This window comes from Actinoplanes subglobosus (assembly GCF_042650585.1).
Taxonomy (GTDB): Bacteria; Actinomycetota; Actinomycetes; order Mycobacteriales; family Micromonosporaceae; genus Actinoplanes; species Actinoplanes subglobosus.
In genome coordinates, this window is sequence record NZ_JBHSBL010000024.1 from 78,527 (window position 1) to 191,507 (window position 112,981).

Annotated in this window: 102 protein-coding genes (2 of these 102 cut by a window edge); 46 read left to right on the top strand and 56 right to left on the bottom strand. The window is 71.5% G+C overall.

Annotated elements, in window-relative coordinates; genetic code table 11:
• From ACFO0C_RS34445 to ACFO0C_RS34455, 3 genes are all read left to right on the top strand, one after another.
• Positions 1-355, top strand: the 3' portion of a protein-coding gene (locus ACFO0C_RS34445; protein WP_378071508.1) for a WD40 repeat domain-containing serine/threonine protein kinase. It extends 2,753 nt beyond the left edge of the window; 355 of the gene's 3,108 nt are visible here — the last part of the coding sequence; the start codon falls outside the window, past its left edge; it ends in the stop codon at positions 353-355.
• Between the two features lie 68 nt (positions 356-423).
• Positions 424-3,765 carry a DUF4132 domain-containing protein gene (locus ACFO0C_RS34450; protein ID WP_378070949.1) on the top strand — a complete coding sequence of 1,114 codons (3,342 nt, stop codon included), beginning with the start codon at positions 424-426 and terminating at the stop codon, positions 3,763-3,765.
• 65 nt (positions 3,766-3,830) lie between these two features.
• Positions 3,831-7,145 (top strand): DUF4132 domain-containing protein, encoded by a 3,315-nt coding sequence (locus ACFO0C_RS34455; protein ID WP_378071509.1) that lies wholly within the window; start codon positions 3,831-3,833, stop codon positions 7,143-7,145.
• Between the two features lie 198 nt (positions 7,146-7,343).
• Here ACFO0C_RS34455 and ACFO0C_RS34460 read toward each other — a convergent pair whose 3' ends face one another.
• From ACFO0C_RS34460 to ACFO0C_RS34480, 5 genes are all read right to left on the bottom strand, one after another.
• Positions 7,344-8,759: a GGDEF domain-containing protein gene (locus ACFO0C_RS34460; protein ID WP_378070950.1), complete on the bottom strand. Its 1,416-nt coding sequence runs from the start codon at positions 8,757-8,759 to the stop codon at positions 7,344-7,346.
• 117 nt (positions 8,760-8,876) lie between these two features.
• Positions 8,877-9,431 carry a sigma-70 family RNA polymerase sigma factor gene (locus tag ACFO0C_RS34465; RefSeq protein WP_378070951.1) on the bottom strand — a complete coding sequence of 185 codons (555 nt, stop codon included), beginning with the start codon at positions 9,429-9,431 and terminating at the stop codon, positions 8,877-8,879.
• A 230-nt stretch (positions 9,432-9,661) separates the two neighbouring features.
• Positions 9,662-10,708 carry an enoyl-CoA hydratase/isomerase family protein gene (locus ACFO0C_RS34470; RefSeq protein ID WP_378070952.1) on the bottom strand — a complete coding sequence of 349 codons (1,047 nt, stop codon included), beginning with the start codon at positions 10,706-10,708 and terminating at the stop codon, positions 9,662-9,664.
• A 35-nt stretch (positions 10,709-10,743) separates the two neighbouring features.
• A complete protein-coding gene (locus tag ACFO0C_RS34475; protein WP_378070953.1) occupies positions 10,744-11,262 on the bottom strand; it encodes a SigE family RNA polymerase sigma factor in 519 nt (172 codons plus the stop codon).
• On the bottom strand, positions 11,259-12,308 hold the full coding sequence (locus ACFO0C_RS34480; RefSeq protein ID WP_378070954.1) for a hypothetical protein: 1,050 nt from the start codon (positions 12,306-12,308) through the stop codon (positions 11,259-11,261). Before ACFO0C_RS34480 ends, ACFO0C_RS34475 begins: the two co-directional genes overlap by 4 nt.
• 235 nt (positions 12,309-12,543) lie before the next feature.
• On the opposite strand from ACFO0C_RS34480, the gene ACFO0C_RS34485 reads away from it, so the two are divergent.
• From ACFO0C_RS34485 to ACFO0C_RS34510, 6 genes are all read left to right on the top strand, one after another.
• The gene (locus ACFO0C_RS34485) at positions 12,544-14,061 is read left to right on the top strand and encodes a GGDEF domain-containing protein (protein ID WP_378070955.1); all 1,518 of its coding nucleotides are present in this window, start codon (positions 12,544-12,546) and stop codon (positions 14,059-14,061) included.
• A gap of 124 nt (positions 14,062-14,185) precedes the next feature.
• On the top strand, positions 14,186-15,391 hold the full coding sequence (gene hppD, locus ACFO0C_RS34490) for a 4-hydroxyphenylpyruvate dioxygenase (protein ID WP_378070956.1): 1,206 nt from the start codon (positions 14,186-14,188) through the stop codon (positions 15,389-15,391).
• Positions 15,391-16,587 (top strand): homogentisate 1,2-dioxygenase, encoded by a 1,197-nt coding sequence (locus ACFO0C_RS34495; RefSeq protein WP_378070957.1) that lies wholly within the window; start codon positions 15,391-15,393, stop codon positions 16,585-16,587. The genes hppD and ACFO0C_RS34495 overlap by 1 nt, the downstream gene beginning before the upstream one ends.
• Positions 16,584-17,339: a hypothetical protein gene (locus ACFO0C_RS34500; RefSeq protein WP_378070958.1), complete on the top strand. Its 756-nt coding sequence runs from the start codon at positions 16,584-16,586 to the stop codon at positions 17,337-17,339. The genes ACFO0C_RS34495 and ACFO0C_RS34500 overlap by 4 nt, the downstream gene beginning before the upstream one ends.
• Positions 17,336-18,532, top strand: a complete 1,197-nt coding sequence (gene fahA / locus ACFO0C_RS34505; RefSeq protein WP_378070959.1) for a fumarylacetoacetase — start codon at positions 17,336-17,338, stop codon at positions 18,530-18,532. Before ACFO0C_RS34500 ends, fahA begins: the two co-directional genes overlap by 4 nt.
• 177 nt (positions 18,533-18,709) lie before the next feature.
• Complete coding sequence (locus tag ACFO0C_RS34510) at positions 18,710-19,285, top strand: DUF3455 domain-containing protein (protein ID WP_378070960.1); 576 nt, start codon at positions 18,710-18,712, stop codon at positions 19,283-19,285.
• 249 nt (positions 19,286-19,534) lie between these two features.
• On the opposite strand, the gene ACFO0C_RS34515 is transcribed toward ACFO0C_RS34510, so the two are convergent.
• A complete protein-coding gene (locus tag ACFO0C_RS34515) occupies positions 19,535-20,065 on the bottom strand; it encodes a snapalysin family zinc-dependent metalloprotease (protein ID WP_378070961.1) in 531 nt (176 codons plus the stop codon).
• A 632-nt stretch (positions 20,066-20,697) separates the two neighbouring features.
• Between ACFO0C_RS34515 and ACFO0C_RS34520 the strand changes: the two genes are divergently transcribed.
• Complete coding sequence (locus ACFO0C_RS34520; protein ID WP_378070962.1) at positions 20,698-21,456, top strand: hypothetical protein; 759 nt, start codon at positions 20,698-20,700, stop codon at positions 21,454-21,456.
• The gene (locus ACFO0C_RS34525; protein WP_378070963.1) at positions 21,453-21,911 is read left to right on the top strand and encodes a hypothetical protein; all 459 of its coding nucleotides are present in this window, start codon (positions 21,453-21,455) and stop codon (positions 21,909-21,911) included. The genes ACFO0C_RS34520 and ACFO0C_RS34525 overlap by 4 nt, the downstream gene beginning before the upstream one ends.
• Positions 21,912-22,342: 431 nt before the next feature.
• Here the strand turns inward: ACFO0C_RS34525 and ACFO0C_RS34530 are convergent, their stop codons facing one another.
• Together ACFO0C_RS34530 and ACFO0C_RS34535 are read right to left on the bottom strand one after the other, a co-directional pair.
• The gene (locus ACFO0C_RS34530; protein WP_378070964.1) at positions 22,343-22,657 is read right to left on the bottom strand and encodes a cold shock domain-containing protein; all 315 of its coding nucleotides are present in this window, start codon (positions 22,655-22,657) and stop codon (positions 22,343-22,345) included.
• Between the two features lie 9 nt (positions 22,658-22,666).
• Positions 22,667-23,149 (bottom strand): DUF4265 domain-containing protein, encoded by a 483-nt coding sequence (locus ACFO0C_RS34535; protein WP_378070965.1) that lies wholly within the window; start codon positions 23,147-23,149, stop codon positions 22,667-22,669.
• A 327-nt stretch (positions 23,150-23,476) separates the two neighbouring features.
• On the opposite strand from ACFO0C_RS34535, the gene ACFO0C_RS34540 reads away from it, so the two are divergent.
• The gene (locus tag ACFO0C_RS34540) at positions 23,477-23,887 is read left to right on the top strand and encodes a response regulator transcription factor (RefSeq protein WP_378070966.1); all 411 of its coding nucleotides are present in this window, start codon (positions 23,477-23,479) and stop codon (positions 23,885-23,887) included.
• A 509-nt stretch (positions 23,888-24,396) separates the two neighbouring features.
• On the opposite strand, the gene ACFO0C_RS34545 is transcribed toward ACFO0C_RS34540, so the two are convergent.
• Entirely contained in the window at positions 24,397-25,485 is a 1,089-nt protein-coding gene (locus ACFO0C_RS34545; protein WP_378070967.1) for an NAD(P)/FAD-dependent oxidoreductase, read from the bottom strand.
• A 125-nt stretch (positions 25,486-25,610) separates the two neighbouring features.
• On the opposite strand from ACFO0C_RS34545, the gene ACFO0C_RS34550 reads away from it, so the two are divergent.
• Positions 25,611-26,432: a helix-turn-helix transcriptional regulator gene (locus ACFO0C_RS34550; RefSeq protein WP_378070968.1), complete on the top strand. Its 822-nt coding sequence runs from the start codon at positions 25,611-25,613 to the stop codon at positions 26,430-26,432.
• 181 nt (positions 26,433-26,613) lie between these two features.
• Here ACFO0C_RS34550 and ACFO0C_RS34555 read toward each other — a convergent pair whose 3' ends face one another.
• The 3 genes from ACFO0C_RS34555 to ACFO0C_RS34565 all read right to left on the bottom strand — a co-directional run bounded on the left by ACFO0C_RS34555 (position 26,614) and on the right by ACFO0C_RS34565 (position 30,907).
• Positions 26,614-27,519, bottom strand: coding sequence for a phosphorylase family protein (locus tag ACFO0C_RS34555; protein ID WP_378070969.1), 906 nt, complete (start codon positions 27,517-27,519; stop codon positions 26,614-26,616).
• A 140-nt stretch (positions 27,520-27,659) separates the two neighbouring features.
• Positions 27,660-29,150 carry an SMP-30/gluconolactonase/LRE family protein gene (locus ACFO0C_RS34560; protein ID WP_378070970.1) on the bottom strand — a complete coding sequence of 497 codons (1,491 nt, stop codon included), beginning with the start codon at positions 29,148-29,150 and terminating at the stop codon, positions 27,660-27,662.
• Positions 29,138-30,907: a flavin-containing monooxygenase gene (locus ACFO0C_RS34565; RefSeq protein ID WP_378070971.1), complete on the bottom strand. Its 1,770-nt coding sequence runs from the start codon at positions 30,905-30,907 to the stop codon at positions 29,138-29,140. Before ACFO0C_RS34565 ends, ACFO0C_RS34560 begins: the two co-directional genes overlap by 13 nt.
• A gap of 494 nt (positions 30,908-31,401) precedes the next feature.
• On the opposite strand from ACFO0C_RS34565, the gene ACFO0C_RS34570 reads away from it, so the two are divergent.
• On the top strand, positions 31,402-31,869 hold the full coding sequence (locus ACFO0C_RS34570; protein WP_378070972.1) for a peroxiredoxin: 468 nt from the start codon (positions 31,402-31,404) through the stop codon (positions 31,867-31,869).
• Positions 31,870-32,145: 276 nt separating this feature from the next.
• Here ACFO0C_RS34570 and ACFO0C_RS34575 read toward each other — a convergent pair whose 3' ends face one another.
• Entirely contained in the window at positions 32,146-32,709 is a 564-nt protein-coding gene (locus ACFO0C_RS34575; RefSeq protein ID WP_378070973.1) for a TetR/AcrR family transcriptional regulator, read from the bottom strand.
• 118 nt (positions 32,710-32,827) lie between these two features.
• On the opposite strand from ACFO0C_RS34575, the gene ACFO0C_RS34580 reads away from it, so the two are divergent.
• Both ACFO0C_RS34580 and ACFO0C_RS34585 read left to right on the top strand, forming a co-directional pair.
• Positions 32,828-33,847 carry an aldo/keto reductase gene (locus tag ACFO0C_RS34580; protein ID WP_378070974.1) on the top strand — a complete coding sequence of 340 codons (1,020 nt, stop codon included), beginning with the start codon at positions 32,828-32,830 and terminating at the stop codon, positions 33,845-33,847.
• A 1-nt stretch (position 33,848) separates the two neighbouring features.
• Complete coding sequence (locus ACFO0C_RS34585) at positions 33,849-34,712, top strand: LLM class flavin-dependent oxidoreductase (protein ID WP_378070975.1); 864 nt, start codon at positions 33,849-33,851, stop codon at positions 34,710-34,712.
• A gap of 277 nt (positions 34,713-34,989) precedes the next feature.
• On the opposite strand, the gene ACFO0C_RS34590 is transcribed toward ACFO0C_RS34585, so the two are convergent.
• From ACFO0C_RS34590 to ACFO0C_RS34610, 5 genes are all read right to left on the bottom strand, one after another.
• A complete protein-coding gene (locus ACFO0C_RS34590; protein WP_378070976.1) occupies positions 34,990-35,253 on the bottom strand; it encodes a hypothetical protein in 264 nt (87 codons plus the stop codon).
• Positions 35,254-35,363: 110 nt separating this feature from the next.
• Complete coding sequence (locus tag ACFO0C_RS34595) at positions 35,364-35,810, bottom strand: OsmC family protein (protein ID WP_378070977.1); 447 nt, start codon at positions 35,808-35,810, stop codon at positions 35,364-35,366.
• Between the two features lie 10 nt (positions 35,811-35,820).
• Positions 35,821-37,320: a multicopper oxidase family protein gene (locus ACFO0C_RS34600; RefSeq protein WP_378070978.1), complete on the bottom strand. Its 1,500-nt coding sequence runs from the start codon at positions 37,318-37,320 to the stop codon at positions 35,821-35,823.
• Positions 37,317-37,712, bottom strand: coding sequence for a hypothetical protein (locus tag ACFO0C_RS34605; protein WP_378070979.1), 396 nt, complete (start codon positions 37,710-37,712; stop codon positions 37,317-37,319). Before ACFO0C_RS34605 ends, ACFO0C_RS34600 begins: the two co-directional genes overlap by 4 nt.
• Before the next feature lie 175 nt (positions 37,713-37,887).
• Positions 37,888-38,139 carry a hypothetical protein gene (locus tag ACFO0C_RS34610; protein WP_378070980.1) on the bottom strand — a complete coding sequence of 84 codons (252 nt, stop codon included), beginning with the start codon at positions 38,137-38,139 and terminating at the stop codon, positions 37,888-37,890.
• Between the two features lie 136 nt (positions 38,140-38,275).
• On the opposite strand from ACFO0C_RS34610, the gene ACFO0C_RS34615 reads away from it, so the two are divergent.
• Positions 38,276-39,142, top strand: a complete 867-nt coding sequence (locus tag ACFO0C_RS34615; protein WP_378070981.1) for a helix-turn-helix transcriptional regulator — start codon at positions 38,276-38,278, stop codon at positions 39,140-39,142.
• Here ACFO0C_RS34615 and ACFO0C_RS34620 read toward each other — a convergent pair.
• Positions 39,127-39,696: a dihydrofolate reductase family protein gene (locus ACFO0C_RS34620; RefSeq protein WP_378070982.1), complete on the bottom strand. Its 570-nt coding sequence runs from the start codon at positions 39,694-39,696 to the stop codon at positions 39,127-39,129. The two genes, ACFO0C_RS34615 and ACFO0C_RS34620, sit on opposite strands and share 16 nt — an antisense overlap.
• 24 nt (positions 39,697-39,720) lie before the next feature.
• Entirely contained in the window at positions 39,721-40,524 is an 804-nt protein-coding gene (locus ACFO0C_RS34625) for an NmrA family NAD(P)-binding protein (protein WP_378070983.1), read from the bottom strand.
• A 109-nt stretch (positions 40,525-40,633) separates the two neighbouring features.
• On the opposite strand from ACFO0C_RS34625, the gene ACFO0C_RS34630 reads away from it, so the two are divergent.
• Positions 40,634-41,653 carry an AraC family transcriptional regulator gene (locus tag ACFO0C_RS34630; RefSeq protein WP_378070984.1) on the top strand — a complete coding sequence of 340 codons (1,020 nt, stop codon included), beginning with the start codon at positions 40,634-40,636 and terminating at the stop codon, positions 41,651-41,653.
• On the opposite strand, the gene ACFO0C_RS34635 is transcribed toward ACFO0C_RS34630, so the two are convergent.
• Positions 41,629-42,123 carry a CAP domain-containing protein gene (locus ACFO0C_RS34635; RefSeq protein ID WP_378070985.1) on the bottom strand — a complete coding sequence of 165 codons (495 nt, stop codon included), beginning with the start codon at positions 42,121-42,123 and terminating at the stop codon, positions 41,629-41,631. The genes ACFO0C_RS34630 and ACFO0C_RS34635 overlap by 25 nt on opposite strands.
• A 243-nt stretch (positions 42,124-42,366) precedes the next feature.
• Between ACFO0C_RS34635 and ACFO0C_RS34640 the strand changes: the two genes are divergently transcribed.
• Both ACFO0C_RS34640 and ACFO0C_RS34645 read left to right on the top strand, forming a co-directional pair.
• Positions 42,367-43,290, top strand: a complete 924-nt coding sequence (locus ACFO0C_RS34640) for a hypothetical protein (RefSeq protein ID WP_378070986.1) — start codon at positions 42,367-42,369, stop codon at positions 43,288-43,290.
• A 9-nt stretch (positions 43,291-43,299) separates the two neighbouring features.
• Positions 43,300-44,514: an alpha-amylase family protein gene (locus ACFO0C_RS34645; protein WP_378070987.1), complete on the top strand. Its 1,215-nt coding sequence runs from the start codon at positions 43,300-43,302 to the stop codon at positions 44,512-44,514.
• Here ACFO0C_RS34645 and ACFO0C_RS34650 read toward each other — a convergent pair.
• The gene (locus ACFO0C_RS34650; protein WP_378070988.1) at positions 44,435-46,123 is read right to left on the bottom strand and encodes a sensor histidine kinase; all 1,689 of its coding nucleotides are present in this window, start codon (positions 46,121-46,123) and stop codon (positions 44,435-44,437) included. The two genes, ACFO0C_RS34645 and ACFO0C_RS34650, sit on opposite strands and share 80 nt — an antisense overlap.
• 161 nt (positions 46,124-46,284) lie before the next feature.
• Here ACFO0C_RS34650 and ACFO0C_RS34655 point away from each other — a divergent pair, with 161 nt between their 5' ends.
• On the top strand, positions 46,285-49,506 hold the full coding sequence (locus tag ACFO0C_RS34655; protein WP_378070989.1) for a chemotaxis protein CheB: 3,222 nt from the start codon (positions 46,285-46,287) through the stop codon (positions 49,504-49,506).
• Here the strand turns inward: ACFO0C_RS34655 and katG are convergent, their stop codons facing one another.
• The 4 genes from katG to ACFO0C_RS34675 all read right to left on the bottom strand — a co-directional run bounded on the left by katG (position 49,507) and on the right by ACFO0C_RS34675 (position 54,022).
• The gene (katG, locus tag ACFO0C_RS34660; RefSeq protein WP_378070990.1) at positions 49,507-51,732 is read right to left on the bottom strand and encodes a catalase/peroxidase HPI; all 2,226 of its coding nucleotides are present in this window, start codon (positions 51,730-51,732) and stop codon (positions 49,507-49,509) included.
• Positions 51,729-52,163, bottom strand: coding sequence for a Fur family transcriptional regulator (locus tag ACFO0C_RS34665; RefSeq protein WP_378071510.1), 435 nt, complete (start codon positions 52,161-52,163; stop codon positions 51,729-51,731). Before ACFO0C_RS34665 ends, katG begins: the two co-directional genes overlap by 4 nt.
• 170 nt (positions 52,164-52,333) lie before the next feature.
• Positions 52,334-52,993 carry a DivIVA domain-containing protein gene (locus ACFO0C_RS34670; RefSeq protein WP_378070991.1) on the bottom strand — a complete coding sequence of 220 codons (660 nt, stop codon included), beginning with the start codon at positions 52,991-52,993 and terminating at the stop codon, positions 52,334-52,336.
• Positions 52,994-53,101: 108 nt separating this feature from the next.
• The gene (locus ACFO0C_RS34675) at positions 53,102-54,022 is read right to left on the bottom strand and encodes an AEC family transporter (RefSeq protein ID WP_378070992.1); all 921 of its coding nucleotides are present in this window, start codon (positions 54,020-54,022) and stop codon (positions 53,102-53,104) included.
• Positions 54,023-54,300: 278 nt separating this feature from the next.
• On the opposite strand from ACFO0C_RS34675, the gene ACFO0C_RS34680 reads away from it, so the two are divergent.
• Positions 54,301-54,714: a DUF6188 family protein gene (locus ACFO0C_RS34680; RefSeq protein WP_378070993.1), complete on the top strand. Its 414-nt coding sequence runs from the start codon at positions 54,301-54,303 to the stop codon at positions 54,712-54,714.
• Between the two features lie 49 nt (positions 54,715-54,763).
• Here ACFO0C_RS34680 and ACFO0C_RS34685 read toward each other — a convergent pair whose 3' ends face one another.
• The 3 genes from ACFO0C_RS34685 to ACFO0C_RS34695 form a co-directional block, all read right to left on the bottom strand.
• Positions 54,764-57,571: a S8 family serine peptidase gene (locus tag ACFO0C_RS34685; RefSeq protein WP_378070994.1), complete on the bottom strand. Its 2,808-nt coding sequence runs from the start codon at positions 57,569-57,571 to the stop codon at positions 54,764-54,766.
• Positions 57,572-57,695: 124 nt separating this feature from the next.
• Positions 57,696-58,526 (bottom strand): patatin-like phospholipase family protein, encoded by an 831-nt coding sequence (locus ACFO0C_RS34690; protein WP_378070995.1) that lies wholly within the window; start codon positions 58,524-58,526, stop codon positions 57,696-57,698.
• Positions 58,523-58,909 (bottom strand): VOC family protein, encoded by a 387-nt coding sequence (locus tag ACFO0C_RS34695; RefSeq protein WP_378070996.1) that lies wholly within the window; start codon positions 58,907-58,909, stop codon positions 58,523-58,525. The genes ACFO0C_RS34690 and ACFO0C_RS34695 overlap by 4 nt, the downstream gene beginning before the upstream one ends.
• Before the next feature lie 195 nt (positions 58,910-59,104).
• On the opposite strand from ACFO0C_RS34695, the gene ACFO0C_RS34700 reads away from it, so the two are divergent.
• From ACFO0C_RS34700 to ACFO0C_RS34720, 5 genes are all read left to right on the top strand, one after another.
• On the top strand, positions 59,105-60,283 hold the full coding sequence (locus ACFO0C_RS34700; protein WP_378070997.1) for a glycosyltransferase family 4 protein: 1,179 nt from the start codon (positions 59,105-59,107) through the stop codon (positions 60,281-60,283).
• Between the two features lie 207 nt (positions 60,284-60,490).
• A complete protein-coding gene (locus ACFO0C_RS34705) occupies positions 60,491-62,023 on the top strand; it encodes a glucuronyl esterase domain-containing protein (protein WP_378070998.1) in 1,533 nt (510 codons plus the stop codon).
• A gap of 90 nt (positions 62,024-62,113) precedes the next feature.
• Positions 62,114-62,836 (top strand): DUF4190 domain-containing protein, encoded by a 723-nt coding sequence (locus tag ACFO0C_RS34710; protein WP_378070999.1) that lies wholly within the window; start codon positions 62,114-62,116, stop codon positions 62,834-62,836.
• Positions 62,837-62,886: 50 nt separating this feature from the next.
• A complete protein-coding gene (locus ACFO0C_RS34715) occupies positions 62,887-63,966 on the top strand; it encodes an aldo/keto reductase (protein ID WP_378071000.1) in 1,080 nt (359 codons plus the stop codon).
• Positions 63,953-64,294 carry a TetR/AcrR family transcriptional regulator gene (locus tag ACFO0C_RS34720; RefSeq protein WP_378071001.1) on the top strand — a complete coding sequence of 114 codons (342 nt, stop codon included), beginning with the start codon at positions 63,953-63,955 and terminating at the stop codon, positions 64,292-64,294. The genes ACFO0C_RS34715 and ACFO0C_RS34720 overlap by 14 nt, the downstream gene beginning before the upstream one ends.
• Here ACFO0C_RS34720 and ACFO0C_RS34725 read toward each other — a convergent pair.
• Positions 64,269-68,234, bottom strand: a complete 3,966-nt coding sequence (locus ACFO0C_RS34725; protein ID WP_378071002.1) for a PAS domain S-box protein — start codon at positions 68,232-68,234, stop codon at positions 64,269-64,271. The two genes, ACFO0C_RS34720 and ACFO0C_RS34725, sit on opposite strands and share 26 nt — an antisense overlap.
• Before the next feature lie 171 nt (positions 68,235-68,405).
• On the opposite strand from ACFO0C_RS34725, the gene ACFO0C_RS34730 reads away from it, so the two are divergent.
• A complete protein-coding gene (locus ACFO0C_RS34730; RefSeq protein ID WP_378071003.1) occupies positions 68,406-70,451 on the top strand; it encodes an ATP-binding response regulator in 2,046 nt (681 codons plus the stop codon).
• Here ACFO0C_RS34730 and ACFO0C_RS34735 read toward each other — a convergent pair whose 3' ends face one another.
• Positions 70,452-72,482 carry a cellulose binding domain-containing protein gene (locus ACFO0C_RS34735; protein ID WP_378071004.1) on the bottom strand — a complete coding sequence of 677 codons (2,031 nt, stop codon included), beginning with the start codon at positions 72,480-72,482 and terminating at the stop codon, positions 70,452-70,454.
• 100 nt (positions 72,483-72,582) lie between these two features.
• On the opposite strand from ACFO0C_RS34735, the gene ACFO0C_RS34740 reads away from it, so the two are divergent.
• The 6 genes from ACFO0C_RS34740 (at position 72,583) to ACFO0C_RS34765 (ending at position 78,144) form a co-directional block, all read left to right on the top strand.
• Positions 72,583-73,215 (top strand): response regulator transcription factor, encoded by a 633-nt coding sequence (locus ACFO0C_RS34740; protein WP_378071005.1) that lies wholly within the window; start codon positions 72,583-72,585, stop codon positions 73,213-73,215.
• Between the two features lie 71 nt (positions 73,216-73,286).
• Positions 73,287-74,486, top strand: coding sequence for a cytochrome P450 (locus ACFO0C_RS34745; RefSeq protein ID WP_378071006.1), 1,200 nt, complete (start codon positions 73,287-73,289; stop codon positions 74,484-74,486).
• Positions 74,487-74,497: 11 nt separating this feature from the next.
• Positions 74,498-74,695 (top strand): ferredoxin, encoded by a 198-nt coding sequence (locus ACFO0C_RS34750; RefSeq protein WP_378071007.1) that lies wholly within the window; start codon positions 74,498-74,500, stop codon positions 74,693-74,695.
• Complete coding sequence (locus ACFO0C_RS34755) at positions 74,692-75,810, top strand: NAD(P)/FAD-dependent oxidoreductase (protein WP_378071008.1); 1,119 nt, start codon at positions 74,692-74,694, stop codon at positions 75,808-75,810. The genes ACFO0C_RS34750 and ACFO0C_RS34755 overlap by 4 nt, the downstream gene beginning before the upstream one ends.
• Positions 75,807-76,628 (top strand): SDR family oxidoreductase, encoded by an 822-nt coding sequence (locus tag ACFO0C_RS34760; protein WP_378071009.1) that lies wholly within the window; start codon positions 75,807-75,809, stop codon positions 76,626-76,628. The genes ACFO0C_RS34755 and ACFO0C_RS34760 overlap by 4 nt, the downstream gene beginning before the upstream one ends.
• Positions 76,629-76,659: 31 nt before the next feature.
• Positions 76,660-78,144, top strand: coding sequence for a diguanylate cyclase domain-containing protein (locus tag ACFO0C_RS34765; protein WP_378071010.1), 1,485 nt, complete (start codon positions 76,660-76,662; stop codon positions 78,142-78,144).
• 25 nt (positions 78,145-78,169) lie between these two features.
• Here the strand turns inward: ACFO0C_RS34765 and ACFO0C_RS34770 are convergent, their stop codons facing one another.
• On the bottom strand, positions 78,170-79,627 hold the full coding sequence (locus tag ACFO0C_RS34770; protein WP_378071011.1) for an MFS transporter: 1,458 nt from the start codon (positions 79,625-79,627) through the stop codon (positions 78,170-78,172).
• 97 nt (positions 79,628-79,724) lie between these two features.
• Here ACFO0C_RS34770 and ACFO0C_RS34775 point away from each other — a divergent pair, with 97 nt between their 5' ends.
• Positions 79,725-80,363, top strand: coding sequence for a TetR/AcrR family transcriptional regulator (locus ACFO0C_RS34775; RefSeq protein ID WP_378071012.1), 639 nt, complete (start codon positions 79,725-79,727; stop codon positions 80,361-80,363).
• A gap of 23 nt (positions 80,364-80,386) precedes the next feature.
• Entirely contained in the window at positions 80,387-81,595 is a 1,209-nt protein-coding gene (locus tag ACFO0C_RS34780) for a helix-turn-helix domain-containing protein (protein ID WP_378071013.1), read from the top strand.
• A 27-nt stretch (positions 81,596-81,622) separates the two neighbouring features.
• Here ACFO0C_RS34780 and ACFO0C_RS34785 read toward each other — a convergent pair whose 3' ends face one another.
• A complete protein-coding gene (locus ACFO0C_RS34785) occupies positions 81,623-82,192 on the bottom strand; it encodes a pyridoxamine 5'-phosphate oxidase family protein (protein WP_378071014.1) in 570 nt (189 codons plus the stop codon).
• A gap of 138 nt (positions 82,193-82,330) precedes the next feature.
• Here ACFO0C_RS34785 and ACFO0C_RS34790 point away from each other — a divergent pair, with 138 nt between their 5' ends.
• Complete coding sequence (locus ACFO0C_RS34790; RefSeq protein ID WP_378071015.1) at positions 82,331-82,858, top strand: hypothetical protein; 528 nt, start codon at positions 82,331-82,333, stop codon at positions 82,856-82,858.
• Here ACFO0C_RS34790 and ACFO0C_RS34795 read toward each other — a convergent pair.
• The 12 genes from ACFO0C_RS34795 to ACFO0C_RS34850 all read right to left on the bottom strand — a co-directional run bounded on the left by ACFO0C_RS34795 (position 82,825) and on the right by ACFO0C_RS34850 (position 94,100).
• A complete protein-coding gene (locus tag ACFO0C_RS34795; protein WP_378071016.1) occupies positions 82,825-83,637 on the bottom strand; it encodes a class I SAM-dependent methyltransferase in 813 nt (270 codons plus the stop codon). The genes ACFO0C_RS34790 and ACFO0C_RS34795 overlap by 34 nt on opposite strands.
• A 19-nt stretch (positions 83,638-83,656) precedes the next feature.
• Positions 83,657-84,031 carry a VOC family protein gene (locus tag ACFO0C_RS34800; protein ID WP_378071017.1) on the bottom strand — a complete coding sequence of 125 codons (375 nt, stop codon included), beginning with the start codon at positions 84,029-84,031 and terminating at the stop codon, positions 83,657-83,659.
• Between the two features lie 23 nt (positions 84,032-84,054).
• Positions 84,055-84,717: a response regulator gene (locus ACFO0C_RS34805; RefSeq protein WP_378071018.1), complete on the bottom strand. Its 663-nt coding sequence runs from the start codon at positions 84,715-84,717 to the stop codon at positions 84,055-84,057.
• Positions 84,714-85,922: a sensor histidine kinase gene (locus tag ACFO0C_RS34810; protein WP_378071019.1), complete on the bottom strand. Its 1,209-nt coding sequence runs from the start codon at positions 85,920-85,922 to the stop codon at positions 84,714-84,716. The genes ACFO0C_RS34805 and ACFO0C_RS34810 overlap by 4 nt, the downstream gene beginning before the upstream one ends.
• A 19-nt stretch (positions 85,923-85,941) precedes the next feature.
• Positions 85,942-88,209, bottom strand: coding sequence for an ABC transporter permease (locus tag ACFO0C_RS34815; protein WP_378071020.1), 2,268 nt, complete (start codon positions 88,207-88,209; stop codon positions 85,942-85,944).
• Positions 88,206-88,919, bottom strand: coding sequence for an ABC transporter ATP-binding protein (locus tag ACFO0C_RS34820; protein WP_378071021.1), 714 nt, complete (start codon positions 88,917-88,919; stop codon positions 88,206-88,208). Before ACFO0C_RS34820 ends, ACFO0C_RS34815 begins: the two co-directional genes overlap by 4 nt.
• Positions 88,920-89,054: 135 nt before the next feature.
• Positions 89,055-90,308, bottom strand: coding sequence for a styrene monooxygenase/indole monooxygenase family protein (locus ACFO0C_RS34825; protein WP_378071022.1), 1,254 nt, complete (start codon positions 90,306-90,308; stop codon positions 89,055-89,057).
• Between the two features lie 29 nt (positions 90,309-90,337).
• Positions 90,338-90,898 carry a GTP-binding protein gene (locus tag ACFO0C_RS34830; RefSeq protein WP_378071023.1) on the bottom strand — a complete coding sequence of 187 codons (561 nt, stop codon included), beginning with the start codon at positions 90,896-90,898 and terminating at the stop codon, positions 90,338-90,340.
• Positions 90,899-90,902: 4 nt separating this feature from the next.
• On the bottom strand, positions 90,903-91,253 hold the full coding sequence (locus tag ACFO0C_RS34835) for a DUF742 domain-containing protein (RefSeq protein ID WP_378071024.1): 351 nt from the start codon (positions 91,251-91,253) through the stop codon (positions 90,903-90,905).
• 10 nt (positions 91,254-91,263) lie between these two features.
• On the bottom strand, positions 91,264-91,728 hold the full coding sequence (locus ACFO0C_RS34840) for a roadblock/LC7 domain-containing protein (protein ID WP_378071025.1): 465 nt from the start codon (positions 91,726-91,728) through the stop codon (positions 91,264-91,266).
• Complete coding sequence (locus tag ACFO0C_RS34845) at positions 91,725-92,816, bottom strand: sensor histidine kinase (protein ID WP_378071026.1); 1,092 nt, start codon at positions 92,814-92,816, stop codon at positions 91,725-91,727. The genes ACFO0C_RS34840 and ACFO0C_RS34845 overlap by 4 nt, the downstream gene beginning before the upstream one ends.
• Positions 92,817-93,134: 318 nt before the next feature.
• Positions 93,135-94,100, bottom strand: coding sequence for a hypothetical protein (locus tag ACFO0C_RS34850; RefSeq protein ID WP_378071027.1), 966 nt, complete (start codon positions 94,098-94,100; stop codon positions 93,135-93,137).
• Between the two features lie 107 nt (positions 94,101-94,207).
• On the opposite strand from ACFO0C_RS34850, the gene sigJ reads away from it, so the two are divergent.
• Together sigJ and ACFO0C_RS34860 are read left to right on the top strand one after the other, a co-directional pair.
• Positions 94,208-95,131 carry an RNA polymerase sigma factor SigJ gene (sigJ, locus tag ACFO0C_RS34855; protein ID WP_378071028.1) on the top strand — a complete coding sequence of 308 codons (924 nt, stop codon included), beginning with the start codon at positions 94,208-94,210 and terminating at the stop codon, positions 95,129-95,131.
• 76 nt (positions 95,132-95,207) lie between these two features.
• The gene (locus ACFO0C_RS34860; RefSeq protein WP_378071029.1) at positions 95,208-96,359 is read left to right on the top strand and encodes an NAD(P)/FAD-dependent oxidoreductase; all 1,152 of its coding nucleotides are present in this window, start codon (positions 95,208-95,210) and stop codon (positions 96,357-96,359) included.
• Between the two features lie 49 nt (positions 96,360-96,408).
• Here the strand turns inward: ACFO0C_RS34860 and ACFO0C_RS34865 are convergent, their stop codons facing one another.
• Genes ACFO0C_RS34865 through ACFO0C_RS34875 form a run of 3 tightly spaced genes read right to left on the bottom strand, consistent with a single transcriptional unit; the run spans position 96,409 to position 98,554 of the window.
• Positions 96,409-97,371, bottom strand: coding sequence for a PDR/VanB family oxidoreductase (locus ACFO0C_RS34865; protein ID WP_378071030.1), 963 nt, complete (start codon positions 97,369-97,371; stop codon positions 96,409-96,411).
• The gene (locus tag ACFO0C_RS34870) at positions 97,368-97,523 is read right to left on the bottom strand and encodes a hypothetical protein (protein ID WP_378071031.1); all 156 of its coding nucleotides are present in this window, start codon (positions 97,521-97,523) and stop codon (positions 97,368-97,370) included. The genes ACFO0C_RS34865 and ACFO0C_RS34870 overlap by 4 nt, the downstream gene beginning before the upstream one ends.
• Positions 97,520-98,554 (bottom strand): Rieske 2Fe-2S domain-containing protein, encoded by a 1,035-nt coding sequence (locus tag ACFO0C_RS34875; protein WP_378071032.1) that lies wholly within the window; start codon positions 98,552-98,554, stop codon positions 97,520-97,522. The genes ACFO0C_RS34870 and ACFO0C_RS34875 overlap by 4 nt, the downstream gene beginning before the upstream one ends.
• A 69-nt stretch (positions 98,555-98,623) precedes the next feature.
• Here ACFO0C_RS34875 and ACFO0C_RS34880 point away from each other — a divergent pair, with 69 nt between their 5' ends.
• Positions 98,624-99,397: an IclR family transcriptional regulator gene (locus tag ACFO0C_RS34880; RefSeq protein ID WP_378071033.1), complete on the top strand. Its 774-nt coding sequence runs from the start codon at positions 98,624-98,626 to the stop codon at positions 99,395-99,397.
• On the opposite strand, the gene ACFO0C_RS34885 is transcribed toward ACFO0C_RS34880, so the two are convergent.
• The 3 genes from ACFO0C_RS34885 to ACFO0C_RS34895 are packed head-to-tail and all read right to left on the bottom strand — an operon-like array spanning position 99,363 to position 100,843.
• A complete protein-coding gene (locus ACFO0C_RS34885; RefSeq protein ID WP_378071034.1) occupies positions 99,363-100,031 on the bottom strand; it encodes a dihydrofolate reductase family protein in 669 nt (222 codons plus the stop codon). The two genes, ACFO0C_RS34880 and ACFO0C_RS34885, sit on opposite strands and share 35 nt — an antisense overlap.
• Positions 100,031-100,498 carry an SRPBCC family protein gene (locus tag ACFO0C_RS34890; RefSeq protein ID WP_378071035.1) on the bottom strand — a complete coding sequence of 156 codons (468 nt, stop codon included), beginning with the start codon at positions 100,496-100,498 and terminating at the stop codon, positions 100,031-100,033. Before ACFO0C_RS34890 ends, ACFO0C_RS34885 begins: the two co-directional genes overlap by 1 nt.
• 3 nt (positions 100,499-100,501) lie before the next feature.
• Positions 100,502-100,843 (bottom strand): ArsR/SmtB family transcription factor, encoded by a 342-nt coding sequence (locus ACFO0C_RS34895; protein WP_378071036.1) that lies wholly within the window; start codon positions 100,841-100,843, stop codon positions 100,502-100,504.
• A gap of 91 nt (positions 100,844-100,934) precedes the next feature.
• Between ACFO0C_RS34895 and ACFO0C_RS34900 the strand changes: the two genes are divergently transcribed.
• From ACFO0C_RS34900 to ACFO0C_RS34910, 3 genes are all read left to right on the top strand, one after another.
• Positions 100,935-102,257 (top strand): AI-2E family transporter, encoded by a 1,323-nt coding sequence (locus ACFO0C_RS34900; RefSeq protein WP_378071037.1) that lies wholly within the window; start codon positions 100,935-100,937, stop codon positions 102,255-102,257.
• Between the two features lie 135 nt (positions 102,258-102,392).
• On the top strand, positions 102,393-102,836 hold the full coding sequence (locus tag ACFO0C_RS34905; protein WP_378071038.1) for a YciI family protein: 444 nt from the start codon (positions 102,393-102,395) through the stop codon (positions 102,834-102,836).
• Positions 102,837-102,862: 26 nt separating this feature from the next.
• Positions 102,863-104,125: an RNA polymerase sigma factor gene (locus tag ACFO0C_RS34910; RefSeq protein WP_378071511.1), complete on the top strand. Its 1,263-nt coding sequence runs from the start codon at positions 102,863-102,865 to the stop codon at positions 104,123-104,125.
• Between the two features lie 39 nt (positions 104,126-104,164).
• Here ACFO0C_RS34910 and ACFO0C_RS34915 read toward each other — a convergent pair whose 3' ends face one another.
• Both ACFO0C_RS34915 and ACFO0C_RS34920 read right to left on the bottom strand, forming a co-directional pair.
• On the bottom strand, positions 104,165-104,641 hold the full coding sequence (locus tag ACFO0C_RS34915) for a hypothetical protein (protein WP_378071039.1): 477 nt from the start codon (positions 104,639-104,641) through the stop codon (positions 104,165-104,167).
• Between the two features lie 119 nt (positions 104,642-104,760).
• Positions 104,761-107,100 carry a glycoside hydrolase family 9 protein gene (locus tag ACFO0C_RS34920; protein WP_378071040.1) on the bottom strand — a complete coding sequence of 780 codons (2,340 nt, stop codon included), beginning with the start codon at positions 107,098-107,100 and terminating at the stop codon, positions 104,761-104,763.
• A 258-nt stretch (positions 107,101-107,358) separates the two neighbouring features.
• Between ACFO0C_RS34920 and ACFO0C_RS34925 the strand changes: the two genes are divergently transcribed.
• Positions 107,359-108,342, top strand: a complete 984-nt coding sequence (locus ACFO0C_RS34925; protein WP_378071041.1) for a glycosyltransferase family 2 protein — start codon at positions 107,359-107,361, stop codon at positions 108,340-108,342.
• Complete coding sequence (locus ACFO0C_RS34930; RefSeq protein ID WP_378071042.1) at positions 108,330-109,532, top strand: mannosyltransferase family protein; 1,203 nt, start codon at positions 108,330-108,332, stop codon at positions 109,530-109,532. The genes ACFO0C_RS34925 and ACFO0C_RS34930 overlap by 13 nt, the downstream gene beginning before the upstream one ends.
• On the opposite strand, the gene ACFO0C_RS34935 is transcribed toward ACFO0C_RS34930, so the two are convergent.
• Positions 109,509-110,135 carry a hypothetical protein gene (locus ACFO0C_RS34935; protein ID WP_378071043.1) on the bottom strand — a complete coding sequence of 209 codons (627 nt, stop codon included), beginning with the start codon at positions 110,133-110,135 and terminating at the stop codon, positions 109,509-109,511. The genes ACFO0C_RS34930 and ACFO0C_RS34935 overlap by 24 nt on opposite strands.
• A gap of 33 nt (positions 110,136-110,168) precedes the next feature.
• Between ACFO0C_RS34935 and ACFO0C_RS34940 the strand changes: the two genes are divergently transcribed.
• A complete protein-coding gene (locus tag ACFO0C_RS34940) occupies positions 110,169-110,636 on the top strand; it encodes an SRPBCC family protein (RefSeq protein WP_378071044.1) in 468 nt (155 codons plus the stop codon).
• 110 nt (positions 110,637-110,746) lie between these two features.
• Here ACFO0C_RS34940 and ACFO0C_RS34945 read toward each other — a convergent pair whose 3' ends face one another.
• Together ACFO0C_RS34945 and ACFO0C_RS34950 are read right to left on the bottom strand one after the other, a co-directional pair.
• Entirely contained in the window at positions 110,747-111,856 is a 1,110-nt protein-coding gene (locus ACFO0C_RS34945) for an acyltransferase family protein (RefSeq protein ID WP_378071045.1), read from the bottom strand.
• Positions 111,857-111,937: 81 nt separating this feature from the next.
• On the bottom strand, positions 111,938-112,981 hold the 3' portion of the coding sequence (locus ACFO0C_RS34950; RefSeq protein WP_378071046.1) for a hypothetical protein. Its footprint extends 252 nt past the window's final position; the window shows 1,044 of its 1,296 coding nt (coding positions 253-1,296); the start codon falls outside the window, past its right edge; the stop codon is at positions 111,938-111,940.

The following is a 112,981-nucleotide window of genomic DNA, read 5'->3' on the forward strand; positions in this document are numbered from 1 at the left end:
GACGGCGTCGCGGGCCCGCCGCGGTCACCCGTTGAGCCTCTCCACCTCCGCCGACGGCACCCTGCTGACGGTCAGCACCAGCCGGCACACCGAGATCTGGGGGCTCGGGCCGGACGGCGATCCGATGCTGCTGGCGGTGGTCCGCGGGCGCACCAGCGGGGCGGCGATCAGCTCCCGGCAGCCGCTGCTGGCCACCGCGGGCGTCAATGGTGTGACGCTGTGGGACGTCTCCACCGTCCAGAAGGTACTCAGCGACCCGTTGCCGGACGCCTGCCGGCGTGCCGGTGGCCTCTCCGAGGCCGAATGGAGTGGGTACGCGCCCGCACTGGACTACGAACCGGCCTGCTCCGGCTGAATGTCGCACCCCGGCGGTACCGTTCGCGGACCGTCGGGAGGCCGGCGGGCGGACGAGGACGGGGCGGCATGGACGGCAACGAGATCTTCACCCTTCCCCCGGCGTGGCTGAAGCACCGCCGGCCACGCCGGGGCAGCGCCGACGTGCCCGCCTTCACGCCCGACCCGGAGGCGCGCGCCATCGTCGACGCGATGCTCGCGGAGGAGCGGGCCACCGTGCCGTGGGTGCTGCAGCAGCCGACCACCGAGGCGCAGCTGCGGCCGGCCGGGCTCGCGTGGGAGGCCCGTGACGCCGGGGCGCCACCGGAGGGCGCGGGCGCGGTCGCGGCGATCACCGAGTTCTACCGCCGGGGCAAGGACGACGACATCAGCCTCTTCGCCGACCTGTGGATCACCGAGCGCGGGCTCGTGTTCGCCGCGCGGGCCGTAGTCGAGATGGCATCGCTGCTGGCCGTCGACGACACTCTCCCGGCGCAGCAGTGGCAGTACCCGAGTCGCAACGTCGGTGTCCGCTATCTGCGGCCGGGTGAGGTCCGGCCGGGCTACTTCGCCGACATGCCGCTCCAGGTGCTGCTGCGTGTGCGGGAGGCGGTCGCGGCCGCCCCGGAGACGGAGTTCCAGCAGGTCGTGGCGGCGCTGGAGGGGTACCGGGAGGGCCTGCCCTATGCCCGCGCCGCCTGCGCGGTGCTGATCCCGGAGACCGGGCGGGTCGAGGAGGCGATCGCCGCCGCGGTGGCCGACGGCGACGGCCCCCGCGCCGGGATGCTGTTCTACGCCGCCTGCACCGGCGCGCAGGCCGCGACCCTGGCCGTGCACGCCGACACGTGGATGCTGCTGCGCCGCCAGACCGCCCTGGTGTCGCTGGTCGACGCGATCGGCGCCGACGCCGGCCCGGCCCTGTTCCACTGGATCGATCAGGACATCGCCGACGTGCTCGGGGTGGCCGGCCAGCGGTGGGTGCTGCAGGTGCTGTCCGCGCTCCCCGGCGACGACGTGGTGCGTGGCCTGATCGGCCGGCTCGCCGTCCGTAACGTCAAACCGGCACTGATCGACGCGGCAGCGCGTTTCCCGGCGCGGGCGATGCGGGTCCTCGCGGAGGAGGCGGGTGACCCGGCCGTCGCGGCGCTGCTGCGGGCGCACGTGCTGGCCCACCGCGACCTGGTCGCCACGGTGCTCCCCGGGCTGGACCCGGTGGCCGCCGACCGGATCCGGGCGGTGGCCGACACCGCCGACGCGGTGGTGATCGCACCGCCGTCGCGGGTGCCGCCGGTGCTCGCCGACCCGCCCTGGCTGCGCCGCGCCAAACCGGCCAAACCCCTGGTGCTCACCGGCCTGACCTGCTCGGACGCGGCGTCGGTGCGGTGGCAGCCGGGCGAGCGCGAGGAGTGGGCGGCGACCCCGGTGCGGTGGCACCGGGACGTCCCGGCCGACTGGGCGGAGGTCGCCGCCAGGTTCGTCGCCGGGGAGGGCAACTGGGGGGACCCGGAGCAACTGCTCACCCTCGCGCCGGAGGAGATCGCCCGCCCCGCCATCGTCCACTGGCGGCCCCGCCCGACGTGGACCGGCGAGGTGTGGATGCGGATCACCGCCGCGAAGTACGAGATCGACGCCCTTCCCGGCCTGCTCGCCGTCGCCCGGGAGAAACCGGCAGACTATGGACCGCTGCTGATGCCGTTCGCCTCGCCCGAGGTGGCCGAGCTGATGGCCGACTGGCTGGGCCGGCTCAAGTCGATGCGCGGCCTCGCCCGGGCCTGGCTGCTGCGGCACCCGGCACAGGCGGCCCGCGCCCTGATCCCGGCTGCGCTCGCCAAGGCCGGCCCGTCCCGGCGCCACGCCGAGCGTGCGCTGCTCGTCCTGGAGGCACGCGAGGTGCGGGAGGCCGCCGCCGGCTACCGGCCGGAGGCGGCCGCCGCGGTGGAGACGCTGCTGACCATCGATCCGCTGACCGTGCTGCCGGCTCGGATGCCGTCGCCGCCGGTGTGGGCGGCGCCCGCGCTGCTGCCACCGGTCCGGCTCCGCGACGGGTCCGGCGCGCTGCCCACCGATGCCGTCGGGCACCTGCTCAGCATCCTGCTGATCTCGCGGCCCGGCGAGCCGTACGCCGGTCTCGATGTCGTCCGGCAGGCCGTCGTGCCGGCCGACCTGGCCGAGCTCGGGTGGGCGCTGTTCCAGCTCTGGCAGGCGGCCGGCGCCGCCGCCAAGGAGAACTGGGTGCTCGACGCCCTCGGCGTCACCGGCGACGACGAGACGGTCCGCCGGTTGTCCCCGCTGATCCTGGCCTGGCCGGGGGAGGGCGGGCACGCCAAGGCCGTCGCCGGGCTGTCCGTGCTGGCCGGCATCGGCACCGATGTCGCCCTCATGCACCTGCACCGCATCGCGCAGCGGGCGAGGTTCAAGGGTCTCAAGACGGCGGCGCTGGCCAAGATGGACGAGGTCGCCGACGGGCTGGGGCTCACCGCGGAGCAGCTCGCCGACCGGCTGGTCCCGGATTTCGGGCTGGCCGCCGACGGGAGTCTGCGGCTGGACTACGGGCCGCGTCAGTTCGTGGTGGGGTTCGACGAGCAGTTGCGGCCGTTCGTGACCGACGGGGAGGGCAAGCGGCTCAAGGCGCTGCCGAAACCCGGGGCGCGTGACGACGCGGAGCGGGGCGAGGAGGCGTACCGGCGTTTCGCCGCCCTGAAGAAGGACGTCCGCACGGTCGCGGCCGACCAGGTCCGCCGGCTGGAGCAGGCCATGGTGACCGGTCGCCGGTGGAGCGGGGCCGAGTTCCGGGAGCTGTTCGTGGGGCACCCGCTCATGTGGCACATCGTGCGCCGCCTGGTGTGGGCCCGGTTCGACGACTCCGGGGCCGTGGTGGGCGCGCTGCGGGTCGCCGAGGACCGCAGCCTCGCCGCTGTCGACGACGAGCCGGCCACCCTGGCCGACGACGACGTGGTCGGGATCGCCCATCCGCTGCACCTGGGCGACGACGCCCCCGGGTGGGCCGAGGTCTTCGCCGACTACGAGATCCTCCAGCCGTTCCCACAGCTCGGGCGGCCGGTGTTCGCCCTCACCCCGGAGGAGGCGCAGACCAGCCACCTGAGACGGTTCGAGGGTGTCACCGTGCCGACGACCAAGGTGCTCGGCCTGGAACGGCGTGGGTGGCGGCGCGAGGACCCGCAGGACGGCGGCGTGCAGGGCTACATCGAGCGGGTCGTCGCGCCCGGCCGGACCTTCTCCATCGAGCTGGACCCGGGGATCGTGGTCGGCGAGGCCGGCTACTTCGCTGATCAGAGACTCAGCCTGGCGTTCCTGCACAACGGCACCGGCACCGGGTGGCAGAGCGCCGACCGGGGGCGGGTGACGCTGGGCAGTCTCGACGCGGTCGTGGCGTCGGAGATCCTGCGCGACCTGTCCGAGGTCGTGGGCTGATGCGCTCGCCTTCTGGCACACCGTTTCTGTCGTACCCGGGAGATAGGTTTCGCGCCGTGAATGACATGGGGGCGGAGGACATGCTCGTCCTCCCGGACAACTGGCTCGGGTTCGTGCATCCGCGGCGTGGCGGCGGTGTGGTGCGGCCGTTCTCGCCCGACCCGGAGGCGCGTGCCCTGTCCGAGCGGATGCCCACCGAGCGGCGGGGTGGTCCGGCCGGGGTGCTCGGCGCCGCCACGACCCCGGAGGCGATCCGGGCAGCGGCCGCGGGCTCCTCGGTTCTGGGAGCCGCTGCCGTCGCCGCGATCAGGGCGGAGGCCCGCAGCCACGGGTGGGACGATCGGGCCAGGCTCGCCGACGTGTGGATCGCCGAGCAGGGCCTGCCGTTCGCGGCCGAGGCCGCCGTCGAGATGACGTCGCTGGTGATCATCGACGACGACATCCCACCCAGCCGCTGGCACTGGCGCTACTCGTCGCCCGACGCCGGCATCCGGCATCTGCGGCCGGGCGAGACACAGGAGCGCCGCTGGGCGGGGCTGCCGGTGCTGCTGCGGGTCCGTGAGGCGATCGCGGCCGCGCCGGAGGAGGAGTTCGAGCGGGTCGTCGCCGCGCTGGCGCCCTACCGGGGCGGGCATGCCTATGCGCGCGCCGCGTGCTCGGTCCTGCTGTCCCGGCCCGACTGGCTCGACGACGACGTGGCTGCCACGGTGGCCGACCGTGACGGCTGCCGGGCCCGCATGCTCCTCCACGCGGTCCGCACGGCGCAGCAGGCACACGCGCTGGCGCTCGTGGCCGACCCCTGGCATCTGGGCGTCGACCGCGGCCTGGTGCTCACCCTGCTCGACGGCGTCGGCGCGCCGGTGGCGCCCACCTTCTTCTACTGGCTCGACCAGAAATACGCGCAGTATTCCGACGCCGGCACCGAGCGGTGGCTGTTCTCCGCGGTCGCCCGGATCCCCGGTGACGACGTGATGGGCTGGCTGCTCTCCCGGGCGGATTCGCGCATCGCCAGATCGGCGCTGCTGGAGGCGGTCGAGCGGTTCCCGGCCCGGGCCCTGCGGATCCTCGCCGAGCAGGACGTCGCCGATCTGCTGCGCATGCACCTGCACAACCACCCCGGGCTGGTCGACCAGGTGATGCCGCTGCTCAGCGCCGAGGCCGGCGGGCGGGTGCGGGCCATCGTGGCGGCCTGGAGCCAGGTGGTGACGGCGCCTCCCTCGCGGGTCCCGCCGGTGCTGGCGACACCACCGTGGCAGAGCCGGGGCAAAGCCGCCAAGCCGGTGGTCGTGCCCGGGCTGACCTGCACCGACCCGGCCGTCATGACCTGGCGTCCGGGCGAGCGGCAGGAGTGGGCGGCGAGCGACGTGTCGTTCCCCACCGATCCAGCGAGCTGGGAGGAGATCGCCGACCGGGTGGTCAGAGGCGCGGCCCGGTGGAACGAGCCGGGCCACCTGTTCACCCGGGGGCCGGAGGAGATCGCCCGCCCGGCGCTCGCCCAGTGGCCACCCCGCACCGACTACGACTCGTTGTATTGGATTCCCGTCGTGGTGACCCGCTTCGGGACGGACATGCTGCCCCCGCTGCTCAGGATCGCCCGGGAGGCACCGGCCGACTACGGGCAACTGCTGATGCCGTTCGAGTCGCCCGAGGTGGCGACGCTGATGGCGGACTGGTCGGTGCGCCTCAAGACGGTGCGCCGGCTCGCCCAGCGGTGGCTGCTGCGTCATCCCGCCGCGTCCGCCCGCGCCCTGATCCCGGCCGCGCTGGGCAAGGCCGGCACCACCCGGCGGCAGGCCGAGCGGGCGTTGCTCCTGCTGCACGGCAAGGGCCACGCCGAGCAGGTGCGGGCGGCCGCCGCCGGTTACGGGCCGGAGGCCGCGGCCGGGGTGGAGGCGCTGCTCACGGCCGACCCGCTGCTGGCCCTGCCGGCCCGCATGCCGTCGCCGCCGGTGTGGGCGGTGCCCGGGGCCCTCCCGCCGGTCCGGCTGCGTGACGGCTCGGGCACGTTGCCCGCCGAGGCCGTCACCAACCTGATCCTGATGCTGATGATCTCGCGGTCCGACGAGCCCTACGCCGGTCTCGACGTCGTCCGGCAGGCCGTCGAGGAGCGTGATCTCGCCGAGCTCGGGTGGGCACTGTTCGAGCTGTGGCAGACGGCCGGGGCTTCCGCGAAAGAGGGGTGGGTGCTCGACGCGGTCGCGCTCACCGGCGGCGACGAGATCGCCGACCGGATCACCCCGCTGATCCTGGTCTGGCCGACACAGGGCATGCCGGCCCGGGCGATCACCGGCCTGTCCGTGCTGGCGGGCATCGGCACCGACGGCGCGCTCATGCACATCCACCGGATCTCGCAGCGGGCCAAGTCGACGCCGCTGCGCAAGGCCGCCGCCGCCCGGATCGGCGAGGTCGCGGAGAGTCTGGGGCTCACCGCCGACCAGCTGGCCGACCGGCTGGTCCCGGATTTCGGGCTGGCGGCCGACGGGAGTCTGCGGCTGGATTACGGGCCGCGTCAGTTCGTGGTGGGGTTCGACGAGCAGTTGCGGCCGTTCGTGACCGATGGGGTGGGCAAGCGGCTCAAGGCGCTGCCGAAACCCGGGGCGCGTGACGACGCGGAGCTGGGTGAGGCGGCCTATCAGCGGTTCTCCAGCCTGAAACGGGCCGTCCGCAAGATCGCTACCGAGCAGGTCCGCCGGTTGGAGCAGGCCATGATCGCGGGGCGGCGGTGGAGCGGTGCGGAGTTCCGGCGGCTGTTCGCCGAGCATCCGCTGATGTGGCACATCGGGCGGCGGCTCGTCTGGGTGCGCCTCGACGAGGCCGGGGCTGTCGTCGGCGGGCTGCGGATCGCTGAGGACCGCAGCTTCGCGAGCCTCGACGACGAGCCGGTCCTGATCGGTGACGACGATGTGCTCGGTGTCGCGCATCCGGTGCAGCTGGGCGACGACGCGGCCGGGTGGGCCGAGGTGTTCGCCGACTACGAGATCCTCCAGCCGTTCCCACAGCTCGGGCGGCCGGTTTTCGCGCTCACCGAGGCGGAGCGGCCGGCCGGCAGCCTGAAACGGTTCGAGGGCGTCACCGTGCCGACGACCAAGGTGCTCACCCTGGACCGGCGCGGGTGGCGGCGGCACGAGCCGGTGAACGCTGGGATCCAGACCGGGTTCGACCGGCCGGCCGGGCCGGGGCAGGTGGTGACCGTGCATCTCGACCCGGGGATCGTGGGGCAGGTCGGGTTCCACGCCGAGCAGAAGCTGGTCGACGTCTATCTGCATGACGGGAGTACCGGGCCGTGGGAGATCTCTGAGGGGAGGCTGCTGCCACTCGGCGATCTCGACCCGGTCATGGCGTCGGAAATTCTGCGCGATCTGACCGATGTGACGAGCTGATCCCGGGGTGACCTCTCCAGGGGTGCCTGCTGGCCTGTTGTTCAAGGTCGCCTAGTCGAGGGGCCTTGTCCGCCTCGGCCATGCACGCCTTGCTTCGGCCATGCACGCCTTGCTTCGGCCATGCCACGCCTTGCTTCGGCCATGCACGCCTTGCTTCGGCCATGCCACGCCTCGGCCGCGCTTCTCGCGGCGTGTTTGTCAGGCGGCTCGTGCCGGGATGGTGACGGTTTCGGTGATCACGCGGGCTCGGCCCGCGTGTTTGCCGGCGTAGAGGAGGCGGTCGGCGTGTTCGAGGAGCTCCTGGGCGGATTCCCGGCCGTTCCAAGCGGCCACCCCGGCGGAGAATGTCTGGCCGAGTGGTGTCAGGGCCTGCAGGCGCTCGACCACGGCGGCGGCCTCCGCCGTGGTGCGGCCGGTCAGCAGCACACAGAACTCCTCGCCGCCGTAGCGGGCCAGCAGGTCGCCGTCGCGCAAGCCGGTGGACCAGGCCGTCGCGGCGCTGGTGAGCAACTCGTCGCCGGCCTGGTGACCGTGAGCGTCGTTGTACCGCTTGAAGTGGTCGAGGTCCAGGAGTGCCACCACCAGCGGTTCGCCGGTCAGCGCCGACCGGTCCAGGGCGGCGGTCAGGCACTGGTCCCAGCGGCGGCGGTTCGCCACACCGGTCAGCGGATCCTGATTGACCAGCACCGACAGCCGCCGGGCCTGGTGTTCGACCCGCTGCACGAGACCGGCCATCCGGGCGCTCACCAGCAGGAACAGGATGATCGAGGCGATCCCCACCGGCAGCCAGCTGTCCGCTGTCCGGCCGGTGGCGCCCTGGTAGAGGCCCACCGCGGGGGCCAGCAGGATGGCTACGGTCAGCAGGGCCAGGCGTGGGCGTACGAAGCCGGGAGGTTGTGCCAAAGGGACCGTGAGCTGCCGCATCGACGGATGCACGGCGGCGGCCGCGGCGAACGTGTTGGCCAGGATCAGTGCCAGGTCGGCGGCGCCACCCGGCCGGAACGGCATCGTCATGATCAGGATGTCGGACAGGCCGGTCAGTCCGAGCGCGGCCAGCAGCAGCCGGTAGCTGACAGTTCGCGCGCCCGGCGTGGTGACCAGCAGCGACGTCAGCACGAACAGGGCGATGTCGCCGCCCGCGATGGCCAGCTGCACCCACGGGAGGGCGGACTCCTCGCCGATCAACGTCCAGAAGAGCAGGGCCAGGCTGGTCGCTACGATCGCGGCGTCGACGCCCGCGCTCCGGTCGTGGGACCGTACCCGGCCCCGGATCAGGCCGACCAGGGCGTGACAGATCAGGGGGTATCCGGCGAGTGCCAGGACCGCGCTGATGTGCGACCACGGGGCTTGCGTGGTGACCCGGTCGATGACCGTGTTGGCGACCCACACACCGAGGCCGGCGGCGAAGGCGTACCAGGTGGCCGGCTGTTCCGGCCGGTAGCGGCGCACTCCCGCGAGCACCACGACGACGCAGGCGCAGCCGGCGAGCCCGTAGGCGACGGCGTGCCATTGGCCGGTGCCGGGCAGCATGGCGTACCCGGCAGTGACGACGGCGCCGACGGCCAGGCACCACCGCCAAGCCGCCGTCGCGTCCCGCGACCAGAGTTTCGCCACGCTCGTTCATCGGCGGTAGTCACCGCGACTTGAGCCCGGCACCCGTCCCGGCCTGTCGATCACGTCACCGGGGCGTCGTCGCGCATGACCCGGTCGGCGGCGGGCGGGCCGGATCGTTCAGCCGACGGCTCGGGTGGAGGAGGCGGCCAAGGCTGCCACCAGGTCCTCGCGGGCTCGGGCGACCCGGGAGCGGATCGTGCCGACGGGGCAGTCGCAGACCTCGGCCGCCTCGGCGTAGGAGAGGCCGAGCACCTGGGTGGCCACGAAGGCCTCCCGCCTGTCGTCGGGCAGGGCGGTGAGGAGTGCGGTCAGGGCGTGCTCCTCCTCGAAACGGGGGCGCGTGCCGGACTCGGCGGCGTCGGCGCTGGTCACCCAATCGGTGACGGCCGCGACCCGTGGGCGGCGGGTGATGTGCCGGATGTGGTCGGCGGCTACCCGCCGGGCGATGGAGAACAGCCATGTCCGTACCGAGGAACGGCCTTCGAACTCGGGCAGCGACCGCAGTGCGCGCAGGAACGTGTCCTGAACGAGGTCGTCGACGTCGGCGTCACCGGAGAGGGTCCTCAGGAAACGGGCGACCTCGAACTGGGTGGCCCGGATCAGGGCGGCAGCCGCGTCCCGGTCGCCACGGCCGGCGGCGAACGCATACGCGGTCAGGTCGGCGTCGGCCATGCAGAGTGTCCTCTCGCAGTCGTGGTCCGCGCTCAGGTACGGGGTGCGGCGGCGGTCGGTTCACCCTAGGTAGCGGGCTACCTGGTGGTCGTCGGCCCGACCGATTTAGTTCCCGGCCCGATGTGCCAACTGTCGACCGATCCGGCCACCGCCCGCGGACGGCCGGCCAGGCTCAGGATCCGCGGGGGAGACCGGTCCGGGCCGGAAGCGCGGTGGCGGTGGCGACGGGGTCAGTGCGGGGGCGGGGTGAAGCAGGCGTCGATCACCGTGGGGGAGACCTCGGCCAGCGTGGGTGGCTGCCAGCGCGGCCGCCGGTCCTTGTCGATGATCTGGGCTCGGATGCCCTCCGCCAGGTCAGGCAGCCGGAGGAGGGCCGCCGACAACCGGTACTCCTGGTCGAGGGCCTCCCGCAACCCTGCCATCCCGGCCGCCGCCCGCACCGAGCGCAACGCCACCACCAGCGACGTCGGGGACTTCGTGGCGATCTCCTTGGCTGCCGCCTGCGCGGCCGCCGACGGCGACGAGGCGAGCCGGTCGAGGATCGCCGTCACGTCGCCGCCGGTGTAGCACTCGTCGATCCACCCGCGGGCGTCGGCGAGGTCGCCCGGCGGCGGTGACACGGCGAACGCCCCGACCACCTCGGCGGCGCCCGCGCCCGGGGCCCCGCGCTCCGGGACGCCGGAACACAGGGCTTCCGCCAGTTCGCCGAGGCGGTGGGACGGGACGAACACGTCGGCGAGTCCGGCCAGGATGGCGTCGGCAGCGCCGATGGCCCCGCCGGTCAGCGCGAGGTGGGTGCCGATCTCGCCGGGCGCGCGGGCCAGCAGCCACGAGCCGCCCACGTCGGGGTGGAAGCCGATGCCGACCTCGGGCATCGCGAGCCGGGAGCGTTCGGTGACGACCCGCAGCGACGCGTGGGCGGACACCCCGATGCCGCCGCCCATGACCAGCCCGTCCATGAACGCGACGACCGGCTTCGGGTATTCGGCGAGGTCGGCGTTGAGCCGGTACTCCTCCGCCCAGAAATCCAGCGATCCGGTGCCGCCGGAGACGGCGTCGGCGTGCATGGCACGCAGGTCGCCTCCGGCGCACAGGCCACGAGATCCGGCGCCGCTGATGAGCACGGCACGGACCCGGTCCGTTTCCGACCAGTCAGCGAGCGTACGCCGCAGAATGCCGACCATCTCCGCGGTGAGAGCGTTGATCGCCCCCGGCCGGTTGAGGGTGAGCCGGCCGAGACCGCCGGTGATCCCGGTGAGCACGCTCTGTTCGGACATGACCCCGATCTTGCACGGGCACCGTTTCCACCCGCCTACCGGGGTGACGCCGGCAGGGCGGTGAACGCGTCGGCGAGCGGCCCGTCGGCGCGGCGCAGGGCGGTGATCGCCCGGCTGGCCCGGCTCTTCACGGTTCCGGCCGAGCATCCCAGCTGGACGGCGATCTCCTGCTCGGAGAGTCCCGCCCAGTATCGCAGCACCAGCACGACCCGCTGTCCGGCCGGCAGTTCGCGCAGGGCGGCGAGCACCACCTCGGAGGTGTCCCGCAGGTCGAACGGATCACCGTCGGCGGCCCGGTCCGGTGGTGCCGCGGCGGGCAGTTCACGGCGCCACAACCGGCGTCCGGCGCGCCACGCGGCCCGTACCATCACCTGCCGGGTGTAGCCCTCCGGATCGCCGTCGGGATGCAGCCTGCGCCAGGCGCGATGGGTTTTGACCAGGGCTTCCTGGGTGAGGTCCTCGCCGTGGCCGCGGTCGCCGGTGAGCAGGGCGCCGTAGCGGACGAGTGCCGGATAGCGGGTGCCGACGAACGCGGCGAATGCGTCGTCGGTCACCGGAACATCGCCTTCAGCGCGGTGACGGTCGCGTCGCTGAGCCGGACCCGTCCGCCGTGTGAGGACACCGCCTCCTGGCACTCGCCGCCGAGCGAGATCACCACCCGGAACACGGCCGGGTCGGCCGGATGATGGAACTGCCGCAGGTCACCGGCGTCGGGCATGAACGTGATCTCGGCGGTCTCCTGTGACTCGTTCGCGCAGGCGTCGGCGTTCGCCACCACGTCGGTCTGGGCGCGCAGGGTCCGGATCAGCCCGGTGACGGCGGCGCTGCCGGTGAGGTCGCCGCTGCCGTCCGGCCCGGTGTAGTAGGCGCCGCCGGCGGTGTCGGGCAACTGGAGGACCCCCGCCCCGGTCGGTGTGGTGCGGATCGACGCGACGGCCCGGCGCTGTGCCGGGCCGTCGATGACCCAGTGGACGGTGACGAGCGACCACGGCATCACCATGAGGTTGCGGGCGGTCGGGATGCCCGGCTTCAGGTACTGGTTGTCGAAGTCGACGGCGAGCCAGGCCGGTTCACCGCCGGGCAGGGTGATCGTCACGGGCGGGCCCTGGTTCATCCGGACGACACCGTCGGTGCCCTGGTGGCGGCGGCCCGACCGGTCGATGGTGCGTTCGCCGGAGCCGTACACCAGGATCTGTTTCTTCTGGCAGGTGCCGTCGCCGCCGGACGGGACGAGCATGGCGAGGGTCTGCGCTGTCCGCGGCACGCACGATGCCGCGTCGTCGCTGGTGAGGTCGTGCCACCCGGCGGGGACCGGGATCCGCAGGGCACCGGCGATCACCTTGCCACCGGTGACCGTGGGTGTGGGCGCGATGCCGGTGGCCGGTGTCGGCCCGGCCGGTTGCGGTGCCGGACCGTTCCTGATCAGCCCACCGGCGGTGATCGCGCCGACGGCCAGCACGGCCACGGCCGCCCCGGCCATCGTGGCCCGGCGCCGGGTGGCGGCCCGTCCGCGGCGCAGCACCGACCCGACCGGGTCCCGGTCCTGTGGTTCGAGCCCGCCGACCGCGTCGTCGAGCAGTTGTCTGATCCGTTCCGTCATGCCTCGCTCCGTTCGGGTTCCGTCACCACCCGAAAGACATCGACCGCCGGAATGGTTCCACAGGTCCGGGCGGCGGGCCCGGCCCGGGAGACATCGACCGCCGGAACGGCTTCGCCGGTTCGGGCGGCGAGGCCGGTTCGCGTACTTCGGCGATCACTGACCGGTATGGTGACGGCGGCGGAAGCGATCGCCGTGAGCGGCGGACTGTGAGGACAGCGTGCCCGACCGCGACCCGATGAGTGCTGGTCACGAAGCGGCGATCGAGCGCGCCTACCAGCTCATCGAGGCCTCTCAGGGCCACAACGACCCCGTCGCTGTGGAGCGGGCCGAGCACGAGGCGCGGGCCTGCGGCTGGGAGGATGTGCGCCTGCTCCTGCACATGGCCCGGTCACTGGCCTGCCTGGAGGAGGGCCTCGACGACACCGAGCACGTCAACGCGATGATCGACACGGCCCTGCTGCTGGGTGATCCGGATCTGCTGGCGCTGGCGATCGCGCTCAAGGCGCTGCGCTGTGCCAGCCGCCGCCGGCTCGCGCTGACCGGGGAGTCGGCCGCCGCGCTGCTGGTCGAGGCGGTGGTGCGGCTGGACGAGGCGGACGGCACCGGGCTGGTGGTGCATCGGGCCAACGCGCTGATCGAGGTCGCCTGTGTCGCCCACGAGCTGGGGTTCTGGGAGCTCGCGCAGGAGTATTACCAGCTCACCGAGCAGACGCTGTCGCCTCCGCATCCGCGCTGGGCCGCGACGATCCGCCGGCAGGCGAGGGTGGTGTCGATCAACTCGTTCGACCTGGCGCTGGACTGGGCGAGTTGCCTGGTCGCGATCGGCCAGTGGGAGGAGGCGGCGGCCCGGGCCCGGACCGCGCTGGCCGTCGGTGACCCGACCGATGCGGAATGGCCGCCGGGCTGGGTGGGCGAGGTGCACGGCATGCGGCATCTGCTCGCCGCGATCGCCGGTGACGACGATCCGGTACCGGCCGAGGGGCGGGTCGCCGCGCTGGGCGGGGCGATCGCCGCGGCCCGCGAGGGTGACGCCGAGACCGCGGCGCGACTGGCCGTGCAGGCCGGTGACGACGTGGGCATCCCGCTGCCGACCGGCATGAAGCTGCTGCGTCTGTGCATCGCCGCGAAGCGGCCCGGGACCAACCCCGAGGCCATCCGGTACGGCGACGAGCTGGCCGTACTCCGATGGAACGACAGGGTCGACCGGATGTCCGGAATGCGCGACGCGATCGCCGTGGAGCGCCGCCGCCGCGACCACGAACAGTTGCGCCGTGACCTGGTGGTGGACGAACTGACCGGCCTGGCGAACCGGCGCGGCTACCAGGCGTACCTGTCGGATCTGGGGGAGCGGGCGGAGGACTCGGCCTACGCGGTGATGATGATCGACGTCGACCATTTCAAGGCGGTCAACGACGGTTTCGGCCACGACGTCGGTGACCTGGTGCTGGCCCGGCTCGGGCAGATCCTGGCGCTGCACGTGCGCCCGATCGACCTGGCGGCCCGGCTGGGTGGCGACGAGTTCGTGGTCATCCTGGCCGACGTGCACAGCGAGATCCCGTCGGCCCGGGCGCAGCAGATCCTCGACGCCGTCCGGTCGCACGCGTGGGGCGATCTGGCTCTCGGGCTGACGGTGTCGGTGAGCATCGGCGTGCACCACGGCAGCCAGCGCGAGCTGCCCACCCTGCTGACCGACGCGGACCGCAGCCTCTACCACGCCAAGCACGACGGACGTGGCCGCGTCTGGGCAAATTGACCAGGGGGAAGGACCTTCGTCCCGCTGTTCTGAGCAATCTGCCCGGGGAAAAATGTGCTTGTTGTGCAGTGACCGGGGTCTCGTAAAGCTGGGGGCATCAGCAAGGCCGCTGAAGGGAGCGCCGATGTCCGTCAACGAGACGCTGACCAGCGAGGAACGCCTCGCGGAGCTTGATCTCGACACCCTCAAGCAGCTCGTGGGGCTCGTCGAGTACGACTCCGCCGGCGACCCGTTCCCCGTCACGGGGTGGGACGCGATCGTGTGGGCGGTCGGCAACGCCACCCAGACCGCACACTTCTTCCAGTCCGCCTTCGGGATGGAGCTGATCGCCTACTCCGGCCCGGAGAACGGCAACCGCGACCACATGTCGTACGTGCTGAAGAGCGGTGCGATCCGGTTCGTCATCAACGGTGGCGTGGACCCGGACAGCCCGGTGATCGCGCACCACGCGGTGCACGGCGACGGGATCACCGACATCGCCCTGACCGTCCCGGACGTGGACAAGTGCATCGAGCACGCCCGCGCCCAGGGCGCCACGATCCTCGAGGAGCCGCACGACGTCTCCGACGAGAACGGCACGGTCCGGATCGCGGCCATCGCCGCCTACGGGGACACCCGGCACACGCTCGTCAACCGGCAGCACTACTCCGGCCCGTACCTCCCCGGTTATGTCGCCCGGACCACGACGCACCGCAAGCGTCCCGGAGCGCCGAAGCGGATCTTCCAGGCTCTCGACCACATCGTCGGCAACGTCGAGCTCGGCGCGATGGACCAGTGGGTGGATTTCTACAACCGGGTCATGGGCTTCACGAACATGGCCGAGTTCATCGGCGACGACATCGCCACCGACTACTCGGCGCTGATGAGCAAGGTCGTGGCGTCCGGCAACCACCGGGTGAAGTTCCCGCTCAACGAGCCGGCGATCGGCAAGAAGAAGTCGCAGATCGACGAGTACCTGGAGTTCTACCGCGGTCCCGGCGCGCAGCACCTGGCGCTGGCCACCAACGACATCCTCGGTGCGGTCGACGCGCTGGTCGAGGAGGGTGTCGAGTTCCTCGCGACGCCGACGTCGTATTACGAAGACCCCGAACTGCGCGCGCGCATCGGTGAGGTGCGGGCCCCGATCGAGGAGCTGCAGAAGCGCGGCATCCTGGTCGACCGGGACGAGGACGGCTATCTGCTGCAGATCTTCACCAAGCCGATCGGCGACCGGCCTACCGTGTTCTTCGAGCTGATCGAGCGGCACGGGTCGCTCGGGTTCGGCAAGGGCAACTTCAAGGCCCTGTTCGAGGCGATCGAGCGGGAGCAGGCGAAACGCGGGAACTTCTGATGGCGCACTATCAAAAGATGGGCGATGTGCCGGCCAAACGGCACACCCAGCACCGGGACCCGGACGGGAAGCTCTACTACGAGGAGCTGATGGGCGAGGAGGGCTTCTCCTCCGACTCGTCGCTGCTCTACCACCGGCACGTGCCGTCGGCGGTCACCGGTGCGCGGATCTGGCAGCTGCCCGACCAGTCGACCGAGGCCAACCAGCCGCTGCTGCCCCGGCACCTGCGCCTGCACGAGCTCTTCGACGGCGAGGAGTGGAAGTCGTGCGACGCGGTCCGGGACCGGCGGCTGATCCTCGGCAACGGCGACGTGCGGATCGGGTACGTGGTGGCCGGCACCGCCTCGCCGCTGTACCGCAACGCCACCGGTGACGAGTGCGTCTACGTCGAGGCCGGTTCGGGCACCGTCGAGACCGTCTTCGGGGACCTGGTCGTGGGGGCGGGCGACTACGTCATCCTGCCCCGGGCCACCACCCACCGGTGGGTGCCGTCGGGGGACGGGCCGCTGCGGCTCTACACGATCGAGGCGAGCAGCCACATCGCGCCGCCGAAGCGTTACCTCTCCCGGTACGGGCAGTTCCTCGAACACTCGCCCTATTGCGAGCGGGATCTGCGTACTCCCGATGCCCCTCATGTCGTGGAGGGGGAGGACGTCGAGGTCTACATCAAGCATCGCGGTGACGGCCCGGCCGGGCTCGCCGGGACCGTGCACGTGTTGCCGCACCACCCGTTCGACGTGGTCGGGTGGGACGGGTGCCTCTACCCCTATGCGTTCAACATCGCCGACTTCGAACCGATCACCGGGCGGATCCACCAGCCGCCGCCGGTGCACCAGGTCTTCGAGGGCAACAACTTCGTGATCTGCAACTTCGTGCCGCGCAAGGTGGACTATCACCCGCTCGCGGTGCCGGTTCCCTACTACCACTCGAACGTCGACAGCGACGAGGTCATGTTCTACGTGGGCGGTGACTACGAGGCGCGTAAGGGGTCGGGGATCAACGTCGGATCGGTGTCGCTGCATCCCGGCGGGCATTCGCACGGGCCGCAGCCGGGCGCCGTTCAGGGCAGCCTCGGTGCGGAGCGGTTCGACGAACTGGCGGTCATGGTCGACACGTTCCGGCCGCTCGGGCTCGGTGAGGCCGGCCGGGTGTGTGACGACGGTGTCTACGCCTGGACCTGGGCGCGGAACTCGTGAGGGCCCTGTTCGCGGGGTTGTTCGACGACGCGGCGATCTTCCCGCCGGGGAACCTGCCGATGGGCGAGGCCGTTTCCGCCCATCGGGCCCGGCAGGGTTCGCCGCTGGTCGGGCCGTTCGTGTGCTCGCTCGCGCGCTTCGGCGAGCTGGCCTCGGTGGCGTCCGGCGGCTCGGCGATCGAGGTGTCGCTCGTGCTGCCGGGGCCGGTCGACGAGGTGCCGTCCGCGCCGGGACTCGACGTGGTCGCGGTGGAAGGGCCCGCTCTGACTGGCGGGGGTGGGCGTACGGCGTACATCGAAATTCCCTGCCGGGAGATCACCGCGACGCGCGTCGCGGCCTTGCGCGACGCCGGGTTGCGATTGAAGATCAGGACCGGTGGGGTACGGGCGGACGCGTTCCCGACCGAGGCCGAGCTGGCCGGCGCGATCTGGGCGGCGGTACGCGGCGGTCTCGCGTTCAAGTTGACCGCGGGCCTGCACGACCCGATCCGCCACCGCGACCCCGTGACCGGTTTCGAACACCACGGCTTTCTCAACGTCCTGCTGGCGACCGCACGTGCCCTCCAGGGTTACGAGATCGAGCGGGCGCTCGTCGACCAGGACGGTGACCGGGTCGCGGCGGCCGTCGCCGGCATCGACGACGTGCTGGCCAAGGCGGTCCGGCACCACTTCATCAGCTTCGGCACGTGCAGCATCGACGAGCCGGTGGCCGGCCTGCGACGCTACCGACTCATCCCGGAGGCAGCACTGTGACCTGGCTCGACATCCCGTCCGGCCATCCGTTCGGCGTCACCGCCCTGCCCTACGGGGTGTTCAGCACGCCCGCCGACCCGCACCCGCGGATCGGTGTCGCCATCGGTGACCTGGTCATCGATCTGCCGGCGACGGTCCGGCGCCTGGCCCCGCAGCTGGCCGGCGCGGTCGCCGGGCCGTCGCTCGACGCGCTGCTCGCCGCCGGGCCGGACACGTGGGCCGAACTGCGCGGGCTGCTGACCACGTGGGTCACCGACGAGGTCCACCGTTCGCATCTCGTGGTCCGCGACGACGCGATCATGCACCTGCCGTTCACGGTCGCCGACTACGTCGACTTCTACGCCTCCGAGGAGCACGCCACCAACCTGGGCCGGATGTTCCGGCCCGACCAGGCGCCGCTCACCCCTAACTGGAAACACCTGCCGATCGGCTACCACGGCCGGGCCGGAACGGTCGTCGTGTCCGGCACGGAGATCACCCGGCCCTCCGGCCAGCGGCGTTCTCCCGACGGCGAGATCACCTTCGGTCCGTCGCGGCGACTCGACATCGAGGCCGAACTCGGGTACGTCGTCGGCGCCGGCTCGACGCTCGGGCAACCGGTCGAACTAGGCGACTTCGACCGGCACGTCTTCGGGGTGTGCCTGGTCAACGACTGGTCCGCCCGCGACATCCAGGCCTGGGAGTACGTGCCGCTCGGCCCGTTCCTGGGCAAGAGCTTCGCCACGTCGATCTCACCGTGGATCCTGCCGCTGGCCGCGCTCGACCACGCCCGGGTCGGCCCGCCGGAACGGACCGTCCCGCTGCTGCCCTACCTCGACGACGAGAAGGCGCAGCCGTGGGGTCTCGACATCCGGCTGGAGATCCGTATCAACGGTCACGTCGTGTCGCAGCCGTCGTTCGCCGGCATGTACTGGACGGGCGCCCAGATGCTCGCCCACATGACCGCCAACGGCGCCTCGCTGCGGACCGGAGACCTGTTCGCGTCCGGGACGATCAGCGGCGGCTCACCCGGCTGCCTGATCGAACTGTCCTGGAACGGCACGACACCGCTGCGCCTGCCGGACGGTTCGGAACGGTCCTTCCTCGCCGACGGTGACGAGGTGGTGATCAGCGCGGTCGCGCCAGGCCCGGGCGGCTCGGTTGTCGGGCTCGGCTCGGTGACCGGTCGCATCCGTTCGCCCCTTGCCGAGTAAACAAACGGACAGTTCCCTGTCGATGTCGAACCGTCACGGGCCGGGACCCGTGTCATGTCGCGACGGTGGGCAGCTCCGCCCGCCGTCGCGACCTTCGTATCGGAGGCGGGCGGCTCCGCTCCGTCTCCGCGACGCCCGGTGGGCGGCTCCGCCCACTCGAGCAGGCAGGGGAAAGTCATGCTCACTACCCGTTCCCGGATCAGTGCCGTCGCTGTCGCCGCCGCCCTCGGCGCCGCCACCATCGCCACCCCGGCGCTGGCCGGCGTGCACAACGACGGCCCGGCCGGCGCCCGTCCCGTCGCCGTCCCGCTGATCCCGAAGGACATCCGGCCGCCGGCCGGGTCCAAACTGGTCGGCGCGTACATCGTCACCAGCGGCACCCAGACCTACACCTGCGTGGTGCCGGCCGGCGCGACGACCGGCGCGTTCACCGGATCGTCGACGCCTGAGGCACAGCTCATCGGCACCGGCGGGCGGATCCACCACTTCGGCGGGCCGAGCTGGCAGTCGCTGCGCGACGGTTCCCTGGTCACCGCGTCGCGGGCCGCGTCCTCGACGGTCGACGGCGCCATCCCGGAGCTGCTGCTCAAGGTCGAGACCCACTCCGGGAAGGGCGTGCTGAGCCGGGCCGACTTCATCAACCGGCTGCGTACCTCCGGTGGGGTCGCTCCGGCCGGCAGCTGCGCCGCCGGGGAGAAGGCGTCCGTGCCGTACGGCTCGATCTATGTCTTCTGGGACGCCCCGGCCGTCTGAGACGTCCGCGAACCGGCCCGGCGGCGTGTCATGGTCTCTTGAATCGCCGCCGGGCCGGTTCTCCTTGCCGGTTTCCCTTGCCGTTTCGTTTGCCGTCTCGCCTTTACGGCCTTGCTTGCGGCCCCTTGCTTACGGCCCCTTGCTTGCGGCCTCGCTTGCGGCCTCGTTCTACCGCCTCGTTGCTACCGCCTCGTTGCTACCGCTTCGTTGCTACCGCTTCGTTTTAACCGCGAGGCCCTACTTCGTTGCTCATCTCCAGGCGAAGACCTGCGACGGTACGGCGACGGCGGCGCCCGCGAAGTTGTTGTTGACCGTGCGCGCCTCGGTGGCATTCGGGTTCGCGTTGGTGCAGCTCACCGGCGCGCTGCTGCCGGACATCAGGTCAGCGCACAGCCCGGTCCGCCGATCCGGGAGACCCAGGATGTGCCCGAACTCGTGCGCCGAGATCCGCGGCGGGTTGTAGCCCTGGTTGACCGCTTGGCGGCCCATGTACCAGTAGCCGTTGCCGAGCGAGCTGGAGTAGGTACGCGGCCAGCCGTTGTCGGCGTAGATCCGGATGTTCGGCGTACGACCGGCGGTCACCGGCAGCAGGCGAACGTTGGTGACGCTGTTGTTCCAGATCTGGGCACCCTGGTCGACGACCGCTTTGAACTCCTGCGCCTGGCTGGCGTCGTAATACAGGACGCGGGGCGCCGCGGTGGCGGGGGCGGCGGTGACCGCTTGCACGCCACCGAGGGCGAGAACGGCGAAGACGGCCGCCGCGATCTTGCGGATCAGCATGGCTTCCTCCGGGGGAACGGGGTTGAAGGACACCACCTTCCTATCGAGAAACGTCGATTAATGCGGCATATCGGTTCGGCCCTCTGCGTGGCGATATCGACACCACAGCAACCCACCCCCGGGCATGCCACCCAGCCGCGCCCGGCGAACCGGAAAGCCCACCCGGCGGCCGCATGCCCGGGCGTGCTGTGCGGCTGAGGCTGGTGCGCCGGGAAGTTCGCCCGGTGGCTTCGTGTCCGGGCGTGCTGTGCGGCTGAGGCTGGTGCGCCGGGAAGTTCGCCCGGTGGCTTCGTGTCCGGGCGTGCTGTGCGGCTGCGGCTGGTGGGCCGGGAAGTTCGCCCGGTGGCTTCGTGTCCGGGTGTGCTGTGCGGCTGCGGCCGGTGCGCCGGAATCCCGCTCGACGCCTCATGTCCGGGCAGCCATCCCGCCCGCCCGAGCCCGTTGGTGGTGCGCCCGCCCGTGTCGCGCGTCGCCCGTGCCCGTCGCGCTAGAGCGTCGCCCGCGCCGTCCGTGTCTGGGCCCGTGTGGTGCTCTTGCCGCCGGTCTCAGCCGGCCATGCTCCGATCTGTGGCCTCGTAGTCGGTGGCCTTGCGGGCGGTGGTGTCCTGGCCGTCCTCTGGTAGGAAGGGTGCGTGGCGGAACGCAAGATCGACGTGCTCACATTGCGGTGGTATGAGCCGGCCACCCGCTCTCCGGACATCGCGTCCCGCTGGCTGGAGGCCGCGCGCCGACACCTGCCGGAGGCGATGCCCCGCCGTTTCGGCGACGTGGAGCCACTGCGCGGACGCTTGGACCGCGACGGCGAGGACGGTTTCCGCCGGGGTCTCGCGGAGGCCGACACCCTCTTCGCCCTCGCCGGGAAGCCACCGGTCCACGCCGGAACTCTGTCGGCCCGCAGGCCCCGCCATTTCGGGCCGACCGTGTCCCACACCCTGCGGGTCGCGGTCGACCCGAACGACGAAAGGGTCCGCCGTTTCGCGCTGGCCCTGGCGCACCCGGACATGATCTACATGTCGGCATCGATGGCCGGCGGATACACCCTGGACGACGACGAGTTGTGGGGCCCACCCGAGCGCCCGGAGGAACCTTTCCTGGCGCCGCTCGGCGACTGGCTGGGCCTGCCCCCGGAGCCACCGTCCTGGTGCTGGTTCGGTCCCGCCTACACCCGCATCCTCTGCCGAATCTCTCTCGCGTCCCTCTCTTCGAGTCGGCAGTCCCGCCCTCGGGCCGGGGCCGTGGATTCCATCGGTGGGCTGCTCTGGACCGGTGGGCCGTGGGTGGAGGAACGTCTGCAGGCGCGCCTGTCCGAGGTGGATCCGGCCCGCCGCCACGCCCCGAAGATGCCTGGTGGCCTGCGCCGCAACCTGCTACAGATGCTGTTCAGCCGGTGACGGTGGACCTGTTCGAACTGCCGGCCCGGCTGGTCGGCCGGTATGCCGCAAAGTTCTTCGGCGACGACGGCCGCAACGATGAGGAACGTGTCGCCAGCCTGCGCGAGGATGCCTTCCGCCCGGTGACCGACGAAGTCGACTTCGTGCTCCGGCATCTCACCCGCTTCTTCACGTGGTGGACGGCCGGTTTCTTTTACCTGCCGGTCATCGTCGTGAGCGAGGTCGTGATGCTCCTGACCGCAGGCCACCATGTCGAGGTCGTCGGCTACGTCACCTGGTCGCCATTGGTCTTCATGATGTGGCTCGGCGCAATCCACGGTGTGAAGCTCCTCGTCGCCCACTACCTGTTCCCCGAGGGCTGGCACCCGAACACCCGCCTCCGGCACCTCCTCACGATGTCGCAGGTCCCCGACATCCTCCTGTCCATCCCGCTGACGTGGCTCTTCCTGCGCTGACCGGCCCTCCTCCGCCGTCCGGCTCGTCCTGCTTCGCCTGTCCGTGGCCTTCCGTCCGGTCCTCGCGCCTCGGCCCGCCTGCGGTCTTGTGCCCGGCCTGTTTGCCGTGGTCCGCTCGTGGCCTGTTGCCCAGCCTTGTTTGGCGTCCGCCTATGGCCTGTTGCCCGGTCTTCGTGCTGTGGTCCGCTCGTGGCCTGTTGCTCGGTCTGCTTGCTGTGGTCCGCTCGTGGCCTGTTGCTCGGCCTTCTAGCCGTAGTCCGCCTGCGTCCTGTTGCCGGGTCCCCTCGCCCTGGTTCGCTTGTCGGCCGTCAGCCGGGGCTTGCGTTGTGGACCGCCGCCCGGTTCCTGCGCTGGCCGATCGGCCCCAGTCGGCTCGCTTGCTGGTCTGGTCACAGCCCGGTTCGTGGTTTCCGTGCCGAGATCCTCCGGTGTCAGCCTTCTGCTGGTCCGGCTGTCGCCGCACCGGAAGGATCCAGGGCGGGCTCGCCTGCGGGTCTGATGGTCTCCGGGGTGTGGCGGTCCGGTTTCTGGCCCGCCGGCCAGAACCGGAAGGCGCGGAACGCATAGCCATCCTGACCGGCGGCCTCGAATTCCAGTTGGACCACCTGGCCGGTGGTGAAGGTCGCATAGCCGCGGACGGCGGCATTGCTGCGATGCGCCCAGCACCCGCCCGGCGTCTCGGTCGAGTCGAGGACGCCCCAGCTCTCGTCGTCGTGCCACTCCCGGACGAATGCGGTGATCGGCATCGGTTTCTCCTAACTGCGGAACGGCTCGACGTGGCTCCATTCCCAGGAAGCCCTGCCGGTATCCACATAGTCGCGAATGACCGGTTCCAGTGGGTCGAGTTCGACACCCGGTGGCACGTCGATCACCACGTGCCGGTCGCCACTCCACTCGCAACCCAGGCCGAGTTGCTCGACTGTCGACTCCACCCCGGTCCGCAGTGCCGTCGCCTCCTCTTCGGAGCACCGCGAGAAGTGCAGCCGGAACGCCTGATGCCCGGAGGAGCGGAGTAGCTGCCGCACCCGCCGCCGATGGGTGTCGAGGCCGACGACGTCGTTCAGCGCCAGCCCGTAGGCACGAAACGGTACACAGGCCATCGCCGCGGTGGTGCCGGAAGGCGGGGTGATCCAGACCTGTTCCATCTCGCCCGGCAACCCGAACGGCTCCAGATCGATCATGGCGGTGATATTCGACGGGGCCCGGCGCAGCGGCGCCTCGTGAACGATGTATCGCATGTGAGAATCCAAACCCGCAGTAGCTGCCATAAGCGAGCATATAGGACAAATTGCCCAATCGAGGTGCACTTAACCCCACCCCGGCTCGGTAGCTTGCTGGCATGTGCTGGCGCTCGACGCAGCGAAGACTCCGGCCATGACCCGTCACGCTCTCGCCGCGCGTCGGTGTGCCACCCTCCTCCTCTTCGCGGCCGCTGGATTCACCTACGCCATCCTGATCTTGATCTCCGTGACCTCGTCCGCCCTTATCCTGCGGCAGCCTCCGGTCAGCGCCGGCCCATCGCCGCGCTCGGGCGACGGCTCGCCCGCCGATGGGCCGGCCCCGCCGTGCCGGACGTCATCCGGACGCCGCCGCCTCTCCCACAGCGACACTCCGACGGCTGGTATCTCCATGGCGTCGGCCTCTACAAGGACCGGGTCCTCGGCCGCAACCAGTTCGCCGAGGTGGTCCGCCGGTTCGCAGCGGGTGGAACGGCCATGGATCCGCAGGTCATCGTCAAAATCCTGTCCTCCGGCGGCACGGTTTCTCCACTGGTCCGGCTCACCCCACGTGAACGCGAGGTCCTCGAGCTGATGGCCCAGGGCTGCTCCAATGCGGCCATCGCCCAGCGCCTCTTCCTCAGCGACGGCGCGGTCAGCAAGCACATCGCGGCCATCTTCACCACGCTGACCCTGCCCCCGTCCGACGACGACATCCGTCGTGTCATGGCGGTCCTTACCTTCCGCAATGCCGCCTGAGACCGTTAGACAGTCTGGCGCCGTTCGCTGATCTGAGACCGTTCGTCCACCTGTACCGCTCGTTGTCTGAGACCGTTAGTCGGTCTGGCACCGTTCGTTGGTCTGAGACCGTTCGTCCACCTGTACCGCTCGTTGTCTGAGACCGTTAGTCGGTCTGGCACCGTTCGTTGTCTGAGACCGTTCGTCCACCTGTACCGCTCGTTGTCTGAGACCGTTAGTCGGTCTGGCACCGTTCGTTGTCTGAGACCGTTCGTCTTTCTGGCACCGTTCGTCCGTCTCGCACCGTTCGTCCGTCTGGCACCGTTCGGTTGCCTGGGGCCGTTGGTCCGCCTGACTCCGCTCGTCCGCCCGATGCCCTATCACCGGCTTACACGCCCTGCCGTCCGGTCGCTCTCGGCGTTGCCCGACGTGATTGCCGATCCGCGGGTGCGACTGGGCGTGAACATGCCTGCGCTCGGTATCCCCGCCGGATGAGCTCGCGCCCGGAGGGCCGGGGGCCGTCCACCCGGTCAGCCGTGGCGCTGGGCCGCACCGAGCAGGCCCCGGTAGTGGTCCAGCAGGAAAGTGGACTTGAACTGGGCGGTCGCCTCGGCGTCGAAAAAGCCGAACTCCGGGGCATATCCGGCGCCGCCGGATGGGCCGAGGGTGAGGATCATGCCGTCCGGGAACGGCTCATACGTGGTGAGCGGACCACCCTCGATCAGGGCGCGGATGTTGTCGGCGGCCACCTCCGCCTGACGCCCGGCCGCCCGGCCCGTCTTCAGCTCCGGGGTGTCGTTGACGTCGCCGACGGCGAAGACCCGGTCGTGACCGGACACCCGGAGGTGCTCGGTGACCGTCAGCCGGCCGTCGGGCTGCCGGGCCAGGGCCAGCTCGGCACCGAGGTGACCGCCCGGAACCGTCGAGCCGTAACAGGGGAACCACAGATCGGCGGTGAGCTGCTCGCCGTTGCCGGTGGCCACTGTGAACGGCTGCACCACACCGGCTGGGGTGTCCGGCAGGGCGTCGAGTTTGGTGCCCAGAAGCAGCCGAACGCCCATCTTGTCGAGTTGCCGTAACAGCTCTGCCCGCATCTCGACGGTGAACCGGCCGCCCAGAAGCTCGGTTGCGGGGTCGATCACCGTCACAGGCTTTCCGGGCCAGGCCGCCGCGATCTCTCCGGCGAACTCCAGGCCGATCGGACCCGCACCGAGCAGCAACACCCCTGCCGATTGCTCCAGCGATGTGTGCAGCTCGCGGAGCCGCCCCGCCGCCTCGTCGCGCCCGGTGGCCTCGATGCGGGCGGGGAACGGACCGTCCGAACCGGTCGCCAGCACGACGAAGTCGGCCTCCACCCGGCCACCGGAGGCGAGGGTGACCAGGCCGGGGCGGACCTGGGTCGCGGTGTCCCGGAGCACGCGGCCCCGGGACAGCAGACCATCGAAGGGGAAGAAGATCTTGTCGATCCAGCGGGGATCGGCCACCGCGCGCAGGTGGGCGACGTGGTGCACGAATGTCTCCTTCGGCTCCACCAGCGTCACGTCCGCGATCTCGTCGAGCCTCCGGGACACCACGATCCCGGCGTAGCCGCCACCAACCACTACCACTTTCGAAGCCATGTCGAGCCTCGCCTTTCCTCGGGTCGTCTCGACTCTGGCGCGTCCGGCGGAGGTTAGGGAGGCCGTGTCAAGGCTGGTAGTAGGAGGGCCACCTTCGCGGTCGTCGGCGTGGCTAGGGTCGGGTCATGAGCGAGAACGAGCTGGGCGTCTTCCTGCGGGCCCGGCGGGCGGAGGTGACGCCCGCCGAGGTCGGACTGCCTTCGGGAGGCCGCCGGCGCACACCAGGTCTGCGCCGCACCGAGGTCGCGATGCTCGCCGGCATCAGCCCGGAGTATCTGACTCGCATCGAGCAGGGCCGTGACCGGCATCCGTCGCCACAGGTGCTGGCCGCACTGGCCGGCCCGTTGCGGCTGACCGCCGCGGAGCGTGCCCACCTCTACCGGCTGACCAGGACGTCCCCGGTGAGTTGCGGCCGGTTGACGACGGCTCCGGCTCGCAGCGTGCGGGAGGGTCTGCGCGCGATCCTGGCGCAGCTGGAGCCGGCCGCGGCGATGCTGGTCAACCAGGTCGGCGACGTGCTGGCGTTCACGGCGGGTCTGCGCAGCCTGGGTGGGCCGATCGGTCTGCTGGAGGGCGATCCGCCAAACTTGACCAGATACGTGTTCGCCGACCCGCGGGCCCGGAGGGCCTTCCCCGACTGGTCGCAGGTGGCCGACGAACAGGTGGCGGCGCTGAAGGATGGTCCGCTCCGACCAGAGTTCGCTGCCGAGCTGACGGCGCTGGTGGGGGAGGAGTTCACGGAGCGGGCCGAGCGAGTGCCGGGCCTACCCCGCGCCCACGGCCTTCTTCGGCTGAACCATCCTGAGGCGGGCCCGCTCCGGTTGTCCTTCGAGACCATGGTCCTCCCCGGTGACCACGGCCTGCGCCTCATGGTTCAGCTCCCCGCCGATGAGCCAACTGCCGAGGCGCTACGCAGGATATCTCCGTTGCGCCTGGTCGCCGGCTGACCTACCGGCCGGGTTCACGGTGTGCCGCTGGACGGTCGCATGGGCCAGTCCTGCCGTGCGGATCGACTTCGCCGAGCAGAGGCCGAGCTGTTGCCGAGTTGAGGCCGGGCGAGCTGCTGCGGTGTCTGCGCATGATGCCGCGGTGGTACCTCGGTGGCTTGAGGGTGTGGTTGGACGAGTGTCAGCCGAATCTTCGGAGGTGGGGGATGAGCGTGAGGATTGCTGTGGCCGTGTTTGCGGCGGCCAAGGCACGGAAATCGCCGGCCGCGGGCCGCCGGGTGTTGGCGCGGTTGGCAATGCCGAGTACCGCCAGGCAGTCGAGTGGCGCGGTGCGTCGGTGGATGGCCTGTACCAGCTCGGCGAGCGTCGTCTCGACGGCGAGTGCGGTGCCGGTGACCGGGTCGTGGACGGTTGCCTGGCTGGTTCGGGTTTCCGGGGCGGTTTCGGTGGCCGCGTTGATGATCTCGGTGATCTCGGTGCTGATCAGACCGCGGTGCAGCCGGAATGGCACACCGTATGGGCTGGGCACGTCGTTGCCCTGGTGGGCGAGGAAGCTGTCGAGGCGGTGTCCGAGGGCGGAGGGGATCGGCTGGCCGTGCCTGCGGGTGCCGCGCGGGGTATCCGGCCGGGACTCGTCGGAGATGACCACGTCGCCGATGCGTACCTGGTCGGCCAGACCGCCGCCGATGCCTACCAGCAGTACCGTCGACGGCTGGTAGGCCTCGATCATCGTGGTGTGCCTGGGAGTTCCGGCCGGGTCGGGGAGTTGTTCAGAGCTGCGACCGACATGTCCGGAGCCTTTGGTGGCGGGCCCGGAAACCGGTGTCTGGGCTGCGGCGATTCGCATAGGTCCGTTGTCGCTGTGCAAGGTTGCCTCGTGGGCCAGCGTTCCGGAGACGAGCCGCACCTGACGGTGTCTCGGCAGGCGCTGGAGCGCAGCCGTGACGGCTTGTGTCTCCTCCTCACCCAGGGTCAGGACCACGATGTCGGCGCGACCGCGTGACTGCCTGAAGGCTCCGGTGTTGGTGTACAGGTCACGCCTGCCTGAATTCAGATAGAAGTCCTCTGGTCCGCCGTCGGGCCTCAACGGTCCCTCCGGTGAGCCGTGTTCGAGGACGGACGTTGCTGCCGAGTGAGTCCGAAGGGTGGGTGGATCACATGCACTCCCTCAGCGCCGGAGTGTCGGAATCTCACGATAAGTGTGGATCTGGGATCCCGACAATTCGGCTAAGGAGTGAATTGGAGGCGCAGGACGCTGCCGTCGGCGGATCCGCCGAGGTAGACGGTGCCGTCGGGGCCGGTGGCGAGGGCCGCGAATTGGCACGGCACGCCGGGCAAGCCTTCGATGGACAGCGCCGGCTGTGTGGGCCGGGGCACGGCGACGGGCAGGTCCTCGACGAGGACGTGTATCCGCTGGTCGGCGCCGACGTGTGTGGTGGTGTCGGGGGTTGCGTCGAGGCCGAGGGCCAGGAGACGGCGGCGGCCGGCCTCGGCGATCAACAATCGGTTGCCGCTGACGGTGAGGCCCTGTGGAGCCTGCAAGCCGTCCGATACGAGTACGGGCTTTCCCTCGTCGAGGCGGTAGACGGCTCCGTGCGACTCGTCGGAGACGTAGCAGCGGCCTTCGGTGTCGAGGGTGATGTCGACCGGCCTGCCCAGACCGTCGGCCAGCACCGTCAGCGTGTCATCGGGGGCGATCGCCAGCACGCGACCGGCGCCCGCTTCGGCGATGAGGAGGGTGCCGTCCGGGCGTACCGTGAGGCCCTGGGGTTGATCGAGGTTCTCGGCGCGGATCGAGCCGCCGAGAGTCATCACCTGCCCGTATTGGGAGGTGAAATGCAGGTCGTCGCCGGAGGTGGCGACCGCGTGGGCGAACGGCAGGAAGGCGCCGTCGAGCCGGTAGTGATCGGCGACGTGCAGGACGCCCGTCCCGTCGACGGCGATGCCGTAGGGGCCGGCCAGCCCGCGCGGCACCACCTCGCGCAGGCCGCCGTCGGGCAGGACCTCGGTGATGCCACCGCTGCTGAAGCTGGAGACGAACATCCGGTTGGCGTCGTCGAAGGCGGCGTTGTCCAGGCCGGGGATGCCGGTGACGATCTCCGTTCGCTGGTCGCCGTCGATGCGCGTGATGGTTCCGGCCTCGTCGATCGACAGCACGTAGAGCACGCCGTTGCGGTCGAAGCGGACCGCCACAGCCTGGGCGACCTCGGCGATCAGCGTGGGGGTGCCACCGTCGGGTCCGACGCGGTAGACCTCGCCGGGGAACATGTGCGGGTAGTAGAGGTCCCCGTCGGGGCCGGCCTGCATCGCGTTGCCCAGCATCAGGCCCTCGGCCAGCACCTTCGGCGGGTCGGCCAGTTCGAGGACGCGGCCGCCGGGCACCATCTCGTTGACGAAGATCCGGTTGCCGACGGCGGCGATGCCGTTCGGATTGTGGAGGCCGTCGGCCGCGACGGTGAGGTCTCCGGCCGGGGTTCGGCGCCAGACCCGGCCGGGGGCGACATCGTTGATCCACAGGTTGCCGTCGGGGTCGAAGACCAGGTCGTCCGGCGATTGGAGCGGACCGGCGGGCCCGATGACGACCTCGACCTCACCGGTCGTGACGTCGACCGCGCTGACCCGGCCGGGCAGGTATTCGGCGACCCAGAGGCGGCCGTCGGGGCCGAAGGTGATCCCGTTCGAGCCACGCAACGGGGTGGCGGCGATCAGTCGTTCCACAGGACCTGCTCCCAGCTTCCGTCGGTGCGCCATGCGCGCAGCAGCTCATGAAACGCGATCGGCCCCGGCCCGAAGGAGAAATTCATGGGGAGAGGGCTGCCCTCGTTGTTGTAGTAGCCGGGCGTGCATTCGCTGAGGAACGCGAAACTGTCGCCGGCCGTCGCGTCCATGGTGGCGGCCCACGCGTCCTCGGCCGCGAGCGTCGGCTCGATCCGGCGGGCGCCGCGGTTCTCCGCCTCGCCGACGAGAGCCCCGATGTGGATGGCCTGCTCGTGGAGGATGTGCACGAAGTTCACGGCGTTGGCGTTGTGCACCGGGCCCAGCTGGAACAGGTTCGGAAAACCGTGACAGGAGAAGCCGTGCAGCGTACGGAAGCCGCTCGCCCAATGCTCGAAGATGTGTTTCCCGCCGCGCCCGTACACCTGCAGGTTTCCGGAGAGGATGCCGGAGATCCCCACCTCGAACCCGGTGGCGAAGATGACGCAGTCCACCTCGTATTCGTCGTCCCCGACGACGATCCCGGCCGGTGTCATCCGTGTGATGCCGCCGTGCCCCGACGTGTCGACGAGCGTGACGTTGGCCCGGTTGAAGGTCGGAAGGTACTCGTCACTGAAGGTGGGCCGCTTGCACATGTAGCGGTACCAGGGTTTGAGCAGCTCGGCGACGGCCGGATCGGTGACCACCGCGTCGACGCGGGCGCGGATGCCGTTCATCGTGGCGAAGTCGGCGAGTTCGAGTTCCTCCTCGGTCAGCTCCGCCCGCGTGCCGCTGAGGAAGGTGCGCTGCAACCTGGCGGTGGCGGTCCATCGGTCGTCGATCAGATCCACGTCGGCGTGGCCGCCGGTCACGACGGTGAGGAAGTTGTCCATCCGTTCCCGCTGCCAGCCGGGACGCACACTGTCCAGCACCGCCGCGTCGGTGGGCCGGTTGTCGCGCGCGTCGACCGACGACGGGGTCCGCTGGAAGACGTAGAGGTGTTCGGCGTCCCGCCCGAGGTGCGGCACCACCTGGATCGCGGTCGCCCCGGTGCCGACCACCGCGACCTTCTTGTCGGTGAGCCCGGTGAGCCCGCCGCTCTGGTCGCCGCCGGTGTAGGCGTAATCCCACCGGCTGGTGTGGAAGGTGTGCCCGCCGAACTCCTCGATGCCGGGGATCCCTGGCAGTTTCGCCTGGGTGAGCAGCCCCGACGACAGGACCACGTAACGCGACCGGAACTCGTCGCCCCGATCGGTGGTGACGGTCCACTCGGCGGTGTCGTCGTCCCAGCGCAGCTCGGTGACCCTGGTGTGGAAGAGAGCGTGCTGATAGAGGTCGAAACGCTTTCCGATGGCCATCGCGTGCCGGCGGATCTCCTCACCGGGTGCGTACCGCCATTTCGGGACGTAACCCACCTCCTCCAGCAGCGGCATGTAGACCGTGGCCTCGATGTCGCAGTGGATGCCGGGATACCGGTTCCAGTACCACGTCCCGCCGAAGTCGCCGGCCTCGTCGACCATGCGCAGGTCCTGCAGCCCGGCCTGCCTCAGGCGCGCCCCGGTGAGCAAGCCGCCGAAGCCACCGCCGACGACCGTCGCGTCGACCCGGTCGGTCACCGGAGCCCGTTCCACACGCTCGGTGTAGGGGTCCTTGGCGTAGTAGCCGAACTCGCCGGTCGTCTGCCGGTACTGCCCTCCGCCGTCCGGCCGTATCCGCCGGTCTCGTTCGGCCCGATACTTCGCGCGCAGGGAGGCGATCTCGTGCGGGGTGAAGGTCGGCACCCAGACAGTCAAAACATAGTGACGTACATGAATCAAGCATTTTTCTTACCCGGGTCTGTGGCAGGCTCGCGTCTCCTGGACAGGTAGGGGGCATGGACCAACAAGAGCGGTTCCGGGCGGTGCACCGGAACACCTACGCTGACCTGGCTGTTCGCCGGTGCTGCCGCCACGGTTCAGGGTGCGGTCGCGGCCGTCGGGCCGCAGTGCGGCTCAATCGTGGTGCCGTCCGCTGTTCCGGCGCTGGTGCCGGGCGCGACCGGGCAGGCCGAGGTCCGCCTCGTTAACGGCACCGTCGTCCGGCCAGTGTTAAGAACGGCTGGTGGACTGCCTGGTGGCCGGGTCCCGAGGGTGGTGAGGTCGACGTCTTCTCGGTGGTTGTCCACACCGGCGGCAGGATCGCCACGCACCGTCCCCCCGACATGCCGTGATGCCTGGCCCGGTCGCGGCCGTCACAGTGGCAATGACCCGGCGGACGACACACGTAGGATCCGTCGATGAGCATCGGCAAAGGTGACATCGCGCCCGACTTCGAACTGCCCGACCAGGACGGTACGCCGCGCCGGCTGACCGACCTGGTCGCGGACGGCCCCATCGTCCTGTTCTTCTACCCCGCGGCGATGACCCGGGGATGCACCGCGGAGGCCTGCCATTTCCGTGACTTGGCGGCGGAGTTCCGCGCGGCCGGTGTGCAGCGTGTCGGCATCAGCCGTGACCCGGTCGCCAAGCAGAAGGAGTTCGCCGAGGCGCACACCTTCGACTACCCGCTGCTGTCCGATCCTGATCTCGTCGCCATCACCGCCTACGGCGTGAAGCGCAAGCTCAACCTCGGCCCGCTGAGCACCAAGCGGATGACCTTCGTGATCGGGACGGACCGCAAGATCCTGGATGTCATCCACAGCGAACTCGACATGAACCAGCACGCGGCGCAGGCGCTGAAGGTGGCCGCGGCGGCCAAGGCCTGACGGTGGCCGCCGCGGCCAAGGCTTAACCGTCGCCGACGGTGGTCGCCGGGGCCACGGTGAGCGGCGGTGGTTGTCAGGGTGGGGGTCTGACGGTGGTCGCCGGGGCCGCGGTGAGCGGCGGTGGTTGTCAGGGTGGGGGTCTGACGGTGGTCGCCGGGGCCGCGGTGAGCGGCGGTGGTTGTCAGGGTGGGGGTCTGACGGTGGTCGCCGGGGCCATGGTGAGCGGCGGTGGTTGTCAGGGTGGGGGTCTGACGGTGGTCGCCGGGGCCTGACGGACTACGTCCCGGTGGGCGTGCGCAGGCCCGCCACCAGGAATCCGACCATGCGGCGGGCGTCGTAACGGGAGTCTCCGGCATCCCCGATGCAAAGGTTGCCGACGCCCCGCATCAACTCCAGCGCGCCCACGTCGGGCCGGACCTCCCCGGCTTCGGCGGCCGCTTCTAGCAGGCGGGCGCAGACCGGCAGGAGCCGGTCCAGAAAATACGCGTGGAGGCGCTCGAACGCGGCGTCGTCGGAGTTGACGGCTTCGGCGAGGCCGTGTTTGGTCACCAGGAAGTCGACGAACAGGTCGATCCAGCCGGCGAGGGCGGCGTGCGCGGTGTCGCTGCTCGCGAGCAGGGCCGGGCCCGCCTCGGCGCACGCCTCGATCTGATGGTGATAGACGGCGACGACCAGATCGGCCCTGGTCGGGAAATGCCGGTAGATCGTGCCGACCCCGACTCCGGCCCGTGCCGCGATGTCCCGTACCGGCACGTTGACGCCGGAGGCGATGAAGGCCGCGGCCGCCGCCTCCAGGAGCGTCGCCTGATTGCGGCGCGCGTCGGCCCGCTTCTCCACCACTGAACTGTTACCCCCGTCACGCCTCTTGGTAAACGGAACATCGTTCCGTATGTTGGGTTCAGGCCCGGAACCATGTTCCGCTTAGGCCCAGCATGCCAGATACCCAGGAGGAACGACCATGCAGTACCGCAGTTTGGGCCGTACCGGCGTCCAGGTCAGCACCCTGGCGCTCGGCGCGATGAACTTCGGCACGATCGCACGGACCACCCCGGAAGACGCCGGCGCGATCATCGACGCCGCGCTCGCCGCCGGCGTCAACCTGATCGACACCGCCGACATGTACAGCCAGGGCGAGTCGGAGCAGATCGTGGGCAAGGCCATCGCCGGCCGCCGCGACGACATCGTGCTGGCCACCAAGGCCACCCTGCCGATGGGTGAGGAGCGCAACCACCAGGGCGGATCCCGCCGCTGGTTGGTCACCGCCCTCGACGACAGCCTGCGCCGTCTCGGCGTCGACCACGTCGACCTCTACCAGATCCACCGCTGGGACCCGGCGACCAGTGACGAGGAGACGCTGTCGGCGCTGACCGACCTCCAGCGGGCCGGCAAGATCCGTTACTTCGGCTCCTCGACGTTCCCCGCCTACCGCATCGTGCAGGCGCAATGGGCGGCAAAGGAAAACCATCTCGGCCGGTACGTGACCGAGCAGCCCAGCTACTCGGCGCTCCAGCGGGGCATCGAGAGCCACGTGCTGCCGGCCACCCAGGAGTACGGCATGGGCGTGCTCGCCTGGAGCCCGCTGGCCTCGGGGTGGCTCTCCGGTGCGATCCGTGCCGGCCAGGAGATCACCACCTACCGTTCCGGCCTGCTGCGGCAGCGCTTCGACCTGACCGTCCCGGCCAACCGCGCCCGCCTCGACGCCGTCGAGCAACTCGTCAAGGTCGCCGACGGGGCCGGCCTCACCCTGATCCAGCTGGCGCTCGGCTTCGTCACCGCCCACCCCGGTGTGACCAGCGCGATCATCGGGCCGCGCACCCTGGACCACCTGCATTCCCAGCTTGCCGCGGCCGACACGGTGCTGTCCGCTGACGTCCTCGACGCGATCGACGCGATCGTGCCACCCGGTCTCGACCTCGCACCCGACGAGAAGATCGACACGCCGCCGTCGCTGCTCGACGCCTCCCTGCGGCGCCGCTGACATGGCCCGTTTCGGCATCATGACGGCGCCGATGCAGGTCGGCTACCCGGAGATCCAGCGGGTGTGGCAGGAGGCCGACGGGATCGCGGAGATCGAGCACGCCTGGCTGTTCGACCACCTCATGCCGATCGGCGGCGACCCGGACGGCCCGGCCTTCGAGGGCTGGACGCTGCTGTCGGCGCTCGCCGCGCAGACCCGCCGGCTTCGTCTCGGCCTGCTCGTGACCAGCAACCGGTTCCGGCCGCCGGCGATGCTCGCCAAGATCGCCACCACGGTCGACATCGTCTCCGGCGGGCGTCTCGACTTCGGCATCGGCGCCGGGTCTCGGCCCAGCCACCCCGCGGCCCGGCGGGAGTACGAGGCACACGGCCTGCCCTACCACGACTTCGCACGCTCGGTGGCGGCTCTCGCCGAGGCGTGCACGGTGATCCGGAGACTGTGGACCGCGGAGGGGTCGTTCGACTTCCACGGTGAGCACGTGCGGGTCACCGGGGCGTTCGGCAACCCGAAGCCGGTGCAGCGGCCGCATCCGCCGATCGTGATCGGCGGGCGTTCGTCGGCGCTGCTGCGGGTGGTCGCCGATCATGCCGACGTCTGGAACGTTCCGGGCGGCGACATCGCCGACGTCGTCAGCCGGAGCGCCCTGCTGGACCGGTACTGCACGGAGATCGGCCGCGACCCGGCCTCGATCGTCCGTTCCATCCATCTGCCGGTCTCCTACGACCGGCCCGGCGACACTCGCGACGCGATCCGCGCCGCACTCGACGCCGGCTTCGGGCACGTGGTGCTGGGGCTGCCCGCGCCCTACCCGCCCGGCGTCGCCGGGTGGGCCGCCGACAAGTTGATCACCAGAGCCGCGAGCTGAGCCCGAGCGGAACGTGAGACCGCGATGCGGGCCGGGATGGCGGAAGCGGAAGGTAATGCCGCGAGACGGGCCGTGACGAGGCAGAAAGACAAGGCCGCGCGGAAGCGGAGCGTGAGACCGCGGAAGGGGAGGCGGCGGAGGGGAGAGACAGCGGAACGTGAGACAGCGGAAGGGGAGGCCGCGGAACGGGAGGCCGCGTAAGGGAGGCCGCGGGAAGCGGAGACCGCGCAAGGGGGAGGCCGCGCGGGAAGGGTGAAGGGTCGGCCCGGGGGAGCGGTCAGGCGACCAGGGCCCAGTGCCGGCGGCGCGGCGGGTAGAGCAGGGCGACCGTGTCGAGGGCCCAGCGCATCCGGGGCAGGGCCAGCTCCGGGTGGTCACCGAACTCGGCGGCCACGTCGGCGGCGCAGGCACGGGTGCCGCCGTGTGCGCGGACCGCGGCGCGGATGGCCTCGTCGACGACCTCGAAGGCCGGGCTGCTGCCGGTGGCCAGACCGGTGGTGAACAGCGCCTCGGCGCGGGCGGCGGACAGGATGGTGGTCATGGTGGCTCTCCCTCCGGGTGAACGTGCTCTACAGGTGAGGAGACAGGCCGGCGACCGGTGATTCATCGCCGGCCTGTCAGAAATCCGAACCCCGCAGGGCCGCGAACGGTTCAGGCCGGTTCGTGCCGGACCGGGAAGTTCACCGAACGGGCGATGTAGCAGAGCTTGTGGGCACGCTCGTGCAGGCCCGGCAGCAGGCCCGCCCGCGACGGGTCCTCCAGCGTCACCCGCGGGTGCAGCACGACCTCCTCGAACGCGCCTCCACCGTCGGCGGCCTCCACCATGACGCCGGTGGGCGCGTCGGAGTAACCGGTGACGACCACGCCGTCGGCGGCGCACAGGTGAAGGAACCACAGCATGTGGCACTGGGCCAGGGAGGCGACGAGCAGCTCCTCCGGATTCCACCGGGCCGGGTCACCGCGGAACGCCGGGTCGGAACTACCCGCGATCGGGGCCTTCCCGGCGGCGGTGACCTCGTGGGCCCGCTCGTACGACCGGTACGAGCGGGTCTCCCCGGACCAGCTCACCATCACCTCGTAGTGGTGCGAACGCCCCATCGGAATCTCCTCAAACGATGTCGAAGTTGGCCATCATCGCCATGTCCTCGTGTTCGAGATTGTGGCAGTGCAGCATGTACCGGCCACGGTGCCCGGTGAAGTCGACCAGCACCTGGACCGTCTCGTACGGGCGGACGTCGACAGTGTCCTTCCACCCCGCGTCCCCGGGTTCCGGACCGTTGACACCACGCGACAGCACCTGGAAGTGCGCCATGTGCACGTGGACGGGGTGATGGAAGTCGCTGGTGAACCGCCACAACTCGACCGTGCCCTCCCGGACCGAGCAGATTGTCGCGGCGGGATCGTACGGCTGATTGTTGATCGTCCATCGACCACCGCCGAACCGGAAGTCGAACCGCCTCTCGGCGACCGCTCGCGTCCGGTCCAGGGTCTCGGGCGTGGCGAGCGTGGCCGGGATGCGGCTGTCGTCGGCCGCCGGCCCGGTGATCACGAAGCGCATGACGTCGGCCGTCGGCCCCTCACCGAGGGTGTTGGTCATGGTGACCTCGGTGCCGGCCGGGAGACCGGTGAAGTCGGCGATGACATCGCTCCGTTCGCCCGGCGCGAGCAGCACGTCCTCCCGTGGCAGGGGTGCCGAGAGCAGGCCCGCGTCGCTGCCGATCTGGGTGATCGTCCCGGCCGACAGCGACAGCCGGTAGCGGCGGGCGTTGGAGCCGTTGACCAGGCGCAGCCGGTGCCGGACGGCGGGGACCTCGGCGCGCGGCCATGGTGCGCCGTTGACCAGGATCACGTCGCCGAAGATGCCGGCGTGGAAGAGCCCGTCGGCGCCCGGATGCGTCATGTCGCGCTGCGGGTACTTCAGCGAGCCGTCGGCGGCGAACGACCGGTCGCAGATCATCAACGGCAGGTCACGGTCGCCGCGGGGCAGTGGCAGCGCCGCCTCGACCTCGTCGGTGATCAGGAACAGTCCGGCCAGGCCGCGCCACACCTGCGGGCCGGTGAAGTCCATCCGGTGGTCGTGGTACCAGAGGGTGGCCGCCCGCTGCGTCATCGGATAGGTGTAGTCACGGGTGGTGTCGTGGTGGCGGCCGGAGGCGCCGTGGTGACCCGGCGGGGCGGGGGAGTAACCGGCCGGAAGGATCAGGTCGGTCGGGAAGCCGTCCGACCCGGCGGGTGTGACACCACCGTGCAGGTGCGTCGACGTCGGCACCGGCAGCTCGTTGCGCACCGTGACGACCATCCGGCGACCCCGGCGCCCGCGGAAGGTGGGACCGGGGAAGACGCCGTCGTACCCCCAGATCTCGGTGGTCGTGCCGGGGATCAGCTCGACCCTCGCGACACGCTGGGTGACCAGGTAGTGGTCGGTGTCTGCGGTGACCCGCACCGGGCGGGCCACCGGCGGAACCGGCAGCGGCACCTGGAACCGGCCGGGCAGCGGCAGGTCGCTGGCCAGCAGCTCACCGGTGCCGGGGCCGTCGACCGGGCGGGAGCAGCCCGCCAGTGCGGCCGCGCCGGCCAGGGTGAGCACACCGCGGCGGGAGACCCTCATGCGGTCACCCGCCGGGGCCGGTAACTGAGCGACCACCAGACGAAACCGCCGGTAAGGGCCAGGATCGACGCGCCGAGCGGGATGTGGAAACCGACCAGGCGGGCGAACCCGATGCCGACCTGGATCGCGACCATCCACCACAGGACGGCGCTGAGCAGGATCGGCCACCACGGGCCACGGCCGGGACGGAACAGCAGGACCGTGGCGACGCCGAGAGCCATCACGGTCAGCACCAGGACGGAGCCGTTGACGCTGTGTGCGGTCAGGTAGCCGACGTGGCCGCTGATGAAGCCGCCGGCCAGAGCGGCCTGCAGCAGAACCTGGAGCAGAGTGACGATCGCGAGGACCCGGACCAGGGCGATCGGCCACCGGCGGGGCTGGATTGTGGACACACCGGAAGGCTATTTTCCAGGGGGAACGCCCGGATCCGGTGCGAGCCCTGAACGCGACCCCGGTATTTCCGGGCGGTCGCGTCGCCCAGCGGGGTAGTGCGTCTCAGGGATGACCCTGACCAGAGACGGACCTGACCCGCCCACCGGGGGTGAGCGGGTCAGGGACGCGGGTGACTCAGCGGAACCGGCCGAGGGGCAGCTTGTCGAGGACCTGCTGCCAGCGGCTGCGCGAGCGGCGTGCCTGGACGTACTTACGGCCGCCGATCACACCGGCCGCGGCGACGGCCGCCACGGCTAGCGCGGTCGCCGAGGACGCCACCGGGCGCTTGCGGACCGGCTCCACCACGTTGTTGATCTTCTCCTGAGCCGCGGTCGCGCCGTTGGCGAGGTTCGGCCGGGCGCCCACGGTGCTGTCATAGGTCGTCATGTCTACGCCTCCTTGCGATCGGGCCTTCCGGACCTGGTTATGCCCGCTCATCCGGTTCCTAACCGTGACCCGGGTCGCTCCAGGGGTGTACCGGCAGGGCCTCCCTCGACGGTCCGCGCCGCCGTACCGTCGAGGGGTGGACAACCGAGCAGAGGTGCGGGACTTCCTCACCACCCGCCGTGCGAAGATCAGCCCGGAGCAGGCCGGCCTGCCGGTCAGCGGGCAGCGCCGGGTCAAGGGGCTGCGCCGCAGCGAGGTCGCGGCCCTCGCCGGGATGAGCGTGGAGTATTACGCGAAACTCGAACGCGGCGCTCTCGCCGGGGTCTCCGCCGGGGTGCTCGACGCGATCGCCCGGGCGCTCCGGCTCGACGAGGCGGAGCGGGCCCACCTGGTCAGTCTCGCCCACGAGGCGAACGGGAGCAACGCCGTCCTGCGCCCGGCCCGCCGGACCCGGCAGTGGACGTTGCGGCCGAGTCTGCGCTGGTCACTGGAGGCGATCACCAGTCCGGCGATCCTCGGCAACGGGCGGCAGGACATGCTTGCGGCCAACCATCTCGGCCGGGCCATGTACAGCGACGCCTACGCCGACCCGTCGGCTACGCCGAACTTCGCCCGCTTCACGTTCCTGGACAGCGCGGCGCACCGGTTCTACCCCGACTGGGGGATCGCGGCCGACATGACGGTGGCCAACCTGCGGACCGCGGCCGGCAAGGACCCGCACGACAAGGGGTTGCACGACCTGGTCGGCGAGCTGTCGACCCGCAGCGACGACTTCCGCCGCCGCTGGGGGTCGCACAACGTCCGCACCCACGCGACCGGGGTCAAGCACTTCCGGCACCACGTGGTCGGTGACCTCACCCTGGCCTGGGAGAGCCTGGACCTGCGGGCCGAGCCCGGCCTGACACTGACCGTCTACACCGCCGAGCCGGGCTCGCCGACCGCCGCGGCGCTGGTGCTGCTGGCCTCGTGGGCGATGGAGACCGCCGGTCAGGCCGCCCGGTAACGCAGCACCAGCAGGCCGCCGCCCAGCTCGGTCGTGCCGGTCAGGGTGAACCGGTGCGGGTGGAAACCGGCCGCGGTCAGCGGGATCCCGCCGCCGGCGAGCACCGGGTTCAGCTTGATCACCAGCTCGTCGATCGCCGGGAGCAGCTGCCCGGCCAGGTCGCCCCCGCCGGCCAGCCAGATGTCACGGCCGGGCTCCTGCTTCAGCTTCTCGACGAAGGGCAGCGGCTCCTCCGCGACGATCCGCACCTCCTGATCCGAGGGCGCGGTGACCGTACGCGAAAAGATGATCTGTCTGAGGTGTTGATAGGGACTCGTGATCCCGGCCCGCAAGGCCGGCTCGTAGGTGCCGCGACCCATCAGCACCGTGTCGAAGACCGCGTTGGGCGCGTCGACGCCGAGGGCTGCCCGCACGTGCGTGGGCAGCGTCTCCGGGAACCGCTCGGTCATGAAGCCGATGGCGTCGTCCTGCGGGCCGAAGAAGTCCCACGACCCGTCGGGCGCGGCGATGAAGCCGTCGATGCTGGTGGCGACGAAGTAGACGAGCTTTCGCATGGGTTCACGGTACGGCGCGCGGGCTCACCGGGCAGCGCTGACGATCTCCCGGAGCGTCTCGCGCAGCTCGGTGACGCAGACGTGCCGGCGGTCGCCGCGTGGCCGCAGCAGCCCACGGTCGGCGGCGTCGTAGAGGTCGGCCAGCTCACCGGCCAGCACCGGTGGGATCCCGGCCGCCGTCAGCGTCTCCGTCCACGCCGGCCGGGTGACCAGCACCACCTCCAGCTTCTCGCCCAGCAGCTCACCCAGCTCCTCGGCGACCTGCCGCTCGGTGTAGGCGGGCGCCTCCAGATCGACGACCTCGCTGCGCGCCGGCGGATGGGTCAGCGCGTGGGCGACGGCCGCACCGATGTCGCGGGTCGCCACCATCTCCACCGGCACGTCGGCGGACTCCCCGAAGACCGGGTAGACCGGCGCGCCCAGCAGGTCCTCCACCTTCTCCTGGAAGTGCGGTGACCGGATCGCGGTGACCACGGCGCCGGTGTCGCGCAGCAGGTTCTCCAGGTGGTGCAGCCAGCGGACCGGGCCGGTGCCCTCGGCCAGGTCGGCGCCGAGCGACGACAGCATCACCACGTGTGGCACCCGGCTGTCGGCGACGGCGGCGGCGATCGTGCCGGCCATCGCCCGGTGCGCCGCGTCGTCGCCGTCCGGGATCGTCGGCAGCAGCACGAACGCGCCGCGGCAGCCGGTGAACGCGGCGGCCAGCGCCGTCCGGTCGGTGAGGTCGGCGACGGCCCGCACGACCTCGCGGACCGGCTCGCCCGCCTCGCGCAGCGCCCGTGCGGCGGCGCCGCCGACGTGGCCGGTCACTCCGGTGATCGCAAACATGATGTCCTCCTGACGGGAAGTTCCGGTGACTCCAGTCAAGTGGCGACGGTCGCGACGAACCATGTTCGAGGACCGCGGAAGCATGTCTCAGCGTCTACGCTCGACGCCCATGGACCCACTGGGCGACCTTCTCGACGGGGTACGGGCCCGGACCGCCGCCTTCTGCCAGGCCGTCCTCGACCCGCCGTGGGGCCTGCGGATCGAGGACCGGGCGCCGCTGGCCCTGGCCACCCCGCTGCACGGCCACGCCTGGGTGGTCCCGGACGACGGGCCGCCCGTCCTGGTCAGGTCCGGCGGGGTCGCGATCGTGCAGGGCCCCGAGCCGTACACGGTCGCCGACACCCCGGTGACCCGCCCCCAGGTGTCGGTGCGGCCCGGCAACCGGCTGCTCGACCTCGACGGCGTCGACATCACCGCCGAGACGCTGCGGCGCACCAACACGAGCCGGCTGTGGCGCCGTAACGCCGAGCCCGGCCCGTCCGCCTCGACACTGCTGGCCAGCGGCACCTACCAGGTGTCCAGCTTCGTCAGTGGCCGTCTGCTGGCCACCCTCCCGCGGATCGTGCACATGCCCCGCGAGCAGATCCACTCACCGATCCTTGACCTGCTCACCGCCGAGGTCGCCCGGGACGAGCCGGGCCAGCAGGTGGTCCTCGACCGGCTCCTCGACCTGGCGCTGATCGCCACGTTGCGGGCCTGGTTCGCCCGGCCGGCCGCTGACCCGCCCGGGTGGTACCGCGCCCACGGCGACCCGCTGATCGGCCCCGCGCTCCGGATGCTCCACGACGACCCGGCCCGCCCGTGGACGGTCGCGGCGCTGGCCACCGCCACCGGTGCGTCCCGGGCGGCGTTCGCCCGCCGTTTCACCGAGCTGGTCGGCCAGCCGCCGATGACGTACCTCAGCCACTGGCGGCTCGACCTGGCCGCTGAATCGCTGCGCACCGGCTCGGCGACCGTCGGCGCCATCGCCCGCCAGGTCGGCTACGCGAACGCGTTCGCCCTGACGGTCGCGTTCAAACGGGTCCGCGGCGTGAGCCCGACCGATTTCCGCCACCGGGAACACGACGACGCCCCGGCCGTCGGCGGCCGGGGCGTCACGGAGGATCAGAAACCGAAATCCTGGGTGTAGTACGGGGTGCCGCTCGCCGAGTGGACGACACCGACACCGACCGCCTTGGAACGGCAGTTCAGGATGTTCGCGCGGTGGCCCGGGCTGTTCATCCAGCCGCTGACCACGTCCGACGCGGTGCGGTAACCCCAGGCGATGTTCTCCCCCGACGGGCTGGCGTAGCCGGCCGCCTCGCTGCGGGTGACGAACGACGAACCACCACTGCCGGTGTGCGAGAACGTGCCGGTCCGGGCCATCCACGCGCTGTGGTCGCGGGCGGCGGCGGTGAGCTGGGCGCTCACCGTCAGCGCGGTGCAGCCACCCTTGGTCCGCTCGACGTTGACGAGACGGTTGACCTCGGTCTGGAGCGCCTGCTCGGTCGGCTTCACCGGGGCTGCCTCGGCCGGGGACGCGATCATCGTGGCGGCGCCTGCGGCGGCCGCGGGAGCGAGGAGGGCGGCGACGGCGAGGCGGCGGAGAAGCTGGCGCAAGAGCAGACCCTTTCGGCGTACGGGACCCGCGGTCCCGCGGGCTCACCGATGACTTCGGCCCGCTCCCGGCCCGGCCGATCACCGAACGGGTGCACGACAGTCGCCATCCGGTTGCCACCCGCGGTCACTCTCCGTCAGGGGACGGATGTCCTGGGTTCCGAACTGAGGGTGGCGACCCGCATGTCGTCGATCCCACCGCCACCGGCGGGCGGAAGGGCCCGCTCGGCGGCTACCGTGCCTGTTGTGTCGATGCCCGACCGGCTGCGCCTGCACGCCTCCCACCTGGACGGGCTACGGGTGCGTCTGGGCCGGGTCCGGCTCGTGGTCCAGCGGTTCGAGAAGGATCAGGCCGCGTTCGGTGCGCTCTGCGGCTGGGTCCTCACCGGACTGGGTGAACGGCACGTCCGCCACGACGAGCTGATCGCCTATGTGGAGGAGACGTTCGTCATCACCGTCGACGGGCTGCGCGGGGTCGCCGACGGGCGGCAGACTCTGGCGCAGTTCGTCGGCGAGCCGGACGACGGGCCGCGGTCGGCCACCGAGATCATCGACGGGGTGCTGGCCGTCGTCGAGGGACGCGAGTGGGTGGAGCCGCTGCTGGCCGAGTCGGCGCCGGTCGCCGAGTTCGCGATGCCGCTCGACGACCTGGCGTCGGTGTTGCGGGCCAGCGGCCTGGAGGTGGCGATGGCCCGGATTCCGCCGCTGCGGCGGATGGTCGACGACCTGGCCGGGATGCCGGACGTGGTGGCCGAGCAGGCCCGCCTGTGGGCGGACATGGCCGGTGATTTGCGGGTGATCGGCGGCGATCTGCGGCGCTGCCTCGACGACGAGTTCGGCGGTGACGATCGCGCGGACGTGCGGGCCTACCTGACGCTGATGGGCAACAACGTCGAAGCGCTCCGAGGGCTGGTGGCCACGTGCACGGCGATGACGGTGATCACCAAGGCCGCCGGTGACCTGATCCTGCTGGCCCGGGACATCGTCCGCGGGCTGATCGGCGACCTGGTGGCCCGGGTGAGCGCCTGGGTGGCCGATCCGGCGGTGGTGCCGCTGCCGGTGCTGGTGGCCCGCCTGGGTGAGGTGGTCGCGACGGCGTGGCGGATCGACGCCTACCTGACCGCCCTGGTGACGAGCATCGCGAACCTGTCGCGCAGCATCGACGGATAGGGTCGGATCATGCGCAACGACTGGGTCGGCCATGTCATCTGGTGGCACGTCTACCCGCTGGGGTTCGTCGGCGCGGAGCCGTCGGGGGGTCCGTCCACCGAGGTCACCCACCGGCTCGGGCGGCTGGAGCCGTGGCTCGACCACCTGATCGCGCTCGGCTGCAACGGCCTCGCGCTGGGCCCGGTGTTCGCGTCCGGCACCCACGGCTACGACACCACCGACTACCTGCGCGTCGATCCGCGGCTCGGTGACGACGGCGACTTCGACGCGCTCGTGGCGGCCTGCCGGCAGCGCGGCATCCGGGTGCTGCTGGACGGAGTGTTCAACCACGCGGGGCGGGAGTTCCCGCCGGTGCGGGCGGCGCTCGACGGCAGCGGCCCGCGCGAGTGGGTCCGGTGGAGCGGTGACCATCCGTATCTGTTCGAGGGCCACGACCGGTTGATCACCCTCGACCATGGGTCGCCCGTGGTGCGTGACTTCGTGACCGAGGTGATGTGTCACTGGCTGGAGCGCGGTGCCGACGGCTGGCGGCTGGACGCGGCCTACGCGGTCGAGCCGGAGTTCTGGGCCGAGGTGCTGCCCCGGGTGCGGGAGCGGTTCCCCGCCGCGTGGTTCGTCGGCGAGATGATCCACGGCGACTACGGCGACTACGTGAAGCGGTCCGGCCTCGACGCCGTCACCCAGTACGAGCTGTGGAAGGCGGTCTGGTCGTCGCTGAACGACCGGAACCTGTTCGAGCTGGCCTGGGCACTCGACCGGCACCGGGCGTGGGCCGGCGCCTTCCTGCCGATGACGTTCCTCGGCAACCACGACGTCACCCGGATCGCCAGCCGGATCACCGACTCCCGGCACCTCGGTCACGCCGTGGCGCTGCTGTTCTTCCTGCCGGGGGTGCCGAGCGTCTACTACGGCGACGAGTTCGGCCTGCACGGGATCAAGGAGGACCGGCCCGGTGGCGACGACGCGGTCCGCCCGCCGATGCCCGCCGTCCCGGGCCCGGCCGGAGGCGACTATCAGCACCTGATCAGCATCCGCCGCCGCAACCCGTGGTTGACCGGCGCCCGGATCAGCACCGCCGGCCTGACCAACGAGCACCTCGCCGTGATCGCCGAGGGCCCCGCCGGGCAGCGGCTGTCGCTGCTGCTCAACCTGGCCGACGAGCCGTTCGTGCACGGCGGTCACGAGCCGGTGCCACCGCACGGCTGGGCGATCGTCGAGGGGTGACCGGCGGCAGCCGGATCTCGAAGGTCGCACCGGCGCCCTCGGTGCTCTCCGCCGACACGTCGCCGCCGTGGTCGCGGACGATCTGCCGGACGATCGCCAGGCCGAGCCCGCTGCCGCCGGTGCCCCGCCCGCGGGACGGGTCGGCCCGCCACAGCCGGTCGAAGACGAACGGCAGGTGCCCGGCCGCGATCCCGGTCCCGGTGTCGGTCACCCGCAGCACCGCGTCGTCGCCGTCGGCGCGCGCGGCCAGCGTGATCGACCCGCCGGCCGGGGTGGCGCGCAGCGCGTTGCCGACCAGGTTGCCGACGACCTGCCGGATCCGGTCCGGGTCGGCGTCGGCGATCACCGGCCCGTCCGCGTCGACGGCCAGCCGGACACCGGCGGCGTCGGCGGCGGCCCGGTGCGCGGTCCGGGCGGTCTCGATCAGCTCGGCCAGGTCGGTCGGGACCCGGTGGTAGATCAGGGCGCCGGCCTCGGCGAGCGCCAGCTCCTGGAGGTCGCCGACGATCCGCTGGTTGAGGATGACCTCCTCGTGCAGGGAGGCGAACAGCTCGGCGCTCGGCTCGACCACGCCGTCCTGCAGGGCCTCCAGATAGCCGCGCACGTTGGCCAGCGGGTTGCGCAGCTCGTGCGCGACGTCGGCGATGAGACGCCGCTGGTCGTCCTGGGCGGCACGCACCGAGTCGGCCATCTGGTTGAACGCGCGGGCCAGCTCACCGAGCTCGTCACGGCCGGCGTCGGGGACCCGGCCGTCCCGGTCGCCGCCGCCCAGGCGCCGGGCGGCGGAGGTCAGCGTGCCGATCGGGCGCAGCACCCGGCGGCTGATCAACAGCGCTCCGCCGGTGGTCAGGGCCGCGACCACGACGGTGATCAGCAGGACCGGGCCGGCGTCGAGAGTGCGTACCGGCTCGTTGCCCGCACCGATGGTGAGCAGCAACGGTGCGGGAGCGACGTCGCCCGTGGTGATCTGCCGCCGGAAGGCGGCCCGCAGGCAGCCGGAGTCGGCGACGCCGCACTGTCGGACCTGCGCCAGGTCGTCGGCGAGCTGCCAGGGGGCCGGCCGTCCGGGACGGCACGCTTCGACGGCGCCCGCCCCGGTCCCGCCGGCCGGCGAGTGCCGGGGCACGCCGTCCGGGCCGGGGCTGGCGACCAGCTCGTGGCCGTTGCGGTGCAGGCAGGCGGCGAGCAGTGTCTCCGTGCGGTAGGTGTCGATCGCGGTCAGGGTGGCCCGCCGGGCGTCACCGCGATCGGGGATGACCGCCTCGGGCAGCGGGTCGACGAACACCGCGACCGATCCGGGCGGCCGGGCCAGCCGGCGGTCCATGTGGTCGGTGTCGGCGACCACCGCGCCGTACGGGTCGACGAGCCGCAGCCGCTGCCCGGTCATCCCACGCAGCCGCGCCAGGGTCCGGTCGACGCCCTCCCAGGTGCCGTTGCGCAGCGCCTGCTCCCGCAGCTCGCCCCGGATCAGCTCGGTGGTCTCCTGGGATGCCGACGCGGCCTCACTGACCTGGTCACGGGCCTGCCACCAGGTCAGCGCGACGGTGGCACCGGTCGCACCGAGCGCGACCAGCGCCATCATGACGAAGACACGGATCCGGAAACTCATGCGCCCTCCGCGACGCGATGATCGCGCCGCGAACCGGCCGGGTGCCGCGCACGGCCCGGTTCGTCGTGGGTGATCGGGTTCTCGTTCGGCACGAGCCGATCCAAACATCGGCCGGCAACCGGTGGCGTCACCCGGCGCCGGAGGGGGCACGATATGTGGATATGAGGAGAGACCCGGTCATCGCTCTGGTGACCTCGGCCGGCGGGGTGCCCGCGCTGACCGCGGTGCTGCGTGGCGTGCCGCCGGGTCTGCCGATGACGATGGTGGTGCAGCAGCATCTGAGCGCCAACGGCAGCGCGCTCACCAAGATCCTCAGCGAGCGCAGCGGTCACGACGTCGTCTGGGCGGAGGACGGCATCGCGCTGTCCGCCGGCCGGGTGGTGGTGTGCCCGCCCCGGTACCGGCTCGAGGTGCTGCCGGACGGCACCTGCGCGCTGATCGGCAACGAGCCGGGTGCGCGGACCTTCCCGCACGACGGGCTGCTGCGGTCACTCGCCGACGCCTACGGTTCCCGGGCGGTGGCCGTGGTGCTGACCGGCATGGGCCGGGACGGCGCGGCCGGGGCCGCCGCGGTCCGGGCGGCCGGTGGCCTGGTGATCGTGCAGGACGAAATGACCGCGGAGTTCGCGTCGATGCCGGGTTCGGCGGCCGGCAGCGCCCATCTGGTCCTGCCGCTGGGCCAATTCGGCGGGGTGATCGCCGACCTGGTCCGGGGCCGCCCGCTGCCGCGGCCCCGGACGGAGATCGAGGCGGCGGCCGCCCTGTTCCACGGCCCGGGTGAGGTGGAGCGGCTGCTGCGGGACAAGGACTGGTCGGCGACCCCGCTGGGCCCGGTCACCGGCTGGCCGGAGGTGCTGCGCGCGGTCGTGCGGATCACGCTGGACTCCGGGTTCCCGGCGGCGGTCTGGTGGGGGCCCGAGCTGATCCAGATCTACAACGAGTCGTGGCGGCAGTTCCTCGGCTCGACGAAGCATCCGCAGGCCCTCGCCGGCCGCGCCGATCAGACGTGGCCGGAGCTGTGGTCGTTCGTCGGCCCGATGATCGCGAACGCCCAGGACAGCGGAGTGGCGTCCGGCGCCGAGAACATGCCGATGCTGATGGACCGCAACGGCGCGCTGGAGGAGGTCTACGTGACCTTCACCTATTCGCCGATCACCGACGACCGGGGCGCGGTCGTCGGCGTGCAGAACTCGGTGCTCGACACCACCGCCACGATGGTCGCCGAACGGCGGATGGGCCTGCTGCGTACCGTCGCCGCGGAGAACGCCGGGGCCCGTACCCCGGAGCACGCGTGCGAACTGGTCGCCGGTGCGCTGGCCAGGTTCCCCGCTGACGTGCCGTTCGCCCTTCTCTACGTGATCGACCAGGTCCGGCGGGAGGCACGACTCGCGGGCGTGGCCGGTCTGGAGGCCGGATCATTCGCCGCGCCGTTGGTCATCGACCTGTGGAACGGCAACCCGGTGTGGCCGCTGCCCAGCGTGCTGGGCGATCCGGGCGGGCATCGCGGCGGGATGCTGCTGACCGGGCTCGACGAACGTCTCGGCGGGCTGCTGGCACCGCCGCCGGCACTGCCCGGGGCACTGCCACCGGACGCCGCACTGCTCCTGCCGATGGTCGCCGGGCCGGACGGCACCGTCACCGGTGTGCTGGTGGCCGGCCTGAACCGCCATCAGCCGTTCGACGACGCCTACCGGGGATTCCTGGACCTGCTCGCCGGTCAGGTCGGCGCCGCACTCACGCTGGCGCACACCCGGCACCGGGAGCGGCAGAGCCTGGAGAAGCTGGCCGAACTGGATCGCGCGAAGACCGAGTTCTTCTCCAATGTGAGCCACGAGTTCCGTACCCCGCTGACGTTGATGCTCGCCCCGCTGGAGGAGATGCGGCACCGTCCCGGCGAGTGGGCCGCGGAGATCGACGCGGTCCACCGCAACGCCGGCCGGTTGTTGCGGCTGGTCGGCACCCTGCTCGACTTCTCGCAGGCCGAGGCCGGCCGGATGCGGGCGGCGTTCGCTCCGACCGACCTGGCCGGGCTGACCACCGACATCGCGTCGATGTTCCGGAGCATCGCCGAGAAGGCCGGCCTGCGGCTGATCATCGACGCACCGGCACTGCCCGAACAGGTCTGGGTCGACCCGGAGATGTGGGAGAAGATCGTCTCCAACCTGCTGTCGAACGCCCTGAAGTTCACCTGGCAGGGCACCGTCGAGGTGATCCTGCGCCCGGTCGAACGACACGCCGAACTGATCGTGCGGGACAGCGGGGTGGGTATCCCGGGCAGCGACCTGCCGCACGTGTTCAAACGCTTCCACCGGGTCCGGGACGCCCGTGGCCGTACCCACGAGGGCGCCGGCATCGGCCTCGCCCTGGTCGACGAGCTGGTCCGCCGCCACCACGGGCGGGTCCGGGTCACCAGCCGCCCCGGCAGCGGCACCGCCTTCACCGTGTGGATCCCGATGGGCCGCCGTCCCGAACACGCCGCCGGTGACGCCGTGCCGGTCGCGGTGGGCGCTCTGGCCCGGTCGATGGCGGAGGAGGCCGCCCACTGGGACGTCGGACCGGGCCACGACGGGGAGGCGGCGGGCATCGGCGAGGAGACCACGCTCCGCGATCTGCCGGTGCGGTCCGACGAGCATGTCCGAGTACTGGTCGCCGACGACAACGCCGACATGCGTGACTATCTGGCGCGGCTGCTCGGGACGGCATGGGACGTCACCGTCGCCGCCGACGGCGTGCAGGCCCTCGACCTGGCCCGGCGGGAGCATCCCGCGCTGATCGTGGCCGACGTGATGATGCCGCGGATGGACGGCTTCGGCCTGCTCCGGGAGATCCGGGCCGACGAGGGGCTCGCCACGACGCCGGTCGTGCTGCTGACCGCCCGGGCCGCTGAGGAGTCAGCGATCGAGGGCCTGCTGGCCGGCGCCGACGACTACGTGGTCAAACCATTCACCGCCCGCGAGCTGGTGGCCCGGGTCGATGCCCAGCTGAAGCTGGCCCGGCTGCGCCGCGTCAGCGATCGCCGTTTCCGGGCGCTGCGCGACGCCAGTTCCGCCGTCGTCTACCGGATGAGCGCCGACTGGAGCAGCATGCACGCCCTCGACGGTCACGGCTTCCTCGCCGACACCACCGAACCCGCCGTGAGCTGGCTCGACACCTACATCGACCGGGCCGACCAACCCGAGGTCCTGGCCGCGATCAGTGCCGCCATCGCCGCGAAGGAGGTCTTCCAGCTGGAGCACCGGGTCCGGCGGCCGGACGGGACCCTCGGGCGGACCCTGTCACGCGCGGTGCCGCTGTTGGACGACGACGGCGAGATCATCGAGTGGATCGGCACCGCCACCGACCTGACCGGGATCAGGCCGGTGGCGGACCAGGACCGGGACTGATCAGGCCAGGTCGAAGCGGTCCAGCTCGGTGACCTTCGTCCACGCCTTGACGAAGTCGTGGACGAACTTCTCCCGGGCGTCGGCGCTGGCGTAGACCTCGGCCAGGGCGCGCAGCTGCGAGTTGGAGCCGAAGATCAGGTCGACGGCGGTGGCGGTGAAGGCGACCTTGTCGGTGGCGAGGTCGCGGATCTCGTACACATGCTCGGTCTCCTTCGACGCCGTCCACCGGGTGCCCGGGGAGAGCAGGTTGACGAAGAAGTCGTTGGTGAGCACGCCGGGCGTGCCGGTGAGCACGCCGTGCTCGCCGCCGGCGAGCGTGCGCAGGCCGCCGACCAGCACGGTCATCTCGGGGGCGGTGAGGTTCAGCATGTACGCCCGGTCGACGAGCAGCACCTCCGGCTGGGTCTTCTCGCCCGGCCGCAGATAGTTGCGGAACCCGTCGGCCCGCGGCTCCAGGACGGCGAACGACTCGACGTCGGTCTGCTCCTGCGTCGCGTCGGTACGGCCCGGGCGGAACGGCACGGTCACCGGCACCCCCGCGTCGGCGGCCGCCTTCTCCACCGCGGCGTTACCGGCCAGCACGATCAGGTCGGCCAGGCTGACCTTCGCACCGCCGGACGCGTTGAACTCCTGCTGGATCTTCTCCAGGGTGTCGATGACCGGGATGACCGGCCGGTTGACCTCCCACGAGCGCTGCGGCTCCAGCCGGATCCGGGCGCCGTTGGCTCCACCGCGCTTGTCGGTGGAGCGGAAGGTCGCCGCCGACGCCCATGCCGCCTGTACCAGCTGCGTGACGCTCAGACCGGACTCGAGCACCTTCGCCTTGAGCGCGGCGATCTCGGCGTCCCCGACGAGCGGGTGGTCGACGGCCGGGACCGGGTCCTGCCAGAGCTGTGCCTCCGGCACCCACGGGCCGAGGAACCGCACGACCGGGCCCATGTCACGGTGCAGCAGCTTGTACCAGGCCTTGGCGAACGCCAGCGAGAACGCCTCCGGGTCGGCCAGGAAACGGCGGGAGATCTGCTCGTACGCCGGGTCGACGCGCAGCGACAGGTCGGTCGTCAGCATCGTCGGCTTGTGCTTCTTCGACGGGTCGTGGGCGTCCGGGATGATCGCCTCGGCGTCCTTGGCGACCCACTGCTTGGCGCCGCCCGGGCTGGTGGTGAGCTCCCACTCGTACCCGAAGAGGATCTCGAAGAAGCGGTTGCTCCACTGGGTCGGCTTGTCGGTCCAGGTGACCTCCAGGCCGGAGGTGATGGTGTCGGCGCCCTTGCCGGAGCCGTGCGTGCTCAGCCAGCCGAGGCCCTGCGACTCCAGCGGCGCGCCCTCCGGCTCCGGGCCGACGTGGTTGTCGGCCACGCCCGCGCCGTGGGTCTTGCCGAAGGTGTGACCGCCGGCGATCAGCGCCACGGTCTCCTCGTCGTTCATCGCCATCCGGGCGAACGTCTCCCGGATGAAGTGCGCGGCGGCGAGCGGGTCGGCGTTGCCCTTCGGGCCCTCCGGGTTGACGTAGATCAGGCCCATCTCGGTCGCGCCGACACCCTCGGACATGGTCTTCTCCGAGGCGTACCGCTCGTCACCGAGCCAGGTGTCCTCCGGGCCCCAGAAGATCTCCTCCGGCTCCCACACGTCGACCCGGCCGAAACCGAAGCCGAACGTCTTGAAGCCCATCGACTCCAGTGCCACGTTGCCGGCCAGCACCAGCAGGTCGGCCCAGGAGATCTTCTGCCCGTACTTCGCCTTCACCGGCCAGAGCAGGCGGCGCGCCTTGTCCAGGTTCGCGTTGTCGGGCCAGCTGTTCAGCGGGGCGAACCGCTGGCCGCCGTCACCGGCGCCACCACGGCCGTCGTGGATCCGGTACGTCCCGGCGGCGTGCCAGCTGAGCCGGATCATCAGGCCGCCGTAGTGGCCGAAGTCGGCCGGCCACCAGTCCTGCGAAGTGGTCAGCACCGTGACGATGTCAGCCTTGAGGGCCTCGACGTCGAGCTTCTCGAACTCGGTGGCGTAGTCGAAGTCGGGCGAGAGAGGGTTGCCCTTCGACGAGTGGGCGTGGAGCACCGACAGGTCGAGCTGGTTGGGCCACCAGTCCCGGTTGGTGCGCGGGCGCCCGCCCGTCTTCGGCGTCGGCGAGTCGATCGCCGGGTTCTCGCTCTCGCTGCCGTGCGCGGTCACCGAATCGTGGGCGACCGGGCACTTGGCGGTGGTGTTGTCCTGAGCGTCGCTCATGAGATTCCTTCCGAACGTTTGCTCACGCAGGCGGGGCAGCTGCCCCAATAGACGACCTCCGCCTCGTCGATCACGAACCCGTGATCATCGGAGGCGGACAGACAAGGGGCGTTTCCGACAGCGCAGTCGACGTCGGCGATCGCGCCGCACGAACGGCACACGACATGGTGATGATTGTCCCGCACCCGCATCTCGTAGCGGGCCGTCGCACCGGCAGGCTGGATGCGCCGCACCAGACCGGTGTCGGTGAGCGCACGCAGCACATCGTAAACCGCCTGGTGGGAGACCGTCGGAAGTTCCGATCGCACCAGCGAGATCACGGTGTCGGTGTCGACATGGGGGTGGTCGGTCAGCGCGGCCATCACCGCCAGCCGGGGCCTGGTCACGCGCAACGAGACCGCCCGCAGCCGATCCTCGAAGTCGGACGTCATGCCCCCGACCTTAACCCGCTTTTCTGGAATCATTCCACTTTTGCCGGGGGTGGCCCCGTAGACGCGGCCCCTCGGGGCCACCGTCGCCACATGGCGGCGATCGAAATCACATCGAACAAGGTACGGCGAACCGACGTCGACCCGATGCGGCGTCGGCCGTCAGATGCGCCCTAGACCAGGCGCGGGGTGGCGTCGGTGCCCTCCAGCTGGTGGTCGACGTGGCGGCTCAGGGCCTCCCGGTAGTGGATGGCCAGGCCGGACAACTGCTCGACCTCGTCGACCAGCTCCGCCCGGCGGCCGGCTATGCCGTCCATCGCCTCGGCGTGGCGGCGGCGGGCGTCACCCTCGATGTCGGCGGCCTTCGCGCGGGCCTCGGCGGCCAGCTGCTCCGCCTTGTCCCGGGCGACCGCGATGATCTCCTCCGACTCGCGGCGGGCGTCGTCGAGGTGCTCGTCCGCGGTGCGCTGGGCCATCGCCAGGACCCGCAGGTGGCGGCCGTCGTCGACCGGCGCGATCTCCGCCCGGCGGGCCTGTTCCACCTGCGCGGCCAGGTCGCGGACATGCTGTTCGGCCCGGTCACGGGCCTGCTCCAGCATCCGCAGCCGGGCGGCCAGCTCCCGGATCTCGTCGTAGTCGACGTCGACGTCGTAGTCGTCCTCCACGACGGCGCCGCCGCGCATCCGGCCCTTGAGAGCCGAGTTCTCCGCCATCAGCCGGGACAGTTCGCGTTCCACCTCGTCCAGGAACGCGTCGACCTCCTCCTCGACGTAACCGCCACGGCCTGGCTTGGTGAAGGAGACATTGTGAACGTCAGCAGGGGTGAGCGGCATGCGGCTCCCTAAAAACGCGTTCGCGAGTGCGCACACGTTACGCCGATCCGGCGCCGTCCTCTACGGCTGCATGGCGTGTCTTCAGCATTACCTAAAGACAGATCTACGTCAGGTCAGGAACACCGCCGCGACGATCATGGCCAGGGCCGATGCCAGCGTGGAGAGCATGACGACGTCACGGGCCAGTGACTCGGACTCGCGGTAGCGCAAGGCGAACACGAACACGTTCTGTGCGGCCGGCAGGGACGACGTCACCACCGCGGCGAACAGGTCGTGCCCGTCGAGGCCGATCAGCCGGCCGATCAGGAACGCCAGCAGCGGCTGCACGACTATCTTCAGCGTCACCGCGAGATAGCGGTCCGGTGCGTCCGGGCCGGCCCGCAGCGGGCGCGCGCCGGGCAGCGACATCCCGAAGGCGAGCAGCGCGGCCGGTACCGCGGCCGCGCCGACCAGCGACAACGGTTCGAGGAGCAGCGCCGGCGGCGTCCAGCCGGACGCCGCCACGGCGACGCCGGACCCGGACGCGATCATCAGCGGGTTGCGGGCCGGCAGCAGCGCCAGACGGCGCAGCGACGGCCGCCCCTGCCCGGACGCCAGGTCGAGCACGGTCAGCGCGAACGGCCCGGCCAGCAGGACCTGGAAGATCAGCACGGGTACGACCAGCGAGACGTCACCGAGCACATAGGCGGCGACCGCGAGCCCCATGTTGCCGGCGTTGACGTACGACGCCCCGAGCGCCCCGATCGTGGTGGCGCCGGTGCTCCGTTTCCACACCAGCTTCGCGACCAGCACGTACACGATCGCGACGAGAACCGTGGAGGTGACGAACGCGAGCAGTGCCCCGGTGAGGATCCGGTCCAGGCTGGTGTGGCTCAGGGTCACGAACAGCAGGGCGGGTGCGGCGACCGAGAACACCAGCCGGGCCAGCACCTGTGGCGCGTGCTCGCCGAGGACCCGGCCGCGGGCCAGCACATAGCCGAGGGCAGCGAGCGCCCAGACCGTCGTGAACCCGCTGAGCACCCCCGCCATGCCGCCGATCCTGCCCGCCGCCGCGTTCCCGGGCGGCGGACTGTGACCGGTTCGTCAGAATCGTCCGTGGTGGAGAAGTCCCGTTTCGATCTCGTCGGCGGGTCTTGTATCCCGGATCCACCGACGAGATGGAGTGGCCTCTCGGGGCCGGGTCCGGTGGCGTCCGGGCCGAGATGCGGACGATGTCGGGATTTAAGGTCGTCTTAGGAAACTGTTGGCTACGGTCCTGCCGAAAGTTCGTCCGACGGCCCGGATCGGGGTGGCTCATGGTGCCGGTAATGGTGGCCGACAACGGCGCCGGATGGCGTCCGCGGCAGGGACGCTCGCTCGACCTGCTGGCCGGGCGCAGGCTGGAGTACGTGTGGCTCGGTCACGCGGTCGTGCTGGGGTTCGCCGGCGGCTGCCAGGTGTTGATCGAGGCGGTCGCCCACCTCGACGGTCCGGGCGGACCGGCCGACGTGGAGCCCGGTGACGACCCGTCGGACGCGATCGCGACGCTGCTCAGCGATGTGGTGCGGTCGGCGCGGACCCGGGAGACCGGCGAACTGGAGATCACCTTCACCAGCGGGGCGACCCTGCTGGTCGACGCCGACACCGACGCCGAGTCCTGGGCGGTGACCGGCCCGGACGGCTATCTGATCGTCTGCCTCGCACACGGCGAACTGGCGGTGTGGGGAGACGCCGCAGCGTGAGCCGGGGGCCGGCCGGGACGCGTCACGACGCGTCCCGGCCGGCTGTCTCTCAGGCCGGCTCGTAACCGGTCAGGTGCAGTGCGAACGAGCGGATGGAGCCGGTGTCGGCGCCCACCCGGTCGGCGACGTGCAGGCTCCACGTGCCGTCAGCCGGTGACAGCCGCAGCGAGCCCAGCGTGTCGTTGGGCTTCCATGAACCGGTGAACGGCGCGTTCGTCGACAGGGCCGACGCGAACGGTGTCGTGGCGGCGTCGTCGAAGACGACCTGGCACAGGTTGTTGCCGCCACCACCGGTACGGGAGAACAGCGTCGCCTTCCGCCCGTCCGGTGCCGTCAGCGTGCCGACCAGGTCACCGACGAAGGTGTGGTCGATGCCCACTGTCGTCGCGCCGGTCGTGGTGCTGCACGCGGTGCCGTCGATGGAGAAGGTGAGCGACGACGCGTACCCGACACCGGTCACGTCCACCGTCGCGCTGACGCCGGTGGGGTCGTTGTCCGGGATCGGCAGGGGCGCGCCGGCGTAGGCGAAGTTCTGCACCGTCGCCGACGGCTGACCGGTCGGCACCGTCACGGTCCCGTTGGTGGGGGAGAGGGTACCGGCGAAGGTGGCCCGCACGTTCAGGCCGACCGGCCGTCCGAGCGGGTACCCGGCCGCCAGCTTCAGGGTGTACTCCCTGGTCTTGGAGGCGCCGGCGGCGATGTTGCCGTACGAGCGGGCGCGTGGCGTGACAGTCGCGAGCGGACTGTCGGAGTCCACGACGACGCTGACACCGGTAGCCGTACCGTCGCCGATGTTCTCTGCCGGAAGGACGACGGTGGCCTGCTCGCCCGGCTCGAGGAAGGCATCGCCGTCCCCGGTCGTCGGGGTGATCGCCGGCGTGCCCGCCCGGACCAGCGGTTGCGGGGTGGCGCCGGTGTTGCGCAGCACCAGATCGGCGCGGATCACGCCGGCGCCGGTCCGGTTGTCGGCGCCCGCCGGGGTGAGGTCGAGGGCGGTGCCGGTGAGGGCGGCCCGGATCTCGTCGCCGGACAGGCCCGGATTGCCGGAGAGAGTGAGCGCGGCGATCGCGGCGGCGTGCGGGGCGGCCGCCGAGGTGCCGAAGAAGGGCTGGAAGTCGGGCACCGAGGTGCCCACCCCGTCGGCTGCGGTGATGTCCGGCTTGACGCGTACGAAACCGCCGGTCGAGGAGAAGTTGCCGGGTGTGATGGCGGTGCCGTCGGCGTTGAAGAACACCCGCCGCGGGCCGTCCGAGGTGAACCGTTCGGGCAGGGTCTGCCTGGTGAACACGTTCGGGTACGGGCCGGCCGGGTTGGCCGGGTCACCGGTCTCCAGGGCGAACGGCAGCGGGTCCTTGGCCGGGGCCGCGGCCACCGAGAACGCGTCGACGGCGGCGCTGTGCCCGCGGGTGATGCCGGGGGTGGAGAAGCCCTTGAGCGAGCCGTCCGGCGTGTCGGTGAACCGGCCGCGGAACGCCGACAGTTGCAGGTACCGGTCGGCGCCGGCGAACTTCACGACGGCCAGCCGCTGTCCGGTGCTGTTGGCGGCCTGCAGGATCTCCCACGGGTCGTCGTCGCCGTCCTGCACGTCCTGGGAGAACGAGGTGACGTTGCCCAGCGAGTTGATCAGATACAGGTCGTAGTCGTTGCCGGAGGCCTCCAGCGCGTCGGCCCACCACAGCGTGACGATGCGGCCGGCACTGCCCGGGGACAGCGGGTTGAACTCCTGCACCCCGGCGCCGGGGTCGAAGTCGTGGGCGTCGCCGGCGAACTTGCCGATGCCGCGGCCGGAGTCGACGAAGTCGCCCTCCCAGTTGCCGGCGGTGCCGTCGATGGTGTTGCCCTCGTTGCCGGCCGAGCTGAAGTAGTACGCCCCGTCGGCAGTCACGGCGTTGACCGCCTGCGCGATGATCCCGTCCTGGAACGGGCTCTCGTGGAAGTAGATGATGTCGTCGACGATGATGTCGCAGCCGGCGTCGAAGCGGAGCGCCCGGATGTTCTCGGCGAAGCTGGCCTCGCTGGTGAACGCGGTCGCGTAACCGAGCTTCGCGTTCGGCGCCAGGTCGTGGATGATCTCCAGCATCGCGGTGCCCTCGTCGCCGCTGCCCTCCTGGCCGGGCAGTACGTCGACGTCGGCGGGCAGGTCGCCACTGGCCTGCGAGTCGGCGAGCGAGTCCACCCCGTCGGAGAGGGCGCAGACCTTCACGCCGGTTCCGGTGACCTTGAACCGGGTGCGGGCGGTGTCGGCGGCGTGCGTACGGTCTCCCTCGGAGACGACCGAACCCTGGCTGACGGTGACCGCCGCGGTCTTCGGCGCTGTCGCCCTCGCCGTACGCAGAGCCGACTCGATCCGGGCCGTCTTCTCGACCTTGGACTCGGCCTTCGGCTTGGCGTTCGGGTCGGTCATGCGTGCGGTGATCGCGCCGGACTTGAGGCTGACGCTCGTGACGTCCTTCCACTCCGCGATCGTCGGCAGCGCGGTCAGCGGCGCCTCGACCAGCACGGTGCCGGTCGCCGGGGAGGGGAAGCGGATGCCGGCGCCCGCGTCGCGCAGCCGGTCGAGCAGTTCGTCGCCGACCTTGTCGGCGTGGATCTCGACCTCGGTGGTGCCGGACTTGCTGACCGGCACACCCGTGCCCAGCGCGGGCAGAGCGCTGGTGGTCGCCTGGTTGGTACGTTTGCGCAGCTCGATGGCGAGGCGGCTGTCCAGTTTGCGTTCGGCCGGGGTCAGTGACTTCTTGATGTCCTGGAGTGCGGCGATCTGCTCGTAGGCCCGCTCGGCCGGGTCGTCCGGAGCTTTCGCCGCCGCGCCCGGGGCCGTCAGGCCCACCACGGTCGCGCCGATGGCGAGAACCGTCAACGAGCGGCGGAGGTTACCTTGACTGAAGACGTGCAATTTTCAGCCCCCCATAGAGATCAGTAAATCTCAATGGTGTGGACCCTATCGGCATCAGTCGATGTAGGACAGTGCCGGGCCGGTGTGGTCAGGACCAGACCGCCCGTACCGCACCGGCCATCGCCTCGCCCTGCCGCAGCCCGGCCAGCACCGACGCCGGCCGGCGCGCGGCGTCCATGACGTTCGGGCCGAACGCGGTGAGCGACTCGTCGTCCGGCTCGACCAGCAGCGACCTGGCGGCGCCGGCTGCCGCGATCTCCCGCGTGATGCGGTCCCGGCTCAGCACCGCCAGTGGGGCGAGCACCACGAGCCGTTCGGCGCCGGCGGCCAGGTCGGCCCCGGCGCCGACGCGCACCCCGCCGTCGATGTAGCGGCGGTCGCCGATGGTCACCGGAGGCATCAGGCCGGGTACGGCACAGCTGGCCGACACCGCCTGCAGCAGCGTCGCGCCGGCTCCCGAGTCCAGCACGACGTCGCGTCCGTCGGCCGCGTCGACGACGACGATCCGCAGGTCACGGGCCGGCCACTCGGTCACCGGCAGCAGCTCGGCCATCCGGGTCAGGTAGGTGGTCTCGTCCAGCCCGGCGGCCAGTGCCATCGCGCCGACCCGGGCGCGTGCCTCCTGTGCCGGGACCGCCGGGTCGAGCAGCACTGCCATCGCGGTCAGCCACTCGCCGCCCCGGCCCGGGCCGCCGCCACCGCGGGCCGGTCCGGCCGGGACCTCCCGCTGCTGGGCGACCGCGGTCTCGACGTCGACGCCGGCGGCCAGCAGCGTGCCGACGACCGAGCCGGCGGAGGTGCCGATGATCGTGTCGGCGTCACCGAGCGTCACGCCGGCCCGGGCCAGGCCGCACAGCACCCCGAGATGCCAGGCGATGCCGGTCACGCCGCCGCCACCGAGAACGAGAATCCTGCTCACGATCCGGAACGGTAGCGAGGCGGCCCCCGGTCGGCAACGTGCAGGAGACAGAACTCGTTGCCCTCCGGGTCGGCGAGGACGGTGAATCCCTCGTCGCCCTTCTGTCCCACGTCGACCCGGGACGCGCCCAGCCCCAGCAGGCGCACGACCTCGGACCGCACGTCGCCGCCGGTGACGACCAGGTCGGGGTGATCGCGGTTCTTGCCGGTCTTGGGCTCGGTGGTCGGCTGCAGCCACACACTGGGACCGTCGTCCGGCGGCCACAGGTGGGCATCACCGTCGTCGCCCCGGTCGATGGTGTAACCGAGGGCCGCCGACCAGAACGCGGCCTGCCGCTCCACATCGTGCACATCCAGTGTCCATTGAGCGAATCGACTGGTCACAGCTCCTCCTCCGGTGAAAGGGGGCGTCCCGCACCGGATGCGGCCGGAGCGGGTCGTAGAGCCCGGCCCCCTCCGGCTCGGTGCCGGTGATCCGGGCGGCGACCGGAATGCTCCTTCACGGGCGTCGGCTACCCCGCTGTCCGGGGATCATTCGCGCGGGCACAGCTGATTGACAGCGGTTTCTAGGTTGTGCGCGTGAACATCAGGTATCTGCTCCACAATGCGTACGGGGTCGGTGGGACGATCCGTACGGTCTTCAATCAGGCCAACGCGTTGTGTGCCACCCACGACGTCGAGATCGCCAGCGTGTACCGGACCGCTGAGAGCCCGGCGTTCCCCCTCGACCCGCGTGTCCGGCTGGTCTCGCTGACGGACCTGCGCAACGACGGTTCGCGATGGTCGGGCAAGGCGGACCGGCGCCGGCGGCTGCTACAGCGGACCCGGGTGCTGCCCAACCCGCTGCCGCACCGCACCGACTTCCGGTACAACCGGTGGGACCCGATGGTCGACCTGCGGGTCATCCGCTACATGCGTTCGCAGCGTGACGGTGTCCTGATCAGCACCCGGCCTGCGCTGAACCTGCTGTCCGCCTGGTTCGGGCCCCGGCGGGTGACCAGAATCGGTCAGGACCACATGAACTTCGGCAGTTACAAGCCCGGTCTCCAGGCCCAGATCATCCGCGCCTACCCCCGGCTGGACGCGGTGACCGTGCTCACCCACGCCGACCTGGAGTCCTATCGCGCGGCCCTGGGCGACGGCGTCGACCTGACCCGCATCCCGAACGGGATCCCGCCACGCGAGGCGGCGCCGGAGAGCGACCGGGCGAAGGTCGTGGTGGCGGCCGGCCGGCTGTTCCGGCAGAAGGGCTTCGACCTGCTGATCGAGGCGTGGGTGCGGGTCCACGAGCGGCACCCGGACTGGCAGCTGCACATCTTCGGCGAGGGCAAGCTGCGCCGGAAGCTGACCGACCAGATCGCCGAGCGCGGGCTCGGTGACGTGGTCAAGCTGCGCGGGCTGACCCGTACCCTCGACGCCGAATTCGCCCGGGCCTCGGTGTTCGTGCTCTCCTCCCGCAAGGAGGGGCTGCCGATGGTGTTGCTCGAAGCGATGGGCACCGGGCTGCCGGTGGTGTCCTTCGACTGCCCGACCGGCCCGGCCGACGTCGTCGACGACGAGGTCAACGGGCTGCTCGTCCCGGCCGAGGACGTGCCGGGCCTGGCCGCCGGGCTGTGCCGGCTGATCGGCAGCCCCGCCGAACGCGCCGCGTTCGGCGCCGCGGCCCGGGCGACCGCCGCCGGCTACGAGATGCCGGTCGTCGCCGCCCAGTGGGAGGACCTGTTCCGGCGAGTAGCGAGGGAACTCGCCGCCAGGTAATCCCGCTCCCCGTTCACCGATCAGCGCCGAACCCCACCGGTTCGGCGCTGATCTTTTGTGTCCGAGCGCTCTTGGAACTTCTGCCGAATGGCGAAAGTTTCAGAATCGGCTTCCGCTGCGTGAACTTATTTACGCACTTGAATTCACCGATACATCTTCGTAACGTCACGGCCATCGCTCTCCCCGTCCCCAGGAAGGAGCTCCCCCGTGTCCAAGCTCCGCACGAGAGCCACCCTGATCGTGGCGTCGGTCCTCGCCGGCGCCGCGGTCGTGTTCGCAGTCCCCACCACCGCCCACGCCGCCGTCGAGGACGACGGCGCCGACTGCCCCGTCGCCGCCTCACCGACCGTCAGCACCGCCCAGATGCCCGACCCGTTCACCCGCATCGACGGCACCCGCATCACCACGACCGGTGACTGGCGCTGCCGCCGCGCCGAGATCCGGGAGATGGCCGAACGGCACGTCTACGGGCAGAAACCCGCGCGCCCGTCCACCGTCACCGGCACGGTCAGCAGCTCCGGCGTCACCGTCAACGTCACCGATCAGGGCCGCTCCGCGAGTTTCTCGGCCGGCGTCCAACTGCCCACGACCGGCAGTGGGCCGTACCCCGCGGTCGTGGTCTTCGGCGGCTTCGGCGCCGACACCACCACCATCCGCAACTCCGGGGCGGCGGTGATCAGTTTCGACCCGCTCGCCGTCGGCAGGGAGGGCACCGGGCGCGCCAGCAAACAGGGCGCCTTCTACACGCTGTACGGCTCGACCAGCACCACCGGCATCCTGATGGCCTGGTCGTGGGGCGTCAGCCGGATCATCGACGTCATCGAGCAGTCCGGTGGATCGATCCTGCGGGCCGACGCGGTCGGCGTCACCGGTTGCTCCCGCTACGGCAAAGGCGCCATCGCGGCGGGCGCCTTCGACCAGCGGGTGGCCCTCACCATGCCGATCGAGTCCGGCACCGGCGGCGTCCCCCTGCTGCGTGCCGTGCCCGGCGAGTCCGGCGCCCAGCCGCTGAGCAGCGCGTACAACGAGCAGCCGTGGCTCGGCGACGCGTTCGGCTCGTTCACCGGCAACCCGAACAGCCTGCCCGTCGACAACCACGAGCTGGTCGGCCTGGTCGCGCCCCGCGGACTGTTCATCATGGAGAACCCGCACGTCGACTGGCTCGCCGCCCGGTCCGGCAGTGTCTCGGCGCTCGGCGGGGCCGAGATCTACAAGGCGCTCGGCGTCGGCGGCAACATCAGCTACTGGTCCGACGTCAGCGACGGCACCCACTGCGCGTCCCGCAGCGAATGGCAGGCCCCGCTTCAGCAGCACATCCAGAAATTCCTTCTCAAGACCGGGAGCAGCACGGGTACGTTCCGCATCTCCAGCCGCAAACAGGGCGAGCTGTCGCAGTGGCGCACCTGGCAGACCCCGGCCCTGACCGGAAGCCCCTCCTCGCCGCCGCCGTCCTCCCCGCCGCCGTCGGCGGGTTCCTGCACCGCCACGATCACCCCGGGAACCGTCTGGGGTGACCGTTACAACACGTCCGTCACGGTGTCCGGCGCCACCAACTGGACGGTGAACGTCGGCATCACCGCACCGCAACAGGTCACCACCACCTGGAGCGGCACCTTCACGTCGAGCGGCGGCACGCTGACCGTCCGTCCCAACGGCAGCGGCAACACGTTCGGCTTCACGACGATGATGAACGGGAACAGCTCGGCCCGCCCGCGCATCGTCTCCTGCATTACCGGGTAGAGGGGGCCGGTGCGGCCGGGCGATCCCCGGCCGCACCGGCGTTACCCGGCCGAGATCGACAGGGGCGCCGCCTGGAACTACGGTGCGTCCGTGCACAACCAGGTACCCCGCCCCGAGCAGCCCGCCGACCCGGACGAAGGGCAGCCCGCCGACCCGGACGAAGAGCAGCCCGCCGACCTGGACGAGGGCCCGCTGCCCCTCGACACGGCGCCCGTGACCGACCGTGGCCCCAACGGCCTGGCGATCGGCGCGCTGGTGGCGAGCATCTGCGGTGGTCCCGGTGTCGGCACCGTGCTGGGCTTCGTGCTCGGAAGCGTGGCGCTGGCGCAGATCCGGCGGCGCGGGCAGAAGGGCTCCGGGCTGGCCGTGGCGGCGCTGGTCGTCTCCGGCCTGACCCTCGTGCTCGGCGTCCTGATCGCCACCGGTGTCATCCTCGACGACGTGCGCGACCGCATCGCCGGCATCCGCGACACCGGGACCGTCGAGCTCCAGGCCGGCGACTGCATCAGCAGCCTCGACGGAGCGACGAGGGTCGGCGACATGCCGGTCGTCTCCTGCGGCCAGCCGCACAAGGCCGAGGTCTACCACGTCTTCGAGCTACCGGCCGGCGCCTACCCTGGCAGGGACGCGGTGGCGGCGGAGAGCACCACCCGATGTGGTACGGCGTTCAAGCCATACAAGACTCCGCAGAACGCCGACCTGGAGATCTACTACCTGTACCCGCAGGACGAGGACGACTGGCAGCAGGACCACAGTGTCCTCTGCATCGCCGCCGCCCCCATCGAACGCCGTACCACCTCCCTCCTCGAGTAGCACCTTTTCTGGACTTGCCGGTCCATTTCCGGCGGGGCACTGTCGGGGCCATGAACGACTACTACCTGCTCGGCCGGTCCGGGCTCCGCGTCAGCCGCCTCGCCCTCGGCACCATGAATTTCGGTGTCGGCGGATTCCACGCCGCCTACGGGAGGTCCGAGGAGGAGGCCGGGGCGATCTTCCGGCGGTACGTGGAGGCCGGGGGCAACCTCATCGACACCGCCGACTTCTACACGGCGGGGGAGAGCGAGCGGATCCTCGGCCGGCTGATCGCCCGTGACGGGCAGCGGGACCGGCTGGTGCTCACCAGCAAGTTCACCAACAGCGTCGACCCGTCCGACCCGAACGCCGGCGGCAACGGGCGCAAGCACATGATCCGGGCGCTCGACGCGTCGCTGCGGCGGCTCGGCACCGACCACCTGGATCTCTACCTGCTGCACACGTGGGACCGGATCACCCCGGTCGAGGAGGTGGTGCGCACGTTCGACGACCTGGTCCGGGCCGGGAAGATCCGGTACGCGGGCCTGTCCGACGTCCCCGCCTGGTACGCCGCCCGCGCCCAGACCTACGCCGAGGCGCACGGGCTCACCCCGATGGTGACCGTGCAGCTGCCGTACTCCCTGGTGGACCGGGCCGTCGAGCCGGAGTTCGTGCCGATGGCGCAGAGCCTGGGCATGGGACTCACGGTGTGGAGCCCGCTCGGTGGAGGCCTGCTGACCGGAAAGTACCGGCGCACGGCGGACGGTCTCGGCGGTGACGGCCGACTTGCCGGGTCGGCGGTCGGCGAGCGGGACTGGCAGGTCGTCGACGCGCTGGCGACGGTGGCCGGTGGACTCGGCCGTGACATGGCTCAGGTCGCGCTCAACTGGGTGGTGACACAGCCGGGGGTCGCTTCCGCGGTCGTCGGCGCGAGCGGCACCTCCCAGCTGGACGCGAGCTTGGCCGCTCTGGACTTCACCATCCCGGACGACGCGCGTGCCCTGCTCGACGAGGCCGCTGCCTGGCCGCTGCCGAAGCCGTACTCGATGTTCACGCCGGGGTACCAGTCGTGGATCGTCAACCCGGGACTCACGATCGGTGACAAACCGGCCGGTTACGCTCCACCAGTGGTGAACGGTGCTCACGCGTAAGGGCGAGCAGACACGTTCCCGGATCGTTGCCGGTGCCGCCGCCGAGATCCGGGAACGTGGTGTGGACGAGGTGCGCCTCGAGGACGTGATGGCCCGTACCCGGACCAGCAAGAGCCAGCTGTTCCACTACTTCCCGGACGGCAAGGAGCAGCTGCTGCTGGCGGTGGCGCGGCACGAGGCCGACCGGGTGCTCGACCCCGGACGGGCGGCGGCCGGGCTGCTCGCGGGCATCCAGGGCGGGGTGCTGCTGTTGCTCGCCTCTGGCCGTACCGATCATCTGGAATCTGCTCTCGATCTCGGTTTCATCGCACTGCGAGGCCGCGCGTGATGACCTGGACCGCCTCCAGGGTCTGTTCGGCGGCGGTGCGCAGTTCGGTGACCGCTACCACCGCCGTGTCCAGGTCGCCGGCGCGGGCGGCCTGTTCGACCCGGTCGGCGACGTCGGCCAGGTCCTGGGCGCCGAGGTTGCCGGCCGCGCCCTTGAGCTGGTGGGCGGCGTTGCGCAGCGCTGTGGCGTCATCCATGGCCAGGGCCTGGAAGGCGTCGTCGACCAGGGCCGGCACCTGGGCGGTGAGCCGCTGGAGCAGGCCGGTGAGCGCGTCGTCGTCGAGGTTGGGCGCCGCCGCGCGAAGCAGGTCGAGGCGTTGTTCGATCTGGCGGCGGGTGGGTGGTTCGGGTGTGGGCGGGCGGGTGACGACGCAGCGTTGCAGGGCGTCGGAGATGTCCTGCGGCATCACCGGCTTGGAGATGTGGTCGTCCATGCCGGCTTCGAGGCAGCGGGCCCGGTCCTCGGGCATGGCGCCGGCGGTCATCGCGATGATCGGCACGTGCTGCCCGGCCGGTTCCAGGCGGCGGATCTCGGCGGTGGCGGTGTAGCCGTCCATCTCGGGCATCAGGCAGTCCATGAAGATGGCCAGGTAGTCGTGGGTGGTGGCCATGGAGACGGCGACCCGGCCGTCGGGGGCGACGTCGGCGCTGTAGCCGAGCCGGGCCAGGATCCCGAGGGCGACGGTCTGGTTGATGGCGTTGTCCTCGACGAGCAGGACGTGACCCTGTTTCTCCAGGCTGGCCGGCACGTCGTCGATGACGTGGTCGGTGGCCGGGGCGACCACGTCGACGAGCAGGTCGTACAGCTGGGACTGGCGGATCGGTTTGGTCAGCGACGGGCCGCTGCCGTCGGGCGGGGGGCTGCCGGGTGACGTCAGCAGGACGATCTTCGGTGCCGGGGTGACGTCGGCGGACGCGATGGCGGCGGCCATCGTGGTGTCGCAGAGGGCCAGGTCGAAGGGGCGGCCGGCGGCGGTGGCCCGGATCAGCAGGCGCGCGGCGGCGTCACCGTCCTCGGCGGTGACCGGCGCCATCGACCAGGCGCCGAGCTTGTCAAGCAGTTCGCGGCGCTCGTCGTCGTCGTCGGTGACGACGAGGACCCGCAGACCCTCGAGGACCGGATGGTGCATGGCGGCGGCGTCCTCCGGTTGGCTGAGCGGGACGGTGAAGGCGAAGGTGCTGCCCTGGCCGGGCCGGCTGGTGACACTGATCTGGCCGCCCATCACGGCGACCAGTTCCTGGCAGATGGCCAGGCCGAGGCCGGTCCCGCCGAACCGCCGCGTGGTGCTGGCGTCGGCCTGGGTGAACGGCTCGAACAGCTGACGCTGCTTGTCCTGGTCGATGCCGATGCCGGTGTCGCTGACGGCGAACCGCACCGGGATGTCCGGGCCGCCGTCGTCGGCGGCCGGTGTGGCGGTGACCTCGATCCGGCCCTGCTCGGTGAATTTGATCGCGTTGCCGAGCAGGTTGAGCAGCACCTGCCGCAGTTTGCCCGCGTCGCCGCTGACCGGCTGTGACAGCCGGGAGTCGCAGCGGGCCACCACGGTGATGTCCCGTCCGCCGGTGGTGTCGGCGACCAGGGCGACGACCTCGTCGAGCAGCCGCCACACCTCGAAGTCGATGCGTTCGGGCAGGACCTTGCCGGCTTCGAGTTTGGAGAAGTCGAGGATGTCGTTGATCACCGAGAGCAGCCCGAGGCCGGCGTTGCGGATGCCCTCGGCGTAACGGTGCTGGGTGTCGTCGAGGGCGGTGTCCAGCAGCAGCCCGCTGAGGCCGATGACGCCGTTCATCGGGGTGCGGATCTCGTGACTCATCGACGCCAGGAACTGCGACTTCAGCCGGGCCATCTCGATCGCCTGGTCGCGGGCCTGTTCCAGGGCGATCTCGGTCTGCCGGCGGGCGGTGATGTCGCGGCCGAAGGCGTGGAAGGTGGTACGCCCGTCGCGCTCGGTGCGCCACAGGGTGAGTTCGATCGGCACCTCCACGCCGTCGCAGCGCAGGGCGTACATCTCGGTCGGCCGGTCGAGGAGCCAGTCCCAGCGGCCGTCGAGGACCCGCCCGAGGCCCTCGGCGTAGCGGACCGGCAGGATCATGTCGAGGACCGGCAGGCCGAGCACCTCGTGGCGCTGCCAGCCGGAGAGGCGTTCGGCCTGGCCGTTGAACTCGGTGATCCGGCCGCGGGCGTCCACGCTGACGAACGGGTCGCTGGCCGCCGTCATGATCATCTGGAACTGTTCGCGTTCCAGGCGCAGCCGCTGCTCGGTCTCGACCTCGGTGGTGATGTCGTGCGAGATGGTCGACGCGCCGATGATCGAGCCGCCCGGGTCCCGCAGCGGGCCCATGCTCAGCGAGACGTAGATGGTGTGCCCGTCCTGGCACACCCGCTGGGTCTCGTGGTGCCGGATCAGTTCGCCGCGGCGGACCCGGGCGAGCATGCTCTGCTCCTCGCCGGGGCGGTCGGGTGGCAGCAGGATGGTGACGTCGCGGCCGATCATCTCGGCGGCGGTGTAGCCGTAGAGCCGTTCGGCGCCCGGGTTCCAGGTGAGGATGACGCCGTCGAGATCCTTGCTGACGATCGCATCGTTCGACGCCTCGACGATCGCGGCGAGCTGGGCGTCGGTACGGGCCTGGGAGAGCCGGTCGGTGATGTCCTGGACGGCGGCGAACACGACGGTGCCGTTGTCGCCGTCGACGGTGGCGAGACTGATCTCGACGGGGATCTCGGTGCCGTCCTTACGAACCGCGGTCAGGCGCATGCCCCGGCCGACCCGGTGCGGCGAGGGATGCGCCATGTACTCGCGCCGGTGGGCGATGTGCCGGGCCCGGAGTCCCTTGGGCACCAGGAATTCGACCGAGGCGCCGATCAGCTCGTGCCGCTCGTACTGGAACACCTCCAGGGCCCGGGTGTTGGCCAACACGATCCGGCCGTCGGCGCTGAGGCAGAGCATCGCCTCGGGCGAGGCGTCGAGCAGGCCCTTGAACTTGCTCTCGGCGATGCGGACCTCGGTGATCTCGGTGATCGCGTTGCAGATGGCGGTCGGTGTCCCGTCCTCGGCGCGCATCGGGAAGATCGAGGTGACGAAGGTGCGGGTGCCGACCTCGTCCTCGTAGGTCATGGGCCGCCCGAGGTCGAGGACGGCCCGGTCCCGTCGGGCGATCTCGGCGAACTCGTCGGGGCTGTAGAGGTCGTTGTCGGCCAGCCCGAGCGCCTCGCCCTCGCCCAGCCCGTGCAGTTCCTCGAAGGCGGTGGACGCGAGCAGGTAGCGGCCGTCGAGTCCTTTGACGGAGAAGGCGGTGGGCGTGAAATGCAGGATGTTGCCCATTTCCTCGCGCTGGCGCAGCAGGCGTTGCTGGCGTTCGGCGGCGGTCTCGGCGGCCTCCACGCGGGCGCCGGTGAACAGGCCGACGACGGTGACCAGGGTGACGTTGGCGGCGACCATGAGCGCGAACCGGGTGTGCATGCTGTAGAGCCCGACACTCTGCCCCTTGATCAGCAGCAGGCCGATCAGGGGCAGGACGATCAGCGCCGACCCGACCAGCCGCCGGGTCAGCACCGCGCTGACCGACCGGTCGAAGAGCAGGCTGGCCAGCCCGACGTGCGGGCTGTCGGCGAGGATCGCCAGCGCCAGCAGGAACGCGGTGACGGCCAGCGCGACCGGCAGCGGAGCGCCGCGCTCGTCGAAGAGCACGCTGTAGCAGTCGACGACACTGAGCCCGGCCGACGCGAGCGCACACCACTGGCTCACCAGGCGGGTCCACAACCGGGGCGTGGCGATCAGCAGGAGCGCCTGGGCGACGGCGAGCGGCAGGAGGGCGGTCGTCGCCCGTGGACCGGTCAGCACCATGCCGATGGTGAGCAGCGGAAACACCAGGGCGAGACGGCGGGCCCAGGGCCGGGTGAGACGGGCGATCGCGATGGTTGCGGCACCCGTGAAGATCAAGCCCCAGCCGAAGAGGGTGGAGGCCCCGAGAGCTAGGGCTAGCGCTCCGGCCGCGACCTGGTACGTCGCCGGTGTACGCCATGTAGCGAACGGGGGCATTTCTTTGAATTACCACTTTCGGAGTGCTTTGAGAGGAAGATTCTGAATAGCGTTACTTACGAGGAGGCCGTCATGGCAACCGTCCTGGTCGTCGACGACGTCGCCGAGAATCGTGACCTGGTGACCATGTTGCTGAGCTGCCGTGGGCACGAGGTTCTCGAGGCCAGCGACGGTGTCGACGCGCTGGACGTGGTGCGCGCCCAGCACCCGGACATCGTGGTCTCGGATGTGCTGATGCCCGGCATCGACGGCCTGGAGCTGGTCCACCGGCTGCGATCCGACGACGACCCGGTGACCGCCAGCTCGCCGGTCATCTTCTACACGGCGAACTACCTGGAACCGGAGACCCGGCCGATCGTCGACGCGTGCGGGGTGTCGCGGGTGGTGCTGCGCGGTGCCGACCCGCGGGAGCTGCTCGACGCGGTCGACGAGGTGCTGGCCGCCGGGCCGGTGGACGTGAGCGTCGGATCGGCGGCCGACTTCGCCCGGGTGCACAGCCAGGCGGTGAACGCCAAGCTGGTCGAGAAGGATCGCGCGCTGCGGCACCGGGAGCGGCAGTTCGAGGCGATGGCCACCGCGTCACCGGTCGGGATCGCGCTGCTCGGCGCGGACGGCACGGCCACCTACGTCAACCCGCGGCTCGCCGAGATCACCGGACAGCCCGCGGGCCGGCTCTCCGGTGACGGCTGGCTGATCTGCCTGGACCCGGCCGTGCGGCGGGAGGCGGTCGAGGCGGTCCGCAACACCGGGGCGGCCGCGGTCGAGCACCGTTACCGCACGCACCTGATCCGCGAGGACCTGTCCGACCGCTGGCTGCGGGTGCACCTCCGGCCGTTCTCCGACGCCGCCAGTGACGTGGCCGGTGCGGTGGTGATGGTCGACGACATCTCCGACGTGGTGGCGGCCGAGGAACGGATCGCCTACGAGGCCCGGCAGCGGCAGGAGGAGGCGGCCGGCCACGACGCCGAACGCCTGGACAGCCTGCGCCGGATGGCCGGTGGCATCGCCCACGACTTCAACAACCTGCTCGGCTCGATGCTCGGGTTCACCCAGCTGGTCAGCGACACGATCGCCGACGAGAAGGACCACGGCGGCATCGCGGAGGCCGCGGCGGCCGGCATGCTGCAGGACCTGGAGCAGGTGACACAGGGCGGCCGGCGGGCCACCAAACTGACCGAGCAGCTGCTCGCGTTCGGCCGGCGGGAGATCAACGAGCCGGTCGTCGTCGATCTGAAGGGGTTCATCACCGCGTTCGCCGGGGAGCTGACGGCCGAGCAGGTCAGTGTGAGTGTGTGGCTGGCCGACGACACGCCGGCGGCCCGGATCGACCGGCGCGGCCTGGACCGGCTGCTGCACATCCTGCTGCGCAACGCCGGTGAGGCGATGCCCGACGGCGGCGTGGTCACGATCAGTGCGAAGTGCGACCCGGTGCTGGGCGTGGCGGTGATCGAGGTGTCCGACTCGGGCTGCGGGATGTCGTCCGAGGTGCAGCGGCGCGCGTTCGAGCCGTTCTTCTCCACCAAGCAGGGCGTGCGTACGGCGGGTCTGGGCCTGTCCACCGCGCACGGGATCGTCACCCAGGCCGGTGGCCTGATCATGATCACCTCGCAGCGGGGGACCGGGACGACCGTACGGGTGCAGTTGCCGGCCGTCGCACCGGCCGGGCCGGGCGAGCAGCCGGGTGTTCCGGTGACCGGGGCGCCGGGCCGCAACGGTGACATCACGGTGCTGCTCGTCGACGACGACGAGGCGCTGCGCAACGCGACCGCCCGGTTCATCGCCAAGGCCGGCTACCAGGTGCTGACCGCGAGCGACGGGCTGTCCGCGCTGGCACTCGCGGAGGGGCACGCCGGCCCGATCCAATGCCTGGTCACCGACGTGGTGATGCCCGGCATGGACGGCCGGCAGCTGGCCCATCAGCTGCTCGGGCTGCGGCCGGCGACGAAGGTCGTCTTCATCTCCGGCTTCGCCGAGGCGCTGATCGCCGAGGACGGCACCTCCCTGGAACCGGGCCGGACGATCATCGCGAAGCCGTTCACCGGCACCGAGCTGCGGGAGGCGATCGGAGCCCTGCTCGTGGCCGGCCCCGACCAGGGCCGGCCACGAGACACGGTGTGACTAGGCGCTCGCGCAGACCGTCCCGTTGAGCGTGAACACGGTCGGCAGCACGTTGGGACCGCTGTAGTTGCCGACGAACCCGACGCTCGCGGTCGCCCCGGCAGCCAGGGCGCCGTCACTGGTCACCCGGACCGTCCGGCCGTCCTGGTTCCAGGTGGCGCTCCAGCCGCTGCTGACGCTCTGCCAGCCGGTCGGCCAGGTGAACGCCAGGGTCCACCCGGTGACCGGGACGGTCGCGTTGTTGGTGATGTCGATCGTGCCGACGTACCCGTTGCCCCAGTCGTTGACGTCGCGGAACTTGACCGTGCACGACGACGTCGCCGGGGCGCCGGTGGTGAAGGTCAGCGGCGGCGACGCCTGCGACTGCCGGCCGGAGCCGTCGCGGGCCAGGACGTTGATCGTGTAGCGGCGGCCCGGCTGGAGGTTGCCGACGGTCAGCGACGTGCCGGTGGTCTCGCCGAGTTGCTCGCTGACACCGCCGTTCTGTCGGAACACCTCGTACTTCAGCCCGGCCGCGCCGGCCGGCCACGAGATCGTCGCGGTCCGGTCGGTCACCGTCGCCGTGGGCTGACCAGGCGCCTTCGGCGATCCCTGCTCGGTACGCCCGGAGCGAACCGTGACCAGCGAGACCGAGTACGGCTCCAGGGTCTGTGCCGACGCGCTGCCCCCGGTCCCGGTGCTGACGCGATCGTCACCGTTGCCGAACGAGGCGACCGTGGGAGTCCCCGCCGCCGGGGTGAACCCCTGGTAGTTCAGCGACACGGTGTGTGCCGCGGACGGGTCCTTGTTGACCAGGAGCACCGCCAGATCACCGTTGGCCCGCCGCACCGCATGCGCGCTGACCAGTGCGTTGTCACTGCCGGTGCCGACGAACCGGTCCCCGGCCCGGGCGAGGTCCCCGACCAGCGACAGTGCGTGGTAGGGCGCGAACGGCGTGTTGAGCGCGGGCTGGCAGACCGTGCCGTCGGCGTTGCAGTTGCCGCTGGACAGCAGCCCGTAGTCGCCGTAGTCGGTCTCGCCGGCCACCTCGGAGACGGTGCCGAGGCCGTTGTGCACGTTCCACCACTGGACGGTGAACACGCCCTGGGCGAGCAGTCCGCTGTAGACGTCGGCGAGGAACAGCGCGCCGGGCTGGGTGTTGCGCCCGACCTCGACGTTGGTCTCGGTCATGCTGATCCCGATCCGGCTCGCACCGGTGCCCGCGTACTGGTTGATCTGCTGGCGCAGCAGGTACACGGCGTCCTGGATCTGCTCGGTCCGGGTCAGGGTCTCGGCCGGGCCGGCGCCGCCCGGGTACCAGTGCACGTCCACGAAGTCGATGGCCGAGCCGGCGCGGGTCAGCACCTCCTGGTTCCAGGTGCCGGTGTCGCCGGCCCCGACGATGCCGTCCGGCCAATTCCCCGGCATGGTCAGCACGGCGCCGATCTTGATCGTCGGGTCGACGGCCTTCATCGCCTGCGAGTAGGCGACGACCTCGGCGGCGTACTGCTTCGGGCTCTTGTCGGCGTGGTCGTCGGCCTCCCAGGCCGAACCGTAGTGGCCGTTGCCGTAGTTCTCGTTGCCGATCGTCCAGAAGGTCGCGTCGTAGCCCTTGGTGACGTTGGCGTAGCGCACCCAGTCGGCGGCCTCCTGGGCGGTCCCGGTCCCGTAGTTGGCGATGATCATCGGCTCGGCGCCGGTGCGTCGCGCCCCGGCCATGAACGTGTCGAAGTCGGTGTCCGGCGCGACGTAGCCGCCGGGCGCGGTGTGGTCGCGCCAGTGGTAGATGTCGGCGTAGGAGCCGCCGGGGTAGCGCAGCATGGTCACGCCGGCGTCGCCGAGCAGGTCGGCGACGGCCGGGGTGCCGAGCTGGCTGTCCCAGATGGCGTGGTTGACGCCGACCGCGGTGGCGCCGACGGTGGCCAGGCCGGCCCGGACGTCGATGTCGATGCGGGTGTCGGCGGCCGCCGCGGCGGAGGCGCCGCTGGAGGCCGGGAGAACGGCGGTGACGGCGGCGAGCAGGACGGCGCCCGCCAGTGAGGGGATCTTCACGGGGTCTCCACGAACGAGGGGGATGTTGGGAGCGCTCCCATCTTCGGCGTAACAAAAGAAAGATGTCAATGAAACAAAACGGCTGCGGCATGCTGGACCGGTGAGGAATCAGCATGTGCTCGTCGCCGTCCCCGAGGAGCAGCTGCGGACGTCGCTGGCCGACCGGCTCACCACGGCGGGTTACCTGGTCACCGCCGTCGCGACCGGCGCCGACGCGATGACCCGCCTCGACCGGCACGACGTCGACCTGATCGTCGTCGACGTCGCCATCCCCGATCTGTACGACCTGGCCCGCGCCCGCCCGCTCCTCACCGACCGGCCACCGATCATCTGCATGACCACCTGCGACGCCCTCGACCTGCTGCTGCCCGAGATCGGCACCGAGGTCGAGGACTACGTGACCAAGCCGTGCCGGATCCCCGAGCTGCTCGCCCGGGTCCGCGTCCAGCTGCGCCAGACCGTGCTGCGCCACGGCGACCTGACCCTGGACGAGGTCGTCTATCAGGCGTGGCGCGGTGACCGGCCGCTCGACGTCACCCCCGCCGAGTACCGGTTGCTGCGCCACCTGCTGGTCAACGCCGGCCGGGTGCTCTCCAAGGAGCAGCTGGCGCAGAGCGTGTGGGGTGAGTCCCGCGATCTCAACACGATCGAGCGCCTGGTCTCCCGCCTGCGGCAGAAGGTCGGGCCGTCGCTGATCCACACCAAGCGGGGCTTCGGCTACCGGCTGGAGTGACCCCGGTCACGTCTGGTTCCTGTCAGCTTCGTGTCCGGCTCGCGTCAGGTGACGTTGGTTGCATAGCGGGCATGTCTGACACGCCCTACTATCCGATGACCCGCGAGGCGAGCTGCCCGTTCGCCCCGGCCGCCGCCATCCGCGAGGCCGAGCCGGTCAGCCGGGTGCGGATCTGGGACGGCAGCACCCCGTGGCTCATCACCCGGCACGCCGACCAGCGCGACCTGCTCAACGACCCGCGGCTGAGCATCGACGAGAAGAAGCCGGGCTATCCGCACATGACCCGGTCCCGTGCCGCGATCGCCCCGCACATCCCCGAGCTCATCACCAACACCGATCCGCCCCAACACACCCGGCTACGGCGTACCGTCAACGCGCCCTTCATGGTCCGGCGGGTCGAGGCGCTGCGCCCGCGCATCCAGGAGACGATCGACGGCCTCGTCGACGACCTGCTCGCCGGCCCCAATCCCGCCGATCTGGTGGAGAGCATCGGCCTGCCGGTGCCGACCCTGGTGATCACGCGGATCCTCGGCGTCCCCTACGACGATCACGCCTTCTTCCAGGCCGCCAGCCGCCGCGCGATCAGCCACGACACCGACCCGGAGGACGGCGCCGCGGCCGGTCAGGGCCTCGGCGAGTACCTCGGCGCGCTGCTCACCCGGAAGATGGCCGAACCCGCCGACGACGTGCTGTCCGAGATGGGCGCCCGCGTCACCACCGGGGAGATGACCTTCGCCGAGGCCGTCACCATGGGCAGCGCCATCCTCATCGCCGGCCACGAGACCAGCGCCAGCATGATCTCCCTCGGCACGCTCGCCCTGCTGCACCACCCCGATCAGCTGGCCCTGCTGCGCGCGAACAGCGACGACCCGAAATTCGTCGCCAACGCCGCCGAGGAGCTGCTCCGCTACCTGACGATCGTGCACACCGGCATCCGGCGCATCGCGGTCGAGGACATCGAACTGCACGGCACCACCATCCGGGCCGGCGACGGCGTCATCTTCGACCTGGGCGGCGCCAACTACGACCCGGCCGCCTACCCGCAACCCGACCGGCTCGACCTGACCCGGCCCGCGCGCACCCACCATGCGTTCGGTTACGGCGCCCACCAGTGCCTCGGCCAGTCGCTCGCCCGCGTCGAGCTGCAGGTCGTCTACAGCACGCTCTACCGCCGCATCCCCACCCTGGCGCTCGCGGTGCCGTTCGAGGAGGTCGAGTTCGCCATGGAGGGCGTCGCCTACGGCCTCACGTCACTGCCGGTCACCTGGTGAGAGGGACGATCATGCGGATCGAGTTCGACGAGCCCAGGTGCGTCGCGGCCGGGCAGTGCGCGATGGTCGCGCCGGACGTCTTCGACCAGCGGGAGGACGACGGCGTCGCGATCGTCCTCGACGAGAGTCCCGGCAAGGACCAGCACGAAGCGGTCCGGGAAGCCGCGGCGGTCTGCCCGGCGGCGGCGATCCGGCTGGTCGGGGAGTGAACCGGATCGTCGTCGTGGGGACGGGCGCGGCCGGCCTCGCCACCGTCGAGACGCTGCGCCGCGAGGGGTTCGGCGGCACGATCACCGTGGTCGGCGACGAGGCCGAGGCGTTCTACGACCGGCCGCCGCTGTCCAAACAGGTCCTCGCGGGGGAGTGGGAGATCGACCGGATCCGGCTGCGGACACCGGAACAGATCAGCGCGCTCGGCCTCGACGAGAGACACGGTGTGCGGGCGACCGGACTGGACACCGCACGGCGGCTGGTCACCCTGAGCGACGGCACTGACGTGCCTTACGACGGGCTCGTGGTGGCCACCGGGGTGCGGCCACGATCGCTTTCCGATGGTTCGAAACCTTTTCTTCGTACGATCGACCAGGCTCTTGAATGGCGCAAAAGGCTGCGTCCCGGCACCGCCCTGGCCATCGTCGGCGCCGGGTTCCTCGGCGCGGAATGCGCCGCCGTGGCGCGCGCCCTCGGGTGCGCCGTCACCCTGCTCGAACCCGCCGCCGTCCCGCTGGCGCACGCCGTCGGCGAACCGGTCGGCCGGATGCTCGCCGACGTGCACCGCGAACACGGCGTCGACGTGCGCACCGGCGTCACCGTCGGCTCCCTGGCCGACGAGTCGGTGAGCGCCGCCGACGAGGTGCTGGTCGCCATCGGCTCGACCCCCGGCACCGACTGGCTCACCGGCTCCGGGCTCACCGTCGACGACGGCCTGGTCTGCGACCGGTTCTGTGCCGCCGCGCCCGGTGTCTACGCCGCCGGCGACGTCGCCCGCTGGTACAACCCGCTGTTCGGCGTCACGATGCGCGTCGAACACCGCACCAACGCCGCCGAGCAGGGCATGGCCGCCGCCCGCAACCTGCTCGGCGCCGCGAAACCGTTCGCACCGGTCCCGTACTTCTGGTCCGACCAGTACGACCTCAAGATCCACGCCTACGGCCACCTGCGCGGCCACGACGAGTTCACCGTCGCCGAGGGTTCACTCGGCGAGCGCCGGTTCCTCGCCACCTACCGCAGACAGGGCCGTCTCGTCGGCGTGCTCACCGTCAACATGCCACCGAGGGCTGTCCGCCCCTGGCGGCAGGCCATCGCCTCCGGGAGCCAGCCATGAACGCACCCGACGTCCTCGTCGTCACCGGGGCCGGTGGCATGGGCGCCGCCGTCGCCCGCCGCCTCGGCAGCGGTCGCACCCTGCTGCTCGCCGACGCCGTTCCCGGCCACCTCGACCGGGCCGTCACCGCCCTGCGCGCCGAAGGCTACGGCGCCCGCGGTCTGGTCACCGACATCGCCTCGCCCGCCGCCGTCGCCGAACTCGCCGCAGCGGCCGCCGCGCTGGGCCGCCTCGCCGCCGTCGTCCACACCGCCGGCGTCTCCGCCGCCACCTCCACCGTCGACCGGATCATGCGGGTCGACCTGGCCGGAACCGCCCACCTCATCGACGCCTTCGCCCCGCTCGCCGGGCCCGGCGCCGCCGTCGTCTGCGTGGCCAGCATGGCCGGGCACTACGCGCGGCTCAGCCCCGCCGACGAACAGGCCCTGGCCACCACACCCGCCACCGACCTGCTGGACCTGGACCTGATCACCGGATTCGACGGCGACCCGGTGCACGCCTACATCCTGGCCAAACGCGCCAACCAGGTCCGGGTCGAGGCGGCCGCCCTCACCTACCACCGCCGGGGCGCCCGCATCAACACGATCAGCCCCGGTGTCATCTCCACGCCGATGGCCCGCGTCGAACAGGAGTCGCCCTCCGGCGCCCACATGACCGCCATGCTCGACGCGTGCGGCGCCGGCCGTACCGGGACACCGGCCGAGATCGCCGAGGCGGCCGCCTTCCTGACCGGGCCGCACTCCCTCTACATCACCGGCACCGACCTGCTCGTCGACGGCGGCCAGGCCGCCTGGATCCGCCGCCACCGCGTTTCCTAAAGTCGATGCCCCCGCAGTCGTTGTGGGGCTCGTGACGAGGTTCCTGCGCACACGGCTGTCGGTGGTGATCGTTCTCGCGGTCGCCTTCCAGGCGATCGTGCCGTTCCTCTCGCTGTCCGCCGGGCGTGCCGTCTCGGACGCGATCGTCCTGTTCCTGGCCGTTGGCGCCGTCCTCGGCTTCGCCCGGCGGGTCCGCACCGACCGCGGCCGCAACCGGACCGCCGCCGTGCTCGCGTCGATCGGTGCCGCCACCTGGGCGTCGGCGAACGCGCTGTTCCTGGTCAACGAGATCCATGCGATGGGGTACGTGTTCCTCGGCGGTGCCGCGCTGTCGGTGGCCGCGGCTGTCCTGCTGCCGGTGGGACTGCACCTGAGCTGCCCGCCCGTGGAGACCGCCGAAGGTCTCCGCGGGCTGCTCGACGTCGCCGCCGTCTCCGGCGCCGTCCTCGCGCTGACCTGGATGTACATCCTGGAACCCGCGGGCGGCACCGCCGATCCGCTGGCGAACAGCGTCTACACCGCCGCACTGATCGGTCCCGAGGTCATCGCGGCCACGGTCGCCCTGGTGATGATGTCGCGCAACCTGCCGGAGGCGTCTGGCGACAGCCCCCGGCTGCTCGGCTCCGCCGCCGTCGTCCTGGCCCTCAGCGCGCTGCTCAGCCTCCGCAACCAGGTCGCCGGGAACCCCTGGTACACCGCCGGAGCGGGGGCCGGTTTCATCCTCGCCGCCGGACTCGTCATGATCGCCAGCCGGGTTCCGGCACCGCAGTCGGCCCTGGCCGGCACGCACCGCCACTTCGCCGGAGCCTGGGCGGCCCTGCCCTACGTCCCGATCGTCCTGGCGGTCGTGGCCACCGCTGTCGAACAGGTCCGCAGCGACACCCTGTCACCGCTGCTCATCTGGGTGCTCCTGTCGACGTTCAGCCTGGTGCTGGCCCGCCAGTTCATGACCGTCACCATCGTCGGCAGGCTGGCCATCACCCTGGAGCGCCAGCAGGAGAGACTCGCCCACCAGGCCCACCACGACGCACTGACCGGCCTCCACAACCGGACCGCCTTCACCGACCTGGGCCGGCGCCTGACCGCGGGCGGCGGCACCGTGCTGCTCCTCGACCTCGACGGCTTCAAACCGGTGAACGACCGCCTCGGCCACGCCGCCGGCGACGACGTCCTGGTCACCGTCGCCCAGCGCCTGACCGCGACGGCCCGCACCGGCGACCTGGTCGTACGGCTGGGCGGCGACGAGTTCGCGGTGGTCCTCGCCGACCCGGCCACCGAGGAGGAGGGCCGCCACCTGGGCACCCGGATCCTCACGGCCATCACCGCCCCGATGCCGATCCAGGGTGAACAGGTGACCGTCGGAGGCAGCATCGGCCTGGCCGCGGGCCACCACCCGCTGGGCGAACTCCTGCGCCGGGCCGACATCGCCATGTACAGCGCCAAGGCCGCCGGCAAGGGAACCATCCACTCCTACAGCGCCGAGGCCCCACCCCGCCAGGACTCCCTGATCGCGTAACCCTCCTGTCGACCGCGCCGGCGGATCAGCGGCCGGCCGGGACGTCGAGGCCGGCCGCGCCGAGGACCTCGTCGGCCTCCACCTCGGCTGCGGTGAGCCTCGGCCGGCGGGCGCGGGGCAGGAGCCAGGCGACGGTGGCGGCCGCCGCCAGGGCCAGGACCGCGCCGGTCCCGAAGACGGTGGTGAACTGCACCTCCCGGGGCAGCGGCACCGGCCCCGGCACCGGGTTGCGGGTCATCATCGTGACCACGAATGCCGTGCCCAGGGACATGCCGACCGAGCGGGCGATCGAGTTCACGCTGTTCGCGATCCCGGTCTCGGACGGCTCGACGTGGGCGATGAGCAGGGCGGGGAGTGCGGCGTACCCGAAGGTGACGGCGGTGTTGACGGCGAACGCCCCGACGATGACCTCCCAGGTGGCCGCGTGCAGCACCGCGAGCCATCCGAATCCGGCGCCGGCCAGGACCGCGGCGATCACCAGGGTCGCCTTGGCGCCGAAACGGGCGACGAGCCGGCCGCCCAGGGGCGCGGTGAGGACGCCTCCGGCCGTACCGGGAAGAAGGTAGATCAGGCTGGTGGCGAGCACCGAGGCGCCGAACCCGTAGCCGGCGACCGCCGGCGGTGTCTGCACCAGGGTGGAGACCGCGAGGAAGACCGCGAACATCGAGAAGCCGAAGAACAGGCCGGCCGCGTTGGCGACCACGATCGGACGGAGGCCGAGCATCCGCGTGCTGACCAGCGGGTGGGTGACTCGCCGCTCGAACAGCACGAACAGGCCCAGCACGACGGCCGCGGCGGCCAGCAGGCCGAGCACCCGGGCCGAACCCCAGCCCCAGCCGTTGCCCTCGGCCAGCGGCAGGAGCAGCAGGACCAGGCCGAGCCCGAGCAGGCCGGCGCCGGCCCAGTCGAGGGTGCCGGTGGCCGCGCCCGGGCGGGCCGGCAGCAGCCAGACCCCGGCCAGGCCGATCGCGGTCAGGGCGGCGGCCAGCCAGAACAGCCGGTGGTAGTCGCCGCCCGGGCGCATCAGCAGGCCGGTGACCACCAGGCCGAACCCGGCGCCGACCGACAGCATGCCGCTGACCAGGGCCATCGCGCCGGTCAGGCGGTGCGGCGGCAGGGCCTCCCGGAGCGCGCCGATGGCCAGCGGGAACAGCCCGAAGCTGGCGGCCTGGGCGACCCGGCCGACGAGCAGCAGCGTCAGGTCGGAGGTGGTGGCGGCCAGCACCGAGCCGGCCAGGACCGCGATGAGGACGCCGAGCATCACGGTGCGTCGCCCGTGCAGGTCGCCGAGACGGCCGAGCATCGGGGTGAGCACCGCCGCGGCGAGCAGGTTGGCGGTCACGACCCAGCTGACCGCGCTGGTGGAGACGCCGAGGTCGGCCCGGATGTCGGCGACGACCGGGACGACCAGGGTCTGCAGGGCGGAGACGAGCAGCACGACGTAGCAGGCGACGGGTAGCGCCAGACGTGTTCGGAAGGGCATGAGCTGAACGTAGACCCGTCGCCAAGCATTCTCAACACCGTGTCAAAAATTGAGGATGCGTCGTCAATTACATTTGATGGGATGTAGAGTCTGCGCCGTGTCAGCCATCAGGAGCCGCCGGGCCCCCACCAAAGGCGACCAGCGCGAGCAGGCCCTGGTCGACGCCGCACGGGCGGTCTTCCGGGACAAGCCGATCAACCAGGTCACCATCGACGAGCTGGCCGGCGCGGCCGGCATCACCCGATCCGGCTTCTACTTCTACTTCGAGTCCAAGCAGGCGCTGCTCGCCGCCGTCGTCGACCAGGGGATCGCCCAGGCCGACCTGGAGCTCGCCGAGTGGATCGCCTCCGACGGGCTGGACCGCCCGGCACTGCGCCGCAGCCTCGCCGCCGGCCTCGCCCGGTGGAAGGTCGACGGCCGCTGGCTGCGGGAGGCGTTCCTCGCCCCCGACCCGGGCCCGGACGTGATGCAGGTCCGCGACCGGCTCGTCGACAAGGGCTGCACGCTGTTCAGCAAACGCATCGAGCGCGACGCGCGGGCCGGCCTCACCGTCGGCGGCCCGCCCGCACTGCTCGCCCGGATGGCGGTCAACCTGCGCAGCACCATGTTCGCCGACGTCTACGCCGACCCCGGTGCCTACGACGAGGACGAGGTCCTCGACACGCTGACCGATGCGATCCTGCGCCTGGTCTACGGCGTCAGCCCCGGTGGTACGAGCATGTACCACGACCACTGACGAGGCGGGTTAGCGTCGCCGGTATGACGCCACGACCGAACGGTGACCCCCGCATCGGCGAGCGCATCCGGGCCCGTCGCCTGCTCCGCGGCTGGAGCATCCGGTTCGCCGCCAGCCGGGCCGGGATCTCGCACGCCACGTGGAGCCGGGTCGAGCGGGGCCGCCAGGCCGCCGACAACCGGTTCACCCTCGCCGACATCGCGACCGCGCTGGACTGTGCCCCGGCCGAACTGACCGGGGTCCCGGTGCCGGCGGCCGATCGCGACGTCGTCACCGCGCACGCCCATGTGAACGACATCCGGCACGCGCTGGTCGACATCGACCTGTCCGAGCCGGCGGTTCCGTCGTCGACACCGGTCGGCGAACTGGCCCGGACGGTGGCGCTGGCCGACGGCCTGCGGCAGGCGTGCGACTACGCCGGCGCCGCGCGCCTGCTTCCGGGCCTGCTGCGTGACCTGCACGCGGAGACCCCGGGCCCGGACCGGCGGACCGCGCTGCGCCTGCTGGTCGAGGCCACCTTCCTCGCCTCCTCGGTGCTGCGCAACCTCGGCCGGCCGGCCGACGCGTGGCTGGGCGCCGAGCGATGCCGCGACGCCGCCGACGCCACCGACGATCAACTGCTGCGGGGGTACGCCGCATACGCCCGCGCCTGTGCGGCCTCCGGCTGTGGCTCCTACCAGCGCGGACTCACCCTGGCCGAACGCGCGATCGACGAGTTGCGCCCGCACTTCGCCCGCCCCGGCACCGCCGAGATGCTCGGCTCCCTGATGCTGGTCTGCGCGGTGGCCGCCCGCGGTTCGGGCCGCCCCGACGACAGCCGCGGCTGGTCGGCCGAGGCCGCCGACCTGGCCGCCCGTACCGGCGAGACGTCCACACTGAGCCTGTACTTCGGCCCGGCCAACGTCGCGATCTGGCAGATCGGCATCGAGGCCGACGGCGGCGACCCGGGCCGGGCCGCGGAGATCGCCCGCACCACCGACCCGGCCGCCCTCCCGTACGGTTTCCGGCAGGTCTTCCTCTACGCCGACACGGCCCGTGCACTGGCCCGGATACGGGGCCGCGACCGTGAGGCGGTCCGTTTCCTGCTCGCCGCCGAACGGGTGGCGCCACAGCACGTACACACCTCGCCCATCACCCGCGAGACCGCCCGCATGCTGCTGGACCGCTCCCACCGCAACGCCGCCGGCACCGACCTGCGAGGCCTGGCCGAACGGCTCCAACTGGCCGCCTGACACCGCGACCGCGGGGTGCCGCCCGGGTCAGGTGGTGCGCTGGGGGTCGGTGAAGATGGGGCGGCCGTCGATGCTGACGCCGTTCTTGACCCGGCGGTATTCCGCGAGGTCCTCCTCGGAGCGCCTCTCGTGGGCGCGGACCAGCAGGTCACGGTCGCCCTCGTAGGTCATCAGCGGCACCGCGTAACCGCACGAGTCGCTGACCCGCTCGACGACGACGTCGATCACCGACCGGACGGCGTGGGTGTCCGGCGGTGCCGGGAACAGGGTCAGCATCTCGGCGAACTCCGGCGCGGTGACCGGCACCGTGCGGCCGTGGCCGTGCAGGCGGACGATGTTCGGCGGGCCCTGGAAGGCGCAGAACATCAGGGTGATCCGCCCGTTCTCGTCGAGGTGGGCGGTCGTCTCGGCGCCGCTGCCGTGGTAGTCGAGATAGGCCACCCGGTGGCCGCCGAGCACCACGAACGTACCGGACATGCCCTTGGGGGAGACGTTGACGTGCCCGCCGGGGCCGTTCGGCGCGGTGGCCACGAAGAACATCGGCTGCGCCTCGATGAACTCCCGGAGCCGCCCACTGATCTGCTCATGCACCTTCATGGCTGCGATCCTGCCGGTCCGGTGCAAGCGAGCCGGACCGGTTTCCCACCCACCGGGCCGTCACGCGGACGGGCGAACCGGCGGCCCGGACGGGCCGGGACGGGCCCGTGCGAGGCGGTCACGGCCGATGATGAAGCGGTGCCGTCCCTTTTCGCCGCTGTCGCGGCCCTGTTCGCGCTCCTCGTCACGCCCGTCCCCGTCGCGGTCACCCCGCTGGCGCTGACCCCCTCCGCGGTCGGGCGGATCCCGGTCGGCGGGCCGGCCAAGGCGGCGGAACGGATGCTGCGCCGGATCCTCGGGCCACCGGACCGGGCCGTCGACAGCAAGGGCTGCGAGCTGGACGCCTCCGCGGAGCCACGACGCTCCCTGACCTGGGGCGCCCTGACGGTGAGCCTGGCACCGGCGGGGACCGGACGCCTCGTCGGCTGGACCGTCGGTGCGGGCCGGATCCCGCCGGGTGTGACACTGCCGCACGGCGTCACCACCGCCACCACGGTCCGCGAGGCGATCCGGGCGATCCCGGGTGCGGAGACCCGCTGGGACGAGGTGTTCCAGATGTACTGGATCACCGCCCCGGCCGAGCCCTCGATGATGTGGGCCGGCGACCACGAGGACGGTTCCGGGCGGATCGCCTACATCACCAACGCGTTCGAACCCTGCGAGTAACCGACGCCGATCAGGGTGGTGGCGTCTAGCTCGGTCTCTCCGGCCCGGCGCAGCGAATCGAGGTAGGCCTCCCGCACTCCGGCGACCTGGGTCTGGTCCAGACCGGACAGCGCGGTGACGAAACCCGAACCGGTGACCACCAGCCAGGCGATCTCCGGGGTCAGCGGCAGGGACAGTTCGTGGGTGGTCACCGTGACATCGGTGAGACCGCGGCCCGCCAGCCACGCGTGGAAGTCGCCGGCCAGGTTGACGGCCTCCACCGGGCCGGCCGGACGTGGCTCGGCGGGCCGCCCGGTGACCCGGCTGACGGCCTGCCGCAGGTGGTCACCGGCCGTCACCACCGCTCCGCGCCGCCAGATGGTGAAACCGCACCGCCCGCCGGGGCGGGCCCGGGAGACGAGGTACTCGGTGCCGGCGGTCATGTCCGGGAAGAAGAAGACGCCCAGCACGGCCTGCACCACGTCGTAGCCGTCGCCGGGCCAGGACGTGACGTCGGCGGCGTGCGCGGACAGCGCCGGCAGGCCACCGGTGCGGGACCGCAGATCCTCGATCATCGCGGCGGACCGGTCGACGGCGTCGACCCGGCCGTGGTCACCGACCCGCTCGGCGGCCGGGATCGCGGACGCGCCGTTGCCGCAGCACGCGTCGAGGACACGCTCGCCCGGCGCCGGCGCGGTCCGCTCGACGGTGGCCCGCCCGATCGGTTTCCACAGATGCTCACCGAGCCGCTCGAAGTCGGTGGCGGCGGTGTCGAACGCCTTCAGGTAACGGTCGGTCACGGCGGGCCCTCCCGGGGGATCAGTCGAGGCAGAACTCGTTGCCCTCGATGTCCTGCATCACGATGCACGACTCGTTCTCCTCGTCGGCGACCAGCACATGGAAGACCGTCGCGCCGAGCGCCACCAGCCGGTCGCTCTCGGCCCGGAGCACGGCGAGGCGCTCCGCACCGACCAGCCCGGTGCCGACCCGCACGTCCAGGTGCACCCGGTTCTTGACGGTCTTGCCCTCGGGGACCCGCTGGAAGTAGAGCCGGGGCCCGTCACCCGCCGGATCCATCGCGACGCGGGACTGCCCGGGCGGCACCACATAGCCCAGCACCTCGCACCAGAACCGGGCGACCCGCTCCGGATCCGCGCAGTCGAACGTGATCTGAACCTTCCGGACCGTCCCCATCGATCCACCCTAGAACACCGCGATCAGCGTGGGTCGCCCGGCTGGACCAGCCCCGACTCGTAGGCGAAGACCACCGCCTGCACCCGGTCGCGCAGCCCGAGCTTGTTGAGGATCCGGCCGATGTGGGTCTTCACCGTCGCCTCGGCGACCCGCAGCCGGACACTGATCTCCAGGTTCGACAGGCCCTGCGCGATCAGCAGCAGGACCTCGCGTTCCCGGTCGGTCAGCTGGTTCGGGCCCGGCGCCGCCTGATCGCCGGGGGTGAGCCGCCCCGCGAACCGGTCCAGCAGGCTGCGCGTCACCCGCGGCGCGACCACGGCGTCGCCACCGGCCACCACCCTGATCGCCTTGAGCAGCTCGTCCGGCGGCACGCTCTTGAGCAGGAACCCGCTCGCCCCGGCCTGCAGCGCGGCGAACGCCTCCTCGTCGGTGTCGAAGGTGGTCAGCACCAGCACCCGGGGGAGCGGTCCGGAGCCGCAGATCCGCCGGGTCGCGGTCACCCCGTCCATCACCGGCATGCGCAGGTCCATGACGACGACGTCGGCCGGTGTGCCGCGCAGCAGTCGCAGCGCCTCGGCGCCGTCGCCCGCCTCACCGACGACGGCGATGTCGTCCTGATAGTCCAGCACCATCCGGAAACCGGCCCGGACCAGGTGCTGGTCGTCGACGAGCACGACCCGGATCATGCGATCACCGCCCGCGCCCCGGTCAGCGGAAGAGTGGCGCGAACCCGCCAGCCGCCCTCCGGCCGTGGTCCCGCGTCGAACGTGCCCCCGTAGAGCGCGACCCGCTCCCGCATGCCGACCAGACCGTGGCCGCCGGTGGGCGCCGGCTCCGCGACGCCGGTACGGCGCGGGACACCGGAGTCGGTGATGTCGATGTCGATGCTGTCCGGCCGGTAGCTGAGGGTCACGGTGGCGGACGGTGCCGGGCCGGCGTGACGCAACGTGTTCGTCAGCGACTCCTGCACGATCCGGCACACCGCCAGCGCGACGCCGCCGGGCACGTCCGGCGGCGTGCCCCGCACGGACAGGGTGGCTGCCAGGCCGGCGTCGCGGGCCCGCTGCACGACCGATGCGACCTGATCAAGAGCGGCGGGGGTACGGTCGGACGCGCCCCCGCCCTCACTGCGCAGCATCTCCACCAGCTGCCGGATCTCGTCCAGGGCCTCCGCCCCGGTGGCGCCGATGATCCGCAACGCCTCACGGGCCCGCTCCGGATCGTGGTCGAAGACGTAGGTGGCCCCGTTGGCCTGCAACACGATCACCGACAGCGAGTGGGCGACGATGTCGTGCAGCTCCCGGGCGATCCGGGCCCGCTCCTCGGCGACGGCGATCCGTGCCTTGTCCCGCCGTTCGCGTTCCTCGCTGATCAGCCGCTCGGTGTCGGTCACCCGCAGCTGCCGGAGATAGCGCACGGTCAGTGCCAGCGCCCAGACCACGCCGCCGTATCCGGCCAGCAGCCCGAAGTTCCGCGCCAGGTCCCACAGCGTGATCCCGGACAGCCCGCTGCCGCCCTGGTCCTGGAGCGGCAGCACGACAGCGGCGGCCAGCCACGCGACGACACCGCCGGCCACCGCCCGGCGCAGGGTCGCCGCATAGGCGACGACCGCGTACATCGCGAGCGCGAGCGTGATCAGCAGCATTCCCTCGTGCAGCTGGGTCCCGTCGACCTCGACCGGCGCGGCGGCCGCGGTCAGCAGCGACACGGCGGCCAGGACCGCGACCGGGTACCGCCGCCGCCACAGCAGCGCCGTCCCGGCGAGCAGGCCGAACGCCAGCCCGCCCGGCCGGAACTGGTGCCACCACCACGTCGACAGCAGCGCCACCGCGACGGAGACCAGCAGGTCGGACGGCCCGATCCCGGCGAAGGGACGTACACGAACGGGCATGCCGGTCAGCCTAGGAGGTTCACTCACTGCGCAGCTCCTGGACCTTCAACAACCGGAACAGCAGCGGCAGCCCGGCCGCCGTCACCGCCGCGATCATGCCGGCCACCGCGGTGGTCATCAGGGCGATCGCCGGCCAGTCGAACGTGATCGGCGCCCGGGTGGCCGCGAGCAGGACCGCCGACAGACTGCCGCCGACCAGGACCGCCAGCAGCAGACCCACCGACGCGGGGATCGCCACCTGGTAGAGCACCGACGCCGACAGGATCCGCCGCCGGGTGCCGAAGGCGGCCAGCACCGCCAGCAGTCGCCGCCGCTCCCGCAACTGTTCGGTGACGTTGACGAGCATGCTCGCGCCGATGAACAGCAGCAGCAGGACGGCGCAGCCCTGGGCCACCTGCCGGGCGCCGGCGAACTGGCCGCCGATCCGCCCGTCACCGAACACCTGCATCGGTGCGGCCGGGGCCAGCCGGGTCATCGTGTTGCGGACCCGCTCGATCGCGTCCGGGTCGGCCGGATCCAGGCGCAGCAGGTAGGCGTCGGTGATGAGCCCGCGCAGGTCGGGGCGGACCTTCAGGGCCGCCGGGGTGGCCAGGTACGACGCGGGCCAGGCCTCGCTCGTGTAGAGCGTGACCTCGGGCAGGCCGTCCGGGACGGTCCACCGGGAGAGCGGTGCGGTGTCGTCGGTGCCGGTGAACGGGACGACGGTGCCGGGGCTCAGGGCCGTGTGGTCCCAGCCGTCCAGGGCGGTCACGAAGCTGTCGCCGTCCACGCACGAGGGCAGCGACGCGTACTGTCGGAGGATCTCGCAGCTTCCCACCCGTACCGCCGCACCGATCTGATCCTGAGGGCCGGCCCGCAGATAGCCGTAGCCGGACAGCAGCACCGCCTCGACCCCCGGAGTGCCCGCCAGGGCCTCCCGCCAGCCGGTGCCGTCGGCGCCGTTGGTGTAGACGACCGCCTGGAACCGGTCGGCGGGCGGCTGCGCCCCGCTCGCCGCCGCGACCGAGGCGCCGAGCAGGCCCTGCACGGCGATGATGCCGGCGACCGACACGGCGATGCCGGAGACCGACCGTACCGCCGTGTCGCTGTCCATCTGCAGCCGCCGGATGCCGAGCTGCCAGGCCACGCCGCCGCCACCGAGACGCCGCACCAGCGCCTGCACCAGCCACGGCAGCAGCACGACGACACCGGTCAGCAGCAGGATCGCGCCGATCGCGAGCTGCGCGCGGACACCGTCGCCGACCTCCTCCGGCAGGCCGCCGAGCAGCGGGTACAACAGGGCCAGGCCGACACCCGGCGGGATCAGGCGCCACCACAGGCGTCGGCGGCGGACGGTGCTCCGGCGGACGACGCCGAGCGGTTCGATGACGACCCGCCGCAGCGCGGCGAGCGTCACCAGGACGGCACCGGCCGGGACCAGGATCACGATCAGGGCCAGGAGCAGCGGGGCCGGGCGGAGATCATCGGGGTACGGGCTGAAGTCGGCCGGTAACACGGAGCCGATCACGTGGCGCAGCCCGAGAAAGAGCACCCCGCCGACGAGGAGGCCGAGCAGCGCGCCGACCAGTGTGTCCCCGGAGGCGATCCGTCGTGTTGTGCGGCTGTCCGCGCCGACCAGGCGGATCGCGGCGAGTTGCCGTTCCCGGCTCTCGCTGCCGAAGCGGACCGCCGTCGTCACGAAGACCAGCACCGGCATCAGCATGATCGCCGAACCGATGACGGCCAGCACCACGATCGTCGGATCCGTCCGCGGTGGCGCCCCGTCACCGAAGGCGGCGATCCGGATCGCTCCGTCGTCGCCGGTCAGGGTTCCGGAGCCGGCGTAGAACCACATCTCGTCCGGTCCGGACAGTCCCGCCGCTCCGATCGTGCCGGCCACCCGGGCCGACCAGCGCCCGGCCAGGATCTCGCCGCCGGGCTCGGCCAGGAGCCCGGCCAGGGCCGGGGAGACGAACAGTTCGCCCGCCGCCGGGAGTCTGGTCAGGCCGGGCGGGACGGCCGCGCGGTCGCCGTCGGGGCGCAGGATGCGGCCGCGGACCATCTCGTCGCGGAACCGCGTCTCCACGGTCAGGGCCAGCAGGGTGTCCGGCCCGGCCCGGTCGGCGGTCACCTCCGTGGACCGGTCGTTGCGGCGTTCCTCGCGGGCCGCGACCGCCGTCGGCGCGGCCGCCAGGAGCAGCAGCATGCCGACGCCGAAGCCCACGCCGGCGGCGATCAGGGCCAGGCGCAGCCAGCCTTCGCGCCCGCCGGCCACGCTCAGGCGGACCCCGAGCAGAAGGTCCCTCATCGTCCCGCCACCGTTCCGCCGGCATGCGCGGTCCGCTGGAAGGCGACGGCGACCGCGCCGTCGTGGAACGCGATGATCCGGTCGGCGCAGGCGGCGATCCGTTCCTCGTGCGTCACCAGGACGACCGCGCTGCCACGCTCCTTCGCGGCGGCCACGAGCAGCCGGATCACCTGCTCACCGTTGTGGGAGTCGAGAGCGCCGGTCGGCTCGTCGGCGAAGATCACCCGCGGGGTGGCGATCAGGGCGCGGGCCACGGCGACCCGTTGCGCCTGCCCACCGGACGCCTGTCCCGGACGTTTGCCCGCCACGTCGGCGACCTGGAGCCGGTCGAGCAGCTCCCCGGCAGCCTGTTCGGCGCTGCGGCGGCGCGCACCGGCGAGCCGCAGCGGCAACGCGACGTTCTCCAGGCAGGTGAGTTCCGGCACCAGCTGGCCGAACTGGAACACGAACCCGAACGAGTCGCGCCGCAGAGCACTGCGCTCCCGGTCACCCATGGCGCCCAGGTCACGCCCGTCGAAGGTGATCCGGCCCGCGTCCGGCGCGAGGATCCCGGACAGGCAGTGCAGCAGCGTCGACTTGCCGGAACCGGACGGCCCGGTCAACGCGAGCACCTCACCCGGGAAGACGTCCAGGGATACGCCGTCCAGAGCCCGGGTGGTGCCGAACGACTTGCTCACCTCGCCGGCGACGAGAAGGGGTTGCGATGACACGGAAGGCTCCCGGAGACGTGGACTATCAAGGACATCCACGACGCTAGGGAGGTACGGGTCCGGCCGCGTCCGCCCCGATGATGAACCCGGGCGTACGACTCGAGTCGTACGCCCGACCGTTCCAAGGGCTTGCCTCTAGCCCGCTGCGCCGACCTCGGCGAGGTAGGCGGAGGCCTTCTCCGGGTCGACGAACCAGTTGAGGAAATCGTTGGGGTCGACGAAGCCCGCGGCGAACCGGCGGGCGATCTGCTCGTTCTGCGAGGCCGCCCCGAGCAGCTGCTGCACGTGCGGCGGGAGCGGCTGGAGCATGGCGTTGGTCCAACCGGTGACGGCCGCGCCGTGCGCGGTCCAGAAGCCCTCGAACGTGTCGGTCATCCACTGCTCGTCGAAGGGCTGGTCGCCGCGGGCCAGGATGGCCTTCAAGTAGTGGTCGGCCGCCTTGGCCGCGGTGTTGCTGCCCTGGCCGGTGATCGGGTCGTTGGCGATGACCACGTCGGCGAGACCGAGGACCCGTCCGCCGCCGGGCAGATGGGCGACCGGGCGGCGGACGGTCGGCGTGTACCGGCCGTGCAGGGTGGCCTTGGCGTCGGTGAGCCGCACGTTCCCGGCGCGCTCGGCCACCCACGGCAGGTACTCGCGGATCAGTTCGAGGGTGAGCGCCAGGTGCTGCTCCGGCGCCATCCGCCCGGTGTTGCCGGCCCAGCGGTCCAGCGGTCCACCCGGGACGGCCTCCCAGAACAGGATGTCGCACGGGCCGCTGTGCGTCAGGCCGGGAATGACGAACAGCTCGCCGAGCCCGGGTACGGCGTGGAAGCCCACGTGCGGGACCGGCCACTTCGGGTCCGGCTCGAGCCCGTGCACATAGGCGACGGCCAGGCCCCGCTGCGGCTCGGTGTACGGCGACCGGCTCGGGTCCCGGTCGAACATCGCCACCAGATCGCCCTTGCCGGCCGCGACGATCGTCAGGTCGTAGCGGCCCAGCTGGGTGATCGCGTCCAGGTCCTGGGTGGTGACCGCGTTGTAGATGACGTCGATGCCACGCTCCTGCGCGTCCTCCAGCCAGCGGGCCATCTTGATCCGCTGGTCGGTCGACTGGGCCGGCCTGTCCAGCGGCGCCGTGATCTCCAGCGCCAGCTGGCCGGGCGGCGCGGACAGGGCGACACGCAGTCCGTTGATCGGCGGGGCCTGGTCTTCCCAGTGGTTCAGGTGGTAGGCGCGCTCGGTCTCCAGCGACATGTTGAACATCGCCTGGGTCGAGGTGACCCAGCCGGTGCGGATCTCGTCGGGGGTACGCGCCGACATCAGGGTTACCTCGTAGCCCTCGGCCCGCAGGCTCAGGGCGAGCTGGAGGCCGGCCTGACCGGCCCCCACGATGAGAATGTTGCGCAAGGTGCTGCCTCCTGTAGAGCTTTTCCGACCTATCCGATCGCCTGTTTCGCCGCGTGGTCGACGACGGCCAGCAGCGCTCGGGCTACCTTCCGGGCGTCGCGGATGTCCGCGGCGATCAGCGGCACGTGTGCGGGCAGAGCGAGCGCTTCCCGCACCTCGGACAGTTCGTGGGTGGCTACTCCGTGGAAGAGATTGACGCAGACAACCCACGGTACGTCCGCGTCGTTCTCGAAGTAATTCACCGCGGCGAACGAGTTCGCCAGATTGCCGGTGTCGACCAGGACCAGGGCACCGACCGCGCCCCTGACCAGGTCGTCCCACATCGGCCAGAAACGGGGCTGACCGGGCGTACCGAAAAGGTAGAGCACCAGCGTCTCGTCGATGGTGACCCGGCCGAAGTCCATCGCGACCGTGGTGGTCACCTTGTCGATGCCGGGGTCGAGGCGGTCGATCTGGGCGGCGGCCGCCGTCATCCACGATTCGGTTCGGATCGCCGGGATCTCCGAGATGGCGCCGACCGCCGTGGTCTTGCCCACCCCGAAACCGCCCGCGACGACGATCTTCGCCGAGGTCATCTGATTCATCCGCATGCCGTCAGGTGAGTCGGGCAAGGCCGGCACGGAGTCTCTCCAGAAGGGCTAGATCTTGTGAGGAGCGGGGGTCGTGGACCTCCAACTGGCCGATCTTGAGCAGGTCGCTGATCAGCAGGCGGGTCAGGCCGAGGGGCAGCCCGCAGTTCGCCGACAGCTCGGCCACCGAGCACATCCGGCGGGCGTGCTCGTAGAGCGTCCGTGAGGTGGGGGCCAGACTGGCGGCGAGCACGGGGTCGTAGCGGTTGCCGGTGGAGACCAGGGTGTGGATCAGCAGCGGGCTGCGGCTGCTGGTCCGCCCGCGGGCGGTCATGTACGGGCGCACCTTCCAGTGCAGCCCCGGCCTTCGAACCATGCCGGGCCTCCTAGCGGCGTGCCGGTGCGGGCAGCGTGTTCTGGTGCAGCGCGTGCCGTGTCTCCGGGGTCAGTGCGTGACCGACGGACTGGCTGAACGTGGTCATCGCGTACCCGAGATGCCCGATCTGGGTCTGCGGTTGCGCCGACACCAGCAGCGCCGCGACGAAGTCGCCGGCCGGGTCGTCGATGCGCAGGAAGGCCAGGTGGCCGTGCGGATAGCGGATGCTGAGGTTCTCCGGGGCGCCGAGCTGGAGCAGGCCGCCGAGCTGGCCGGTGATGCCGAGGAACCCGGCGGCCAGGGCGGCGACGCTCTCCGCGTGATCCCGGCTCAGGTGGCCGGAGGAGGCGAGCTGCAGGCCGTCGGCGGAGACCAGCACGACCGCGGTGATCGTCGGCACCTCGCGGACGAGTTGATCGATCAGCCAGGAGACGTCCGGCTGGCCGCCGTCGACGGTGGATCGGTAGTCGGTCATCGGGGTCCTTCAACCTTCGGGGGGTGCTCGGTGCGATGGGTGACCTTGGCCCGCGCGGCGTCGACGCCGGCGTTGAAGTCGGCGGCGTCGTCGTGCCAGGTCGTCTGGTGAACCTGGGTGGTGACCGGGGGCGGCGGCGGGTCGATGCCGCGGACGCTGGCCGGCACCCGGCGCGGCATGGCCTGCTTCTGCACCGGTAGCACCATGGTCACCTCGTTGCCGGCGACGGCGCGCCGCCGCTGCTCGGGAACGGCGTCGATGATCTGCCCCGGCCCCGGCTCCGGTTCCGCCGTGCGCGGCGTCTCGCAGAGCAGGTCGGCGCCGATCAGCAGCATGGCGACGGTGCCGCGGGGCTGGCGGGGCACCAGCCGGACGCGCAACGACCGGTGCCGGTGCGTGAGGACGGCCGCCACCGACAGTCCCAGGTGGGCCGGCTTCAGCTCCTCGGCGGGCGGGCCGTCCGGGTTGTCCAGCAGTCGCTCGATCCACGGCATGTGCGCCGGGTTGAGGCCGATGCCGTTGTCCTCGACCCGGATCACCACGTCGCCGTCACCGGTCAGGTGCGCGGCGATGCTGACCGGCTCGGTCGGCGGCGAATAGCGGTCGGCGTTGTCGATCAGCTCGGTCAGGATGCGGATCACGTCGTCGGCGGCCACCGCGGCCACCGCGAGATCGACGATCGGCCCGAAGTGCAGGCGCTCGTAGTTCTCCACGGCGGCGCCGGCCGCGTGCATGACGTCCTGCAGCGAGGTGACCTGCTGGTCCGGGTCGTCGAACGGTTCGCCGGTGAGGACCCGCAGGTTCTCGGCGAGGCGACGGACCCGGGTGACGGAGTGGTCGATCCGGAAGAGGACCTTGCGCCGCTCGGCGTCCTCCTCGCGGTACTCGGCCTCCCCGATGTGATGAACGGCCTCCCACGTGAGAGTGAGCAGCCGGAGGGCGAACTCGCCGGCGACCGGGCGCCACAGGTCCGGTGGTTCCGGGGCCGGCGCCGGAGGTGGTGGCGGCGGTGTCTCCACCACGACGGGCACGGTCGGTTCGGGCTGCCGCCTGCGCCACCAGTTCGTCCAGCGGCCTGCCGCAGGCATCGATTGCTCCCCAATCAGCCTCGTGTCGTATCGGTATGGAGAAAGATCACCGACTACGAAGTCTGTACCGTACCTCCCGGATTGCCGGACCGGCTATCGGTCCGTCCGAGCGGTCTCCCGGTCACCAGCTGGGAATGACTCCTGAGCTGCCCTGTCGTGAACGCGGGAGCAGTCAGCTCCAAAGTGGATCTTCCTGCTCTGCGGGAAGCTTAGCGACAGCCGTCACCGTGGTGGTCGGGTGCCCTGTGCTTTCCGCCTGCCGAGCATGGCGCTCCGCTGTGCGGCGGTGACGGACTGTGCGTACGTTGCCATGGCCGGTCAGCGATGAAACAGCTCGATCTCCAACTCGTCCAGGGTCATCGGCCGCGCGGCGCGAACGGCCTGCTCCAGCAGAGCCCCGTCGACCACGGTTCCGGCGCCGGCCCGCACGACGGTGTCGCCGATCGTGCGGATGTACTCGTGCGCAGCGGGCCCGCGCCGGTACCGAAGGGAGTCCCCGCGGGTCTGGCAGGTGATCTCTTCCGGTCGCGGCTGCGGGGGAGGAGGCTCGTTCGGCGGTGCCGCCGGTGCGGGGAGCGGATCCGGGCCGCAGTCGGTGGACTGGACCGACGTGTGCGAGACGGTGAGGACGACGTCCTTCTCCCGCCAGTACTTCACGGTTCCCTGATCGGCGGGCTCGTAGCTGGTGCTCGCCGTCACCGGGGGTGCCGTCCGGCGGTAACCGGGGACGTCGGTGGTCCAGATCAGGTCGAGCGGGACGGTCAGCATGGCCATGACGCGGGCGTGATCGGAATCGGCCTTATCCTGTTCTGCCCTCTGGTCCACCAGATATCCGGCACCACCGGTCAGCGCGACGATCGCGATCAGGGCGCCCACTCGGGTCCAGCGTCCGACGAAGAGAGCGGCGACCAGGGTGTACGGCAGTCCGGCGGCCAGGATCCAGGGCACCAGATCGCCGTACTCCATGTCCAGGACGACGGTGACCCACGCCCCGCCGCCCAGGCCCGCCGCGCCGCAGAGGGCGACGACGACGGCCCACCACAGCCGGGGGCCCGGGTCGACGGTCGCGGGGGAGCCGTGCCGCGTCACCGTCCCGGCCACGAAGATCAGGGCGATGATCCCCGGAAGGGCCACCAGGATGCCGAGCATCGCGGCGGGCCGGCCACCGGCGACGACGGACGCGAACAGGGCGGCTCCGATCAGCAGCGTCGCGCTGCCGAGCAGGTAGACGGCGATCAGCTGGGCCACGGCCGACTCGTTGTCGGTACGGCGTTCGTCGGACACGCGGATCCTCTCGCGGGCGGTCTCCGAGTCTGCCGTACATCGACAAGTCCCGTTGCCCCCGCGGCGTCGGCGCGGCCGGCCCCGAAATGCCGCTAGATTTACCGGCCATGGTGCTCAGCAGCCGCGACGTCGACGTGTTCGAGGGGGCCCGGGGCCGGCTCGAAGCGATCGCCTACCGGATGCTCGGCTCCGCCGGAGACGCCGAGGATGCCGTCCAGGACACCTTCCTGCGCTGGCAGGCCGCCGACCGCGACAGTGTCGAGATCCCCGAGGCGTGGCTGACCCGGGTCCTCACCAACCTGTGCCTCAACCAGCTGACGTCGGCACGGGCCCGCCGCGAGACCTACGTCGGCCAGTGGCTGCCCGAACCGATCCTCGCCGGCGACCGGATGCTCGGCCCCGCCGAGACCGCCGAACAGCGCGACACCGTGTCGATCGCCGTGCTCACCCTGATGGAACGGCTGACCCCCAACGAACGGGCCGTCTACGTGCTGCGGGAGGCGTTCGGCTACCCGCACGCCGAGATCGCGGGCATCCTCGACCTGACCGAGCCCAACTGCCAGCAGATCCACCGCCGGGCGCGCCAGCACATGGCGGCCGGGCGGGCCCGTACCGCGACCGATGCGACCGCCGCCCGCCGGATCGCCGAACAGTTCCTCGCGGCGGCCCTCACCGGAGAGGTCGAGCCTCTCGTCCGGATGCTGACCGGTGACGCGGTCGGCGTCGCCGACGGCGGGGGCGAGGTCCCGGCCCGCACCACGCCGATCCACGGTGGTCTGCAGTTGGCCCGCCTGCTGCGGGGCATTCTGCGGCCCGGCAGCATCGACCGCTTCATTCCCGAGGGGGCGCTCACCATTCACGCGGCCGTCGTCAACGAGGGGCCGGCGCTGGTGGCGCTCGCCGGTGAGCAGGTCATCGGCGTCATCTGCCTCGAGGTGACCGGGGAGGGCATCGCCGCGCTGCACATCCAGGGCAGCCCGTCGAAGCTGCGGCGGATCACCCGCGAATGGGCCGCCACGCGCACCGAGTGACGAAGGTCACTGTCAGGGTTTCCGCTCCTGCCCGGTTCAGGTGATGACCGCGACCCACCGGACAGGAGCACACGCCATGAAGCACCGCATCGTCGTCCTCGGCGCCGGATACGCCGGGATCCACGCCGCCGGCCGCCTGGCCCGCCGCCTGCACCCCGCCGGCACCGAGATCATCCTGGTCAACGCGGAAGCCGAGTTCGTCCAGCGGATCCGCATGCACCAGGTCGCCACCGGCCAGCCGGTCGCCCGCCGCCCACTGCGCGACGTCCTCGCCGGCACCGGCGTCACCCTGCGGCAGGCCCGCGTCGCCGCCGTCGACGCCGACAGCCGGACGGTCACCTGCACGGACGGTTCCACGATCAACTTCGACACCCTGGTGTACGCCCTGGGCAGCACCGCCACCACCGACGGCCACCACATCGCCGGCGAGCAGGGTGCGTTCCGCGTGCGGGACCGCCTCGGTGAACTGACCGCCGGCGAGACGGTCCTGGTGGTCGGCGGCGGTCTGACCGGCATCGAGGCGGTGACCGAGATCGCCGAGTCCCGCCCCGACCTCGACGTCCGGATCGCGGTCCGCGGCGGTTTCGGCGACTGGCTGGGCGACCGCGCCCGCACCCACCTGCACGGGACCGCTGCCCGTCTCGGCATCACCGTCCACGAACACACCGACGTCGCCGTCCTGTCCAGCGCCACACCGCCCGCCGCCCTGTCCGATATCGCCGATCCCGCGGCCGCGGACCTGACCGTGTGGACGACCGGTTTCGGCGCCCACCCGATCGCCGCGGCCAGTGGCCTCGCCGTCACCGACGGCCGGATCGTCGTCGACGAGACCATGCGTTCGGTGTCGCACCCGCACGTCTACGCCGTCGGGGATGCCGCCTACGCGCCCGGCCCCGGCGGGAAGCCGCTCCGGATGTCGTGCGCCAGCGGCACGCCGATGGCCTGGCTGGCCGCCGACGCCGTCGCCGCCCGTCTGACCGGCGGATCCCTGCCGCGAAACACCATCCGTTACTACGCGCAGTGCATCAGCCTCGGCCGCCGCGACGGCATCATCCAACTCGTCACCGCTGACGACCAGGCGACCCCGAAGGCGATCACCGGCCGCCCGGCCGCCCGCATCAAGGAGCTGATCTGCGCCGGCGCGGCCTGGAACATCGCCCACCCGACGATGCTCCTGCCCACCCGCCGCCACCACCTCACCGCGTTCCCGTCATCGATCCCGGCCTGACCGGCGACGACCGCTCTGCCACCCGCCGCCGTCGCTCCGGTCTCGGTTGTCAAAGGTCCAGGACGAGGTGGGGGCCGGCGGCGCGGGAGACGCACAGGAAGATGGTGTCGTTGGCGGCGCGTTCCTCGGGGGTCAGCAGGCTGTCGCGGTGGTCGACGGTTCCGGAGAGGACCGTCGTCTCGCACGTGCCGCATGTTCCCTCGCGGCAGGAGGACAGCACGGTGATCCCGGCGGCCTCGACGGCCTCGAGGATCGACCGGTCCGGGGGCACGGTCAGCGTTCGGCCGCTGGCCGCCAGTTCGACCTCGAACGCCCCACGCCGCCCGGCTGGATGCTGGTCGGCCGGAAGCTGCCCGGCCGAGGGCGGGGTTGATGCCGGGGTGAAGTGTTCGATGTGCAGGGGGCGGCCGGGGTGGCGCGTGCAGGATTCTGCGACGGCCCGCAGCATGCCGGCCGGACCGCAGCAGTAGACGAGCGTGCCGGGGGCGTGGCGTTCCAGTAGCGGGTCCAGGTCGATGCGGCGGTCCGGGTACAGGTGGACCCGGTCGCCGTAGCCGGCCGACAGGTGTGCGCGGAACGGCATCGACTCCGCGGTCCGGCCGGCGTAGTGGAGTTCCCACGGGGACTGCGCGGCGGCGAGCATCGGCAGGATCGGGGTGATGCCGATCCCTCCGGCCAGGAACAGGTAGCGGGGCGCCGGGAGCAGCGGGAACAGGTTGCGGGGACCGCCGACCCGGAGCACGTCGCCGGCCGCCAGCCGGGTGTGGACGTGCCGGGAACCGCCGCGGCCCGGTTCGGTCCGGCGCACCGCGATCCGCCACGCCGATCCGTCGGCGGGATCCCCGCACAGCGAGTACTGCCTGATCAGCCCGGAGGTGAGATGGACGTCGACGTGGGCGCCGGGTGTCCAGGCGGGTAGCGGACGGTTCTCCGCGCTTCGCAGGTCCAACGCGACGACGCCTTCGGCGATGTCGGTGATACGCGTGATCCGTACCATATGAAGGTTTTTCATCGGCGCTGCACCGCATCGGGATGGTCGGGGTGGGCCAGCAGCCATTCCCACATCGCGACCGGTTCGTCGGCCTCGGCCTGGGCGCCGCAGTGGCAGCGGCCGCGCAGCCGGTCGTCGCCCGGCAGCCAGGTGATCTTGAACGTCGCTTTCACCGGGTGCGCATCCGGTCCAGCAGGCGGCGTGCGGCGAGACCGCCGGTGTCGATGTTGATCGACAGTTCCTGGTAGCCGTCCGGTTCGCCGGCGATCACCTTCTCCAGGGTGTCGAGCGCGGTGACGTCCTGCAGCACGACGGTCCGGTTGCTCTTCGCCAGGTAGTCGCTGACGTCCTCGTCGTCGAGGGCGAAGTCGCGGGCCACCGCCCAGAAGTCGTGGGTGGAGTTCCCGGTCTCGGGTGTGATCGCGTAGACGACCTCGACGTGGAACGCGTGCGGGTCGCTACCGTCCTCGTCCGGCAGCACCCCGGCCGGCGCGATGCGGCTGTGCAGCAGGTAGAGGCAGGGTGGCGTGTACTCGATGTCCTGCCAGCGGGTGATCCGGCCGGTGATGCCGGTCGAGTTGGCGTAGAACGGCGGGCACGCGGCGTCGGCCATGTGCCGCGACACGTGGACGATGCCGGCCTCGTCGTCGACCTCGGTGGTGATCGGCGTCTCGGCGACCTCCGGTGTGCCGATGTAGCCGCCGTGCAGGTATGTCTCGTGCGACAGGTCCATCAGGTTGTCGACGAGCAGGCTCGCCCGGGCGGCGAGCGGTTCCATGCCGGACACGACGGTCCATCCGGGCAGGTCCAGCCATGGCGCCCGGGGGATCCGGGTCGTCGCGGCGAGCGCCGGGTCGCCGATGAACACCCACACGAACGAGTCCTGTTCGACGACCGGGTAGGTGCGCAGCCGTGCGGTCCGCGGCACCCGCGTCTGCCCGGGGACCGCCACGCACACACCGTCGGCGCCGTAGGTGAAGCCGTGGTAACCGCAGACCACGGTGTCGCCGGCCAGGTGGCTGGGCTTCTCCGAGAGCGGGAAACGGCGATGCACGCACCGGTCCGACATCGCGGTCACGGCACCGTCCGCGGTGCGCCAGAACAAGATCGATTCACCGCATACGGTACGGGTGAAAAGCTCCCGGCCGATCTCGCGTGTGTAGGCCGCCACGTACCACTGGTCCTGAACGAATGCCGTCGTCATGCCCGCCAGTTTGTGACCTGGGTCGCATCAGGGCATCCTGGGTTTCCGTCATTCGGAAGGACCCCGCCGATGGCCAAGCGCACCGCGACCGGCCCGGTGCTGGGTCGTGCCCTGCTGATCCTGGAGGCGTTCGGCCCGCGCCACACCACGCTCACCCTCACCGACCTGGCCCGCCGGGCCGGGCTGCCGCTGTCCACGGTTCACCGGCTGGCCGCCGAGCTGGTGGCGTGGGGCGCCCTGGAGCGTGACGAGGCCGGGCGCTACACCGTCGGCCTGCGCCTGTGGGAGGTCGGCTCGCTGGCGCCGCGCGGTCTCGGGCTGCGCGAGCGGGCCCTGCCCTACCTGGAGGACCTGTCCCAGGTCACCCACGAAAATGTGCAGCTCGCGGTGCGGGAGGGCGCCGAGGTGGTGTTCGTCGAACGGATCGCCGGCAGCCGGGCGGTGCCGGTGCACACCCGGGTCGGCGGCCGGTTCGCGCTGTCGGCCACCGGCGTCGGCCTGGTGCTGCTGGCACATGCGCCGCTGGAGCTCCAGGAGGAGGTGATCGGGTCGCCGGTCGAGCGGTTCACGCCGTACACCGTCACCGATCCGCCGGTGCTCCGGCGGATGCTCGCCGACGTGCGCACCAACGGCTTCTCGGTCAGCGACCGCCAGGTCACCGAGGACGCCCTGTCGGTGGGCGCCCCCATCCGTGACCCGCACGGCACCGTGGTCGCGGCGTTGTCGCTGGTCGTCCGGCACGGCACGGTCTCGCCGCACGCGCTGTCCCCGCTGGTGCGCTCCAGCGCGCGGGCGATCTCCCGTACCTTTACCGCGGCCGCACCGCGTAGGTCAGGTGCGTGACCCGCTCCGACGGCTCCGCGCGGATCTGCTCGAGCGCGACCCGCGACGCGTCGATGCCCTCGAACAGGCGGGTGCCGGCGCCGAAGAGCACCGGGGACACCGCGACGGTGAACTCGTCGACGAGGCCGGCGTTGACGTACTGCAGGATCGTGGTGCCGCCACCCCCGATCCGCACGTCGCGGTCCCCGGCGGCGGCGCGGGCCTGGTCGAGCGCGGCCCCGATGCCGTCGGTGACGAAGTGGAAGGTGGTCCCGCCGGGTCGCTCCCACGGATCGCGCTTGTCGTGGGTCACCACGAAGACCGGGGTGTGGAAGGGCGCCTCCTCCGGCCACGACTGCTCGCCCAGGTCGAACATGCGCCGGCCCATCACTGTGGCACCGGTGCGCGCGAACGTCTGCCGGGCGATGTCGTCGGCGACGCCCTCCTCGCCGCCGTCGCCGAACCCCAGGTTCTCCCGGAAGAAGCGGGTCGGGAAGATCCACTGCTGGAGCTCCATCCACTGGCCCATCCAGTGCCGGACCTCCGGGTCGTCCCGGTTCTCCGGCGCGAAGATGTTGCCGACGGAGGTCACCGGGACCGGCGCGACATAGCCGTCCAGGGACATCGAAACGCTGAAGAACACCTTGCCGGCCATCAGATCATGCTCCCGGTGATGTAGGAATCCAGCTTGCTCAGGGTCTGCTGCCCGCCCTCGACCGCGTGGTACTTCTCGGCCGCCTCGTCGCGCAGCTCCCTACTGGGGAAGATCGTGCGCATCACGAGCCGGGTCGCCGCGCCGTCGGCCGTGAAGGTCAGGACCGAGGTGAAGGCGTTCGGATCGCCGGCCGACTCGCCGTGCAGCAGCGCGATCCGCTCCGGCGGGACGATCTCGGTCCAGGTGATCCACTCGGGGTAGTCGGTGCCGTCCGGCCCGTGCATCACGAAGTCCCACACCGCGCCCTCGCGGAACTCGAAGGACCGCGTGGTGGTGCCGAACCCCTCCGGGCCCCACCAGCGGGACAGGTGCCGGACCTCGGTGAACGCCTGGAACACCAGCTCCGGCGGTGCGTCGATGAGCCGGGAGACCACGATCTCCCGGTCGGCGGTGTCCTCTCGTGCCATGGATCAGTCCTCCTGCTGTGTCCGCTTCAGGTCCTGCACATACGCGTCCAGCCTGTCGAAACTCCCGGCCCAGAACCGCTCGAACCCGCCGAGCCACTCGTGGACCGGTTGCAGCCCGCGCGCGTCCAGCCCGTAGAGCCGCTGTTTGCCGGCCTCGCGGACCCGCACCAGACCCACCTCGCGGAGCACCCGTAGGTGCTTGGACGCCCGTGGCTGACTCATGCCCAGCTGCCGGGCCAGGTCGGTGACCGGCCACTCGCCGGCCCGCAACAGCGCCAGGATGTCCCGGCGCTGCGGCTCGGCGATCGCGTTGAACGCGTCCGAGGTCGTCGCTGCTCGTGCCATGCCAGCGATCATATTCCCATAACGGCATGCGTCAAGTGGTGCCTGACGGGGAAGTGAGGGGGTGAAGTCACGCGGCGTAACGAGGAGAATCATGAGCTGGGCGCAGTCGGTTCGAGAACGTGCCCGTACGACGCTGGCCTCGGCGTCGACCCGGAACCTGCCGCCGCCGTTCGTGGCCGGGCCCGAGCTTTCCGAGCCGGCCGCTCCGGTGGTCGTGGTGAGCCAGCCGGCCAGCGACGACGTGCTGCCACCGGGAGTCCGGACGGCGGGCGCGTGGGCCTGGCGGTTCATCCTGTTCGTCGTCGCGACCTACCTTCTGCTGCGCCTGGTCGCGCTGCTGAGCGTGGTGATCATCCCGGTGGTGGTGGCGACCCTGCTGGCGGCGCTCTTCCAGCCGGCCAGCGCCGCGCTGGTACGGCACGGCGTCAAGCGGTCGCTGGCGGCGGGACTGGTCCTGGTCGCCGGCCTGGTGCTGGTCTTCGGCGGCCTCGGGCTGATCGTGCGCACCTTCATCTCCCAGCTCGACACCCTGTCGGAGCGCGTCACCCAGGGCGTCGACGAGGTGCAGACGTGGCTGTCCCGTGGCCCGCTGCACCTGACCGACGCGCAGCTGAGCCAGTACGTCGACCAGGCCCGCGAGGCCGTCAGCGCGAACCAGGGCGCCGTCACCAGCGGGGCGATCAGCACCGCGGCCACCCTGGGCGAGGTCGTGACCGGCTTCTTCCTGGTGCTGTTCACCCTGTTCTTCTTCCTGCGCGACGGCGGCCCGATCTGGTCGTTCCTGTGCCGGCTCCTGCCGCGGGAGGCGCAGGTGCCGACCGCGCGGGCCGGTCACTACGCGTGGCACACCCTGGTCTCCTACGTGCACGCCACCGTGCTGGTCGCGTTCGTCGACGCGGTCGGGATCGGCATCGGCCTGGCCGTGCTGGGGGTCCCGCTGGCCCTGCCGCTGGCCGCCCTGGTCTTCCTCGGCGCGTTCATCCCGGTCATCGGCGCGACCCTGACCGGCGCGGTCGCGGTGCTGGTCGCCCTGGTCGCCAACGGGCCGGTCACCGCCGTCACCGTGCTGGTGATCGTGATCGCCGTACAGCAGCTGGAAGGTCATGTCCTGCAGCCGCTGATCATGGGCCGGGCGGTCGCGCTGCACCCGCTCGCGGTGATCCTGGCGATCGCCGCCGGGATCGTGGTGGCCGGCATCGTCGGCGGCCTGATCGCGGTGCCGCTGCTCGCCGTGCTGAACACGGCGATCCGTTACCTGGTCAAGCACCCTTCCGGGGAGCCGACACCGGACCGTGAGCCGCCGGGCACCGAGCCGACCGACGACGATCAGGCCGAGCGGGAGGACCGGGCCGAAGCCGCCGCCCGCGCGATCGACCCCACCTCGCCGCCGCCGGTGAGCACCTCGGTGTCATGAGACGACGGCCCGGCTGAACGCCGCCTCCTTGATGCCGACCACGACAGAGTCGGAAAAACTTCGGGGACGGTGTCGACCGGGGTGCCGGCTGTTCGACGCCTTGGTGAGAGCGCACCCTGACACGAGGAGACAGCGATGCGGTTCATGGTGATCACCAAGGCCACGGCCCGGAGCGAGGCCGGGGTCATGCCCACCACCGAGGACTTCGAGACGATGGGCGCCTTCATCGAGGAGCTCGTCGACGCCGGTGTGCTGCTGGCCGCCGAAGGCATCGGCCCGAGTTCCGCCGGCGCCCGGATCTACTTCGACGGTGAGAAGACGACCGTGGTGGACGGGCCGTTCACCGAGTCCAAGGAACTCATCGCCGGCTTCTACCTGGTCGAGATGCGGTCGATGGAGGAGTGCGTCGAGTGGTTCAAGCGGTGCCCGGTCCAGCGGACCGGCGGCGAGCCGACGAACATCGAGATCCGCCGGCTCTTCTCGCCCGAGGACTTCGGTGAGGAGCTGACCGCCGAGCAGAGGGAAGCAGTGGCGAGGCGGGAGGAGACGGCGGCCCCGGCCTACCGGTCGGTGAGTTAGACAGAGGTCGGTGAGGTAGACACAGGATCGTGGCCACCGACACCCACCGCGCGATCGAGACCGTCTGGCGGATCGAGTCACCGCGGCTCATCGCCGGGCTGACCAGGCTCGTCCATGACATCGGCGTGGCCGAGGAGCTGGCACAGGACGCGCTGGTCGCGGCCCTGGAGCAGTGGCCCGCCGACGGTGTGCCGGACAATCCCGGCGCATGGTTGATGACGACGGCCAGACGGCGGGGCATCGACCGGATCCGGCGCGACGAGACCTTCCGGCGCAAGGCCGGGGAGATCGGCCGGAGCCTGGAGCAGACTGTCCCGGACATCGCGGTGCAGGTCACCGAGGACGACGGCATCGGCGACGACCTGCTGCGGCTGGTGTTCGTGGCCTGCCATCCGGTGCTGTCCACCGAGGCCCGGGCCGCGCTGACCCTGCGGCTGCTCGGCGGCCTGACCACCGGCGAGATCGCGCGGGCCTTCCTGGTGCCGGAGCCGACAGTGGCGCAGCGCATCGTGCGGGCCAAGAAGGCGCTGGCCACGGCGCGGGTGCCGTTCGAGGTGCCGAGGCGGGACGAGCTGGCGGGCCGGCTCTCCTCGGTCCTCGAGGTGGTCTACCTGATCTTCAACGAGGGCTACGCGGCGACCGCCGGCGACGACTGGATGCGCCCGGCGCTGTGCGGGGACGCCCTACGGCTCGGGCGGGTCCTGGCCCGGCTCGTTCCGCGCGAGCCCGAGGTGCACGGCCTGGTCGCGCTGATGGAGATCCAGGCGTCCCGGACGGCCGCCCGCACCGGTCCGGGCGGCGAGCCGATCCTGCTGGCCGACCAGAACCGGGCCCGCTGGGACCGGCTGCTGATCGGCCGCGGCCTGACCGCACTGGACCGGGCCGAGGCCCTGATCGACGGCCCTCCCGGGCCCTATGTGCTCCAGGCCGCGATCGCGGCCTGCCATGCGCGGGCCCGGCACTTCGAGGACACCGATTGGGTACGGATCACCGCGCTCTACGAGGTCCTGGCCGCGACGACGCCGTCCCCGGTCGTCGAGATCAACCGGGCGGTGGCGCTGACCATGGCGTACGGCCCGGACGCCGGGCTGGCACTGCTCGACCAGCTGGCGGCGTTCCCGGCCGTGCGGGGTTACCACCTGTTGGCCAGTGTCCGCGGTGACTTCCTGGTCCGGCTCGGCCGGCACGCCGAAGCCCGCACCGAGTTCGAGCGGGCGGCCGCCCTGACCCGCAACGAGCGCGAACGCACCCTGCTCCTGGACCGGGCGGCCGCCTGCGTCAGCGGCTGAACAGGCCGCCTGCGTCAGCGGCTGAACAGGCCGCTCGCGTCAGCGGCTGAACAGGCCGGTGGCGACCGCGAGGACCCGGTCGACCGTGGCACCGTGCGAGGTGCCGCAGTCCTGCACGACCAGCCTCGATCCGGGGCTGACCACCTCGTACTCGAATCCGTCGTTGCAGACCGCGGTCGGCGACGGCACGGATTCCACGGTGAACTCCGGCGAGGTCACCAGCCGGCCGAGCTCCTCCACGGTGGCGGCCGGCAGCGTGACCTTCGCGGGTGACTGGCCGCGCCGCGTCACGACGACCGTGCCGTCCGCCGCGATCTCGGCGCGATCGTCGAACCCGGCGAAACCACCCTGGCGATGAATGGTCAGCGGGAAGGCCTGACCGGCAGGCGCCGCAGACGAAGCCGCGGGTGACGCCGGGGACACCGGTGGTGCGGACGGCGTGGAGGCGGGCTCTGTCCCCGCGCAGCCGGCGAGCAGGAGGACGACCAGGACGATCGAAACGCGTGACTTCTGCACCAGGTTCCCTACGGTTCGGCGAATACCATCGGCAATGGTAGATACCCCGAATCCGTCAGCATCTGCCCAGGGCAGCCACAGGGTCGCTGCCCGCCCCCGTGCGGGCAGCGACCGGTGGTTCAGGCCGTGGTACAGGTCGTGCCGTTGAGGGCGAAGGCCGCCGGCGCCGGGTTCGACCCGGTGTGGGTGGCGTTGAAGCCGAAACTCACCGTCCCGCCCGCCGGAAGCGTGCCGTTCCAGGCGGCGTTCGTGGCGGTCACCTGTGTTCCGGTCTGGGTGACCACCGCCGACCAGGCCTGTGAGACCTTCTGCCCGGCGGTGTACGGGAAGGTCAGCGTCCACCCGTTGACCGCGGCCGGCCCGTTGGTGATCGTCACGGTCGCGGTGAAACCGGAACCCCAGTCGTTCGTGGCGTAGCCGACCCGGCAGCCCGGAGCGGGCGGCGACGGCGACACCGAGACCGACGGCGAGACCGAGGGCGACACCGAGACCGACGGTGACGGTGACGGGGAACCCGAGGGGGAGACGGAGACCGACGGTGACGGGGACGGTGTCGTCCCGTCCGGCACCGAACCCCACACCAGCGCTGTGCCGTCGAAGAGCGGGACACCGGTGTTCGGGCCGGCGGCCGCCCGGTAGGACGGGTCGTTGGCCGGATTCCACACGCCACCCTCGGCGACCCCGATCTTGAGCTGCACCTCCATCCGGTGTGCCGACTGCCCGGCCGGGGCGATGGTGTAGCCGGTACAGTCCACCTCGACGTACCAGACGTCGCCGGAGTGCTGCTTCGCCGTCGTCGGCCCCGGGCAGCCCTGGGTGTACGGCGAACTGACCGTCAGCGCGATGTTGTCGTCCCGGGTGAAGTAGTAGCGGAACCTCCCGGCGGTGAGGGCGCGGGCCGGGAACGCCGACTTGTTGTAGACGACCACCTTCACCCCGGTCGAGCGGGTCTCGTTCTGCATGATCGTCGTCTCGACCGACAGTTCCGGGATGTCCGGCGTCTCGGCGACCGGGAAGCCGGTCAGGGGTGCGCCGCCGAACTCGCCGTACAGCCGGGCCAGTGCCGACGTGAAACCGGCGTTGTAGTCGGTCGCGACCTCGTTCATCACGTAGTCGCCACGGCTGTCGGTGTACTTGTCGTCGGGGGAGGAGGGGCCGCCCACCAGAGCGCCGTAGAGCACGTGCCGGGTCTCGACCGGCACCTGCTGGCTGTCCCACCAGGAGCCGTGGGCCGTACGGTGATGGGGGTTCCTGGGGGAGTTGTCGCCGAACCCGATCACATAGCTGGAGGCGCGCGGGTTGTCGCCGAGCGCATAGTTGATCTGCTTCACCGCGAAGTCGTGATAGCGCACCTTGCGGGTCGCGTCGGTGATGTGGTCGCTGTGCACGAGCGCGACGAACGCGGTGTTGGCGGCGTACCGCAGGGCGCCCCACGAGTCGACGACCGCCATGCCGCCCGGCGAGGTGCGCACCTTCTCGCCGCCGACGCCGACGGTGAACCAGTCGAGCCACCGGTTCGCGTCGTCGAGGTACTTCTGCTTGCCGGTCAGCTGGGCCAGCAGCACGTAGTTGCCGTACTGCTTGTTGTCCCAGGAGATCGTCCACTTGTACATCTTGGTGGACGTCTGGTTCTCGTTGCCCTGCGCGTCGTAGCCAGCCTCGGCCTTGGCCAGGTAGGTGGCGTCGCCGGTGGCCCGGTGCAGCCAGATCGCACCCCACACCAGCTCGTCGGCGTAACCACTCCACGATTTGTAGAACGCCGTCGCGTCGGTGATGCACTCGTGGTAGCTCTTCCGGACCCGGTCGGCGAACGAGTACAGCTGCTTGGCGTGGGTGAGCAGGGTGTCGGCATACTGCGGGTCGGTGGGGCGGAAGACCATCGAGGAGGCCGCCATCGAGGCCGCCGTCTCCGCGGCCAGCTCGCTGCCACCACAGGTCGCATCGATCTTGTACGCCGGACGCGCCATCGGCATGACCTCGGCCGGTCCCCACCACTTGTGGTCGTCGTCGCCCTTGCCCACCTGCCCGTACAGCACGTCGGCCGACGGGTGCGCCTTGATGAAGTAGTCGTTCGGCACCCGCAGGTTGTTCAACAGATGGGTCAACTGCCCGGAGCCCGCGTACGCCTCCCGGTTCTCGATCGCACCCCACGCCAGCATGGTCGTGGTGAACGCCATCGGCAGGCCGAACTTGACGTGGTCGCCCGCGTCGTACCACCCGCCGGTCAGGTCGAGCCCGGTGCCCGCGCCGTCGGTCATCGCCGAGTCGCCACGCCAGGACACCCGGTTCCAGGCCGGCTTCTTCCCGGACACCTGGGCCTCGTAGAAGAGCAGCGACTTCTGCAGCGCCTCGCCGTAGCGGTAGGGCGGCGCGGCGGCCGCATCGGACGGTACAGCGACCCACAGCAGGCCGGCGCTGAGCGCGGCGGCCGTCAGAACCGTGGTGAGTTTCTTCAACATGGGCGGCCCCACCTCGCACCGGACAGTGACCGACATCGTTACATGGGAGCGCTCCCACTTCAAGAGTGTGTCCACCGTGTTACCGGCGGGGTTGCCCTGACGTGCGCCGGGACCCCTTCGGATGGCACGAGGACATCGATTGAGAGGTAGATCTCCCGGCGTCTCCCCGGAACGTGCCAGGCCCCGTCTACCAGGTGGGACTTCGATCGTCCGCGGGGCAGCCTTCACCACCGCGACGATCATGAAAGTGAGGGGCACATGGACGTTCTCGTTCCGCGGCTGTCGGTGGTGGTTCCGGTGTTCAACGAGGAGGACGTGCTGCCACTCTTCGCCCAGCGGATACGGCCCGTGCTCGACGGCCTCGATCTGGCCTACGAGGTCCTCGCCGTCGACGACGGCAGCCGCGACGCCACCCCGGCGGTCCTGGCGGCCATGCGCCGCGACTGGCCGCAGCTGCGTGTGATCCGGCTGCGCCGCAACAGCGGGCACCAGAACGCGCTCACCGCCGGCCTGCACCGCGCCCGCGGGCAGTTCGTGGCGAGCATCGACGTCGACCTCCAGGACCCGCCCGAGGTCATTGCCGAGATGCTGCGACTCGCCGAGGACACCGGACTGGACGTGGTCCACGGTGTCCGCGCCGACCGCAGCACCGACACCCCGTTCAAACGGTGGACCGCCGGCCTCTACTACCGACTCGTGCGCCGCGTCGTCGGCGCGTCGGTCCCGCACAATGCCGGCGACTTCCGGCTGCTCAGCCGCACGGCGGTGGACGCGCTGACCGGGCTGCCCGAGCAGCGGCCGGTCTACCGCCTGCTCGTGCCGTGGCTCGGCCTGCCCAGCGGCGAGGTCACCTACACCCGGGAGGTGCGGGCCGCCGGCCGCTCCAAGTACCCGATCGGCAAGATGATCCGGCTCGCCCTGGACAGCTTCACCGGGTTCTCCGCCGCGCCGCTGCGCGTGGCCACCTGGCTGGGCTGCGCGGGCATCGCCCTGTGCGTGGTGATCGGCGGGGCGGCGCTGGCCGCCTACCTGTGGGGGACCGTCGTCCCCGGCTGGACCTCGATGTTCGTGGCGCTGATGTTCGTCGGCGCGCTCCAGCTGCTGTGCCTGGGACTCCTCGGGGAGTACGTGGCGCGGATGTTCACCACGATGCAGGGCCGCCCGCCGTACGTGGTCACCTTCGACTCCGCGGTGACCGCACGACCGCTCGCCAATCAGGGAAGCGCGCCGTGGACACTCTGACCCTGGCCCCGTCCCCCGTCCGCGCTCCGGAGCCGACGGAGGCCGTACCACTCCATCGGCCCTGGCGCACGGCCGCCGTGACCGGCCTGTCGGTCTGGGCCGTCCTGACCGTCCTGCACCTGGCCGTCAGCGCGGTGGTCCGGCTGCCCCACGAGGGCGCCGAGACCCCCGGCCTGTGGTCGATCCTCCTGGCCTGGAACAACTGGGACGCCGGGCACTACGTGCGCATCGCCGAGGAGGGCTACCACGTCGGTCCCGGATTCCCGGCGTTCTTCCCGCTGTACCCGATCCTGATCCGCGTCTTCGACGTGATCGTGCCGGGCGGACCACTGATCAGCGCCCTGGTCGTCGCCAACCTCGCCGCGTGGGGCGCGCTGGTGATGCTGCACCGGCTGGCCGACCACGAGTTCGGTCCACGGGTCGCGCAGCGCGCCACCTGGTACCTGGCCGCCTTCCCGATGGGGTTCTTCCTGTTCATCGGCTACAACGAGTCGCTGTTCCTGCTGCTGGCGATCGCCGCGTTGTACGCCGGACGCCGTGGCCACTGGTGGCTCGCCGGCACGATGGGCGCGCTGTCGTCGGCCACCCGCCTGTTCGGGGTTCTGCTCATGCTGCCGCTCGCGGTGGAGTACCTGCGCCAGATCGGCTGGCGTCCCCGCGGGCTCCGGCCCGACGTGCTCGGCATCGCGATGGTGCCCCTGGGTGTGGTCGCGTACAGCGTCTACTGCCTGATCGACCTGGGCAGCCCGCTCGCCTTCAGCATCGCCCAGGACCAGTGGGGCCGGCAGTACACGTTCCCGGGCGGGGCCGTGGTGACCGCGATCCAGCAGGGTGCCCGGCACGGCCTCCTGCATCCGGCCGCGCTCGGCGCGATCGTCGACGTCGGCACCACGCTCGCCGCCGTGGCGCTGCTGGTCCTCTGTGTGAAGGGCCGGTTCCGGTTCCGGCGCGACCAGATGTACCTCGTGGCACAGGGCGCGATCACCGTGCTCATGCTGATGTCGACGGAGGTCGGCGGCCGCTCGATGCAGTCCGCCGCCCGCTACTCGATGGAGGCCGTCGCCATCTTCCTGATCCTGGCCCGGATGGGGGGCCGTCCGTGGGTCGACCGGGCCGTGGTGGTGACCGGCGTCGGCCTCCAGGCGGTCCTGCTGCTGGTCTTCATGTCAGGCACATTCCTCGTCGCGTGAGGGCACCTCGACGGTGGTGGTGATGCGTACCAGTGCGGGAGATCGCGGTGCCGAACCGAACCCGAACCGCACCGGCGGGTCGACCGGGGCCAGCCGGCCGAGGTCGTCGCCGTCGAGGGTGGCGCCGACGGTGGTGATGCGGTGCAGGTCGCGGGCCGCATACCACTCCCGGCGTCCGTTGCCGGCGCTGCCGTGGGTGCGGACACCCCGCAGCAGCCGGGCGGGCAGGCCGATCAGCCGCACCCACGGCAGGTGCCCGGCCAGGGGTGGCGGCACGGCGTGCAGCAGCCGGCCCAGTACGCCACGGCCGCCGGTGGTGAACCGTATCCACAGCGGCCCGGCGGTCACGGTCCACACCGCCGGGGACCGGTCGACGGTGATCGGCACGACCCGTACCTCGTCGAAGGTGTAGGTTCCGGCGACGAAACGGGCCAGCTCGGCCGTCTCGGCCAGTAACAGGCGATGGCCGCCGGGGGTCTCCACCATGACGTCGGTGACCGGCCCGAACGGCGAGCCCGGCCAGTGCCCGACCACCAGCCGCGTGCCACCGGCCGTGCCCAGGCCGGCGATCCAGCCGTCGAAACGCAACCGCACATGATCCATGTGTGTGTCATACCCCGCGGCTAGCGTTATGTGATGAGCCGATTCAGTGTCAGCCGGGATGTGCGTGCCAGTGCCACCGACACGTGGGCCACGCTGGTGGACTGGCCACGCCACGGCCGGTGGGTGCCGCTGACCGTCCTGCGGGTGCAGAGCGAGCGGCCCGACGGGGTCGGCGCCCGGTTCGTCGCGCGGACCGGGGTGGGGCCGCTGGCCTTCGACGACCCGATGAGCGTGGTGACCTGGGAGCCGCCGGGCGGTGACGACCCGGGTGATCGGCCCGGCCGCTGTGAGATCACCAAGCACGGCCGGGTCGTGCACGGCACCGCCGCGTTCACGGTGACGCCGTTGCCGGGCCGCCGCTGCCGGGTGGTCTGGATCGAGGACGTGACCGTGTCACCGCGCCGCCTCGCCCGCCTCACCGGTCCGCTGGTGTCGCTGATTGGCCGGGCCGGGTTCGCGGCCACGTTGCGGGGGCTGGCCCGCGATGTGGAGAGGGGCTGACGCGGGGCCGGCCCCGCGATGTGGCGAGGGGTTGACGCGGGGGCTGGCCCGCGATGTGGAGAGGGGTTGACGCGGGGGCCGGCCCCCGACGTGACGAGGGGGCTGGCGCCTCACCGGAGGCGCTGGAAAGGGGTTTCGAAGAGCGCCGCGAAGAGGCGGGCCGCCAGCAGGCACAGCGGGACCACCAGGACGACCGTGACGGCGAAGGCGGACAGGTGCGAGGTGGTGGCCTTGGCCACGACCAGGGTGCTGACCAGGGCGACCACCGGCATGTGGATGAGGTAGAGGCTGTAGGAGTAGCCGCCGAGCGCCTGGAGCGGAGCGCGGTTCAGCAGACGGGCGAGCCGGGCCGGGCGGCCCGCGGCGACGGCTGTCAGGAACAGGGCGATCGCGGGCCCGGCGGCCAGATCCAGCCAGTAGTAGCGGGTGACCGTCCACGTCGAGTCGTGCACCGCGATCAGGGCCAGGACCGGCGCGGCGGCCAGCGCGGACAGGGCGAGCCACGGCCGGCGCCGGAGCCGTTCGCCGGCGGCGACGATCCCGGCGGCCAGCACGCCCACGGTGAACAGCGGGGCCAGTTCCAGGGTGTAACCGATCGCCCGGGAACCGGTGGACAGCGTGGGGAACAGCAGGCCGGCCGCCACCACCGGCACGGTGGTCAGGGCGAGCGTCACCGTCGCGCCGAACCGGCGGCGGGCCATCAGCACCAGCGGGAACAGCAGGTAGAGGCCGGCCTCGGCGGCGATCGACCAGAACGCGCCGTTCGGCGCGGGCGTCGCGACGGCGTCCTGGAGCAGCAGGGCGTAGACGGCGAAGGACCGGAGCGTCGGTGGTTCGCTCAACGGGAGGTACGGGACAGCCGTCGCGATCACGGCGCTGGCCACGAGGGCCGCCCAGTAGGCGGGCAGGATCCGCAGAGCACGCCGCCGCAGGTAACGCCGTGCGCCACCGAGCTGCCACATGTTCCGGGCCGGCGCGATGGCCAGCGAGAAGCCGGACAGCACGATGAACACGATCACCGCCAGGCGCCCGTGGATCAGCCAGCCGAGCCAGGCCGGCCCGGTGTTCGCCGGATAGCCGGGAAACGACAGCATCCAGCAGTGATGGACCACGACGTAGAGGGCGGCCAGGCCGCGGATCCCGTCGAGGCCGGCCACCCGGCGGTCGTCGCGCGGCGGCTCGCTGATCACGGCCGGCCGGTCCAGGGTCGAGACACTCACTCTGCGGTTCCGCCTTTCGGGCGCACGCCGGTCACCGGACACGGCCCATGGCCGTTCCGTTACGCGGTGTGAAACTGGGGGTTAGGGGAGGCGGGCCTGCCGCCAGGTTCTGCCGTCCTTCGAGACGTACGCGCCGGTCTCCGCCGGCACCACGTACGAGATGTCCGCGCGTGTCGAGGCGACCCGTACCGGCCACATCGGGAAATCGGGATAGCCGGTCAGCTCGGCCGGTGTGTACCGGCCGGGCCCGTCACCGGTGACGGGTTCGGAGGCGGTCTGGACGATGTGCGTGCCGTCGGCGGCGACGAACCCGGGCGTGAGCTGGACGGCGCTGATCTCCGCACCGGCCTGCCAGGTCACCCCGCCGTCGGTGGTGCGATGGGTGTCGAAGACCCCGTCCCGCCGGTAGGTCAGGGCGTACGCCGTCGTGCCGGTGCCGGCCGCCACCTTCGGCAGGTACATCGGTGCCAGCCATTCGCCCTCCGGGGTGGCCGCCACACCGTCGGTGAAGACATGGGTGTGCCAGGTCCGGCCGGCGTCCGAGCTGGTCGCCACCGCGGGTTTCCTCGTGGCCGGGTCCAGGCCGGACACCCAGATCCGCCCGTCGAGCGGAGCGTTGACCTCGTTGGTCCAGCCGGGTTCGAGGACGATGCCGGTGGGCTGGGTGGCCAGCGGGGCGAACCGGCCGGTGTCCGGATCGATCACACCGACCTTGCAGGCCGGGAGTTCCAGCAGGTCACAGTCGGCCGGTCGGGCACCGTCCGGGACCGAGGCCGCCGGTTCGGACGCGGCGACGGTCCGCACCCACGTCTCGCCGCCGTTGCGGGTGATCCAGGTCCGCATGACCGCGGCCGGTGTCGTCGGGCCGGCAGTCGGGCCGCCCGCGCCCGGGCTCTGGAACGGGTCGATGGCGGAATTGCCCTGCTCGCTCCAGCTGAGGATGCCGGGGGCCAGTGCGACGAGCGTCGCATCGGACCGGCTGGTGGTGTCCGTCGGCGCGGCCGGGGTGGTGCGCCGCTGCCAGGAGCCGCCGCCGTCGGTCGACACGTACAGTTCGGCGTCGCAGTCCGGGCAGCTGCGGTACAGGCCGTACAGCTCGGTGCCGGTACTCGCCGCCGCGATCAT

Excerpts from the sequence above, each read along its gene's own strand:
- ACFO0C_RS34450 (WP_378070949.1), top strand. The coding sequence starts at position 424 with ATGGACGGCAACGAGATCTTCACCCTTCCCCCGGCGTGGCTGAAGCAC.
- ACFO0C_RS34455 (WP_378071509.1), top strand. The coding sequence starts at position 3,831 with ATGGGGGCGGAGGACATGCTCGTCCTCCCGGACAACTGGCTCGGGTTC.
- ACFO0C_RS34465 (WP_378070951.1), bottom strand. The coding sequence starts at position 9,431 with ATGGCCGACGCCGACCTGACCGCGTATGCGTTCGCCGCCGGCCGTGGC.
- ACFO0C_RS34470 (WP_378070952.1), bottom strand. The coding sequence starts at position 10,708 with ATGTCCGAACAGAGCGTGCTCACCGGGATCACCGGCGGTCTCGGCCGG.
- ACFO0C_RS34480 (WP_378070954.1), bottom strand. The coding sequence starts at position 12,308 with ATGACGGAACGGATCAGACAACTGCTCGACGACGCGGTCGGCGGGCTC.
- ACFO0C_RS34485 (WP_378070955.1), top strand. The coding sequence starts at position 12,544 with ATGAGTGCTGGTCACGAAGCGGCGATCGAGCGCGCCTACCAGCTCATC.
- hppD (WP_378070956.1), top strand. The coding sequence starts at position 14,186 with ATGTCCGTCAACGAGACGCTGACCAGCGAGGAACGCCTCGCGGAGCTT.
- ACFO0C_RS34495 (WP_378070957.1), top strand. The coding sequence starts at position 15,391 with ATGGCGCACTATCAAAAGATGGGCGATGTGCCGGCCAAACGGCACACC.
- ACFO0C_RS34510 (WP_378070960.1), top strand. The coding sequence starts at position 18,710 with ATGCTCACTACCCGTTCCCGGATCAGTGCCGTCGCTGTCGCCGCCGCC.
- ACFO0C_RS34515 (WP_378070961.1), bottom strand. The coding sequence starts at position 20,065 with ATGCTGATCCGCAAGATCGCGGCGGCCGTCTTCGCCGTTCTCGCCCTC.
- ACFO0C_RS34530 (WP_378070964.1), bottom strand. The coding sequence starts at position 22,657 with ATGCCGATCACCGCATTCGTCCGGGAGTGGCACGACGACGAGAGCTGG.
- ACFO0C_RS34535 (WP_378070965.1), bottom strand. The coding sequence starts at position 23,149 with ATGCGATACATCGTTCACGAGGCGCCGCTGCGCCGGGCCCCGTCGAAT.
- ACFO0C_RS34545 (WP_378070967.1), bottom strand. The coding sequence starts at position 25,485 with ATGGCTTCGAAAGTGGTAGTGGTTGGTGGCGGCTACGCCGGGATCGTG.
- ACFO0C_RS34550 (WP_378070968.1), top strand. The coding sequence starts at position 25,611 with ATGAGCGAGAACGAGCTGGGCGTCTTCCTGCGGGCCCGGCGGGCGGAG.
- ACFO0C_RS34570 (WP_378070972.1), top strand. The coding sequence starts at position 31,402 with ATGAGCATCGGCAAAGGTGACATCGCGCCCGACTTCGAACTGCCCGAC.
- ACFO0C_RS34580 (WP_378070974.1), top strand. The coding sequence starts at position 32,828 with ATGCAGTACCGCAGTTTGGGCCGTACCGGCGTCCAGGTCAGCACCCTG.
- ACFO0C_RS34585 (WP_378070975.1), top strand. The coding sequence starts at position 33,849 with ATGGCCCGTTTCGGCATCATGACGGCGCCGATGCAGGTCGGCTACCCG.
- ACFO0C_RS34590 (WP_378070976.1), bottom strand. The coding sequence starts at position 35,253 with ATGACCACCATCCTGTCCGCCGCCCGCGCCGAGGCGCTGTTCACCACC.
- ACFO0C_RS34595 (WP_378070977.1), bottom strand. The coding sequence starts at position 35,810 with ATGGGGCGTTCGCACCACTACGAGGTGATGGTGAGCTGGTCCGGGGAG.
- ACFO0C_RS34600 (WP_378070978.1), bottom strand. The coding sequence starts at position 37,320 with ATGAGGGTCTCCCGCCGCGGTGTGCTCACCCTGGCCGGCGCGGCCGCA.
- ACFO0C_RS34610 (WP_378070980.1), bottom strand. The coding sequence starts at position 38,139 with ATGACGACCTATGACAGCACCGTGGGCGCCCGGCCGAACCTCGCCAAC.
- ACFO0C_RS34620 (WP_378070982.1), bottom strand. The coding sequence starts at position 39,696 with ATGCGAAAGCTCGTCTACTTCGTCGCCACCAGCATCGACGGCTTCATC.
- ACFO0C_RS34625 (WP_378070983.1), bottom strand. The coding sequence starts at position 40,524 with ATGTTTGCGATCACCGGAGTGACCGGCCACGTCGGCGGCGCCGCCGCA.
- ACFO0C_RS34630 (WP_378070984.1), top strand. The coding sequence starts at position 40,634 with ATGGACCCACTGGGCGACCTTCTCGACGGGGTACGGGCCCGGACCGCC.
- ACFO0C_RS34645 (WP_378070987.1), top strand. The coding sequence starts at position 43,300 with ATGCGCAACGACTGGGTCGGCCATGTCATCTGGTGGCACGTCTACCCG.
- ACFO0C_RS34650 (WP_378070988.1), bottom strand. The coding sequence starts at position 46,123 with ATGAGTTTCCGGATCCGTGTCTTCGTCATGATGGCGCTGGTCGCGCTC.
- ACFO0C_RS34655 (WP_378070989.1), top strand. The coding sequence starts at position 46,285 with ATGAGGAGAGACCCGGTCATCGCTCTGGTGACCTCGGCCGGCGGGGTG.
- katG (WP_378070990.1), bottom strand. The coding sequence starts at position 51,732 with ATGAGCGACGCTCAGGACAACACCACCGCCAAGTGCCCGGTCGCCCAC.
- ACFO0C_RS34665 (WP_378071510.1), bottom strand. The coding sequence starts at position 52,163 with ATGACGTCCGACTTCGAGGATCGGCTGCGGGCGGTCTCGTTGCGCGTG.
- ACFO0C_RS34670 (WP_378070991.1), bottom strand. The coding sequence starts at position 52,993 with ATGCCGCTCACCCCTGCTGACGTTCACAATGTCTCCTTCACCAAGCCA.
- ACFO0C_RS34675 (WP_378070992.1), bottom strand. The coding sequence starts at position 54,022 with ATGGCGGGGGTGCTCAGCGGGTTCACGACGGTCTGGGCGCTCGCTGCC.
- ACFO0C_RS34680 (WP_378070993.1), top strand. The coding sequence starts at position 54,301 with ATGGTGGCCGACAACGGCGCCGGATGGCGTCCGCGGCAGGGACGCTCG.
- ACFO0C_RS34715 (WP_378071000.1), top strand. The coding sequence starts at position 62,887 with ATGAACGACTACTACCTGCTCGGCCGGTCCGGGCTCCGCGTCAGCCGC.
- ACFO0C_RS34730 (WP_378071003.1), top strand. The coding sequence starts at position 68,406 with ATGGCAACCGTCCTGGTCGTCGACGACGTCGCCGAGAATCGTGACCTG.
- ACFO0C_RS34745 (WP_378071006.1), top strand. The coding sequence starts at position 73,287 with ATGTCTGACACGCCCTACTATCCGATGACCCGCGAGGCGAGCTGCCCG.
- ACFO0C_RS34750 (WP_378071007.1), top strand. The coding sequence starts at position 74,498 with ATGCGGATCGAGTTCGACGAGCCCAGGTGCGTCGCGGCCGGGCAGTGC.
- ACFO0C_RS34760 (WP_378071009.1), top strand. The coding sequence starts at position 75,807 with ATGAACGCACCCGACGTCCTCGTCGTCACCGGGGCCGGTGGCATGGGC.
- ACFO0C_RS34770 (WP_378071011.1), bottom strand. The coding sequence starts at position 79,627 with ATGCCCTTCCGAACACGTCTGGCGCTACCCGTCGCCTGCTACGTCGTG.
- ACFO0C_RS34780 (WP_378071013.1), top strand. The coding sequence starts at position 80,387 with ATGACGCCACGACCGAACGGTGACCCCCGCATCGGCGAGCGCATCCGG.
- ACFO0C_RS34785 (WP_378071014.1), bottom strand. The coding sequence starts at position 82,192 with ATGAAGGTGCATGAGCAGATCAGTGGGCGGCTCCGGGAGTTCATCGAG.
- ACFO0C_RS34800 (WP_378071017.1), bottom strand. The coding sequence starts at position 84,031 with ATGGGGACGGTCCGGAAGGTTCAGATCACGTTCGACTGCGCGGATCCG.
- ACFO0C_RS34805 (WP_378071018.1), bottom strand. The coding sequence starts at position 84,717 with ATGATCCGGGTCGTGCTCGTCGACGACCAGCACCTGGTCCGGGCCGGT.
- ACFO0C_RS34810 (WP_378071019.1), bottom strand. The coding sequence starts at position 85,922 with ATGCCCGTTCGTGTACGTCCCTTCGCCGGGATCGGGCCGTCCGACCTG.
- ACFO0C_RS34815 (WP_378071020.1), bottom strand. The coding sequence starts at position 88,209 with ATGAGGGACCTTCTGCTCGGGGTCCGCCTGAGCGTGGCCGGCGGGCGC.
- ACFO0C_RS34830 (WP_378071023.1), bottom strand. The coding sequence starts at position 90,898 with ATGCGGATGAATCAGATGACCTCGGCGAAGATCGTCGTCGCGGGCGGT.
- ACFO0C_RS34835 (WP_378071024.1), bottom strand. The coding sequence starts at position 91,253 with ATGGTTCGAAGGCCGGGGCTGCACTGGAAGGTGCGCCCGTACATGACC.
- ACFO0C_RS34840 (WP_378071025.1), bottom strand. The coding sequence starts at position 91,728 with ATGACCGACTACCGATCCACCGTCGACGGCGGCCAGCCGGACGTCTCC.
- ACFO0C_RS34845 (WP_378071026.1), bottom strand. The coding sequence starts at position 92,816 with ATGCCTGCGGCAGGCCGCTGGACGAACTGGTGGCGCAGGCGGCAGCCC.
- sigJ (WP_378071028.1), top strand. The coding sequence starts at position 94,208 with ATGGTGCTCAGCAGCCGCGACGTCGACGTGTTCGAGGGGGCCCGGGGC.
- ACFO0C_RS34860 (WP_378071029.1), top strand. The coding sequence starts at position 95,208 with ATGAAGCACCGCATCGTCGTCCTCGGCGCCGGATACGCCGGGATCCAC.
- ACFO0C_RS34865 (WP_378071030.1), bottom strand. The coding sequence starts at position 97,371 with ATGAAAAACCTTCATATGGTACGGATCACGCGTATCACCGACATCGCC.
- ACFO0C_RS34875 (WP_378071032.1), bottom strand. The coding sequence starts at position 98,554 with ATGACGACGGCATTCGTTCAGGACCAGTGGTACGTGGCGGCCTACACA.
- ACFO0C_RS34880 (WP_378071033.1), top strand. The coding sequence starts at position 98,624 with ATGGCCAAGCGCACCGCGACCGGCCCGGTGCTGGGTCGTGCCCTGCTG.
- ACFO0C_RS34885 (WP_378071034.1), bottom strand. The coding sequence starts at position 100,031 with ATGGCCGGCAAGGTGTTCTTCAGCGTTTCGATGTCCCTGGACGGCTAT.
- ACFO0C_RS34890 (WP_378071035.1), bottom strand. The coding sequence starts at position 100,498 with ATGGCACGAGAGGACACCGCCGACCGGGAGATCGTGGTCTCCCGGCTC.
- ACFO0C_RS34895 (WP_378071036.1), bottom strand. The coding sequence starts at position 100,843 with ATGGCACGAGCAGCGACGACCTCGGACGCGTTCAACGCGATCGCCGAG.
- ACFO0C_RS34900 (WP_378071037.1), top strand. The coding sequence starts at position 100,935 with ATGAGCTGGGCGCAGTCGGTTCGAGAACGTGCCCGTACGACGCTGGCC.
- ACFO0C_RS34905 (WP_378071038.1), top strand. The coding sequence starts at position 102,393 with ATGCGGTTCATGGTGATCACCAAGGCCACGGCCCGGAGCGAGGCCGGG.
- ACFO0C_RS34920 (WP_378071040.1), bottom strand. The coding sequence starts at position 107,100 with ATGTTGAAGAAACTCACCACGGTTCTGACGGCCGCCGCGCTCAGCGCC.
- ACFO0C_RS34925 (WP_378071041.1), top strand. The coding sequence starts at position 107,359 with ATGGACGTTCTCGTTCCGCGGCTGTCGGTGGTGGTTCCGGTGTTCAAC.
- ACFO0C_RS34935 (WP_378071043.1), bottom strand. The coding sequence starts at position 110,135 with ATGGATCATGTGCGGTTGCGTTTCGACGGCTGGATCGCCGGCCTGGGC.
- ACFO0C_RS34940 (WP_378071044.1), top strand. The coding sequence starts at position 110,169 with ATGAGCCGATTCAGTGTCAGCCGGGATGTGCGTGCCAGTGCCACCGAC.